At 31.3% G+C, this 115,343-nt stretch carries 99 protein-coding genes, 2 tRNA genes, 3 rRNA genes, 1 other RNA gene and 8 pseudogenes (1 of these 113 running past the window's edge); 75 read left to right on the forward strand and 38 right to left on the reverse strand.

Features of this window, described 5'->3' with window-relative positions; genetic code table 11:
* Window positions 1-479 precede the first annotated feature (479 nt).
* The 9 genes and pseudogenes from AJN56_RS05295 (at window position 480) to ccsA (ending at window position 13,995) form a co-directional block, all read left to right on the forward strand.
* Window positions 480-1,992, forward strand: a 16S ribosomal RNA gene (locus AJN56_RS05295).
* A 102-nt stretch (window positions 1,993-2,094) separates the two neighbouring features.
* A tRNA-Ala gene (locus tag AJN56_RS05300) sits at window positions 2,095-2,170 on the forward strand.
* An 8-nt stretch (window positions 2,171-2,178) separates the two neighbouring features.
* A tRNA-Ile gene (locus tag AJN56_RS05305) sits at window positions 2,179-2,255 on the forward strand.
* Window positions 2,256-2,728: 473 nt separating this feature from the next.
* Window positions 2,729-5,772 (forward strand): 23S ribosomal RNA (locus tag AJN56_RS05310).
* 274 nt (window positions 5,773-6,046) lie between these two features.
* Window positions 6,047-6,163: ribosomal RNA gene (gene rrf, locus AJN56_RS05315) — 5S ribosomal RNA — on the forward strand.
* The 16S, 23S and 5S rRNA genes sit together here with 2 tRNA genes alongside, the layout of an rRNA operon.
* A 425-nt stretch (window positions 6,164-6,588) precedes the next feature.
* Entirely contained in the window at window positions 6,589-8,559 is a 1,971-nt protein-coding gene (locus AJN56_RS05320) for a cytochrome c3 family protein (protein WP_002854177.1), read from the forward strand.
* A 40-nt stretch (window positions 8,560-8,599) separates the two neighbouring features.
* Window positions 8,600-10,669, forward strand: coding sequence for a rhodanese-like domain-containing protein (locus AJN56_RS05325; RefSeq protein ID WP_013463363.1), 2,070 nt, complete (start codon window positions 8,600-8,602; stop codon window positions 10,667-10,669).
* A gap of 248 nt (window positions 10,670-10,917) precedes the next feature.
* Window positions 10,918-11,298: a SoxW family protein gene (locus AJN56_RS05330; protein WP_172669651.1), complete on the forward strand. Its 381-nt coding sequence runs from the start codon at window positions 10,918-10,920 to the stop codon at window positions 11,296-11,298.
* Window positions 11,291-13,995: pseudogene (ccsA, locus tag AJN56_RS05340) on the forward strand (cytochrome c biogenesis protein CcsA). Before AJN56_RS05330 ends, ccsA begins: the two are co-directional and overlap by 8 nt.
* 34 nt (window positions 13,996-14,029) lie before the next feature.
* Here the strand turns inward: ccsA and ggt are convergent.
* Window positions 14,030-15,699: pseudogene (gene ggt / locus AJN56_RS05345) on the reverse strand (gamma-glutamyltransferase).
* Window positions 15,700-15,928: 229 nt separating this feature from the next.
* On the opposite strand from ggt, the pseudogene AJN56_RS05350 reads away from it, so the two are divergent.
* From AJN56_RS05350 to AJN56_RS05360, 3 genes and pseudogenes are all read left to right on the forward strand, one after another.
* A pseudogene (locus AJN56_RS05350) lies at window positions 15,929-19,652 on the forward strand (class I SAM-dependent DNA methyltransferase).
* Window positions 19,652-22,327 (forward strand): pentapeptide repeat-containing protein, encoded by a 2,676-nt coding sequence (locus AJN56_RS05355; protein ID WP_070246442.1) that lies wholly within the window; start codon window positions 19,652-19,654, stop codon window positions 22,325-22,327. Before AJN56_RS05350 ends, AJN56_RS05355 begins: the two are co-directional and overlap by 1 nt.
* Window positions 22,328-22,348: 21 nt before the next feature.
* Window positions 22,349-24,046 (forward strand): hypothetical protein, encoded by a 1,698-nt coding sequence (locus AJN56_RS05360; RefSeq protein ID WP_052800831.1) that lies wholly within the window; start codon window positions 22,349-22,351, stop codon window positions 24,044-24,046.
* 29 nt (window positions 24,047-24,075) lie between these two features.
* Here AJN56_RS05360 and AJN56_RS05365 read toward each other — a convergent pair whose 3' ends face one another.
* Window positions 24,076-24,777, reverse strand: coding sequence for an SIMPL domain-containing protein (locus tag AJN56_RS05365; protein WP_020836944.1), 702 nt, complete (start codon window positions 24,775-24,777; stop codon window positions 24,076-24,078).
* Entirely contained in the window at window positions 24,774-25,976 is a 1,203-nt protein-coding gene (locus AJN56_RS05370; protein ID WP_070246439.1) for a multidrug effflux MFS transporter, read from the reverse strand. Before AJN56_RS05370 ends, AJN56_RS05365 begins: the two co-directional genes overlap by 4 nt.
* A 104-nt stretch (window positions 25,977-26,080) precedes the next feature.
* Between AJN56_RS05370 and AJN56_RS05375 the strand changes: the two genes are divergently transcribed.
* Window positions 26,081-27,430, forward strand: a complete 1,350-nt coding sequence (locus AJN56_RS05375) for a DUF2130 domain-containing protein (RefSeq protein ID WP_070246435.1) — start codon at window positions 26,081-26,083, stop codon at window positions 27,428-27,430.
* A 23-nt stretch (window positions 27,431-27,453) separates the two neighbouring features.
* On the opposite strand, the gene AJN56_RS05380 is transcribed toward AJN56_RS05375, so the two are convergent.
* The 3 genes from AJN56_RS05380 to typA all read right to left on the reverse strand — a co-directional run bounded on the left by AJN56_RS05380 (window position 27,454) and on the right by typA (window position 31,130).
* Window positions 27,454-28,497: a c-type cytochrome gene (locus AJN56_RS05380; RefSeq protein ID WP_002860564.1), complete on the reverse strand. Its 1,044-nt coding sequence runs from the start codon at window positions 28,495-28,497 to the stop codon at window positions 27,454-27,456.
* A 177-nt stretch (window positions 28,498-28,674) separates the two neighbouring features.
* A complete protein-coding gene (locus AJN56_RS05385) occupies window positions 28,675-29,322 on the reverse strand; it encodes a hypothetical protein (RefSeq protein WP_052806410.1) in 648 nt (215 codons plus the stop codon).
* A complete protein-coding gene (gene typA, locus AJN56_RS05390; protein WP_002799607.1) occupies window positions 29,322-31,130 on the reverse strand; it encodes a translational GTPase TypA in 1,809 nt (602 codons plus the stop codon). Before typA ends, AJN56_RS05385 begins: the two co-directional genes overlap by 1 nt.
* A gap of 134 nt (window positions 31,131-31,264) precedes the next feature.
* On the opposite strand from typA, the gene AJN56_RS05395 reads away from it, so the two are divergent.
* Genes AJN56_RS05395 through AJN56_RS05410 form a run of 4 tightly spaced genes read left to right on the forward strand, consistent with a single transcriptional unit; the run spans window position 31,265 to window position 36,016 of the window.
* The gene (locus AJN56_RS05395) at window positions 31,265-31,588 is read left to right on the forward strand and encodes a hypothetical protein (protein WP_002824650.1); all 324 of its coding nucleotides are present in this window, start codon (window positions 31,265-31,267) and stop codon (window positions 31,586-31,588) included.
* Between the two features lie 16 nt (window positions 31,589-31,604).
* Window positions 31,605-33,437, forward strand: a complete 1,833-nt coding sequence (locus tag AJN56_RS05400; protein ID WP_079254174.1) for a flagellar hook-length control protein FliK — start codon at window positions 31,605-31,607, stop codon at window positions 33,435-33,437.
* Between the two features lie 53 nt (window positions 33,438-33,490).
* The gene (locus AJN56_RS05405; RefSeq protein ID WP_002805290.1) at window positions 33,491-34,375 is read left to right on the forward strand and encodes a flagellar basal body rod modification protein; all 885 of its coding nucleotides are present in this window, start codon (window positions 33,491-33,493) and stop codon (window positions 34,373-34,375) included.
* Window positions 34,376-34,378: 3 nt separating this feature from the next.
* Window positions 34,379-36,016 carry a flagellar hook protein FlgE gene (locus AJN56_RS05410; protein ID WP_002866624.1) on the forward strand — a complete coding sequence of 546 codons (1,638 nt, stop codon included), beginning with the start codon at window positions 34,379-34,381 and terminating at the stop codon, window positions 36,014-36,016.
* A gap of 3 nt (window positions 36,017-36,019) precedes the next feature.
* On the opposite strand, the gene AJN56_RS05415 is transcribed toward AJN56_RS05410, so the two are convergent.
* Both AJN56_RS05415 and AJN56_RS05420 read right to left on the reverse strand, forming a co-directional pair.
* Entirely contained in the window at window positions 36,020-37,888 is a 1,869-nt protein-coding gene (locus AJN56_RS05415) for a flagellar assembly protein A (protein WP_002893372.1), read from the reverse strand.
* Window positions 37,845-38,609, reverse strand: coding sequence for a hemerythrin family protein (locus tag AJN56_RS05420; RefSeq protein ID WP_052804010.1), 765 nt, complete (start codon window positions 38,607-38,609; stop codon window positions 37,845-37,847). The genes AJN56_RS05415 and AJN56_RS05420 overlap by 44 nt, the downstream gene beginning before the upstream one ends.
* Window positions 38,610-38,789: 180 nt before the next feature.
* Between AJN56_RS05420 and ffs the strand changes: the two genes are divergently transcribed.
* Window positions 38,790-38,887: signal recognition particle sRNA small type (ffs, locus tag AJN56_RS05425), an RNA gene on the forward strand.
* A 141-nt stretch (window positions 38,888-39,028) separates the two neighbouring features.
* Here the strand turns inward: ffs and AJN56_RS08765 are convergent.
* Window positions 39,029-39,214 carry a hypothetical protein gene (locus AJN56_RS08765; protein ID WP_009881598.1) on the reverse strand — a complete coding sequence of 62 codons (186 nt, stop codon included), beginning with the start codon at window positions 39,212-39,214 and terminating at the stop codon, window positions 39,029-39,031.
* A 265-nt stretch (window positions 39,215-39,479) separates the two neighbouring features.
* Here AJN56_RS08765 and AJN56_RS08895 point away from each other — a divergent pair.
* Window positions 39,480-40,097: pseudogene (locus AJN56_RS08895) on the forward strand (anion permease).
* 10 nt (window positions 40,098-40,107) lie between these two features.
* A pseudogene (locus tag AJN56_RS08900) lies at window positions 40,108-40,644 on the forward strand (anion permease).
* 27 nt (window positions 40,645-40,671) lie between these two features.
* Here the strand turns inward: AJN56_RS08900 and mnmA are convergent.
* The 4 genes from mnmA to AJN56_RS05470 all read right to left on the reverse strand — a co-directional run bounded on the left by mnmA (window position 40,672) and on the right by AJN56_RS05470 (window position 43,710).
* Window positions 40,672-41,688 carry a tRNA 2-thiouridine(34) synthase MnmA gene (gene mnmA, locus AJN56_RS05455; protein WP_002892108.1) on the reverse strand — a complete coding sequence of 339 codons (1,017 nt, stop codon included), beginning with the start codon at window positions 41,686-41,688 and terminating at the stop codon, window positions 40,672-40,674.
* The gene (locus AJN56_RS05460) at window positions 41,688-42,293 is read right to left on the reverse strand and encodes a TIGR00730 family Rossman fold protein (protein WP_002868775.1); all 606 of its coding nucleotides are present in this window, start codon (window positions 42,291-42,293) and stop codon (window positions 41,688-41,690) included. Before AJN56_RS05460 ends, mnmA begins: the two co-directional genes overlap by 1 nt.
* Before the next feature lie 120 nt (window positions 42,294-42,413).
* Complete coding sequence (locus AJN56_RS05465; protein WP_002857718.1) at window positions 42,414-43,202, reverse strand: hypothetical protein; 789 nt, start codon at window positions 43,200-43,202, stop codon at window positions 42,414-42,416.
* Window positions 43,203-43,215: 13 nt separating this feature from the next.
* A complete protein-coding gene (locus tag AJN56_RS05470) occupies window positions 43,216-43,710 on the reverse strand; it encodes a hypothetical protein (protein WP_024088096.1) in 495 nt (164 codons plus the stop codon).
* 431 nt (window positions 43,711-44,141) lie between these two features.
* On the opposite strand from AJN56_RS05470, the pseudogene AJN56_RS05475 reads away from it, so the two are divergent.
* Both AJN56_RS05475 and AJN56_RS05480 read left to right on the forward strand, forming a co-directional pair.
* Window positions 44,142-44,997, forward strand: a pseudogene (locus AJN56_RS05475) (hypothetical protein).
* Window positions 44,982-45,580 (forward strand): annotated as a pseudogene (locus AJN56_RS05480) (C39 family peptidase). The pseudogenes AJN56_RS05475 and AJN56_RS05480 overlap by 16 nt, the downstream one beginning before the upstream one ends.
* Before the next feature lie 48 nt (window positions 45,581-45,628).
* On the opposite strand, the gene fliY reads toward AJN56_RS05480, so the two are convergent.
* Genes fliY through aroQ form a run of 8 tightly spaced genes read right to left on the reverse strand, consistent with a single transcriptional unit; the run spans window position 45,629 to window position 51,873 of the window.
* Window positions 45,629-46,471, reverse strand: a complete 843-nt coding sequence (fliY, locus tag AJN56_RS05485) for a flagellar motor switch protein FliY (RefSeq protein WP_002859752.1) — start codon at window positions 46,469-46,471, stop codon at window positions 45,629-45,631.
* Complete coding sequence (gene fliM, locus AJN56_RS05490) at window positions 46,468-47,547, reverse strand: flagellar motor switch protein FliM (RefSeq protein ID WP_002851710.1); 1,080 nt, start codon at window positions 47,545-47,547, stop codon at window positions 46,468-46,470. Before fliM ends, fliY begins: the two co-directional genes overlap by 4 nt.
* On the reverse strand, window positions 47,547-48,239 hold the full coding sequence (locus tag AJN56_RS05495; protein ID WP_002851943.1) for an RNA polymerase sigma factor FliA: 693 nt from the start codon (window positions 48,237-48,239) through the stop codon (window positions 47,547-47,549). The genes fliM and AJN56_RS05495 overlap by 1 nt, the downstream gene beginning before the upstream one ends.
* Window positions 48,220-48,576: a membrane protein gene (locus AJN56_RS05500; RefSeq protein WP_002851727.1), complete on the reverse strand. Its 357-nt coding sequence runs from the start codon at window positions 48,574-48,576 to the stop codon at window positions 48,220-48,222. The genes AJN56_RS05495 and AJN56_RS05500 overlap by 20 nt, the downstream gene beginning before the upstream one ends.
* Before the next feature lie 18 nt (window positions 48,577-48,594).
* The gene (flhG, locus tag AJN56_RS05505) at window positions 48,595-49,461 is read right to left on the reverse strand and encodes a flagella biosynthesis ATPase FlhG (protein WP_002851985.1); all 867 of its coding nucleotides are present in this window, start codon (window positions 49,459-49,461) and stop codon (window positions 48,595-48,597) included.
* A complete protein-coding gene (flhF, locus tag AJN56_RS05510; RefSeq protein WP_002857724.1) occupies window positions 49,454-50,908 on the reverse strand; it encodes a flagellar biosynthesis protein FlhF in 1,455 nt (484 codons plus the stop codon). The genes flhG and flhF overlap by 8 nt, the downstream gene beginning before the upstream one ends.
* A gap of 9 nt (window positions 50,909-50,917) precedes the next feature.
* Window positions 50,918-51,391, reverse strand: coding sequence for a 2-amino-4-hydroxy-6-hydroxymethyldihydropteridine diphosphokinase (gene folK / locus AJN56_RS05515; RefSeq protein ID WP_002851803.1), 474 nt, complete (start codon window positions 51,389-51,391; stop codon window positions 50,918-50,920).
* 2 nt (window positions 51,392-51,393) lie between these two features.
* Entirely contained in the window at window positions 51,394-51,873 is a 480-nt protein-coding gene (gene aroQ / locus AJN56_RS05520) for a type II 3-dehydroquinate dehydratase (RefSeq protein WP_070246432.1), read from the reverse strand.
* A gap of 90 nt (window positions 51,874-51,963) precedes the next feature.
* On the opposite strand from aroQ, the gene AJN56_RS05525 reads away from it, so the two are divergent.
* The 3 genes from AJN56_RS05525 (at window position 51,964) to AJN56_RS05535 (ending at window position 55,187) form a co-directional block, all read left to right on the forward strand.
* On the forward strand, window positions 51,964-53,193 hold the full coding sequence (locus AJN56_RS05525; RefSeq protein WP_002857754.1) for a metal-dependent hydrolase: 1,230 nt from the start codon (window positions 51,964-51,966) through the stop codon (window positions 53,191-53,193).
* Window positions 53,181-54,077: a signal peptide peptidase SppA gene (gene sppA / locus AJN56_RS05530; protein WP_070246430.1), complete on the forward strand. Its 897-nt coding sequence runs from the start codon at window positions 53,181-53,183 to the stop codon at window positions 54,075-54,077. The genes AJN56_RS05525 and sppA overlap by 13 nt, the downstream gene beginning before the upstream one ends.
* Before the next feature lie 78 nt (window positions 54,078-54,155).
* Window positions 54,156-55,187: a Cj0069 family protein gene (locus tag AJN56_RS05535; RefSeq protein ID WP_002851763.1), complete on the forward strand. Its 1,032-nt coding sequence runs from the start codon at window positions 54,156-54,158 to the stop codon at window positions 55,185-55,187.
* Between the two features lie 241 nt (window positions 55,188-55,428).
* Here AJN56_RS05535 and AJN56_RS08995 read toward each other — a convergent pair.
* The 8 genes and pseudogenes from AJN56_RS08995 to cdtA form a co-directional block, all read right to left on the reverse strand.
* Window positions 55,429-55,994: pseudogene (locus AJN56_RS08995) on the reverse strand (hemerythrin family protein).
* Window positions 55,995-56,223: 229 nt separating this feature from the next.
* On the reverse strand, window positions 56,224-56,880 hold the full coding sequence (locus AJN56_RS05555; RefSeq protein WP_002857772.1) for a lactate utilization protein C: 657 nt from the start codon (window positions 56,878-56,880) through the stop codon (window positions 56,224-56,226).
* A complete protein-coding gene (locus AJN56_RS05560; RefSeq protein ID WP_002860571.1) occupies window positions 56,873-58,312 on the reverse strand; it encodes a LutB/LldF family L-lactate oxidation iron-sulfur protein in 1,440 nt (479 codons plus the stop codon). Before AJN56_RS05560 ends, AJN56_RS05555 begins: the two co-directional genes overlap by 8 nt.
* Window positions 58,309-59,049, reverse strand: a complete 741-nt coding sequence (locus AJN56_RS05565; protein ID WP_002857727.1) for a (Fe-S)-binding protein — start codon at window positions 59,047-59,049, stop codon at window positions 58,309-58,311. Before AJN56_RS05565 ends, AJN56_RS05560 begins: the two co-directional genes overlap by 4 nt.
* Window positions 59,050-59,171: 122 nt before the next feature.
* Window positions 59,172-60,854, reverse strand: coding sequence for an L-lactate permease (locus AJN56_RS05570; RefSeq protein WP_002851907.1), 1,683 nt, complete (start codon window positions 60,852-60,854; stop codon window positions 59,172-59,174).
* A 171-nt stretch (window positions 60,855-61,025) separates the two neighbouring features.
* Window positions 61,026-61,595, reverse strand: a complete 570-nt coding sequence (cdtC, locus tag AJN56_RS05575; protein ID WP_002851967.1) for a cytolethal distending toxin subunit Cj-CdtC — start codon at window positions 61,593-61,595, stop codon at window positions 61,026-61,028.
* Between the two features lie 10 nt (window positions 61,596-61,605).
* Window positions 61,606-62,403, reverse strand: a complete 798-nt coding sequence (gene cdtB, locus AJN56_RS05580) for a cytolethal distending toxin nuclease subunit Cj-CdtB (RefSeq protein ID WP_002851847.1) — start codon at window positions 62,401-62,403, stop codon at window positions 61,606-61,608.
* Window positions 62,400-63,206, reverse strand: a complete 807-nt coding sequence (cdtA, locus tag AJN56_RS05585; RefSeq protein ID WP_002852021.1) for a cytolethal distending toxin subunit Cj-CdtA — start codon at window positions 63,204-63,206, stop codon at window positions 62,400-62,402. Before cdtA ends, cdtB begins: the two co-directional genes overlap by 4 nt.
* 112 nt (window positions 63,207-63,318) lie before the next feature.
* On the opposite strand from cdtA, the gene AJN56_RS05590 reads away from it, so the two are divergent.
* From AJN56_RS05590 to cydB, 3 genes are read left to right on the forward strand one after another with little or no spacing between them, the layout of a single operon-like run.
* A complete protein-coding gene (locus AJN56_RS05590) occupies window positions 63,319-63,552 on the forward strand; it encodes a DUF4492 domain-containing protein (RefSeq protein WP_002851632.1) in 234 nt (77 codons plus the stop codon).
* Window positions 63,553-65,115, forward strand: a complete 1,563-nt coding sequence (locus AJN56_RS05595) for a cytochrome ubiquinol oxidase subunit I (protein ID WP_002859765.1) — start codon at window positions 63,553-63,555, stop codon at window positions 65,113-65,115.
* Window positions 65,115-66,239, forward strand: coding sequence for a cytochrome d ubiquinol oxidase subunit II (gene cydB / locus AJN56_RS05600; protein WP_002851984.1), 1,125 nt, complete (start codon window positions 65,115-65,117; stop codon window positions 66,237-66,239). The genes AJN56_RS05595 and cydB overlap by 1 nt, the downstream gene beginning before the upstream one ends.
* A gap of 193 nt (window positions 66,240-66,432) precedes the next feature.
* Here the strand turns inward: cydB and AJN56_RS05610 are convergent, their stop codons facing one another.
* A complete protein-coding gene (locus AJN56_RS05610; RefSeq protein WP_002868768.1) occupies window positions 66,433-67,128 on the reverse strand; it encodes an aspartate/glutamate racemase family protein in 696 nt (231 codons plus the stop codon).
* Window positions 67,129-67,247: 119 nt separating this feature from the next.
* On the reverse strand, window positions 67,248-67,943 hold the full coding sequence (gene ung, locus AJN56_RS05615) for a uracil-DNA glycosylase (RefSeq protein ID WP_002854281.1): 696 nt from the start codon (window positions 67,941-67,943) through the stop codon (window positions 67,248-67,250).
* Between the two features lie 270 nt (window positions 67,944-68,213).
* Here ung and aspA point away from each other — a divergent pair, with 270 nt between their 5' ends.
* The 36 genes from aspA (at window position 68,214) to AJN56_RS05795 (ending at window position 98,146) form a co-directional block, all read left to right on the forward strand.
* Entirely contained in the window at window positions 68,214-69,620 is a 1,407-nt protein-coding gene (aspA, locus tag AJN56_RS05620; protein WP_002854440.1) for an aspartate ammonia-lyase, read from the forward strand.
* A 16-nt stretch (window positions 69,621-69,636) separates the two neighbouring features.
* Window positions 69,637-70,974 (forward strand): anaerobic C4-dicarboxylate transporter, encoded by a 1,338-nt coding sequence (locus AJN56_RS05625; protein ID WP_002857725.1) that lies wholly within the window; start codon window positions 69,637-69,639, stop codon window positions 70,972-70,974.
* A gap of 107 nt (window positions 70,975-71,081) precedes the next feature.
* Window positions 71,082-72,443, forward strand: coding sequence for a COG3014 family protein (locus AJN56_RS05630; protein WP_002857765.1), 1,362 nt, complete (start codon window positions 71,082-71,084; stop codon window positions 72,441-72,443).
* A gap of 9 nt (window positions 72,444-72,452) precedes the next feature.
* Window positions 72,453-72,821 carry a DUF1425 domain-containing protein gene (locus AJN56_RS05635; RefSeq protein ID WP_070246428.1) on the forward strand — a complete coding sequence of 123 codons (369 nt, stop codon included), beginning with the start codon at window positions 72,453-72,455 and terminating at the stop codon, window positions 72,819-72,821.
* Between the two features lie 23 nt (window positions 72,822-72,844).
* Complete coding sequence (gene lpoB / locus AJN56_RS05640; RefSeq protein WP_002857753.1) at window positions 72,845-73,468, forward strand: penicillin-binding protein activator LpoB; 624 nt, start codon at window positions 72,845-72,847, stop codon at window positions 73,466-73,468.
* Between the two features lie 81 nt (window positions 73,469-73,549).
* Window positions 73,550-74,887 carry a DUF6844 domain-containing protein gene (locus AJN56_RS05645; RefSeq protein ID WP_002857751.1) on the forward strand — a complete coding sequence of 446 codons (1,338 nt, stop codon included), beginning with the start codon at window positions 73,550-73,552 and terminating at the stop codon, window positions 74,885-74,887.
* Between the two features lie 9 nt (window positions 74,888-74,896).
* A complete protein-coding gene (locus tag AJN56_RS05650; RefSeq protein ID WP_002857763.1) occupies window positions 74,897-76,099 on the forward strand; it encodes a CsgG/HfaB family protein in 1,203 nt (400 codons plus the stop codon).
* A 158-nt stretch (window positions 76,100-76,257) separates the two neighbouring features.
* A complete protein-coding gene (gene rplU / locus AJN56_RS05655; RefSeq protein ID WP_002778820.1) occupies window positions 76,258-76,566 on the forward strand; it encodes a 50S ribosomal protein L21 in 309 nt (102 codons plus the stop codon).
* A gap of 10 nt (window positions 76,567-76,576) precedes the next feature.
* Entirely contained in the window at window positions 76,577-76,831 is a 255-nt protein-coding gene (gene rpmA / locus AJN56_RS05660; RefSeq protein ID WP_002800974.1) for a 50S ribosomal protein L27, read from the forward strand.
* A 105-nt stretch (window positions 76,832-76,936) separates the two neighbouring features.
* Window positions 76,937-78,007, forward strand: coding sequence for a GTPase ObgE (gene obgE / locus AJN56_RS05665; RefSeq protein ID WP_002857785.1), 1,071 nt, complete (start codon window positions 76,937-76,939; stop codon window positions 78,005-78,007).
* An 87-nt stretch (window positions 78,008-78,094) separates the two neighbouring features.
* Window positions 78,095-78,850, forward strand: a complete 756-nt coding sequence (proB, locus tag AJN56_RS05670) for a glutamate 5-kinase (protein WP_002851769.1) — start codon at window positions 78,095-78,097, stop codon at window positions 78,848-78,850.
* A 73-nt stretch (window positions 78,851-78,923) separates the two neighbouring features.
* Entirely contained in the window at window positions 78,924-79,841 is a 918-nt protein-coding gene (fmt, locus tag AJN56_RS05675) for a methionyl-tRNA formyltransferase (protein ID WP_002857720.1), read from the forward strand.
* The gene (locus AJN56_RS05680) at window positions 79,804-80,457 is read left to right on the forward strand and encodes a biotin--[acetyl-CoA-carboxylase] ligase (protein WP_002857777.1); all 654 of its coding nucleotides are present in this window, start codon (window positions 79,804-79,806) and stop codon (window positions 80,455-80,457) included. Before fmt ends, AJN56_RS05680 begins: the two co-directional genes overlap by 38 nt.
* The gene (locus tag AJN56_RS05685) at window positions 80,454-81,239 is read left to right on the forward strand and encodes a ParA family protein (RefSeq protein ID WP_002851697.1); all 786 of its coding nucleotides are present in this window, start codon (window positions 80,454-80,456) and stop codon (window positions 81,237-81,239) included. The genes AJN56_RS05680 and AJN56_RS05685 overlap by 4 nt, the downstream gene beginning before the upstream one ends.
* Before the next feature lie 5 nt (window positions 81,240-81,244).
* Window positions 81,245-82,081: a ParB/RepB/Spo0J family partition protein gene (locus AJN56_RS05690; protein ID WP_002857730.1), complete on the forward strand. Its 837-nt coding sequence runs from the start codon at window positions 81,245-81,247 to the stop codon at window positions 82,079-82,081.
* A 60-nt stretch (window positions 82,082-82,141) separates the two neighbouring features.
* On the forward strand, window positions 82,142-82,567 hold the full coding sequence (locus AJN56_RS05695; RefSeq protein WP_002857723.1) for a FoF1 ATP synthase subunit B': 426 nt from the start codon (window positions 82,142-82,144) through the stop codon (window positions 82,565-82,567).
* A gap of 10 nt (window positions 82,568-82,577) precedes the next feature.
* Window positions 82,578-83,090 carry a F0F1 ATP synthase subunit B gene (locus AJN56_RS05700; RefSeq protein ID WP_002851681.1) on the forward strand — a complete coding sequence of 171 codons (513 nt, stop codon included), beginning with the start codon at window positions 82,578-82,580 and terminating at the stop codon, window positions 83,088-83,090.
* A 2-nt stretch (window positions 83,091-83,092) separates the two neighbouring features.
* A complete protein-coding gene (locus tag AJN56_RS05705; RefSeq protein ID WP_002851861.1) occupies window positions 83,093-83,614 on the forward strand; it encodes a F0F1 ATP synthase subunit delta in 522 nt (173 codons plus the stop codon).
* A 13-nt stretch (window positions 83,615-83,627) separates the two neighbouring features.
* Window positions 83,628-85,133 carry a F0F1 ATP synthase subunit alpha gene (gene atpA / locus AJN56_RS05710; protein WP_002857732.1) on the forward strand — a complete coding sequence of 502 codons (1,506 nt, stop codon included), beginning with the start codon at window positions 83,628-83,630 and terminating at the stop codon, window positions 85,131-85,133.
* Between the two features lie 8 nt (window positions 85,134-85,141).
* A complete protein-coding gene (gene atpG / locus AJN56_RS05715) occupies window positions 85,142-86,026 on the forward strand; it encodes an ATP synthase F1 subunit gamma (protein WP_002857743.1) in 885 nt (294 codons plus the stop codon).
* A 24-nt stretch (window positions 86,027-86,050) separates the two neighbouring features.
* Window positions 86,051-87,448 (forward strand): F0F1 ATP synthase subunit beta, encoded by a 1,398-nt coding sequence (gene atpD / locus AJN56_RS05720; RefSeq protein WP_002852005.1) that lies wholly within the window; start codon window positions 86,051-86,053, stop codon window positions 87,446-87,448.
* Window positions 87,449-87,451: 3 nt separating this feature from the next.
* Complete coding sequence (gene atpC / locus AJN56_RS05725; RefSeq protein WP_002851752.1) at window positions 87,452-87,841, forward strand: ATP synthase F1 subunit epsilon; 390 nt, start codon at window positions 87,452-87,454, stop codon at window positions 87,839-87,841.
* The gene (locus AJN56_RS05730) at window positions 87,841-88,395 is read left to right on the forward strand and encodes a MotA/TolQ/ExbB proton channel family protein (RefSeq protein ID WP_002868765.1); all 555 of its coding nucleotides are present in this window, start codon (window positions 87,841-87,843) and stop codon (window positions 88,393-88,395) included. The genes atpC and AJN56_RS05730 overlap by 1 nt, the downstream gene beginning before the upstream one ends.
* Before the next feature lie 8 nt (window positions 88,396-88,403).
* The gene (locus AJN56_RS05735) at window positions 88,404-88,793 is read left to right on the forward strand and encodes an ExbD/TolR family protein (protein ID WP_002866730.1); all 390 of its coding nucleotides are present in this window, start codon (window positions 88,404-88,406) and stop codon (window positions 88,791-88,793) included.
* A 2-nt stretch (window positions 88,794-88,795) separates the two neighbouring features.
* Window positions 88,796-89,575: a TonB C-terminal domain-containing protein gene (locus AJN56_RS05740; RefSeq protein WP_002868764.1), complete on the forward strand. Its 780-nt coding sequence runs from the start codon at window positions 88,796-88,798 to the stop codon at window positions 89,573-89,575.
* Window positions 89,576-89,584: 9 nt separating this feature from the next.
* The gene (gene tolB / locus AJN56_RS05745; RefSeq protein WP_002868763.1) at window positions 89,585-90,793 is read left to right on the forward strand and encodes a Tol-Pal system protein TolB; all 1,209 of its coding nucleotides are present in this window, start codon (window positions 89,585-89,587) and stop codon (window positions 90,791-90,793) included.
* A 76-nt stretch (window positions 90,794-90,869) separates the two neighbouring features.
* A complete protein-coding gene (gene pal / locus AJN56_RS05750) occupies window positions 90,870-91,367 on the forward strand; it encodes a peptidoglycan-associated lipoprotein Pal (protein ID WP_002851617.1) in 498 nt (165 codons plus the stop codon).
* Window positions 91,368-91,370: 3 nt separating this feature from the next.
* Window positions 91,371-92,318: a tetratricopeptide repeat protein gene (locus AJN56_RS05755; protein ID WP_002851738.1), complete on the forward strand. Its 948-nt coding sequence runs from the start codon at window positions 91,371-91,373 to the stop codon at window positions 92,316-92,318.
* Between the two features lie 14 nt (window positions 92,319-92,332).
* Window positions 92,333-92,908 (forward strand): peptidylprolyl isomerase, encoded by a 576-nt coding sequence (locus AJN56_RS05760; protein WP_002868762.1) that lies wholly within the window; start codon window positions 92,333-92,335, stop codon window positions 92,906-92,908.
* Window positions 92,909-92,955: 47 nt separating this feature from the next.
* Window positions 92,956-93,828, forward strand: a complete 873-nt coding sequence (locus AJN56_RS05765; protein ID WP_024088246.1) for an ACP S-malonyltransferase — start codon at window positions 92,956-92,958, stop codon at window positions 93,826-93,828.
* The gene (pfs, locus tag AJN56_RS05770) at window positions 93,825-94,514 is read left to right on the forward strand and encodes an aminodeoxyfutalosine nucleosidase (protein ID WP_002860591.1); all 690 of its coding nucleotides are present in this window, start codon (window positions 93,825-93,827) and stop codon (window positions 94,512-94,514) included. Before AJN56_RS05765 ends, pfs begins: the two co-directional genes overlap by 4 nt.
* Window positions 94,511-95,266 carry a tRNA 2-thiocytidine(32) synthetase TtcA gene (locus tag AJN56_RS05775; protein WP_002868759.1) on the forward strand — a complete coding sequence of 252 codons (756 nt, stop codon included), beginning with the start codon at window positions 94,511-94,513 and terminating at the stop codon, window positions 95,264-95,266. Before pfs ends, AJN56_RS05775 begins: the two co-directional genes overlap by 4 nt.
* A 4-nt stretch (window positions 95,267-95,270) precedes the next feature.
* Window positions 95,271-95,792 (forward strand): isochorismatase family cysteine hydrolase, encoded by a 522-nt coding sequence (locus tag AJN56_RS05780; RefSeq protein WP_002868758.1) that lies wholly within the window; start codon window positions 95,271-95,273, stop codon window positions 95,790-95,792.
* Window positions 95,792-96,406, forward strand: coding sequence for a recombination protein RecO (gene recO / locus AJN56_RS05785; RefSeq protein ID WP_002883441.1), 615 nt, complete (start codon window positions 95,792-95,794; stop codon window positions 96,404-96,406). The genes AJN56_RS05780 and recO overlap by 1 nt, the downstream gene beginning before the upstream one ends.
* Window positions 96,403-96,807 carry an rRNA maturation RNase YbeY gene (gene ybeY, locus AJN56_RS05790; RefSeq protein ID WP_009881779.1) on the forward strand — a complete coding sequence of 135 codons (405 nt, stop codon included), beginning with the start codon at window positions 96,403-96,405 and terminating at the stop codon, window positions 96,805-96,807. The genes recO and ybeY overlap by 4 nt, the downstream gene beginning before the upstream one ends.
* A gap of 85 nt (window positions 96,808-96,892) precedes the next feature.
* Complete coding sequence (locus AJN56_RS05795) at window positions 96,893-98,146, forward strand: Cj0814 family flagellar-dependent secreted protein (protein ID WP_070294434.1); 1,254 nt, start codon at window positions 96,893-96,895, stop codon at window positions 98,144-98,146.
* Here AJN56_RS05795 and AJN56_RS05800 read toward each other — a convergent pair.
* Genes AJN56_RS05800 through bamA form a run of 7 tightly spaced genes read right to left on the reverse strand, consistent with a single transcriptional unit; the run spans window position 98,143 to window position 104,650 of the window.
* Window positions 98,143-99,060: a tRNA dihydrouridine synthase gene (locus AJN56_RS05800; RefSeq protein WP_002868942.1), complete on the reverse strand. Its 918-nt coding sequence runs from the start codon at window positions 99,058-99,060 to the stop codon at window positions 98,143-98,145. The two genes, AJN56_RS05795 and AJN56_RS05800, sit on opposite strands and share 4 nt — an antisense overlap.
* Window positions 99,057-100,043, reverse strand: a complete 987-nt coding sequence (locus AJN56_RS05805) for a hypothetical protein (protein WP_002868941.1) — start codon at window positions 100,041-100,043, stop codon at window positions 99,057-99,059. The genes AJN56_RS05800 and AJN56_RS05805 overlap by 4 nt, the downstream gene beginning before the upstream one ends.
* On the reverse strand, window positions 100,033-100,395 hold the full coding sequence (gene dksA, locus AJN56_RS05810; RefSeq protein WP_002851949.1) for a molecular chaperone DnaK suppressor DksA: 363 nt from the start codon (window positions 100,393-100,395) through the stop codon (window positions 100,033-100,035). The genes AJN56_RS05805 and dksA overlap by 11 nt, the downstream gene beginning before the upstream one ends.
* A gap of 11 nt (window positions 100,396-100,406) precedes the next feature.
* On the reverse strand, window positions 100,407-100,856 hold the full coding sequence (locus tag AJN56_RS05815) for a 23S rRNA (pseudouridine(1915)-N(3))-methyltransferase RlmH (RefSeq protein ID WP_002857335.1): 450 nt from the start codon (window positions 100,854-100,856) through the stop codon (window positions 100,407-100,409).
* A gap of 1 nt (window position 100,857) precedes the next feature.
* Entirely contained in the window at window positions 100,858-101,700 is an 843-nt protein-coding gene (gene accD / locus AJN56_RS05820; protein ID WP_002868940.1) for an acetyl-CoA carboxylase, carboxyltransferase subunit beta, read from the reverse strand.
* 8 nt (window positions 101,701-101,708) lie between these two features.
* Complete coding sequence (locus tag AJN56_RS05825; protein WP_002866740.1) at window positions 101,709-102,431, reverse strand: inositol monophosphatase family protein; 723 nt, start codon at window positions 102,429-102,431, stop codon at window positions 101,709-101,711.
* Complete coding sequence (bamA, locus tag AJN56_RS05830) at window positions 102,431-104,650, reverse strand: outer membrane protein assembly factor BamA (RefSeq protein WP_002866741.1); 2,220 nt, start codon at window positions 104,648-104,650, stop codon at window positions 102,431-102,433. The genes AJN56_RS05825 and bamA overlap by 1 nt, the downstream gene beginning before the upstream one ends.
* Window positions 104,651-104,726: 76 nt before the next feature.
* Between bamA and AJN56_RS05835 the strand changes: the two genes are divergently transcribed.
* The 11 genes from AJN56_RS05835 to AJN56_RS05885 form a co-directional block, all read left to right on the forward strand.
* Window positions 104,727-105,554: a prephenate dehydrogenase gene (locus tag AJN56_RS05835; RefSeq protein ID WP_002860956.1), complete on the forward strand. Its 828-nt coding sequence runs from the start codon at window positions 104,727-104,729 to the stop codon at window positions 105,552-105,554.
* Between the two features lie 79 nt (window positions 105,555-105,633).
* The gene (locus AJN56_RS05840) at window positions 105,634-107,007 is read left to right on the forward strand and encodes a M23 family metallopeptidase (protein ID WP_002868939.1); all 1,374 of its coding nucleotides are present in this window, start codon (window positions 105,634-105,636) and stop codon (window positions 107,005-107,007) included.
* A complete protein-coding gene (gene lpxC, locus AJN56_RS05845; RefSeq protein WP_070246426.1) occupies window positions 107,007-107,891 on the forward strand; it encodes a UDP-3-O-acyl-N-acetylglucosamine deacetylase in 885 nt (294 codons plus the stop codon). The genes AJN56_RS05840 and lpxC overlap by 1 nt, the downstream gene beginning before the upstream one ends.
* 38 nt (window positions 107,892-107,929) lie before the next feature.
* Window positions 107,930-108,331 carry a tRNA threonylcarbamoyladenosine biosynthesis protein TsaB gene (locus AJN56_RS05850; protein WP_011812688.1) on the forward strand — a complete coding sequence of 134 codons (402 nt, stop codon included), beginning with the start codon at window positions 107,930-107,932 and terminating at the stop codon, window positions 108,329-108,331.
* Between the two features lie 8 nt (window positions 108,332-108,339).
* Window positions 108,340-109,218: a homoserine kinase gene (gene thrB, locus AJN56_RS05855; protein WP_002851909.1), complete on the forward strand. Its 879-nt coding sequence runs from the start codon at window positions 108,340-108,342 to the stop codon at window positions 109,216-109,218.
* Window positions 109,219-109,242: 24 nt separating this feature from the next.
* A complete protein-coding gene (locus AJN56_RS05860; protein WP_002859353.1) occupies window positions 109,243-109,500 on the forward strand; it encodes a DUF448 domain-containing protein in 258 nt (85 codons plus the stop codon).
* Entirely contained in the window at window positions 109,487-112,102 is a 2,616-nt protein-coding gene (gene infB / locus AJN56_RS05865; protein WP_002851655.1) for a translation initiation factor IF-2, read from the forward strand. The genes AJN56_RS05860 and infB overlap by 14 nt, the downstream gene beginning before the upstream one ends.
* The gene (gene rbfA / locus AJN56_RS05870; RefSeq protein WP_002868935.1) at window positions 112,099-112,461 is read left to right on the forward strand and encodes a 30S ribosome-binding factor RbfA; all 363 of its coding nucleotides are present in this window, start codon (window positions 112,099-112,101) and stop codon (window positions 112,459-112,461) included. Before infB ends, rbfA begins: the two co-directional genes overlap by 4 nt.
* A complete protein-coding gene (rimP, locus tag AJN56_RS05875; protein ID WP_002868934.1) occupies window positions 112,451-112,873 on the forward strand; it encodes a ribosome maturation factor RimP in 423 nt (140 codons plus the stop codon). Before rbfA ends, rimP begins: the two co-directional genes overlap by 11 nt.
* 120 nt (window positions 112,874-112,993) lie before the next feature.
* Entirely contained in the window at window positions 112,994-114,889 is a 1,896-nt protein-coding gene (locus AJN56_RS05880) for an AAA family ATPase (RefSeq protein WP_002868932.1), read from the forward strand.
* Window positions 114,889-115,343: the beginning of an McrC family protein gene (locus AJN56_RS05885; protein ID WP_070246424.1), read on the forward strand. The gene runs 883 nt beyond the window's last position; the window shows 455 of its 1,338 coding nt (coding positions 1-455); the start codon lies at window positions 114,889-114,891; the stop codon falls past the right edge of the window. The genes AJN56_RS05880 and AJN56_RS05885 overlap by 1 nt, the downstream gene beginning before the upstream one ends.

The following is a 115,343-nucleotide window of genomic DNA, read 5'->3' on the forward strand; positions in this document are numbered from 1 at the left end:
CCCCCATTTTTCAACCCACCAAATACTTATATAAATACTTACACAAATATTTATACTATTTAATCCTTTATTTAATCCCCTTTTAAGTTTAATTGGTTATACTTTCATTTCCTTTTTTGAAAAAAAGGACTTAAAATCTTTTAAATTATAAAGTTTCACTAGCTTAGTAGATTTTATAAATTAACTCTTTTGGTTTTTATTTTATAAACTAAAAGCTTTTTTATAAATCTTGTTTTTTAATTTAAAAACTTTTCTTTTAAAAATGATTTTTTGTTTTGTTCTTTTAAATTAGTATTGTTATTCAAATCTTATTAGTCAATCTTTGAAATCTAAATAAGTGATCGATTGAGCCAGATAAAGATTTAGGCATAAGCAATTATGTAAAATCTATTCAATCTAATAATTAAAAAGATTAAAAGCTTTTCTTTTAATCTTTCATAACTTTTTCTTTGAAGAAAAAGATTAAACTATCTATAATTTTTATGGAGAGTTTGATCCTGGCTCAGAGTGAACGCTGGCGGCGTGCCTAATACATGCAAGTCGAACGATGAAGCTTTTAGCTTGCTAGAAGTGGATTAGTGGCGCACGGGTGAGTAAGGTATAGTTAATCTGCCCTACACAAGAGGACAACAGTTGGAAACGACTGCTAATACTCTATACTCCTGCTTAACACAAGTTGAGTAGGGAAAGTTTTTCGGTGTAGGATGAGACTATATAGTATCAGCTAGTTGGTAAGGTAATGGCTTACCAAGGCTATGACGCTTAACTGGTCTGAGAGGATGATCAGTCACACTGGAACTGAGACACGGTCCAGACTCCTACGGGAGGCAGCAGTAGGGAATATTGCGCAATGGGGGAAACCCTGACGCAGCAACGCCGCGTGGAGGATGACACTTTTCGGAGCGTAAACTCCTTTTCTTAGGGAAGAATTCTGACGGTACCTAAGGAATAAGCACCGGCTAACTCCGTGCCAGCAGCCGCGGTAATACGGAGGGTGCAAGCGTTACTCGGAATCACTGGGCGTAAAGGGCGCGTAGGCGGATTATCAAGTCTCTTGTGAAATCTAATGGCTTAACCATTAAACTGCTTGGGAAACTGATAGTCTAGAGTGAGGGAGAGGTAGATGGAATTGGTGGTGTAGGGGTAAAATCCGTAGATATCACCAAGAATACCCATTGCGAAGGCGATCTGCTGGAACTCAACTGACGCTAAGGCGCGAAAGCGTGGGGAGCAAACAGGATTAGATACCCTGGTAGTCCACGCCCTAAACGATGTACACTAGTTGTTGGGATGCTAGTCATCTCAGTAATGCAGCTAACGCATTAAGTGTACCGCCTGGGGAGTACGGTCGCAAGATTAAAACTCAAAGGAATAGACGGGGACCCGCACAAGCGGTGGAGCATGTGGTTTAATTCGAAGATACGCGAAGAACCTTACCTGGGCTTGATATCCTAAGAACCTTATAGAGATATGAGGGTGCTAGCTTGCTAGAACTTAGAGACAGGTGCTGCACGGCTGTCGTCAGCTCGTGTCGTGAGATGTTGGGTTAAGTCCCGCAACGAGCGCAACCCACGTATTTAGTTGCTAACGGTTCGGCCGAGCACTCTAAATAGACTGCCTTCGTAAGGAGGAGGAAGGTGTGGACGACGTCAAGTCATCATGGCCCTTATGCCCAGGGCGACACACGTGCTACAATGGCATATACAATGAGACGCAATACCGCGAGGTGGAGCAAATCTATAAAATATGTCCCAGTTCGGATTGTTCTCTGCAACTCGAGAGCATGAAGCCGGAATCGCTAGTAATCGTAGATCAGCCATGCTACGGTGAATACGTTCCCGGGTCTTGTACTCACCGCCCGTCACACCATGGGAGTTGATTTCACTCGAAGCCGGAATACTAAACTAGTTACCGTCCACAGTGGAATCAGCGACTGGGGTGAAGTCGTAACAAGGTAACCGTAGGAGAACCTGCGGTTGGATCACCTCCTTTCTAGAGTACAAAGTAATAAGTCTCACAACTATTACTTCAATATATAAACTCAATTGATTCTTGTTTAGATTTCAAAGATTGATGATAAAGCTAATTGTTTATGGGGAATTAGCTCAGCTGGGAGAGCGCCTGCTTTGCACGCAGGAGGTCAGCGGTTCGATCCCGCTATTCTCCACCATTTATTAAGGGCCTATAGCTCAGCTGGTTAGAGTGCACCCCTGATAAGGGTGAGGTCACAAGTTCAAGTCTTGTTAGGCCCACCATAAAAAAGATTTGAATAAAGAAGCTTTAAAATCTAAAGCAAGTATATAAAGTAGATTAAATATATAAACTCTAAATACTTAGATTTATTTTTATCTTTAGCTATAAAAGAATATACTTTAGATAGATATAAATAACATATACATTATGTATTTATATTTATAATGATTATATTAATATATATACTTCCTTTAGGTTTTAAACCTAATGTTCTTTTTAATTATCATTGTTAAGAGTCACAAGCAAGTTTTAATAAAAACAATTTTACAGGACTTGTTAAAGGATAAAACCTATTTATCTTTTCTTTAGTTATTACTACTAAAGACAAGTTTCAAACTCACAGCTTAGTTGAGACTAAATCATTTAGTTTTATATTAAGTGTTTGAATGCTTTCCGTCTTAAGATAAAGAAGTCTTATCATAAAAACTTTAACAAGGAAGTGATGCGTTTTAGAATCAATAATAAAAGGTAAAAAAGGTAAGCTACTAAGAGCGAATGGTGGATGCCTTGACTGGTAAAGGCGATGAAGGACGTACTAGACTGCGATAAGCTACGGGGAGCTGTCAAGAAGCTTTGATCCGTAGATTTCCGAATGGGGCAACCCAATGTATAGAGATATACATTACCTATATAGGAGCGAACGAGGGGAATTGAAACATCTTAGTACCCTCAGGAAAAGAAATCAATAGAGATTGCGTCAGTAGCGGCGAGCGAAAGCGCAAGAGGGCAAACCCAGTGCTTGCACTGGGGGTTGTAGGACTGCAATGTGCAAGAGCTGAGTTTAGCAGAACATTCTGGAAAGTATAGCCATAGAGGGTGATAGTCCCGTATGCGAAAAACAAAGCTTAGCTAGCAGTATCCTGAGTAGGGCGGGACACGAGGAATCCTGTCTGAATCCGGGTCGACCACGATCCAACCCTAAATACTAATACCAGATCGATAGTGCACAAGTACCGTGAGGGAAAGGTGAAAAGAACTGAGGTGATCAGAGTGAAATAGAACCTGAAACCATTTGCTTACAATCATTCAGAGCACTATGTAGCAATACAGTGTGATGGACTGCCTTTTGCATAATGAGCCTGCGAGTTGTGGTGTCTGGCAAGGTTAAGCAAACGCGAAGCCGTAGCGAAAGCGAGTCTGAATAGGGCGCTTAGTCAGATGCTGCAGACCCGAAACGAAGTGATCTATCCATGAGCAAGTTGAAGCTAGTGTAAGAACTAGTGGAGGACTGAACCCATAGGCGTTGAAAAGCCCCGGGATGACTTGTGGATAGGGGTGAAAGGCCAATCAAACTTCGTGATAGCTGGTTCTCTCCGAAATATATTTAGGTATAGCGTTGTGTCGTAATATAAGGGGGTAGAGCACTGAATGGGCTAGGGCATACACCAATGTACCAAACCCTATCAAACTCCGAATACCTTATATGTAATCACAGCAGTCAGGCGGCGAGTGATAAAATCCGTCGTCAAGAGGGAAACAACCCAGACTACCAGCTAAGGTCCCTAAATCTTACTTAAGTGGAAAACGATGTGAAGTTACTTAAACAACCAGGAGGTTGGCTTAGAAGCAGCCATCCTTTAAAGAAAGCGTAATAGCTCACTGGTCTAGTGATTTTGCGCGGAAAATATAACGGGGCTAAAGTAAGTACCGAAGCTGTAGACTTGCGCACAACTTAGATTATTTAAGTTTAGAATATGAGAAACTAAGTTATATTTTTACTGATTTTTATAGAGTAAAGATAGAAATAAAACTTAGTAAAATCAGTAAAAATATTCTTAGGCTAAAGTTAAGTAGTTTAAGTTGTGTGCAAGTGGTAGGAGAGCGTTCTATTTGCGTCGAAGGTATACCGGTAAGGAGTGCTGGAGCGAATAGAAGTGAGCATGCAGGCATGAGTAGCGATAATTAATGTGAGAATCATTAACGCCGTAAACCCAAGGTTTCCTACGCGATGCTCGTCATCGTAGGGTTAGTCGGGTCCTAAGTCGAGTCCGAAAGGGGTAGACGATGGCAAATTGGTTAATATTCCAATACCAACATTAGTGTGCGATGGAAGGACGCTTAGGGCTAAGGGGGCTAGCGGATGGAAGTGCTAGTCTAAGGTCGTAGGAGGTTATACAGGCAAATCCGTATAACAATACTCCGAGAACTGAAAGGCTTTTTGAAGTCTTCGGATGGATAGAAGAACCCCTGATGCCGTCGAGCCAAGAAAAGTTTCTAAGTTTAGCTAATGTTGCCCGTACCGTAAACCGACACAGGTGGGTGGGATGAGTATTCTAAGGCGCGTGGAAGAACTCTCTTTAAGGAACTCTGCAAAATAGCACCGTATCTTCGGTATAAGGTGTGGTTAGCTTCGTACTAGGATTTACTCCGAAAGCGAAGAAACTTACAACAAAGAGTCCCTCCCGACTGTTTACCAAAAACACAGCACTCTGCTAACTCGTAAGAGGATGTATAGGGTGTGACGCCTGCCCGGTGCTCGAAGGTTAATTGATGGGGTTAGCATTAGCGAAGCTCTTGATCGAAGCCCGAGTAAACGGCGGCCGTAACTATAACGGTCCTAAGGTAGCGAAATTCCTTGTCGGTTAAATACCGACCTGCATGAATGGCGTAACGAGATGGGAGCTGTCTCAAAGAGGGATCCAGTGAAATTGTAGTGGAGGTGAAAATTCCTCCTACCCGCGGCAAGACGGAAAGACCCCGTGGACCTTTACTACAGCTTGACACTGCTATTTGGATAAGAATGTGCAGGATAGGTGGGAGGCTTTGAGTATATGACGCCAGTTGTATAGGAGCCATTGTTGAGATACCACTCTTTCTTATTTGGGTAGCTAACCAGCTTGAGTTATCCTCAAGTGGGACAATGTCTGGTGGGTAGTTTGACTGGGGCGGTCGCCTCCCAAATAATAACGGAGGCTTACAAAGGTTGGCTCAGAACGGTTGGAAATCGTTCATAGAGTATAAAGGTATAAGCCAGCTTAACTGCAAGACATACAAGTCAAGCAGAGACGAAAGTCGGTCTTAGTGATCCGGTGGTTCTGTGTGGAAGGGCCATCGCTCAAAGGATAAAAGGTACCCCGGGGATAACAGGCTGATCTCCCCCAAGAGCTCACATCGACGGGGAGGTTTGGCACCTCGATGTCGGCTCATCGCATCCTGGGGCTGGAGCAGGTCCCAAGGGTATGGCTGTTCGCCATTTAAAGCGGTACGCGAGCTGGGTTCAGAACGTCGTGAGACAGTTCGGTCCCTATCTGCCGTGGGCGTAAGAAGATTGAAGAGATTTGACCCTAGTACGAGAGGACCGGGTTGAACAAACCACTGGTGTAGCTGTTGTTCTGCCAAGAGCATCGCAGCGTAGCTAAGTTTGGAAAGGATAAACGCTGAAAGCATCTAAGCGTGAAGCCAACTCTAAGATGAATCTTCTCTAAGCTCTCTAGAAGACTACTAGTTTGATAGGCTGGGTGTGTAATGGATGAAAGTCCTTTAGCTGACCAGTACTAATAGAGCGTTTGGCTTATCTTTAATAAAGCATCACTTCCTTGTTAAGGTTTTTAAGAAAGCTTTGAATATAGATAATATTTAGAGTTTAATAGAAATCTTTCAAGTAGAGTTTGTATTAGAACTTGCTCTTAACATTGTTTTTTAAGTATTCTATATAAAAACTTATCAAAGATAAAAGATAAGAAAAAAATAAAGAAAAACAAAAGAAGAAAGAGAATAAAGAAAAAAGTAAAGAAATAAAAAGATTAAGCTTTATTCTTAAATTCAATCTTTCAAAGAATATTTAAATAACAATGTCCGTGATTATACAGATGTGGAAACGCCTTGCTCCATCCCGAACCAAGAAGCTAAGCACATCGTGGGTGATGATACTACGCCTTACTGGCAGGGGGAAAGTAGCTCATTGCGGACTTGTTAAATGTCTTCATTACTTACTTTATATATATAAATCCTATGTTTATTTTTATTGTTGTTTTAGATGGTGCTTAGAATCGTGTTTAAAAAAAGAGTTTGTTACTGGTTAGGGTTTTTAGAGAGAATAGGGTGTTTTTAGGGGTTTGGAAAGTTTAATATATTTGTATGGATTGTATAAATTTAGTTCTTTTAAAAAAGTTGTTTGCGTGATCGGCTACTTGGTTTATTGATAAAATTTTAAATAAAAAATAGAAATTAATATATAAATTCACGATGAAATTGTTAATTTTATTAATTATTAAGTTTAATTAACATAAAATTTATATATAAAAGTTAATATAATTTAAATAATATAATTTATATCTTAAACTATTTATTTCATAATTATATTATCTTAAAAATTTTATTTATAAGGTGTATCTTATGAAAAAGCTTATTTCTAAGGGAAAGGTTTTAACCCTATTACTTGGGGTGGGATTTGCTTTAAATGTGAGTAGTGCAGAAAATTCAAATGTTCTTATTCAAGGAGAAGCTGCACAAGATGGCGATACTAAACCAAGAACGCTTGAGGGTTATGTGCACCAAGAAGATGCGTTTTTTAAATATCTTAAAGAACATCATCCTATGTTTAAATATGAAAAAGAAGGTCGTATAGTAGGTAAATATGCTATTAGTGATAGGGAAGAAGAATATGTAGAATTTTCTAATGGTCCTACTTTTGCACAGCAAAACAATCTAGCTCATACTTCAGTGACTTATCGTTTAGGAATGGAATCTTTTTTAGATTTTCCAAATAAATTTGTAGGTCCAAAAAAATGTGGTGAATGTCATCCTGCTCAATATAAAGCTTGGGAAAGATCACGTCATGCAAAAACCGTTCGTTTTCCTGATGAGTTTGAAGAAGTAGGAAATGATTTAAAAAAACCTATGTATAACTCACAATCTACTATTTTACCAGATGGAATTTATCCTGATGATGTCTATGCTGTAATTGGAACACCTAGAACAAAATATGGTTTTATTGATAGATGGTTGGTTCGTGGAACTTATCATGTTGAAGATGGAAATCTTAGTAATATGACAGGAAAAATTGTAGCTGGCGGCAATCAATTCTCAAGGCTTTGGAGTGAGTTTTTAACACCTGAAATGACCAAAAAAATAGCAGAATTTTCTCCAGGTTTCCCTACTACTATGGAACAATTTGGAGGTAATGGCTCTCAAGTTTGGGGAACAAATTCTTATGCAGCACAATATCGTAAAAATATGCTTTTTCAGCCTGCAAGTTCTTATTGTGAAACCTGTCATAGTTTTAAATTTGATTTTAAAAGCAAAGAAGAATTTTATAAAGCTTTAGGAAATACTCAAGAGCTTAGAAAACATACAATTTCAAAAGGTATTTCTTGTGAAGAATGTCATGGTGCAGGTGCTCATCTTTATGGTGCTAGAGGTGCAGGTATGCCATCAAACTGCGAAAGATGTCATCAAAGATTTTCTTATAATGAAGAAGATGCTAAGAAAAATCCTAGAAAACCATTTAATGCCTTCTTCAAATCTAGCTGTCCAGCTTGTGGAACTGAAGGTGCGCAAATGTATAGTTCAGCTCACTATGATAAGGGTATGAGATGTTCTACTTGCCACGATCCTCATGAGGTTACTTTCAATGATTGGAAAGATGGATATACTAAAGTAGGGCTTAAAAAAACTTGTACAGATTGTCATGACACACAAGCTAGCTTCTTTAAACAAGGAGGAATTCATTCAAAAGATAATTGTACAGCTTGTCACATGCCAAATATGATGAGTTGTGAAAACTTTGGAGCAGTTCAAAATCCCGATAAAGGTGGATTTGATAATGTTAGAGCTTCTCACATTTGGAAAATAAAAGTTGATAAAACTGCTAAAACTCTTAATCCGCCAGAAGGTAAAGAAAGATCTCCAAAAACTCCAGGATGGACCATCGCTAGAGATGATGATGGAAGATTTTTCCTTGATTTAATGTGGGCTTGTGGACGTACAAGTTTTAGTGATCCAAATTTAATGGGGCCAGGTGCAAGTGGATGTCACAGTGCGGTTCAATCAAATTTACCTAAAAAACTTCATTTTACAGATCAAGAGACTATCTACGACATTGTTGTAGGTTGGCAAAAACCTGTAAAAGATGGATATGAAAATATTCTTAAAGGCGTGAAAGAAATTGATAAAGCTATGGCTGAAAATCCTAAACTTTCTGTAGAGAAAAAATCTCGTGTTATTACTTTGGCAAATCAAGCAAGGGCTATTGCAGAAAAATTGCAAAAAGATGGTTCTTGGGGTGTGCATGGTCCTGTTTACTCCAAAAAAATAGTAGATGAGGCTTTGGTTTATATACAAGAAGCTAAAAATATTTTAAAATAAAATTTTCGCCCATTTTTTGGGCGAGTTTAAGGAGTAAATTTTGAAACAAAGTTTAATAAAATTTATATTGCTTGCTGTTTTTTGTTTTTCAACCCCTTTTTTACTTGCCGACGGAAAAATTCAAATAGGTATAGTTGAAGGTGTAACTCCTATCAGCATGAAAGATGCTGAAAAACTTTTAGGGCAAAAAAATGTATATTTTGTGGATGTTAATTCCAAGGAAGAAAGAGAAGTTGCAGGTAATATACCTAATGCTGTTTTAGTTGATGCGCAAAATTGGCAAAATTTATTACCTGATGATTTTAATGCAACTTTAATTTTTTATGGGTCGAATCGTTTTACTTTTGATGCTTCTAATATTGCAAATTTAAGCCAAAAATTAGGCTATACCCATGTTTATGTTATGTTAGATGGTATAGAATCTTGGGTGCTTTCTGGAAGAAAAGTTCAAAAAGAACAAATAGAAAAATGGCAAAACGCTAAAAATTTAGATGATTTTAAAGATAGCATTCATTCAAGAATGTATTTTGGAGATGTTCCAAGTTGTAGGGATTGCCACGGAAAAGGCGAAGATAAAAAATCTATTCGCTACAATAATGCTGCAAATTTAGATCTTATCAATAAAAACTGTGCAAGTTGTCATAAAGATGTAGATAAAGAATTTAAACACAGCATTCATCAAAATATCAGCCAAATACAACTTGATAAAGATGGAAAAAAGAAAAAAATTCCAACTTGTACCACTTGTCATGATATCCACAACAACGATCCGTTAATGAATGCAATGACCTTAAAACAAAGAAGTGATTTTAAATGCGGTGAATGTCATCAAGATAAACAAGATCGCTATCATGATACTTTTCATGGTAAGGCTATGGTATTAAATAGTCCCGGTAGTGCTCCAAAAATCGCAGCCTGTTATGATTGTCACGGCAAACACAATATTTTAAAAGTTGAAGATTTAAACTCAACCCTATCGTCTTTAAATCGTGTTCAAACTTGTGCACAATGTCATCCAAATTCTAATGAAAATTTTGCCAATTTTATTGCACATGCTGATCATAGTGATGGAGAAAACTATCCTTTACTTCACGGTGCTTATATCTTTATGACCGCTTTAGTGATAGGAGTTTTTGTATTCTTTGGTTTGCATACTTTACTTTGGAGTATAAGACTGATTTTAGCAAGATTTTCACATCCTGCAGAATGGAAAAAAGCAAAAGAAAATGCACACAATGACAAGGTTTTAATCAAACGTTTTTCAACCTTCCATAAAATTCAGCATTTCTTTATGGCGGCAAGTTTCTTAGGACTTGCTTTCTCGGGTTTGCCGCAAAAATTTTATACCGCTCCTTGGGCACAAACCATGATAGATCTTATAGGCGGACCAATCGGTGCAACCATAGTGCATCATATTAGTGCTATTGTTATGTTTATAGTCTTTTTCTCTCATATTGGAGAAATCATACTTGTAAACTGGAAAAGAAGAGATTTAGTGCGTGATCCACAAACAGGAAAACTTGATAAAATGAAAATTTTAAAAGCCCTTTTTGGACCTGATTCTTTAATGCCAAATTGGCAAGACTTTAAAGATATGAAAGCACATTTTAAATGGTTCTTTGGCATGGGCGAAAGACCACAATTTGACCGCTGGACTTATTGGGAAAAATTTGATTATCTAGCAGTATTTTGGGGTATGTTTGTTATAGGACTTTCAGGATTGGTTTTATGGTTCCCTACTTTCTTTAGTACCTTTTTACCAGGTTGGATGATCAATCTTTGTTCTTTAGTGCATTCTGATGAAGCTTTACTTGCAACAGGATTTATCTTTGCAATCCACTTCTTCAATACTCATTTTAGAGCAGATCGCTTCCCTATGGATATGGTAATTTTCTCAGGAACCCAAAGTGAAGCCGAGATTAAACAAGAAAGAAATGCGTATTATCAACGCCTAAAAGAAAGTGGAAAGCTTGAAAGTTTATATGAGAAAAACTCTAAATTTAATTCTTATAAAGGCATTGCTAAATTAGCAGGTTATTTGATGCTGATTACAGGAATGATCTTTTTATTCTTGATGATTTATGCTTTTATAGTGGATTTATTAAAATAATAATTGCCTAGATTTTCTAGGCAATTTCAAATGAAAGGATTTGATGTTAAAAAAAACTGATTTTAGGATTTATAATATTATTATTTTGTGCTTGTAATGATGAAAAAATAGATGAAAATATTCTTTCCAAAGGAACAAAAACTACAGAACAATACAAACAAGATACAAACAATCTTGATCTCAACTCTTACAAAGAAATCGCAGAATTTTTTAAAGACAATCAAAATATTGTTTTTTCTGACAAACCTGTGCTAATTATTTTTAGTGCAAATAATTGTGTTTATTGCGATAAATTAAAACACGAAATTCAAAACAACAAAGAAGTTCAAAATATCTTAAAAAACACATATAATTCTTATTATATCAATACAAGTTATCATAAAATTCATAATTACGACAATAAAAAAACAAGCACAGAAGAACTTTCAAGAGAATTTAATATAGACGCTACGCCTACCTTAGTATTTTTCACTCCTAAACATAAAACTTTACTAATTTATCCTGGTTTTATGAGTGCTAAACGCCTTGCTTTGACTATGGAAATTTTAAAAGATGAAAAAAATCAAAAGCTTAATGAAGATGAGCTTTTTAAAACACTTTTTCTAGCATACAAGGAGAAAAATGTTTAAGAAAATCTTTTTTTCCTTTTGGATGAGTCTTATTTTACTTTTTATCTATGCTCTTTCTTGTGCAGTAGCGACTTTTGTCGAAAATGATTTTGGCACAAATGCTGCTAAAGCCTTAGTTTATAATGCTTTATGGTTTGATATCTTACACCTTTTGCTTTTAATCAATCTTATAGGTATTATTTTTATACACAAACTTTTACAAAGAAAAAAATATGCTTCCTTGCTCTTGCATAGTGCTTTTATAGTAATTTTACTTGGCGCTGCAATCACGCGTTATTTTGGCATAGAAGGAGGTATGCACATTAGAGAAGGACAAAGTTCTGATATCATTGTGACAAGAGATGAATTTATAGCCTTAATGCTTTATAATGATGAAGGTAAGGTTATAGAATATCAATCCTTTGGAGTAGCTTTTAATCCTTTACTCCATAATAGTTTTGAAAAAAAGTTTCCATGCAGCAAAATAAAACTATAAATTTAAAACTACTTGATTATGAAAAAGCTCCTAATGCAATGAGCAATCCTATCATCAAAATGCAAATTTCTTTTAATAATGAAAGCAAAGAAATTTTACTCACTCCAAATTACAACAATGAAAATGTTTTACCTTTTAGATTAGGAGGTGAAATTTTTGCACTCAACTGGGGTCCTGAAGAGATTAAACTGCCTTTTTCTTTGGCTTTAAAAGATTTTATCCTTGATCGCTACGCAGGTTCTATGAGTCCTTCTTCTTATGCTTCAGATATCGAAGTGATCGATCAAGATAAAAGTTTTGAGTATAAAATTTTTATGAATAATGTTTTAGATTATGGCGGATATAGATTTTTTCAAAGTTCTTATGATCAAGACGAACAAGGCACCATACTTTCAGTCAATAAAGATCCTGGAAAAATTCCAACCTATATAGGCTATACTTTGCTGACTTTAGGTTTTTTATGGATTTTATTTGCTAAAAACTCAAGATTTCAAAAATTATCAAACTATCTTAAAAATCAAAAAAATCTTTTATTAATTCTTTTTTGTCTTTTTGCTTTTAACATAAAAAGTTTTGCCGATGAAAACACCTTAAAGCTTATACAAAATATCAAAGAAAATTCTGCAAAACATTCTATGCTTTTTGGAAGCTTACTTGTGCAAGACTTTGATGGCAGGATAAAACCTATCGATACTTTAGCGATGAATTACATCCATAAAATTACCAAAAAAAATGATTTTTTAGGTTTAAACTATAATCAAATTTTTCTTGGTATGATGATGTATCCACAACATTTTAGACAAATAAAAATGATTAGCGTAAAAACTGCAAAGCTAAAAGAAATTTTAGGCGTGGATAAAAATGAAAAATATCTTGCTTACGATGATGTTTTTGATGGAGATTTTTACAAACTTTCAAACTATATAGAAGAAGCAAATCGCAAAAAACCTGCTCTAAGAGATCAGTTTGATAAAGATATTTTAGCTCTTGATGAAAAAATCAACACCGCTTTTTATATCTATAGCGGAGAAATTTTTAGAATATTTCCTGATCCAAGCCAAAAAACCTATACTTGGTATTCTCCTGCTACACCTATGCCTTTTGATTTAAAGGATATAGAAAATATACAAAGCTTATTGGCAAAATATTTTTTTGATTTTGAACAAGCTCTTAGTACCAAAGATTTTTCTAAAGCCGATGAAAGTTTAGAAAGACTTAAAAATTTCCAAAATTTTTATGGATCAAATCTTATCCCTACACCTACTCAAATTTCTTTAGAGCTTTTTTTAAATCATTATAATATTTTTGACAATCTCACCCCTATTTATCTTTTACTAGGTAGTATGCTTTTTATCTTATTAGTCTATGAAATTTTAAGCCTTAAAAAAGCTCCAAAAATGCTTAAAAATGCCATTTTTATTCTCATTGCTTTAAGTGTTTTGGCTCATGCTTTAGCTTTAATCTTTCGTTGGTATGTAGGAGATCACGCTCCTTGGAGTAATGCTTATGAAAGTATGGTTTATATAGCTTTTGCTTGTGCTTTTGCGGGACTTGTTTTTTATAAAAGATCTTCTTTAGCACTTTGTACTGCAAGTATTATGGCTGGAATTTCTCTTTTTGTAGCACATCTTGGTTTTATGGATCCACAAATTACAAATCTTGTGCCCGTTTTAAAATCCTATTGGCTTAATATCCATGTTTCTATCATCACTGCAAGCTATGGATTTTTAGGACTTTGCTTTTTGCTTGGAGTATTTAGCTTGATTTTATTTATGTTAAGAAATCCAAAAAAAGCTCAAATAGATCAAAGTATTTTAAACTTACATTGTATCAACGAAATGGCGATGATAATAGGACTTGCTTTACTCACTATAGGAAATTTCTTAGGTGGAGTTTGGGCAAACGAAAGCTGGGGAAGATACTGGGGTTGGGATTCTAAAGAAACTTGGGCTTTAATTTCTATTATTGTTTATACTATGATTTTACATCTTAGATTTATCTCAAAATTTAACAATCCTTACGCCTTTGCAAGTGCGAGTGTTATAGGATTTTATTCTATTTTGATGACTTATTTTGGGGTAAATTTCTATCTTTCAGGATTGCATTCTTATGCAGCAGGAGATCCTGTGCCTGTGCCTAAATTTTTATATTTTTTCATTGCTTTTACAGTGATTTTAATTTTAGGAGCATTTTTTAAAAGAAGACTTAAAAATCCTGTATAAATTTACCCTTGAAATTTCAAGGGTAAATAAGAAGTTAGAATTCTTTTCTTGTATCCATAGAGCCTACGATTTTTCCAGTTTTTGGATCGACCATGATAGCATTTACATCACCCATATAAGGTTCTTTTGTGATTTTATAGCCCATTTTTTCAAGATTGTTTTGTACATCTTTGATGATTCCAAAAGGCTCTGTTCTGATTTCATCAGGTAGCCATTGCATATGAAATCTTGGAGATTCTACCGCTGTTGATATATCCATTTTATGATCGATCACATTTGAAATCACTTGTAAAACTGTCGTGATGATTCTAGAACCACCTGGGCTACCTACTACCATAAATACTTTTCCAACTTTTAGTATGATAGTTGGACTCATAGAGCTTAAAGGTCTTTTTTAGGTTCTATAGCATTAGCTTCTCCGCCTACAAGTCCGTATAAATTTGGCACGCCTGGTTTGATTGAAAAATCATCCATTTCATCATTGAGTAAAAACCCTGCCCCTTCAACCGCAGCGCCCGAACCATAACTCGCATTGATAGTATAGGTAATGCTTACAGCATTGCCTTTGCTATCTAGCACAGAATAATGAGTGGTATTATGTCCTTCGTGAATTTGTCCTAAACCAGGTTTTACTTTTGAGCTTGGTAAAGCCTTATCTTTTGGAATTTTTGCATAAATTTCTTTGGCGTATTCTTTGCTTGTAAGTTTATCAAGTGGGATTTTTACAAAATCAGGATCGCCCATGTATTCTGATCTATCCGCATAAGCTTGACGCATAGCTTCAGCCATTATGTGTAAAGTTTTAGAGCTTGCAAAGCCTAAATTTTCTATATTGGCATTTTCCATGATATTTAAAATTTCGATGATATGAGCACCCCCACTGCTAGGTGGCGACATGGAAATGATATCATAACCCCTATAAGTGCCTTCTACAGGTTTTCTCCAAATAGCTTGGTATTGTGCTAGATCTTCTTTAGTGATAATGCCTTTGTTTTTAGCCATATCCGCTGCTATTAAATCAGCGATTTTTCCCTTATAAAAAGCATCAGGACCTTCCTTTGCGATAAGTTTTAAAGTTTTTGCTAGATCTTTTTGGACAAACAAATCCCCGCTTTTATAAGTGCTGCCATCTTTTTTAAGGAAATATTTGCTTGAACTAGGAAATTCTTTAAACATATCTTTAGCTTCTAGCATGGTTTGTTCTTGTCTATCGTTGATGAGATAACCTTTTTCAGCTAGTTTTATAGCAGGAGCCATCAAGTCTTTTAGTTTCATAGTGCCGTAGCGATCAAGCATAGCACTCATACCTTTAACCGTTCCTGGTACTCCAGCAGCTAGATAACCTATAGTTGAAGCATCTTTTATAACTTCTCCTTTGCTATCAAGATACATATTTCTGCTTGCTTTTAAAGGTGCCATTTCTCTAAAATCAAGCGTGGTATTTTCTCCATTGGCTAGATGAATGACTGCAAAGCCACCACCACCTATGTTTCCTGCTGCAGGATGCACTACAGCCAAAGCATAACCTACTGCTACAGCTGCATCTATGGCATTTCCGCCTTTATCAAGAACTTCTTTGCCTATTTTATTGGCTAGTTCATGACTTGATAAAACAAGTCCTGTGCCTGTTCTATCTTGTATAGGTGGATTAGCTGCACCAAAACTTAGCGTGATTGAAATCGCAAATATAGCTAAATAACGCATTTTACTCCTTTTTAATGATATATAGAATTATTGTAACAAAACTAGGGGTATTGATAAATTTAAAAAATGATATATTTTTATAAAAATATTTAAAATTTTAAAATTTTGTATCAAATATTCTCATTTTATATAATTATTTTTTTATAAAATTACAAAAAGTAACTTTTAAATTTTATACCAAACTTGAGATTTTTTTGCTAAAATATTTAAAATTTATTGAAAGTGCAATATGAAATTTGAAGCTATAAATGAAAAAGAATTTTTAAATCCCTACCACCGCAAAAAGCCTATCTTAGAAACAGAACTAAACGAATTTATCAAAACTTTAAAAGACTATAAAATAAATTTAGAGAATAATCTCAAAAACAACGAAGATTCCCTTGTAGCAAATGCTCTTAGCAAATTTTTTGAAAATTTATCTTTCCAATGCGAAGTCAAAAGCATACACAAAGGCAACAGCGGTATAGACTTGGCCTTAAAAAAAGATGGCCTTACCCAAGTCATCATTGAAGCAAAATTGCCTCATTCTAGAGAATTTTTTAGCCCAAGCAAACCTAATTGCAAGGCTTTGCATGAGTGCATTTTATACTATCTTCGCGAAAGAAAAGCGTTAAATTCATCGCTTAAGCACATCATCACGGATTTTTATAGCTTTTTTATCTTTAAGGCGGATTTGTTTGAAGAGCTTTTTAACAAAAACAAGTATTTTAAAGAAGCTTTTGAAAATTTTGAAAGCAAAAACTCGCTTTTTAAAGGCAATACCGACGAAATTTATAAAGAATTTGAAAAGATTTTAAATGGCGATAGCACTTTAAAAGGGCTTTTTGTGGATTTAAAACCTATCTTAGAACAAGATAAGTTAAGCTTTAGTAAGCTTAAGCCTTTGTTTAAAATTTTTAGCAAAGATTGTTTGCTAGGTGAGTTTAACCCCAACGATGCAAATTCACTCAACAACGCTTTTTACAAAGAACTTTTATACATCTTAGGGCTTTGCGAAAGTAAACAAAACTCAAAACTCATCATCGCAAAAAGCGAAGAAAGCAAAGAAGAGCAAGGAACTTTCTACACCGCTATAAACTCTAAGCTTAAAGAAGAAAATTTTGAAACCATCTTAAAACTTTTGATCTTATGGCTTAATCGCATTTTGTTTTTAAAGCTTATAGAGTCAAATTTGGTGCGTTTTAATGATGATAAAAATTTGAAATTTTTAAATTTCAAAAAAATCCCTGATTTTGACAAGCTTAGCGAACTTTTCTTTGAAGTCTTAGCCAAAGAAAAAAGCACGAGAAAGAAAAGCGAATTTGCTTATCTGCCTTATCTAAATTCTTCTTTGTTTGAAAAACAAAGCATAGAAAACACACTTGAAATTTCAAGCTTAAGCAATGACTTAAAGCTTTTTTACTATAAAAATACCGTGCTAAAAGATGATAAATGCAAGGCTAAAAAAGGACAAGTGGGGCTTTTGGAATACTTGTTTGAATTTTTGGATAGCTTTGATTTTGGTAGTGATGAGCAAAGCGAAATTTTAAGCCAAAAAGAACTCATAAGCTCAAGCGTTTTGGGAAATGTGTTTGAAAAACTCAATGGCTACAAAGAAGGGAGCTTTTACACGCCAAGCTTTATCACTTCTTATATGTGTAAAGAAAGCATCACAAAAGTTGTGCTTGATAAATTCAACGCTCAATTTGATCTTGATGCTAAAAATATAAACGAACTAAGAAAGTCTTTAAGAAAAGAAGACAAAAAAGCACAAAAAGAGCTTTTAAATTCCATAAAAATTTGCGATCCTGCGGTGGGAAGCGGGCATTTTTTGGTTTCTGCTTTAAATGTTATGCTGAGTATCTATGATGAGCTAAATCTTTTTGATGAAGAGTTTTACCTAGAAGTGCAAAACGATGAAATTCTCATCACGGGTAGAAAAGGCGAGTTTATAGAGTATAAACGCCCAAAAACACCTAAAGATAAAGCCCATCTTATCCAGCAAGAGCTTTTTTACACTAAAAAAGACATCATAGAAAACAACCTTTTTGGAGTCGATATCAACCCTAACTCATGCGAGATCACCAAGCTAAGGCTTTGGATAGAGCTTTTAAAACATAGCTTTTATCAAAGCTTTGATGATGAGAATTATCACGATCTTAGAACTCTGCCAAACATCGATATAAACATAAAATGCGGAAATTCTTTGGTATCTTACTTTGAAACAGGCAAAAGCCTAAACCACTATCCTAACATCAAAGAACGTATGGGCAAATACAAACGCATAGTAAAAGACTATAAAGAAGGCTTTTACACAGATAAAAGCCACATCAACCAAGAGATAAAAAATCTCAAAATTTCTTTTAAAAATTTCTGCTTTGCGGATAAATTTAAAAAAGAAATGAAAGGCTTTAACGATAAATGTGAAAAATACTCTAAAAAATACGGAAATTTCTTAGCCGTAGATGATGAAAATTTGAAATTCTTTGTTAGTGCGAATTTGACTCTTTTTGACTTTGATGAAAAAGAAGCCACAAAAGAATTTGCAAATCTTAAAAAAGAATACGACAATATCTTTAATCTAGAAAGCAATCATCCTTTTGAATGGCGTTTTGAATTCCCTGAAATTTTGGACGATGATGGAAATTTCAAAGGCTTTGATCTCATCATCGGCAATCCACCTTATATAAGACAAGAAGAGCTTAAAGAACTCAAGCCCCATTTAGCTAAAAATTATAAGGTTTATAAAGGCACGAGCGATATTTATACTTATTTTTATGAACTAGGATTTAATGTTTTAAAAGATAGGGGGGGGGGTATTGAGCTATATCACTTCTAATAAATACACGCGTGCAGGATATGGGGAAGCTTTGCGTGAATTTTTGCTTAAAAATGTTAAGTTTTTAGAATACACTGATTTAAACGGCATAAAAGTTTTTGATAGTGCTACAGTGGATACTTCCATACTTTGTTTTGAAAAATCAAAAAGCAAAGATAATAAATTCAAATACCTTGCCCTAAGCAATGAAATTTTAAAAACTTGTGCTTATAACATCGGCTTATATAAGGACTTTGCAGAATTTTCGCAAAATTCTTTAAGCAAAGAAAGCTTCACTTTTAGCGATGAGAATACTAGTGCCTTAAAGGCTAAGATAGAACGCATAGGAACTCCGCTTAAAGAATGGTATGGGCTTAATATATATCGTGGAATTTTAACAGGCTATAATGAAGCCTTTATCATCACCACTGAAAAAAGAAATGAAATTTTAGCAAATTGCAAAGATGAAGCCGAAAAAGAACGCACCGCTAAACTCATACGCAAAATGCTACGCGGACGTGATATAAAAAGATATAGTTATGAATGGGCAGGACTTCGGGTGATAGGAACTTTTCCAAGTTTAAAAATCGATATAGAACAATATCCTGCTTTAAAGCAATATTTATCTCAATTTTTACCACGCATAGAACAAAGCGGAGAAAAAGGTTGCAGAAAGAAAACTAGCAATAAATGGTTTGAAACTCAAGACAATATCGCTTATTATGAAGAATTTGAAAAAGAAAAGATAGTGTATCCTGAAACAACTCAAGGAGCATATTTTGTCTATGATAATAAAGGAATTTTTTTAGAAAAAACAGCTTTTTTTATAGTCTGTGAAAATTTAAAATATTTACTAGGATTATTATCATCAAATTTAATTACATATTATTATAAGAATTTTTCTCAAGGTTGCAAATTAGGGACAAAAGGTTATCAATATAACAAACACGCTCTAGAAAATTTACCTATACCAAAAATAAATTCTAAAAATCAAAACATAGTCGATGAGCTTATAAATTTAGTCGATGAAATTTTAAAAGCCAAAGAACAAGACAAAAACGCAAACACCCAAGAACTAGAAAACAAAATCAATTCTTTGGTTTATAAACTTTACAATCTCACCGAAGAAGAAATAAAAATCATAGAAGGGAAATAATGGAAAGAAATATACATAATATCGAACTAGAAATACCAAATAGCGGTATTTTTATAATGGGTTTAGAAAATGAAAATTTAATTATTTCTTTAGATTTAGCTAAGTTTGAATGTAAGAAAAAATTAAATGCTGGAGAATTAGCTAAACCATTGCACCCATATATCATTTATGAAGTTTTAGAAAAAAATAATAAAAACAATTTTAATGATGTAAAAATTATAGATAAAATAGAAGATGAAAATAATATTATCTATTATTTTAATTTCAGATTGATATTAAAAGAAAATGAAGACAATAAAAACAAAGAAGCGCTAAAGACGCTCTCATTTATGCAAAATTTTATTCCTGCTTATTTTTTTTCTTATCAAATTATAGGAGATTCCAAAGCTATTCCTAAAAATGTTCTTGAGCATTTAAAAAATAGATATGGTTATGAAGGGAAAAATTATAAAAGTATTTTTAAGAAAGAAGTTTATATAAATTGTAATTGCTTTGAAAGATTAAATTTTTCTCATTGCGAATTTGAATCCAAAGTATCTTTGCGTTTTTTAAAAGATAATAAATATAAAGAATTTCACAATGGAGTTGATTTTTCAAATTGTATCTTTAAAAATGAAGTTGATTTCAGTTATTTTGCATCAGGCACACCATTGCCTGATAATAAATACTATAATAATGCGCAAAATACATTATTTAAAGATTGTATTTTTGAGAATAAGGTTGATTTCCATAATTCTAAAATTACCAATAATATTTATTTTAACAATGCTCACTTTAAAGATTATGTTGATTTTCACGAGTGTGAATTTGAAAAAACAGCTAGTTTTTATGGGGTGAGATTTGAAAAAGTTCCAAATTTCAGTGCTTGTTATTTTAAGGAACCAAAAGCTGTAAATTTAACAAATGTAAATATAGACAAATTAGATTTTAAATCATTAGAACAATATATAGAAGATAATTATAAAGATGAAAGTTACAAAAACGAAACCAAAGGAATACAAGATGAAAAAGAGATTTTTAAAATTCAAAACGAACACCAATTAAGATATGCCAAAAATTTAAAAGACTCTTTCAGGGTTATAAAAGATGTTTTAATTACTCAAAACAATAAATTAGAAGTTCAAGAATGGCATAAATTAGAACTTTATGCGAAAGAGAAAGAATTGGAAATTCAATTAAGTAAAAATAAAAATGACAATTTAAAAAAAGAATCTAAAAATCAAGTATATAATCCTAAGGATTATGAAAAATTTAATTATTCAAAAATTATACCTCTTATAATATTTTTATTAAAAATAATTGGACATTTATCTGTAAATATATTAATATTTGTTGAGTTAGTTTTGGTCGCTCCATTTTTTACAATAATGTTTTATTGTGTTTATGTTGTATTTTTTATATATAAAATTTTGACATTTATTCTAAAACCATTTTATCCTTTAGATATAAATAAATTTATAATCTTTTGGAGGATAAAATTTAATAAAATTAAAAGAAAATTAATAGTTTCCGGAAGAAAGATGCTAGATTTTACTTTGTGGTCTGATTGTGTTTTGTTACAAGTTTATAGGAATACTAGCAATCACCATACAAATTTCTTAAAAATTTTAAATTTTACAATTTTAATGATTTCATTGTATGCTTTTATGGGTTTTGTATTTTCAAAAACCATAAATTTTATATTATCCCTTAATTCAGTATCGATAATTATAGCAAGCTATATTATTTTGCTTGTATTTGCTTTAATGCTTGTTAATGTTAAAAAACAATTGTATCAATATGCCGTTATTTTGATTTTTATGCTTTGTGGTGCTTTTACAATATCTATGATATTGTTTTTATCATCAGAGTATATTTCAATTTTTTGCTTTTTGATTTATTTTTTAGGCGTATTGATTTTTTATCTTTTTTTTATTTGTAAAATTAAATTATTTATTTTTCTTGTGAGATTTTTTGCTTATATGATTTTTATTGCAACGATTATAACAAAACCACAATTTATAAATCCTTTTACAGGTGTATTTTCATCAGATAAGCTTTATGAAAGTCAATTTGAAAAAAGTTTAAATGATTTAAATGCGAGTGCTATTGTAAATCTAGCAAGCATATTGCAAAATGATTTTAATCTCCATTTAAAAGATCAAAATATTTCTTTTACAGAGTTAAATTCAGCTAAAGCTTTGATAATAGCAAATAAAGAAAAATTAAAAGAAATTTTATCTAAAGTGTATAATGATAAATATGTAAGTGATTATAAAAAGGTTTTAAATGAGCTAGAAAATAACACATCAAATGTAAAAAATATCATAGAAGAGATAGACAATAAAAACAACAATAGCGTTGTATCTGCTCAACTTAATAAATTTTTAAAATTAAATTTTAGTCAAGAAATAGATATTTTATATGCGATAAAAAGTAATTTTTCTATATCTGAAAAACTATCACCTGAGCAAATGGCTCTTTTTGATCAAAAAGACAGTCAAGATAAATTAAAAAGTGTCTTGGCTCTTTTGAAATTTAAATCAAGTTTTGAAGGGATTTTAAAGATTATAAATCAAGACGAGATTACAGAAAACACCATAAAATCCACTGGTGTTTTATATGGCATTATCCTTTTGCTTTGTATTTTCTCGCTCCAAAAAACTGCACGAAAAAATTCCATAGTGCCAAGTTGAAAGGTTAAGTAAAGGGTTAAAATGAAAGAATTTGATGAAAAATTAGCACAATATGGAATTTTTACTATAAATGCTGTGGAAAATATAGATTTAATTAAAAAAGAAATTGTTTTAGAAAATATCAGTATAGAAAGAATAGATTTTAATATTTTACAAGAAAAAGGCATTAAAAGATTAATTATAAAAAATAGTGAAATTTTAGAAATTTATTTTTCTAAGACAAATAATTTTTTTATATATTTTTTAAATTGCGATTTCAAATGTAAATTAATTGCTAAAAAATGTATTTTTCAAGATCAAGTCAAATTTATAAAATGTATTTTTGAAAAATGTGTCGATTTTAATGCTTCAAAATTTAAATCAAAAGTCAGTTTTACAATTTCAATTTTTAAAGAAAATGCTAGATTTATAAAAACTGAATTTTTAGCAAAATGTAATAATCATAAAATTATTGAAAATAATTTTAAAGAAGTAAAATTTTGTAATAATGTTACTTTTAGAAGAGCAAAATTTGAATCAAAAGTTAGCTTTGCAATTTCAATTTTTAAAGAAAATGCTAGATTTATAAAAACTGAATTTTTAGCAAAATGTAATAATCATAAAATTATTGAAAATAATTTTAGTGAAACTATTTTTTATAATAAAACTAATTTTTATAAAGCAAAAATTGTTTCAAAAATAGATTTTAAGATTTCTCGTTTTAAAGGTGAGATTAGATTTACTGAAACTAAGTTTTTATCAAAATTAGATAATGAAATTGCAAATAATTTTAGAGAAGTTGTATTTGAAGATAAGGTTTATTTTAATAAAACAAAAATTAATACTCAAATAAATTTTAAAATGGCAAAATTTAAAAATAATGTTGAATTCGTAAATTTACACAACAATGTTAGTTTTAATAATGTTAATTTTAAAGGCATTGTAAATTTTGAAAATTTAAATATTAATACTTTAAATTTTAAAAATGTTATATTTAACAATATAGTTAGTTTTGATAATATTAGATTTGATAATAATTGTAAGCCAAATTTTGAAAACTGTACTTTTTCTGATCAATTTAATATAGAACATAAATATATAGAATATAAATTTGATGAGATTGAAAAAACACAAGAATATGATAAATTATTAAATTATAGAGATTTATTTAGAAAATTAAAAAGCAATCGTATAGCTCATCATAATCTAATTGACGCTTCAGAATTAAGAGCTCAAGAGCTTTATGCTAGAGAATTAGAATTAAAACATAAAGAAAACAAAAGTTTAAAAGAAAAAATAGAACGATGGCAACTTGTCTTTTATCGCAAGCTTTGTGATCATCATACAGATTTGCTTTTAAATTTAAAATGGTTGGTTGTAGTGATAGGCTTGTTCGCTTTACTGTATTTTGTTTCACGAATGATTCAGGATATTAGCTTGTTAAAAGCTTTAAATCAATACGGAGTATGTTTAAGTATAGTTGGTGTTTTTAATTTGCTTTGTTTGTATTGGTTTGGATGTATAAAAAAATTTGATTTTTTTGTGTATCTTAATTTGATTGTAGTTTTATGGGTGATATGTTATATGCCGAAAATAATCTTTGGAATAGTAAATATTATAGGTGATAAGAGTTATAATGGCTTTGAAAATGCTTTGATTACGATTTATACCATACTTTTAGCTTTAGTCCTTTTCTCACTCCAAAAAACCGCACGAAAAAATTCCATAGTGCCAAGCTAAGCCTTAAAGCTTAGCTTGAAATTTTATCATCAGTCCTTTAAGTAGTATTCTATAGTAGAAACCACTCTTATGGTTTTGATATAAGGGGTGTTTTTATCTCTGTTGCTGATGCTAAATTGTCCTTGAGAAGCCTTTTTTATCTTGCCTAGATGGCTGTTTGAATCTTGTGCGAATTTTATCGCTGCATTTCTAGCATTGAGTGTTGCTTCTTCTATCATTTGAGGTTTTATCTCATTTAGCTTGGTGTAAAGGTATTCTATGTCATAATTATCGATTTTCGTTACTATGCCAAATTTTGCAAGACTTGAAATGTTTTCTAGTATGCTTTTTCCAAGCTTTACATTTTGCGTATAGATGAGTAAATTCGCAGTGCCTATGTATCGGTATGTAGCTTGAGTGTCGTTGCCATAAGGATCGCTTAAACGATCTATGATATTTGGCGAGTTGTAGCTGATCTCATCTTCTTTTACGCCTTGTTCTTTTAAAAATTTAATGATATTTTCTTTATCTTGTTCTAGTTCTTCGTATAAATTTGTAAGATTGTTATTTGATCTTGTGAATTTTATAGGAAGTATCAAAGTATCCGCTTCGACTTCTTTTTGACTTAAACCCTTTACACTTACACTTCTTTCAAGTGTTTTAAAATCACTTAAAGCCTTGTTAAATCCAAAAGCTAGAATCAAACTTGCCAAAACTATGGCTAAAGCCATAAAGATATTATTTGTTTTCATTTTTTCTCCTTTATTTTGATTAGAAAATATATCATATTTGCAACCAATACGCAAGCACACATTACAAAAGCAAGGATTATCGGCGTATTTGCGTTAATAGCCCCAACCACAAAAGAAATAAGCCCTGCAAAACCAAATTGCACCGTTCCAAGCACCCCAGAAGCAGTTCCGCTATGTTCTTTAAACCTTGCCATAGCCAAAGTCGTGGTATTGGGTGCGATGAAACCAAGCATAGCGATACTTGTAAAAATACTAAGTTCAAAAAGCAAGAAATTTGGGTGAAAAAAGGCATTTGCAAGTAAAATCACAGTCGATATAAACATTATCATCAAAGCTTTTGCCAAAATTTTTTCGCTTTCGTATTTTAAAACCAATCTTGCATTGATATTTGCACAGATGACAAAACCTAAAGCATTTGCCCCAAAAAGCAAAGCAAATTTTTGCTCACTTAAGCTAAAAAACTGCGTAAAAACAAAGCTTGATCCTGTGATATAAGCAAACATCGCCGCCAAAGCAAAAGAAGCACATAGTATATAAACTAAAAAGCGTTTATCGCTTAAAACAAATTTGTAGCTTTTCATCGCTTCATGATGGGAAAATTTTTTGTTTTTAAGATGAGGTGCGGATTCTTTTAAACCAAAAAGTATCATCAAAAAAAGCAAAATTCCCAAAGCAAACAAAGTCGCAAAAATACTATGCCATGAAAAATACTCTAGCAAAATTCCCCCAAAAGTTGGCGAAAGCATAGGAGCAAGAGAACTAAAAACCATCATCAAAGCAAAAATCCCTGCAGCTTCTTTGATCTCAAACAAGTCATTGACAACAGCCCTTGCGATAACCACACCTGCACAACCCCCAAGTGCTTCAAAAAATCTCAAAGCGATAAAAGCATAAATATCATCGATAATCATACAAAACAAACTCGAAACGATGAAGAAAAATATCCCCACCAAAGCTGGAATTTTACGCCCAAAAATATCACTTAAAGGCCCATATATAAGCTGTCCTAAAGCAAAAGCGATAAAAAAACTTGCGATACTAAGTTGGGTTAAAAAAGAATTAGTTTGAAAACTTTGCTCCACATGAGAAAGTGCAGGCAAATACATATCTGTAGAAAGTGGTGCTATGCTTGACATCAAAGCAAGGATAACGATGAGTTTAAATTTAGCAAAGCCGTGAATTTTGGTGTGTTTTTGCATTTGTAATCCTAATTATTCTAAAAGAATGATTTTAACAAGTCAATCTTAGAATAATCTTTGTTTTTCTATGTTAAATTTAGGGAAAAATTCTAAGGAAATTTTTTATGCAAACTTTAAACCAAAATGAACAAATCAAATGCCCAAGTTGTGGAAGTTTTATCGATATCAGCGCTGCTTTATATGCTCAAATTTTAGATAAAGCTAAACAAGAAATGCTAAAACAAAAAAAAGAATTTGATGATGAGGTAAATGCTAAAAGAGCTGAATATACCAAAGCTTTAAATGATTTAAAAACTCAAAAGATAGAACAAGAAAAACTCATAAACGAGCAAGTAAGCCAAAAGCTTCTTTTAGAAAAGCAAAAATTTGAACAAGAACTTCTTATACAAAAGCAAAATTTCCAAAAAGAATTCAGCGAGAAATTTAACAAAGAGCATGAAAATGAAATGAAAATCATGCAAGAAGAACTCGAGAAAAAAAGCAAAGAGCTTAGCGAGTTTTTAAGCATAAAGGCTGAAAATGAAAGGCTAAAAAGAGAGCAAAAAGAAAATGAAGAAAGATTGAAATTTCAAGCCAAAGAAGAGGCTTTTAAAGAATTTAAAGAACAAGAAAGCAAAAATTTGGAATTTGAAAGAGAAAAAATGCGTCTTGAATTTCAAAAAAATACTCAAGAACAAGATCTTAAGTACAAAGAACTAGAAACGAATTTTAAAAGTGTAGCTCAAAAGCTAGAAGACGCACAACGCAGGATAGAACAAGGCTCACAGCAACTCCAAGGCGAAGCAGCCGAACTACTCATAGAAGAATACATACAAAGTGAGTATTTAAGCGATGAAGTAAAAGAAGTGCCAAAAGGCGTAAATGGAGCTGATTGTCTGCATATAGTAAAGGATAATTTTGGAAATATTTGCGGAAGTATTTTGTATGAGAGCAAACGCACTAAAGAATTTAATAAAGAATGGCTTGATAAGCTTAAGCTAGACAGCATAGCTGCAAAAAGTGATATAGCGGTTTTGATCACAAAAACTATGCCAAAAGATAAAGAAAAAACGCATTTTAAAGAAGGAATTTTGATCTGTACTTTTAATGAATTCAAAGGTGTTTTAGCAGTGCTTAGAGAAAGCATTATAAACGCTTATAAACTCAAAAATGCCCTGCAAAACAAAGATGAAAAAAATCACATTTTATACGAATACTTAAATTCCAAGGAATTTAATACGCAAATCACTTTTATACTTAAAACTTATCAAAATATGAAAGAAGAATTAGAAGCTGAAAAAAGAGCTTTGCAAAATATATGGAAAAAAAGAGAAAGAGCTATAGAAAATCTAAGTTTTAATTCCACTGCCATAGTGAGTTCTTTAAATGCGATATTTAGCGACTTACAAGGTGGAAATTTGATAGGCGAAGAAGGGATTAAAAGTCTTGAAAATTTAGCCAAAGATGAGGATTAATTTTGGGCTAAGCCCAAAATTAATCATTCTCCTGGGAAGTGATTTGGATTTTTCCAAGGTCCGTATTTTACTTTTATGTATTCTTTAGGGTCTAAATTTTGTTGCGGTGAGGCAAAATACTCAGGTTTTAATGATGGGGATTTGCTATAAGCTGTATCAAGTCCTGCACGATTTTCTGTAGTGGTTATAGGCATTCTTACAAAACCTGTATTGACATAAGCTGCTATATCTAGCGCATCTTCATCGCTTAATATAGGATTATCCGCACTCGCACCAAAAGGCATGGCTGATTTTAAAAATCTTGCTAAAAATGGTATCATAGCCATGTGTCCACCATCAGGATAGATAAGTAAAGATGGATATAAATGTCCGCTACCTTGTTCGTAATTATCATTTTTTACCCCAAGTCCTCTTTCGCCATGACAAGCAACGCAATTTTCTTCAAAGAGCTTTTTCCCACGCACAGGGTCAGCTGGGCGATTTGGAAAATTCATCTTAGCAAAAAAATCTCCTTCAAGTTTTACACCGTCTTTGATACCATAAGCTTCTTTTAGCCATTTAAAATAAGCTAAAATTGCTTTCATTTCTTTAGAATCATTAGGAAATCTATGAGAGTCAGTTCCGCCCATTCCGCGAATTCTATCTTCAACAGAGATGATTTTCATCGTTTCTATGTCAAGTCTTGGATAATTGTTTAGGATATTTAAAAATGGAATAACATATTTTTTTGTCCCTGGCAAACCATTGCCGTCATTGTCCATGTGACAGGAAATACAATTTACTTCGTTGCTTGTCTTTTTTAGCTTGCTATAGGGTCCTAGAGTACTTTCTGTCTTGCTTAAAAGCTCTATGCCATAACGGATTAAATCCCCTTGCTTGCCTTTTGGAACATCATTGATGCTTAAATTTTTATTTGGCCATTCTTGCACAGGTCTTTTGGAAAGTTCCTTAAAATACTCTACTCCTTCCTTGTCGCTTAATTCTTCTCCTACTTTGTAATCACTCACGCTTTTAGCACTAAGACTCAAACTAAGACATAAGCCAAGCAATAAAATGTGTTTTTTCATGATTTTCCTCCTTTTTATTTGCAGTTCAAATTGATTTTAATGTATTTTTTCTTAAATATTAAGCATAATAAGAATAATTTAAATAAAATTAAATTTTAAAGTGTTACTAAAAGTAATATATATTTAAAGTATATAATTAATATTTATTAAAATTTTATGATATTAACTTTATATTAATTATTTAAATAATTTATTTTTTATAGAGTTTAGATTTTCTTCTAAATTTTTGAAATTGCTTTCTAAATCTTTTTTTATATCTATAAAGAAAGGATTGCTTAAAGTAGCAATAAGATAATGATTTTCTTTAGAAAAAACATGATTTAAAGTGAAATTTTTATCTTGAAGTTTGATATAAATTTGCTCTTCATTTTCAAAGCTAGGATTTTTGTTTGCACTTAAAATTTCGAGCAAAATTCCGCAAAAAAAGCGTTTATTTTCGTCCAAAAACTGAATATCATAAATTTTAAAATCCTTAAATTCAAAGCAGTTTTGACTTTTAAATTCTTTCAAATCCTTTGTAAGTCCTAATTTTAAAAAGTCTTTTTGGCTTAAACTTTGCTTTTTAAATTTTGCCCCAAAACGACGCAAAAACAAATTTAAAGCATTAATTTGTAATTCTTTTTGTGCGAGTTTTAGTTTTTTAGCTGTAAAACGAAAGAAAAAAACACCTACAAAAACAGCTAAAATTACTGCGATTAAGGCATCTCTTATAAAAACAAAGGCTAAAAAACCTACAAGTAAGGCTTCGATAATGCTTAGGAATTTTAAGATTCCTAAGCGTTTAAGTATATAAAGTCTATTATTTTCTAAGCTTTTTAAATCCATTAAGATTTTGCTTTTTCCATTCTTTTTCTTTGAGTTGGATCAAGATAGCGTTTGCGAACACGCACATTTACAGGCGTAACTTCTACAAGTTCATCTTCTTCTATCCACTCTAAAGCTCTTTCAAGACTTAATTTTCTAGGTGGCACAAGCTTGATTGCATCATCGCTTCCACTTGCTCTTACATTGGTAAGATTCTTTCCTTTGATAGGATTAACATCTAAATCATTTGGACGAGAGTGCTCACCTATAATCATACCGGTATAAACTTTAGTTTGAGGCTCTATGAAAAGTACTCCACGCTCTTGAAGGTTAAACAAAGAATACCCTAAAGCCACGCCATTTTCCATAGAAATTAACGCTCCATTATTACGCTTTTCAACCGCACCGCTAAAAGGACGGAATTCTAAAAAGCTATGATTCATCACGCCTTCGCCTTTGGTATCAGTTAAAAACTGACTTCTAAAACCTATAAGTCCGCGTGCTGGAATTTCAAACTCAAGTCTTGTTTGCCCATCGCCTGTTGGTGCCATGGTTTTCATTTCAGCTTTTCTTTTGCCAAGTTTTTCTATTACTGCACCGCTAAATTCTTCAGGCACATCGATAACTAAATGTTCAAAAGGTTCTGTTTTAACTCCATCTTCAACTTTTACGATAACTTCAGGTCTTCCCATGCAAAACTCAAAACCTTCACGACGCATATTTTCAGCTAAAATAGTGATTTGAAGTTCGCCCCTACCGCTTACTTTAAATTTGCCTTCGCCTGTGCTTTCGTATTTCATAGCGATATTAGTTTTCATTTCAGCTTCTAAGCGTTCAGCGATTTTATTTGAAGTTACATGTTTTCCTTCAGTTCCTGCTAATGGGCCATCATTTACAGAAAATACTATACTTAAAGTCGGCTCTTCAATGTGTAAAGGATCAAGTGGCATGGGATTGTTTGGATCTACAACGCTATCACCCACATCTAAAGCTTCAAAACCTGCTATAGCTACGATATCTCCACTTCCTGCTTCTTCAATATCCATTTTTTCTAAGCCCATAAAGCCAATGAGCTTTGAAATTCTACCATTTACTTTGGTGCCATCAGCTTTTGCAAGCATTACGCTTTGGTTTTTCTTTACAACCCCATTGAAAATTCTAGCAATGCCTATTTTACCTACGAAATTATCATACCCTAAAGTGAAAACTTGAAGTTGTAAAGGATTGTCATTTGTGCCACTTGGTGCTGGAACGCGTTCAAGTATGGTTTTAAAAAGTGGCTCCATATTATCACTTTCATCGTTTAGGTCAAGCTTAGCATAACCATTTTTTGCTGCAGCATAAACTATGGCAAAGTCAAGTTGCTCATCGTTTGCATCTAGGGCTACAAAAAGATCAAAAATTTCATTGATCACTCTTTCAGGATCAGCAGCTGGTTTGTCGATTTTGTTGATTACAACTATAGGTTTAAGCCCTAAAGATAAAGCTTTTTTAACCACGAATTTAGTTTGCGGCATAACGCCTTCTTGAGCATCTACTAAAAGCAAAACTCCATCAATCATTTTTAAAACGCGTTCTACTTCTCCGCCAAAATCAGCATGCCCTGGAGTATCTATGATGTTGATTTTTGTACCTTTGTAATTGATCGCTGTGTTTTTTGAAAGTATGGTAATGCCACGTTCTTTTTCTATATCGTTGCTATCCATAACGCGTTCTGAAATTTGTTCTCTTTCGCTAAAGGTGCCTGATTGTTTTAACAATTCATCTACCATAGTGGTTTTACCATGGTCAACGTGAGCTATAACTGCTATATTTCTAATGTTTTCCAAATTTTCTTCTCCAAAGCTAAATTTTTAAAAGCTTAGATTATACAAAAATTTAACTTAAACTACAAAGCATCAAAACTTGGAACACTTCTTGCTTTAAAGACTTGTGAAATTAAAATTTTAAAAAGGAAGTTAAAATGTCAAAACCATTAAATGAAGAGATTTTTATTGAATTTAAAAGCGATTTAGCTGAGAGAAAAAATGAAGTTTTACTTCAAGTTTTAGAACTTTTAGAAACTTTTAGATCAGATAAAAACGAAAAAATGGCAAGAATTTCAAGTGAGCTTACAGAAATTTTAGAAAATGAAGAAAATTTAGAAAAAATTTTAAATGCTAAAAATTTAGAAGAGCTTTTAAATATTTTAATTGCTTTAAATGAAGATAAGATGATTAAAGTATATGAAGATTCTTATTTGAAAGAAAAATTTCCTAATGTAATGGTAGATAAATTTTTAAAATAATTTTTTTGAAGGAAAAGTGATGTCAAATTTAGCTCCGCAAAATGATGTTTTAAATCTTACGCCGAGTAAAACTTCTAATACTAGTAGTTCCTTTAGTAAAACGAGTAAAAATAAAGAACATGAAAGTAGCGATAGTAAAAATTCAACTCAAGATGATACGGAAAGTTTTTTAAATTCTTTGCTTAATTCTATTGATGAAACCAATGAATTTTTACCTGATCATATGAAGATCAGTCAAAAAGAAGTTGTTAATGAAGCGATGAACAGACTTCAAAAAGGAGCTTTTGATGAGAGTGATAAGATAAGCATTTTCGAATCTGCTTCTTTTATGCAAATTCTTTCTTTGTTGGATAAGCTAAAAACAGATACAGCAGATGTTAAACTAGCAAATCTTTCTACTCAACTTTCAAGTCTTATTAAAACAGAAGCTAATTTTAATGCTTTAAAAGGTGCATCAAATCTTAGTGAGCTTTTGGACATAGCTAAAGATCTGGGCTTAAATGTAAAAAATATTAAAGTAGATCGTCTTCTTGATCTTAAAGCAACTTTTCCAAATTTAGATAAGGCTGATTTTTTTAAGGGTGCTGTGGATAATGTTTTTAAAGAAATCATCAATAATAAAATTTCCAATGTGAGTAAAAATTTAAATCACAATTTAGAAAATACAACTCATACTACAAGCACTCATTCTACGCAAAAAACAAATTCTAAAGATAGCGGTTCTTTGCTTTCTCAAACTTTAAAAAATTTAGATTCCATACTTTCATCCAAAGAAAGCAAACACGAAAAAAACGATAAAGTTAAATCAAAAATAGAAGAAGATACCACAGATGCTAAAAATACTTTAAAAAATCTCAAAAATGATGAGTTTGCAAAAAATTTAACAGAAGAGTTAAATATAAAAGATAAAAAAAACCAAGATAATTTAAATAAAGATAACAATCTTAAAGATTTAAATAAAGAAAGCAAAGACTTAAACAAAGATTTTAATAAAGAGTTAAATAAAGAGTTAAATAAAAATCAAGAAAAAAACAATTTAAATCAAGAAAATATACAAGATCAAAATAAAAATTTAAAGAACAATGATCAAAATTTAAATCTTGATAAAAATTTAAATAAAGAAATTGTCAAAGATACTCAGAATTTAGTTTCCAATTTAACACAAAAAGATTTTAATCTAAATAAAGAGCCTAAAAACAACAACAAAGAAAATAAAGATATAAAACAAAATTTCTTTGATCAAAAATTAAATTTTGAAAATTTAAATAAAACTCAAGTAGTTCAAAACAAAGAGAATAATGCAAATTTTAATAATAATGCTACTAATAAAGAAACTTTTACTCAAGAGCAAACAAAAACGCACAGTGAAAATGTAGATAAAAATAGCTTAGATGAGTTAAATTCTTTAGTCAAAGATTTAAATAAAGTAACACAAAACAATGCTCGCAATATCACTCCTAAAGAAACTTTGCAGTATTTTTCACAAGATTTAAAAGAGGCTGTGGATCAATACAAAGCACCTATTACTAAACTTAGTATCACTCTAAATCCTAATAATCTTGGAGAAGTGGAGGTAACTTTGATACAAAGAGGTAATAACCTTCATATCAATTTCAACTCCAATACCAATGCAATGAATTTGTTTATCCAAAATCAAGCCGAGTTTAAAAATTCTCTTGTAAATATGGGATTTACTGGACTTGAAATGAATTTTAGTGATCAAGGTAAAAGAGAGCAAAATCAAAATCAAGGAAAAAATCGTAGTGGATATGGTTTTAAAGATGCTTTAGATGGAAAAAATGAAAGTGAAAAAGTCAATCTAGAGCTTGTTTTAGCGAAGTATTTTTAAATTGGAACACTTATTGCTTAAATAATAAAAAACTAAATAAAAAGGAGTTTATAATGATATCATCATCGGATTGGAATTTAAATACCACTGCTACAACTTCAGGTACTACTTCTTCAGGAAGTACTAGTGGGACAACTAGAACAGATTCAAGCAGTAGCTCAGGAATAGTGAGCAATCCAAACGCTACCTTAGATAAGGATGCGTTTTTAAAACTTCTTTTGATAGAGCTTCAACATCAAGATCCAACAGATCCTATGGATAGCGATAAAATGCTTACTCAAACTTCACAGCTTAGCGCACTTGAAATGCAGCAAAATACCAATACAACTATGCAAAAAATGGTTGAAACTATGCAAAAGCTTTCTGATTCTTTTAGTACAAGTATGAGTACTTCAGCTTTAGGGGCTATTGGCAAAATGGCAACTGTTTCAGATAATAAAATCAAACTTACAGGTGCAGATGAGCTTATCGCTCTTAAAATGTATTTGCCTGAAGATTCTGATGAAAACGGTGTTACGCTAGAAATTTATGATAGCAATAATAAACTTGTTTTCAGTGAAAAAAGCGATGCTAAATCTATTTCTCAAGGTTTATTTACTATGGAGTGGCCAGGAAGAAATAATGATGGGGTTTATGCAGGTGATGGTGAGTACACTGTTAAAATGGTTTATAATAATAAAAATGGTGAAAAAATCACTGCAAATTACGGAACTTATCCTATCGAAGGTGTTGTTTTTAAAGATGGTGTTGCCTATGCAAAAATGGCTGGACAAGAAGTTCCTTTTGATGCGATACAAGAAATAACAGATTATAAGCTTGGTTCATCTTCATCTACTGGAGGAAGCGGTTCAAGTGGAGACTCAAGTGGTGGTTCAAGCGATGGAGATTCTTCTGGGTCTGGATCTACAGAAGATGGTGACAAAGAGGAAAAGGCATAAGCCATGATGAATTCATTTTATAATGGGATTTCTGGAGTAAAAAGCAATAGCTTTGGTATTGATATCACTGCTAATAACATAGCAAATGTCAATACCACGGGCTTTAAATACTCTGATGCTCAATTTAAAGATATTTTTTATACTACCATAACAACCCAATCAACCAACCCTGCTCAAGGTGGTTATGGTAGCGGTGCAGCATCTTCTCAAGTTGTTTTCGAACAGGGTTCTCCTGTTGCAAGTGATGGCGAATTTGATGTGGCTTTGCAAGGAAAAGGATTTTTTGGGGTTTTAGGGGCTGATGGCAATGCTTACTATACTAGAAATGGATCATTTAGAAGAGATGCCAATGGATATTTGGTAGATTCTTATGGAAATTTTGTTTTAGGAACAATGAATCCTGCTTTTACTGGTATTAACTATAGCGATAGAGTTGCTGGGCTTATGGGGGATTATCTTAACACAGGAACTCCGGTAAATAATGGTTTTACTGTAAATTCAAATAATTCTTTCAGTATAGGCACAACCGCTTCTCAAGGGGCTATTAAAGTACCTGTGAATATGTATTTACCTCCTCAAGTAACTCAAAATGTAAAATGGAGTGGAAGTTTAAATACTAACACAACAACAGAAGTAGTTAAAGTAGATCTTGATCCTAGTAAATTTAACATTACAAAAACTGAAGATGGAAAATATGTAGTTAGTGGTAGTGTTAGCAAAGAAGATGTGTTTAGTGCTAAAGCGGGTGATAGGATTATTTTAAATTTCACTGATGATAATGGCGTAAAAACAAGCTTTGAAGCGACTTTAGATGAAAATCTAAATTTTAAAAGTAACGAGCTTGATTTAAAAGGATTGGATGAAAATAGCATCAAGCTTGATACAGCTCAAATTTCAACAGAGCAACAAAAAGCCAATAAAGATATTTTAGAATCCCCTATTTATAATGCAGATGGAAGTAAAAGCACTTTAAGGGTTACACTTGAAAGAGTTTTACCGCAAGAAGGCGATAATATACAATATAAAGCTATTGCACAAATTTATGATTCTAATGGCAATGCCGTAGGCAATCCGACTGAAGGAAATATGGTTTTTGATAAAAATGGTGCTTTGCTTCAAAACAATATTACAAGCATTGCAAATCCAAATGGTGGAACAATTAATATTGATTTAGGTTCTCCTTATGATGCTAACAAGCCTGGTTCGGGTTATAGTGGGATTTATATTAAAGAAGGCGTCGAAAAAAATGTAGTTACACAACAAGATGGTGTAGCTGAAGGGTTTTTTGAACAATATAATATATCCGATGATGGAAGTATTGTTGCGCAATTTAGCAATGGTAAAAATGCCATAGTTGGAAAGCTTGCTTTATATAATTTTATCAATGAGCAAGGATTGGTTGCTATGGGAGATAATATTTTTGCAGCAACGGCAAATAGCGGTGATGCAAGCTTTATTATGAAAGATGGTCAAGTTGTTAATACAGCTAAATTTAAAGGCGGATTCTTAGAACAATCAAATGTTGATTTAAGCGCAGAGCTTTCAAACCTTATCGTAACTCAAAAAGCTTTTGATGCAAGCTCAAAAAGTATTACTACAAGTGATCAGATGATACAAAAAGCCATTAATATGAAAAGATAATTTTTAGGAATTATCTTTTTCTAATTTTTCAAAAATAATTTTAATTTCTTCTATATCACTTTCGCTATAATTATGGCTTGATTTAATATAACTTACTTGCTGCCCTTTTTCAAGATATAAAACCTTTTCATAGTCTTTTAAATTTATGTGATGTTTTAATTCAAGGTTGGTGTTTGTTTTAGGATAAAATTTTAAAAAATTATCCTTTCCGATATTTTTGGCTTTTATGTATATTTTTACATTGTAAACCATTTCATTTAAGAAATTTAATTTCGCATCAATTTGATATTTTAATTTTATAAGTTTTTTATACAAGATGCTAAGATGATTGTATTTTTTTATGATATCGTGATAAAGATTTGAAAATTTCATTTCTATAGCACTAGGATTTTTAGTCTTTTGAAGTTTGATGATTTTGATTTGATTTTTGATTAGATAATCATAATAATTTTGCATTTTGCTTATGGTGTCATCAAGCTTACTTTTTATTTTAAGGCTTAGGTTTTTAAGATTTTCACATTCTGTATCTGAGTTGTTTTCAATAGAAACTAGTGGCGAAACTACGATATTGTTTTTAAATTTTATATTGTTTGCTATGATTAGATTTTTTCTTGGATATAAAGTATTATCTGTTAGTAAATTGCAAATATAAATATTTTCTGCTTCTATTTTTCCACCCATGCAGTTTTCAACAAATACATTTTTAGCTATAATTGTCCCATTTTCTAAATTTTTTATATATACAGTGTCAGCCTGCAAAGTTCCTTTGTGTATTGCAACAAAAACATCTTGTGCAAAAATTTCGCTTTTTGCATGAGTTAAGCCTTTTATGCTGATATTTTTTCCATAAAGTTTTGTCGCTCCAATGCTCCCATTTACTTTTATATCTGAAGCTTGAACATTTACAATACCTGATTTAATAGCATCATCGCTTATATCAAAATTAGTGATTTCTAAGTTTATATTTTCATTGGTATTTGTTTTGATTGAACCGGTTGTTTTAAGCCCTACTTGCGATAATTTTAAATTGTTTATAACGCTATATCCTGAGTGGTCTTTATTTAAAAATCCATAATTGGCGCTAAAATATTTAATTCTATCTTCTAGTTCTTCTACATAAATGCTTTCATCTTTTATGATAAAAGGATTATTAAGAAAGGCTATTGGATTTAAATGAAGGATTTCTCCTCTTAAATTTCTACCTTCTTTTCCAAGAATTCTATAAATGTATTCAAAAAGTAGCTCATTTTTTTCAATAGGTTTGCAGTAGTTCCCTTCATCATAGTTAGCATTTTCACTAAAACACACTTCTTCAACATTTCGATGATAGATAATTTCATCACTTTTATGTTCAATTTTATCTACACCTTTGGCAATTTCAAGCTCTAATTCTTTAATAGATGGATTTTTTTGTATTGATAAGATAAAATCATCGATTTTTGTAAATAAATTTTTATCAAGTCTTAAGATTAAAAATTTTTGCTTGATCATTATTTTGTAGATATTTTGCAAAATATCAAATTTTAAATTAGGGTAATATTTAAAATTTTCTGTAAGGTTGATACTGGCTTTTAGATGGGTTAGGTTGGAGTTGGATCTAAGTTTGACTGTAAAAGGAAAACTTTTTTTTGGATAAATTTCTATAAGAAATTTTTGTATTATGGTATTATAGTTTTTTACAAAAAAATCATCTGCATAAAACAAATCAAAATCTTTTCTTTCATAAGTTTTTGTTTTCGCTGGTTTTACACTAGAACACAGAAGTTTAAAATCTATAACTCTAAAATCAAGAATTTGTTCTGTGTTTGCTTGTTCGTGATTTAAACTTTCAAAAGGATTGAAAGTTTCTAAGGTTTTTACTTGAAAATTCATCTATCCCCCCCCCCATATCATTTTTTTGAGTCGTGAAATGGTGATTTTGTAGTGCATCTTCAAAAATAGCATTGAATTTTTCGAAATTTTGATTCAAATCAAAATAATCCAAATGAACTAAAATTTGTCCACATTTTTCACATTTTAAAGTATTTTCCTTGCTAACAAGTTCTTCGTGTATGGTTTGTGGAACTGCATGAGTACGTAAATAACAATTGCAAATATAATCATGAGTTTTTTCAGCTCTTAGGTCTTGTTTGATTGATTTTAGTTTTATGTATTGTTCTAAGGTATAATGGATTTCTTGAAGGTGTAGGGTTTTTTTTGTAAAATTAGCTATCCATAAATCTTCATTAGCAAAATGATCTAAAATCCAATCTTTGGTTAATATGGAAAGTTCTTGAGACATTTTTACAATATTATCTGAATGCTCTAAAAGCTCTTTAGTTTTTTCTACTAATATTTGATGAGATTTTTTATGTTCTTCAATCAAAGGAAAATCAATGCTTTCCATAAATTTTTCTTCATCTTTAAAATGAATTTTGATGTATTGAAATAGCTTTACAAGAATTTGTTTTAAATCATTTTTGTGTTGTGTATTATTATCTTGAATGTTTAGAGCTAAATCATTTGCAAGATTGGTAATTTCAAAAATTAGTTCGTGTTGTTTGTCTAATTGCATATTTTTAATGCTAAAATCTCTACTCCATTTAACTTCCATATTTTTCCTTTTTGGATGTAATAATTATTTTTATATCGTATTTTTTGAAAATAAAATAATAATTTTACAAATGAATTTTTAAAATTCTTAGTAAAAACAATGGATTGATTGCAAATTTATATATTGAATCTTAACAACTCAAGGCTTTTTAAGTATATTATGATATAATTTTTAAGCCTTTTCTTAGACCTGTGCAATGCTATTTTTAAGCACCGCTTCAGGGTGGGAACACAGCAGAGCACTTGATTTTAGCGTGTGCCGCAGTTATCTGGGGAAGGGTTTTATTCATTTTAAAATTCCTATTTTTCAATTAGGCTAGCTTTTTTATAAATTAAAAATTTATTTAAAAATTATCATTTTAAGATTTATTAAAATATTAGTTAATTAGAATTTAAGCATTGCAAATTACATTACCAATATCAAAGGATAAACAATGGATAGAAAGAAAATTCCCTTGTTGGTGCTGTGTATTTAATTGCAACTGTGTTTTGGCTTGTACCTACTCCTTGTAGGTTTGGAAGATAATTCTTGCATTTTCTTGAGTTTTTTATTGCCGTGATTATGGCAGTGATTTTACAAGTAATGCCTTTTATAGCTATTGCCATAGTAGCTCTTAGTGGTATTACCACTACCCAATTGAAAATCTAAGTAAAATTTACACCAAAGCTACTTCAAAAACTTCTACGCAACAACTTATTGATGAGACTAAAATTTCCTTTAAATACTTCAGTACTTGATTTTTTATATCAAAAGAGTATAAGATGAAAAGGTAAATGCTGCTATATCAAATTTAAAATCTAAAACGGGTATAAAAGACGCTTTAAGTGGTTTTTCAAATTCTCTTATTTAGCTTATAGTTATTCTATTATTGTGGCTCGTGGAGTTATTAAAACAGGACTTGGAGAGCATTTGGCTTATCATTTTATCAGTATTCTTGGTAAAAAAACCTTAGGTATTGCTTATTCTATAGCTTTTTGTGAAACTATTTTAGCTCCAGTTACTCCTTCAAATACTGCAAGAGCAGGGGCTATCATAAATCCTATAGTTCAAGTTATTGCAAGAAGTTTTAAATCCACTCCTGAAGATGGAACACAAAATAAAATAGGCACTTATCTTTCTTTGGTAAATTATCAAGAGCCAATCCTATTTCATCAGCTATGTTTATTACAGCTACAGCTCCAAATCCTTTGGTGGTTGATCTTATAGCACAAGCTACAAATTTAGAAGTGCATTTAACTTGGGGGGGGGTAATAGGCTTTAGGGATGTTTTTACCTGGTATAGCTGCTATGCTTTTGATGCCTTTGATGCTTTATTTTCTCTCTCCGCTAGAAATTAAATCCACGCCTAATGCTTCTACTTTTGCTAAAGATAAATTAAAAGAACTTGTAAAAATGAAAAATAGTGAAAAAATCATGCTCAGTGTTTTTGTCTCGCTTTTACTTTTATGGGCTGGAGCTTTGGGCTTGTTTTTTTGGAATTTCTCTTGATGCGACTAGTGTGGCTTTGCTTGGGTTGTCTTTGGTGTTGATTAGTGGAGTTTTAACTTTTGGGGAAGTTTTGGCTGAAAAAGCTGCTTGGAATACTTTAGTATGGTTTTCAGCTCTTGTAATGATGGCAACTTTACTTGGCAAACTTGGCGTTACACAGTTTTTAGCTGAAGCTTAAGGTGAATTTGCTTCTGCTATGGGACTTGGGGAAATTTCTATTATGATATTTTTAAGCCTTGCTTTTTTATATACGCACTATTTCTTTGCTTCTACTACAGCTCATATATCAGCAATGTTTTTTGTTTTTTATAGTGCAGGGCTTGCCTTAGGAGCACCACCACTTCTTTATGCTTTTATTATGATAGCTTCAGGTAATGTTATGATGGCGTTAACTCACTATGCAACAGGAACAGCTCCTGTTATTTTTGGAACGGGCTATGTAACTCTTAAAAAATGGTGGAGTATAGGTTTTGTGATTTCCATGGTTGATATAGTGGTGATGATAGCTGTTGGGCTTTTTTGGTGGAAAATTTTAGGATTTTATTAATAATTTCTAGGAATTAATTCCTAGAAATTATTCTATAAAACCGCTTGCTATGACTTTATCATGATCATAAAAGACCGCCATTTGTCCGCTAGCAAGTCCATAAACAGGATCTTTTAGAGTGATTTTTGCGCTTTTATCTTCATAAATTTCTACCTTACAAGGTGTAGATTTTGAACGATAGCGGATTTTTACTTCGCAATCAAGCTCTTTAGCGTCTATAAAAAGATTGATATTTTTTAGGTTAAATTCACTGATTTTAAGTTCTTCTTTGGTTCCTACGATGATTTGATTTTGCTTAGGATTGATTTTTAAAACAAAATGTGGTTCATGTGCCCCACGCACTTCAAAGCCCCTTCTTTTGCCTATGGTATAGTGCATATAGCCCTCATGTTTGCCTACCACTTTTCCGCTACTATCTAATACTTCTCCAGGAATTTTTGTATCCATAAACTGATCTAAAACTTGCACATAAGTATCTTCAACAAAGCAAATTTCAGAACTTTCCTTTTGGGTGGCAAAAGATTTTAAAACCTCTATAGTGGAAGCAAATTTTTTCACATCTTCTTTTTTCATTTCGCCTAGCGGAAAAATAAGATATTTTAAAGCTTCTTTATCTGCACTGGCCAAAAAATAGCTTTGATCCTTGCTTTCATCTACTGCGGTTTTTATTAAGTTGTTTTCAAGTCTTGCATAATGCCCTGTGGCAAGTTTTTCACAACCTAAACTTTTAGCAAATTCTAAAAGTTTTCCAAGTTTGATAAAACGGTTACATAAAGCGCAAGGATTTGGTGTTTTACCCTCTTTATAAGTATCCACAAAAGGCATGTAAACTTTGTTTTTAAAATCTTCTTGTAAGTCTAAAATATGATAAGGAATTTGCAAAAAGTTTGCAACTTTTTCTACTTTTTTGATATTTTCTTCGTGATAATTTGGTTTGCCATGAAGTTTCATATAACAACCTATAACTTCATGACCTAAATTTTTAAGTTTATAAGCAGTGACTGTACTATCAACTCCACCGCTCATAGCGACTAGAATTTTCATTAAATTTCCTTTAAAGTATTAATTATAAAATCCAAGTCGTCAGTGATTTTATACTTTAACTCATCTCCTTTAGAAATCACTTCAAGTTTGAGTAAAGAATTTCTGACGAACTCATCAAAACCTCGCCAAAATTCACTCCCAAACAAAATAATAGGAACATCTTTTTTAAATTCTAATTGTTTTAATGTAAGAATTTCACACAATTCATCAAGTGTTCCAAAGCCGCCTGGGAAGATCACAAAAGCTAGACTCTTTTCAATAAGAGCCATTTTGCGTATGGCTAAGCTCTCAAAAGTAATATTATATTCTACAAATTCATTAAGTTTTTGCTCATGAGGTAAAAATATATTAAACCCTACAGAACTCATTGAATTTGTATTATTTTTTTGTGAAAAAGCACCTTCGTTGGCTGCACGCATAATACCACCACCTCCACCACTTATCACACAAAAACCATTTTGAACACATTTTTGTGCCAAAATTTTAGCCTGCTGATAATAAAAATTATCTTCTTTAAGTCTTGCTGAACCAAAAAAAGTTACGGCATTTTTTAGGTTTGGTATGTTAGCAAATTTTTCTAAATCTTGGCTTATTTTTTCATTCATTTTTCAACCTTTAGTTAAAATAAATTCCATTCTAGCTAAAAATTTATAATAAGTTCTTTATTATATAAGTTTTAATAGGTTTATTTTATTAAGATTAGGAATTTAAAGACTTTTAAATCCTTAAGCTTTAATATCTATACTTTTTGGTGTAGAATTTAAAGAAAGGATTTTATTAAATTCTCCTGCATCATCATCACTAAATTTCATACCAAAAAGAAGTTCTAATTCTTTACTAGTGCTAAATTTACCTTCTAATAGTTTTTTTACAAGTTCGTTTCTTGTGCTATCATCTTTGTAAGTTTCTTTGTTTTTACTTTCGCCTTGAATGGCTTTGAAGGGTTTTTCACTTTGTTGAGTGATAATTTCATTATCACTAGAAAGCAACATTTTATCACCCATAGCCATTTCGTATTCTTTCACAAATTCATCGTGTCTTTGCTTAAAATCTATGTATTTAGTTTTAAACTCATTTAAGCTTAAATCTTTACTTATAAGTGCGTCAAATTCTTTATAAAATTCATCGGCTTTTTTGATGATGTCGTAGCCCAAATGAAACATCTTAGAATAAGAAACAAAAAAACCTAACATCATTTTCTCCGTAGTTGGGTCCCATTTTGTATAAGCAGGATTAAAATCTTTTAAAGGGGATTTTTCTATTTTATTGGGGTCTTTTAAAGCATTTGACTTCATAAAGTTGTTAAATTCTTGCATATCTTTTTTGCTAATACTTTCATCAAGTCCGAATATTTTAGGATTATACTCAAATTTTTTTCCACGATAAGGCAAAGCACCTTCTCCTGTTATAACGGCTACTCCGTGTTTGTTGATTTTAAAATCAATATTTTTATCTTGTTTAAAATTTGAAGTGTTATAATCATAGTTTAAATTTGAGTTTAGACTATTTATCATTAGTTTTTCCTCTTTACTTGATAGAATACCCACCAAGATATCTTTCTAAAAAGTCTTTATAGTTTGAACTGATTTCCTTAACTACTCTGTAATTATTCAAAACAGGACTTGATTTTACTCTATACCAAGAACCTGATTGTTCGTTGATTACAGCCACTCCATAAGAAAAATACACAAATCTTTTCCCTAAATTAGAAATACCAATATTTCTTTTCACAGTATATCCAAGAAAGTTACGATAAGGGTCATCGCCTACTATACTCATAGTTTCCCAAAGTCTTTTTTGATTGATATAGGAATGCTTACCATTAACCAAACAATTTGTAGTTTCTATACCGCACATTCCACCAAATCGAACAAGTCCTTCTCTATTCCAATAATATTGATCTCCGTTACTATCTTGAAATAAAGTTAATTCCAAATTCCAATCAGGTTTGGCAAAGGCTATAACTTCATTATCACTAAGTCGTTTTAAATAGGTTATATACCCACCCTTCACTTCTTTCATCTCTTCAAGGCTGAGTTCTTTGACACCCGGGCTTGTATCGCTTAAGGCACCTTTTGTGAGTTTAGCTAAAAAATCCTCAGCAAAAACAGAACTAGTCATAAAGAAGTTAAAGCTAATAAAGCAAAAATCTTTTTCATTGAAATCCTTTCATAAATTCTTTTTGTAAGTTCTTTAAAACTACTATCGACTTATTCTAGCAAAAGTTTAATCTTGCTTTGAAAGTTAAGTGAATTTTCTTTAAATACTTAAAATTTTATTCTCGGTTTGTTTGCTTTTGTAACAAATTTTCATTTTTATCTTAAATTATATTAAGCAAGTAAAAATATTTAAAGATTTTAAAATATTTTATCTTAGAATAATAAACTTTTCAATATCAAGGATTAAATTTTAAAATTAACTTGAGCTGATTATTTAAAATGTAAGGATTGACAATGAAAAAAATTTTCTTAACATTTATGGTTTTAGTTAATTGTGTTTTTGCTAGCGATGAACTAAATATTAGACAGTTTATTTAAAAAGCAAATAGGCTTAAGAAGCATTACAAGCTTTTCTTTACTTAGCACAGGAAACGCAAACTCGTATTCTCTTTATCCTAATATAACAATAGGCGGAGATCCTACAATTTGGAATGATACAAAGCAGGTGTTTTTAACTCAAACTTTCATTTATACCCTAACACCTAAGTTTGACATACTTATTTCAGGGGGCGGAAGTTATGCAAGACAAGAATATACAAATTTTTTCACAAATGCATATTCCCATAAAGATCGCATAGGATTTGATAATCTATGGCTAGGTTTTATTTATACAGGCGATAGTATTGCAGATTTAATTCCACAAATTACCTTTCAAACTACAGTCGTTCAAAGAGAAAAAGCAATCAATCAAACCAAAAACTTTTATCTAAAATCACAAAGCTTACAAGCTAGTTTAAGGGGATATAGCGATCCTGTGGTTTATAGTATTTATACAGGATTTGGTTATAATCAATCAAGAAAATTTAAAACCCTTAAAATAGAGTATGGAAATAGTATTTATGTGGGCGGGGATTTATCTATTATTCTAAGTCCTAAAATTACTTTAGATTTAGGAGCAGAGCAAAGATTTCAAATGAAACAAAAAATCAATGGCTATCAAAATTCTGAAGTGCGTTCTATTCCAACTTTAAGTTTAGGTTCTACTTATAGCATTAATTCAGATACCGCAGTTTCTGTTAATGCTAGTTTTGGAGGAAGCTCTGCTTCTCCTGATAGCATATTTGGGATAAGCTTATGGAAAAAATTCTAAAAATTTTATTATTTTTACCCATTCTTGCTTTGAGCACAAAAGCCGAATGGGTAGTTAAGTCTTATCAAGAAATTAAAAACGAAAGAGTAATAAGACAAACTTATGAGCAATCTTGTGGTGCTTCATCTTTAGCAACTTTACTTAATATACTTGATGATCAAAAAAGTTTGATGAACTTGAACTTTTAAAGATTATGAGCGGACAAGAACTTTATACGGATATGGTAAGCTTTGCAGATTTAAACGATGCAGTTAAAAAACTGGGCTTTCAAAGCAATTCATATCAAATCAATAGAGAAAACTTGGATAAACTTGTAAATATTCCAATGCTTGTAAAAATTGAAGATGATCCACGCTTTCCACATTTTGTTATAATTATCAATCATAAAGGTAATTATTTACAAGTGCTTGATCCAAGCCATGGAGAATATATAAGTTCTAAAAGTCAATTTTTTAGTATTTGGGATAGATATAATAAAGGTGGTTATGCTTTAATTGTTGCTCCTAAAAAAGAGCTAAAACCTTTTAAGTTAAACACTCCAAAATCTTTACATTTTGATTTCAGCCCTTTTAGTTTGTTTTAGTTTTAATTCGTTTATATTTATTATTCTTAATTTGTAGGCTAAAACTTTTTATCTTAGTTGTTCTAATCTTTCTTTTTTAGAACCAATTTCTGTAATTTGAACGCCGAAGTTACCATCGACAATTACTACCTCGCCATAAGCAATTCTTTTATCCCCAATTAAAATTTCAAGCGGATCGTTTGCAAGTTGATTAAGCTCCACAACTGAACCTATATCCATAGTTAAAACATCTTTTAAAAGCATTTTTTTATTGCCTATACGCACACGAACAGGCAAACGCACATCCATGATAAGATTGATATTTTTAAGCTCTTCGCTAAGCATTATCGCTTTTTCTTCAGTATTGTGATTAGAATCAGTGCTTGTATTTCCTGTTTCAGCAGGTTTCCCGCTTAGGATGTTATGGAGTGTTTGATCCATGGCTAAAGAAACTTGTTCTTCTAAATCGCCTATTTTTACATCATATAAAAATAATTTTTTAAAATCTTTAAAATCTACGCTTTCAGGCACAAATTCACAAGATTCTATGCTAAAATCCATTTTTGGAATGTCTTTTTGGGCTCCTAAGGTTGTAGAAAATGCTGAAATGATATTTTGGATGGCTTCTTTAGCTGCATCCATTTCATCAGGACCTAGTTTATCGTTTTTGGTGATCTCTTCTTCACCCATCATCCATTCACCAATAGCACTCATTAAAACAGCACCAGCTAAAATTCCTATTTTTCCACCATTTGCTATATTAAATATAGCATACACTAAAGGTGCTTTTAAAGTATCGCTTGCATTGACATCAAATTCTTTATATTCGCTAAATTCAGCACTTTTTCCTGTTAAACCTTCAATGGTGCTGATGCATTCATTTGTAAACATTTTTAAAAAATCATTGATCATATTTCTTCATCCTCCTCTTCAGGCTCATCATAAACACTAGCTTTAGCTTTACGCTCTTCTTCGTATTTTTCCAAAATTTCTTTGATTTCATCTTTATCTGTGCGTATAAGTTCTAAAATTTTAATAGATTTTCTAAAACGATGCAATCCAATTTGTGCTAAGAAAACATCTTTTTTATCGATGCTTACTATAGCTTTATCATCTGCTTCTCTATCAAGTCTTAAGATATCGCCTTGTTTAAGTTCTAAAAATTCATGAACATTAATTAAGGTTTTTCCTAAAATTGCCTCATATACCACTTCAGCACGACCGATTAAAGTTTTAAGTTCTTTGTTGCGTGATTTTTTGGCTGAGGTTTCACCCATCATAATATCACGGTTTGCTAAACGGCTCAATATACTTTCTAAATGTACTACAGGATAGCAGATATTTACCATTCCGCTTGAATTTCCTATGATGATTTCCATTACCACCATGATAACAATCTCATTTTGAGATACGATTTGTACAACATTTGGACTTGATTCTTTAGCTTCTATACTAGGATAAATTTCAGTTACGGTAGCCCAGCTTTCTTTAAGTCTTTGCATAATGATACGCAAAATAGAATCAAGCAAATTAAGCTCAATATCCGTAAGCTCACGCGAAGCTTCATAGCTATCACCTTGTCCGCCCAAAAGTCTATCTATCATAGGAAAAGCTATGCTTGGATTGATTTCTAAAACACAGTTTCCATCTAAAGGTTTGATAGAAAAAACGTTAAAACTTGTTGGGCTTGGCAAAGACATTAAAAACTCTCCATAAGTCATCTGATCGACTGAATGAAGTTTAGTTTCAACAATACTTCTCATCATCGATGAAATTTGAGAGGCTAAATTTCTTGCTAATTTATCATGTATGCCTTTAATCGTCCTAAGTTGTTCTTTTGAAACTCTGTTGGGACGCTTAAAATCATATACAACGATATTTCTTTCATCTTTTTCATCTTTTGAATTTGAGGCTATGGGTGTGTCGGTGTTATCATCGACAACTTCAAGTAGAGCATCAATTTCTTCTTGGGAGAGTATCTCAGCCATTACACTAGCCTTTCTCTAAGTTTTTTAAGAAGTTTTTTGTGAATTTGTGAAATTCTGCTTTCACTGATTTGTAAAATTTCACTGATTTCTTTTAGGCTTAATTCTTCATAATAATAAAGCTGAATAATTAACTGATCGCGCTCTTTAAGATCATCTAGCACTTCGTGAATTTTTTCTAAAAGTTCTTCTTTTTCAATTTTTTCTAAAGTATTGTCTTCATTATAAAGTTCGATTTGCTCATCAATGGGCAGGGTATAGCTAATAGCATGAGCTGTTCTTACTTCTTTGATTTTTTCTACATCTAAATCAAGTTTTTTGGCTAGATACTCATCATCAGGTTCGCATTCATGTTCTAAAAAATATTCATCCATGATTGCATCAATATCTTTAATAATTTTACGATTATTTCGACTCATTACATCAAGACTTCTAAGATAATCAAGCATAGAGCCGTTAACTCTTTTTCTTGCAAAACCCCAGAAGTTATCATTTTGTTCTTTATCGTAACGGCGTGAAAGCTTTATCATTTCTTCAACGCCTATGCTAATAAGATCATTAACATCTATACTTGAAGGCAAGCGTTCTTTTAGTCTAAAAGCCATAGCACGCAGAGCTGGCATGTAAGAAAGCACAAGCTCATCTTGCTCTTTCTTTAGCATTTGTGCATAAGCTTTAGGCGGCTCTTTTAGCATTTCTTCGTCTTTCTTTGAATTCATTTTTCTTTAGCTCTTCTCTTTCTTCATTGAGCTTTTCTAAAATTATATCCATTTTCTTTTCACGAATAACTAAATCGTTGATAATATTATTGCTAGTTTTTTCATAATCGTGTTTATTAAAGATTCTGCCACTAATTTTCTTTACATCTATAAAATTCATAATAGCAATATGAACAAAAACATAAAACATAAAAGTAATAAAACAAGTAAAAATCAGTATATCAAAGGCTTCATCTATACTAATAATGCTAAATGCAAGTCCTATAAAAAATCCACAAACAGTGAAAAATGCTACGTAATTTTCTGGCCTCATAATCTCTTCTCTTTATTGCTAAAATCTTTCAATAATTTTTCTAAAAAAACTTGAAAAACTACGATTTGAAACATTATCAAGCACTTTCCGTTCCAATCTATATAAAAGCTTGGAAGCTAGGGCTTTAATCTCATCACTTGAGGCTGTGTTTTCATCGCTAAATAAAGTTCTTTTTTTAATACTACCACTTACATCTTTAGAAGCGCTTAAATGACCTAAGAATTCTAAATTTAAAGGATTTTTAATGTTTGCATCTGCAACTTTTTTAATATTTTCAAAAACTTTTAAAGCTTCATTTTCATTTTTTACAACATTAAAGAGCATTAGTAAATTTTCTTTTGTCTTAGAAGTTGTTTTTATGGTTGCATACGCATCAGTGATTGCTGCAGGATCAGGAACAGTTACTACTATAACTTCATCAGCCATTTCTAAAAAATTTAAAATATTTCCACCAATACCCGCACCTGTGTCGATAATAAGAAAATCAAGTTCATCTAAAATACTTGCTTGATTTAAAAATCTCTCATAAATATTTTTATCATTATATTTTAAAATCTCATCTCCACTTTCGCCTGGGATGAGCCATAAATTTGGCTTAACTTCTATTAAAATGTCTTCCAAGGAGCATTCTCCGCGTAAAACATGCAAGAGATTTTTTTGTATGCGTACATTTAAAATGACATCCAAATTTGCCAAGCCAATATCAGCATCAAAAAGCCCAACTTTATAGCCATTATTTGCTAAAACATTGGCTAGATTCGCACTAATCGTACTTTTTCCAACGCCACCTTTTCCACTTGTAATAGCTATAAAATGAGTGTTTTGGGATTTTTTGGTTCCATTTTGACTCATGAGATTGCGAAGTTTATTTGCTTGGTTATTCATTATTTTTTCCTTTGTTAAACCCTTCTAAAATACAATGAACTAGAAAATCACTATTGGCTACTTCTAAATCATCTGGCACTTCTTGTCCTATAGAGAAAAAGCTTAGAGGAATATTTGTTTCATAAACAAGAGAGAAGATATTTCCAAAAACCTTTGTTTCATCAAATTTAGTAATAATCAAAGTATCAATATTTAAGAATGAAAAATTTTTATAAATTTCCATTAAATCTTCATGTTTGGTGTTTGCAGAAACCACTAAATTTACATCAATTTCTGCATTTGAGTGCATTAAAAATTCTTTAGTTTTAGCAAGTTTGCTTTGATCGTATTGTGAATTTCCTATAGTATCAACTAAAATTACTTCGCAATTATTTAAGCTTTTTATCGCTTCATCTAAATCCTTTGGTTCTATGCTATCAATAATAGGAAGTTTCATCATTTTTGCATACTGAAAAAGTTGCTCAACCGCACCGATTCTATAAGTATCAAGCGTAATAATACCTGTTTTATAACGCTTATCTCCATAAGCATAGCGAAAAGCTAACTTAGCTAAGGTTGTTGTTTTTCCGACTCCTGTTGGGCCTACTAGCATCATGATTTTTTGTTTTTTTATATCGCTTTCAACACGACAAGGCAAGATATTTCTTAAAAGTGAGTGAAAATATCTTTGAACCGCATCTTTGTTGGTTTTCATAGCAGCTGGCATATTTTCTATAGTTGCTTTCATAATCGCTTCTAGATGATTTTCAAGCATTCCACTTTCTTTGGCTTGTTTATAAATACTTGCAAATTCAGGAGGTATCATAAGATTTTTTCTAGCTTCAGCTTTATCGTCCCACATCATATCTGCAAGAAGATCTATTTTATCATTAAGCTTGTTGATTTGTTTTTCAAATTGCTTTTCAAAATTTTCTATTTTTTTATTATAATTTGGATTAGGGGTGTAATTTTCTAAAGGTGTGTTTGTGACTTTAGAAATTTCATTGCTAACTTCACTTAGTTTTTCTTTGAAATCATCAAAGCCTAGAGTCTTATTTTGATGAGGGTTGATTTTGTTTTGCGGAAAATCTTGATAGGTTTTTTTAGTTAAGTCATTGTTTTTTACAGTGTTTAAATTTGTATTTAAGCGAGTGTTTGAGAAATCCAAGACTACATCTTCATCTTCTTGAGGGATTTGAGATCTAATTTTTTCTTCTGCAAGAGAGGTAGAAGATGGTTTTGGCGAGCTTTTTTTTGCAGGTAAAGATTTTCCTTGTTTTTTTAAGTGTTCTTCATAGTCGCTTTCTTCTATGGCTACCATAACCTCATAAAGCGCACTGCGATTTAAGGTTTTAGGACGAATTTGTTTATTTGTTATAATTAAAGCTTTATTTCCGTAATCTTCTTTTACTTTGGGTATAATTTGTTCTGTATCTTCAACAGTAAAAGTATGTATAAGTTGTCCCATTTATATTCCTTATATCATGCCTAAAGGCAAAATTACACTCACTCTTTCTTTAGCCCCTTTATGAGGCACCTCACACCACTTATCACGCTTGACTTTTTGTGAAAAGTATAAAAGATCTAAATCAAGCGTTCTAGGAGCGTTTTTGAAAGTTCTCTTGCGTTTAAATTTTACTTCATAGTAAAGTAAAACTTTCAAAAGTGCTCGTGCATGCAAATTAGTTTGTATCAACATAACAGCATTGGTAAAATCTTTTTGCTCTTTAAAACCAAAGGCTTCATTTATCAACATAGGAGATGTGGATAAAATTTTAAATCTTTTATCATCCATCATTACTCGAAAAAGCATATCAAATCTTTTTTTTTCGGGCTCTATATTGCTTCCTAAGCCTATAAGAGCTAAATATTTAAAAGATCGTATATTTTGACTAAAAAAAGGAAAAAAACGACTTTTTTCAAAGTGTTTTACTCCTTGAATTTTTAGCATTATTATTTATTCGTTTGTTGTGTTTGTTGCATTGCGCGCAAATTTTTTATTTGTTCGCAAATTTGAATTATACCCATTAAAGCCAAGTGATAGCCAAAAGGACCAAAACCAACAATAGTTCCAGAACATACAGGCGCTATAAGACTTTTTTGACGAAATTCTTCTCTGCGATAAACATTGCTAATATGTACTTCAATTGTAGGCAAAGCTACTGCTGCAATAGCATCGCGAATAGCTACTGAAGTATGAGTATAGCCTGCTGCATTGATAATAATTCCATCAACTGTTCCAAGGCATTCTTGAATTTTATCTACGATTTCACCTTCAAAATTACTTTGGAAAAAGTCAAGTTCTACATTATTTTGCGATGCTGCAAGTTTCATTTGCTCGTGAATTTCTTCCATTTTCATAGCACCATAAATTCCCACTTCTCTTACGCCAAGCATATTAACATTTGGGCCTTGGATAATCATTATTTTCATGGATTTAACCTTAAAAATTTATTTTTAACCTTTTATTATAACATTTTAAAAATAAATTTTTGCTACAATGTAATTTTTGAAAGGAAAATCGTGTTTATAGTTGCTGCAAGATATCTTTTTTTATGCGATGAAGATTTTACAATACTAGAAAATCAAGCCTTTGTTTTTGAAGATAAAATTTTAGAATTGGGTGAATTGGATAATTTAAAAAAAAAATATCCTAAGGCTAAAATCATCAAAACACCTAAAAATTCGGTTATTTTACCTGCTTTTATAAATCCTCACACACACTTAGAATTTAGTGCAAATTCAACAACTTTACATTTTGGAGAATTTTTAATTTGGCTTAAAAGTGTTATAAATTCTCGTTCCATATTAAATGCACAGGCCAAAGAAGAATTAATACTTCAAAGCATTAAAAAAATGCAAAAAAGTGGTATAGGCACTATAGGTGAAATTTCAAGTTTTGGGAGTGATTTAGATCCTTGCTTAAAGGCTAGTCACAAGGGTATGCGTATAGTATTTTTTAATGAAATTTTGGGTACAAATGAAAATCAAGTTGAAGATAAAAAACAAGAATTTTTAAAAAGATTTGAAAATTCTTTGAAATTTAAAAATGATTTTTTTATCCCGGCAATTTCGATTCATTCTCCTTATTCAACTCATCCTAGTTTGGCTTATTTTGCTCTTGATTTAGCTAAAAAGCAAAATTTACTAGCTAGTACGCATTTTTTAGAAAGTAAGGCTGAAAATATCTGGCTTAGAGAGTCTAAAGGGGGTTTTAAAAAATGGCTTGAAAATTTCACACTTCATCCTAAGCCTCTTTATACACCAAAGGATTTTGTTAAACTTTTTAAAGGAGTAAGGACTCTTTTTACGCATTGTGTTTATCTAAAAGAATATGAATGGTTAGATAAAAATTTACATTCTATTACACATTGTGCATTTTCAAATCGCCTTTTAAGTCAAAAAAGCTTAGATTTAAAAACGGCTTTAAAAAGTGGATTAAATATCCATTTAGGAACCGATGGACTTAGCTCAAATATTTCATTGTCTTTACTTGATGAAATGCGCGCGAATTTGCTTATACATAAGAATTTTGATTTATTAGAGTTAGCCTCTAAGCTTTTGCAAATGGTAACACTTTATCCTGCAAGGGCTTTAAATTTAAATTTAGGAGAGCTTAAAAAAGGTAAAATTGCTGATTTTAGCGTATTTGAGCTAGGAGAATGTGATAAAAAGCAAGCTCCTTTGCAGTTTATTTTAAATGCTAAGGAAGTGGATAAATTATTTATAAAAGGAAAAGAATGCAAATTTTAAAATCATTTTTTAAGGCTTTAGGATGTGGTATAAAATTTATCAATACTTATTTTAAAACCTTTGTTTTATTGTTGATTGTTATATGGATTTTAATGCCTAGTGCAAATTCAAGCTCTAATCTTGCAAATTTAGAACGCATTGATTTAAAGGGTGAAATTTTTGATAGCTCTGCGGTTTTGGAAAAAATTATCAATGCTAAAAATGATAGCAATATCAAAGGAGTGCTTTTTGTTATAGACTCTCCTGGTGGAGCTTTTGCTCCTAGTATGGAACTAGCTCTAGCTATAAAGGATTTAAAAATTAAAAAGCCTGTGCTTGTTTATGCAAGCGGAACTATGGCAAGTGGAAGTTATTTAGCAGGAGTTGGAGCAAATAAAATTTTAGCCAATCCGGCAAGTTTTATAGGCTCTATCGGTGTGATTATGCAAGGAGCTGATTTAAGTGGATTGGCTAATAAACTCGGTATTAAAGAACAAACTATTCAAGCGGGTGAATTTAAAAGTGCTGGAACTTTTGCAAGAGCTTGGAATGAGAATGAAAGAAATTTTTTACAGAGTTTAATTGATCAAAGTTATGATCTTTTTACAGGTTTTGTTGCCAAGGAAAGAGCATTAGATCTTAATAAAAAAGATCAATGGGCAAATGCAAGAGTGTTTTTAGCTGCCAAGGCTAAGGAGCTTGGTCTTATAGATGAGCTTAGTAATTATGAAAATGCTAAAAAGGAGCTTGAAAAACTTGCTAATGTTTCAAATCCTGTTTGGAAAGAAGAAGATAAGATTGATAAATTTCTTAACCGCCTAGAAGGACAAACATCAAGCTTGATAAGTAAAAGCTTAATCGAAATCGTTTATAAAACTAATAGCAGTTTTATAAGCGCTAGATAAAATATATAAATATTTTTATTTAATTTTTGTAATATTTTTATGCAATAATTATTTATATCTTAGATAAGGAGTAAAATAATGAAAAAAAATATTGTTTTTTTCGAAGTTAAAGGTGGGAGTGATAAAGGTGAAGATGGCTATAGAAAAGATACCATGCCTATGGTAAATGCCTTAAAAGCTAAGGGTTGGAATGCTGAGGTGATTTTTTTTGAAGTGGGTAAAAAAGATGAAATTTACAAATATGTGAAAGAAAATTTTGATGGTTATGTTTCTCGCATCAATCCTGGCAATCTTAAAGAAGAAAATGAGTATTTTGATATGTTAAGAAAACTTTGTGCCGATAAGCTTGTAGGCATGCCTCATCCTGATGCTATGATAGGTTATGGCGCTAAAGATGCACTTACAAAATTAGCAGATACTGATCTTGTTCCAAGCGATACTTATGCTTACTATGATATTAAGACTTTTAAAGAAAATTTTCCAAAAAGTTTGGCTAAAGGTGAAAGGGTTTTAAAACAAAATCGTGGCTCTACAGGAGAGGGAATTTGGCGTGTGAGTGTAGAGGGTAATGTTAGTGGAGATAGTTTGCCTTTAAACACAAAAATCAAATGCACAGAAGCTAAGGATAATCATGTAGAACATAGAGAGCTTGGGGAATTTATGGATTTTTGTGAGCAATATATCATAGGTGATAATGGTATGCTTGTGGATATGACTTTTTTACCGCGCATTAAAGAAGGTGAAATCAGACTTTTAATGCTTTATAACACCCCTGTAAATGTAGTGCATAAAAAACCAGCTGAAGATGCTGATGCTTTTTCTGCTACGCTTTTTAGTGGGGCAAAATATCGCTATGATAAGCCAGAAGATTGGAAAACTTTGGTGGATATGTTTTTAGGCGAGCTTCCTAAGGTAAGGGAAAAATTAGGCAATTACGACTTACCATTGATTTGGACGGCTGATTTTATTTTAGATACTGATGAAAAGGGCAATGATAAATATGTTTTAGGCGAGATTAATTGTTCTTGTGTAGGCTTTACTTCTCATTTAGAACTTGCTGATGAAGTAGCTTCAAATATTATTAATATTGTAAGTAAAACTAAGGCTTAGTCTTTAAGTTTAATGTCCATTTTATTATTGCAAAATGGACATTCTTTTTCTATTGTTTTTAAGTTTGAGCTATATTCTATCGAGAAAAAATTTTCACAAAATGAGCATTTTGTATCTTTGGTTAGTATAGGATAGGAATAGTCAAATTTATCCAAAATAAAATATTTTATTTTTTATCCATTAAATTTCCTTCTTTGTCTAACTTATACTTTATTTATTATTTTAACGCATAAATAGTTAATTAGAAATTTTCTGAATATTTTTTATAAAACTGTATGGCTTCTTTGCATTTTTTACATTTAAATTTTACGCCCTTAAGTTGAATTTTTTGATGAATTCCAAATGGTACATCATGCATTTGTTCTACGCATTCGCATGTATAAAGATAAACTGTATTTTCATCATCTTTTTCTTCTTTGACTTCTTCAAAGCTTACTTCCCCATCATCTTCAGAAGTTAAAGAAGATCTTCTGTATTGTTCAACTTTCACATCTTTATAGAGTATATGTTCTAAAAGCCATTTTTTAGAAACTGTGTAAAGCTTCTCTTTTAAATCATTAGTGGTTTTTATGTTTTGTATAAGATAAGACATATCACGAATGATATTTTATGCATGATTTTGTGTTCATTTAAATAAGGATAATGAATTTCTTGCATATAATCTTCTTCATTACTAAAATGTTCTTTCATATAGTTAAAAAGTTCTGTTAAAATTTCTTTGAGTTCTTCTCGTTTTACAAATTTATAAACAGCACTTTCAACCTTGCTTGCAAGTTCACAAAGTTTTTGGTGTTGAATGTCAATCATTGTGTTATGAATACTGTATTTTTCATTCCAAGTTGGAATTAGTTTATCTAAAAGCACCTTCTTTAATTTTTGTATTTAAAATTAATTTAATATATTTGAGTGAAATATTACATAATATTTTATTAAAATATTATTAATTAGAAATTATTTATTTTATTTATATTTGTATAATATAAAAAATATATATAATTAATATTAAAAATTAAGACTTACTGATTCTAGTATAGAATCAGTAAATAATAATATGTGCAATTTGTGGCCCATGAACACCAAAAACAGTGATAAGTTCTATATCTGCTGTTCTTGAAGGCCCTGCTATAAATAAGATATTAGTAGGTAAAATTTCATTTTCTTTTTTTACTAAATTTAAAGCTTCGCTAAGACTTTTAACAACATTTTCTTTTTTAAGTAATACTATGCAAAGTTTAGGTGCAAGGCTTAGCATTCTAGGTTGGGTTTTACTTGAAGGTATAAGTGCAACTCCGTGAGAGCTTACCCCTGCTCTTGCGTGAATGATGGAAAAATCACTATGAAAAACTTCAGATCTTAAATTTTCGATTTCTTTATCAAAGCAAATCTTTTTTTCTGCTTTGATTTGTTCTAAATTTAAATTTAAATCCGCTCCATAAATCATACTTTTAAAGCCATATTTTGCGACAATTTCATTGATTTTTTCTTCTAAGGTATCTTTTGTAGCATTTTCAACGATGTATTTGTTATCGCTCATTTTTTGCTTCATTTCTGTAAGCATATCTTGGGTTGTCTGGATATGTTCTACAGGATCTATACTTTCAATGCGTGTGAAAGTTGTTTCTTTGTAAGCTTTTTTAAGATGTTCTAAAATATTTGCTTTGCTTTTGCTTGAAATTTCATCGATTTTACTCATAGCTTACTCCTTCTAGTTTTTGCACTTCTTTATAAAGATCCATTTTAATTTGAGGTAATTCTTTAAAAGCGTACCATTTTTTAATCACAGGCAAAATGCTTGCGAAATTTTGTACCGTCCAGTTGAAATAATGTGCTTTTGAAAGTGAAAAACGCCATTTATCGCCATTGGTTGCGATATTTTTAAATTGTTTAAAAGCAAAGGCTTCTAGGGCATTGTGATGAACATTATTTGCTCCTAAAGGTGGATTTTTACCTTGTCCTATTTTATCACATCTTAATTTGCGAATAAGATCAGCCAAAGGAATTTGGACTGGACAAACTTCAGAACAACGCCCACAAAGTGAACAGAAATTCAAAATATCTCCTGTATGATCTATACCAAAAATATTAGGACTGATTACTTCTCCTATAGGTCCTGGATAAGTGGTTTGATAAGCATGTCCGCCGATTTGATCATAAACAGGGCAAAAATTCATACAAGCCCCGCATCGAATACAACGCAAAGCCTCATAATAATCCTCATGAGCTAACATTTTAGAGCGATTGTGATCAAATAAAATCACATGTACTTCTTTAGGACCATCTAAATCTCCATTTTTTCTAGGGCCTGTAATGATATTGTTATAAGTTGGTATAAATTGTCCTGTGGCTGAAGGAGTAAGTAAAGAAACCATAGTAGCTGCATCTTCAAAGCTTTCCATGACTTTTTCTATACCACAAAGTGCGATATGAATATCAGGTGCTGTAGTGCACATTCTACCATTTCCTTCATTTTCTATAAGCCAAAAAGCTCCTTCTCTTGACATGGCAAAATTGACCCCACTAAGTCCAAGTTTTAAGCCTTCAAAATCTTTTCTTAAATGTTCTCTAGCCACCGCATTTAAACTTTCGGGTTCATCGTTTTCTAAATTTGCTCCTAATTTTTCTTTGAAAATTTCTCCGATTTCATGGCGGTTTCTATGTATGGCAGGTACAACTATGTGTAAAGGGGGTTCTTCATTAAGCTGTAAAATAAGCTCTCCAAGATCGGTTTCTATAGCTTTTAAACCTTTTTTTTCTAGGTAGTGATTTAGGCCTATTTCTTCACTTGCCATAGACTTGCCTTTTAAAAGCTTGGTGATATTTTTTTCTTTCATGATTTCATAGACGATTTCACAGGCATCTTCATCACTACTTGCCCAATGCACCTTAATGCCATTTTTTGTAGCATTTTTTTCAAATTCTAAAAGTCTTTCTTCTAAGCTCATTAAGGCATTATTTTTAGCTTGCTTAGCTTTAGCTCTTAAGCCCTGCCAGTCTTTAAATCTAGCATCAATAACATTGAGTCTATTTTTTTGCAAAGTATGCATGGCAGTCATTAAATTTTCTTGCATTTGTTTGTCATTGAGTTTAATTTGAACGATTTGTTCGTGAGGAATTTTTTGACTCATAGTCTCTCTCCTTCTAAGCGTTTAAGTAAAAAGTCATATAAATGTATGCCTTTTATATCCAAACCCATTCTTTTCATTGTGCCATCTATATTTAAAAGACAACCTCCATCACCACTGATGAGATATTTTGCACCGCTATTTTGTATATCTTTGATTTTGCTTCTTACCATAGCATTTGAAATTTCAGGCTCTTTTACTGAAAAGGTTCCTCCAAAACCACAGCATTCTTCTTCGTATTGAAGTTCTACTAATTCTACGTTTTTTAGTTTTTTGATAAGATTTTTACTCGCTTGTATGCTTTTTTGCACTCTTAAAGCATGGCAATTAGAATGCCAAGTTACTTTTATAGGTGCACCTTTATCTTCATAATCTACTTTTAAAACTTCATCAAGGTATTGTGAAAGTTCTATCACTCTAGGGCTAAAAGTTTTTATTTTGGAAAATTCAGGTCTGTTTTTAAAAAGCTCTTTATAGTCATGACTCATCATACCCGCACAAGAACCACTGGGTACAACGATGGGATAATCTTTATCAAATAAATCTACATTATATAAAGCGATCTCACGACTTTCATCGAAATAACCTGAGTTAAAAGAAGGTTGGGCGCAACAGGTTTGATTTTTTTTGAAAATCACTTCAATACCCTCACGCCTTAAAAGTTTTATCGCATTTAAAACGCTTTGTTGCATAGCAGCACTTCCTAAGCATGTGGCGTAAAAATACACTTTTTTCATCATTTTTCTCCTTTTAGGATAATTTAGGATAAATATTCTAATCCTGTAAAAATAAAAGCAAAGTAAAATTTCTAACAAATATTCTAAAAACGAATATTTGTTGAAATAAAACTTAAATTTTTTAATTATTTCACTATAACTTCAGGGATGATTCCTTGTAAGAAAAAAGCTATAATGCAAGTCCAAATTCCTATTAAAATAATAAAAGCTACAGAATATTTTAATGTGAATTTGAAAAGATCAGATTCTTTTCCCACAAGTCCAACCGCTGCACAAGCTATAGCAATGCTTTGTGGACTGATCATCTTTCCAACAACCCCACCTACTGAATTAGCTGCTAAAAATAAAGCTTCGCTAATACCTAGTTTTTGAGCGCTTACTTGTTGCAAGGTTCCAAAAAGTAAATTAGCACTTGTATCAGAGCCTGTTAAAAATACCCCTATCCAGCCAATGATTGGTGAAAAGAAAGAAAAAGCATCACCTGTGTGTGCAAAAGCAAGTCCTAAAGTAGTGCTCATACCACTATTTTTAGAGATAAAAGCAAAGGCCACAACCAAACCTATGGTGATACAAGGTATAGCCATTTCTTTTAAGGTAACCCAAAAGCATTCTGCAGCATCTTCGGCTTTGATTTTTAAAATAGCTATAGTTAGAAAAGCGGCAAGTAAAATCGCTGTTCCTGCTTGAGCTACGGTTTTTCCATTGATTAAATCTACACCCAAGGCCAAAGATAAAGGCTTAGCTTCTCCTATGCCTGTGATAGAAGGGCTTAAAATTCCAGTTGTGATATTGCTAAATTGTAAAGTAATACTTGTATAGCTTAAAATTCCATCCTTATCAAAGAGGGCTTTAAACCAAGGTTGTGTCCAAATGATAATACAAACAATGAGTAAAATAAAAGGTGACCAAGCTTTTAAAATTTGATTAAAACTTAAGGTGTTATCTTGAGTGAAATTGCTTTCATTGTCAAATCTAAAAATATTTTTTGGTTTCCAAAATTTCAAAAATACAGTCGTAACTGCTAAAGAAACCACAGCTGAAATAATATCAGGTAATTCCGCTCCTAGGTGATTTGAGCTTAAAAATTGAGTAGTTGTAAAACTTAGCGCCGCAACTAAAATAGCTGGAAAAGTTTCTTTAATACCTTTAAATCCATCCATTAAAAAAACTATGAAAAAAGGTATAGTAAGGCTTAAAGGAACTAGCATTCTACCTACCATGGCAGAAACTGAATGCTGTTCTATGCCGACAAGATTTGCCATAGCAATAATAGGAATTCCCACCGCACCAAAAGCAACAGGAGCGGTATTTGCGATAAGACAAAGCCCTGCAGCTTGTAAAGGACGCAAGCCAAGTCCTACTAAAAGTGCAGCGGTTATAGCCACAGGGCCACCAAAACCTATAGCACCCTCTAAAAATGAACCAAAACAAAAACCTATTAAAATCACTTGAATTCTATGATCTGGAGTAATGCTCATCACGCTTTTTTTAATGATTTCAAAAGAACCTGACTTGATAGAAAGTTTGTAAAGAAAGATTGCCGCGATGATAATCCAAGCTATAGGCCACATACCATTTGTAAAGCCTTGAATAAAACTTGCACCCACTAAATTCCAAGGCATTTTATAGGCAAATAAAGCTACTAAAGTAGCAAGTATAACAGTTAAAAAACCTGCTTGATAGCCTTTAAGTTTTAAAACAACCAAACAAACTAAAAAACATAGTATAGGTAAAAATGCCACTAAAGCACTTAGCCAAATATTTGAAAAAGGGTCATAAATTTGTTGCCATGTTAAAATTTGTTCCAATTTTTCCTCCTTGATAATTATTATGTATAAATTTATTGTAACAAAAAATTACATTAAAATAAAAAAATTATAGAGCAAGGTAAATTACATTGTATTATTATTAATTATTTTGTGTATTTTAGTAATATCATAAATATTAAATAAATATAAAAATAGAACAAGATAAAAATCTTATTCTAAAGGGGTAGCAGCTGTTAAAGGTGGGGTTATAATCATTAGTTCATTTACTTCAGCAAAAAAAATAGGATCTAGGGTGCAAGGGGCTATTCCAAAGCGTTTTTGTATAGGAATATTTGGATTAAAAAAAGTTACTATACATTCATCAGATTCCAAAACTAAAGAACGAATTTGCACAGCTGAAGTTGTTGTTGGCATTATAGAAAATACAGTTTCTAATTTACCATCTTTTAGATCATCTTGACAAGATTTTGCTCCAAAGGTTCCATCTTCTAAGATGGCTAAACAAAGATCGCTTTCTTTTGGATTTGTAAATTGCACATAACCAAAAGGAAGTTCATCAGCTAATTTATCTTTTTGTTTTAACTCATCGCTTAAAACAATTTCTTTAATATTCCAATTTTGATCAATAGGATCTTTTGAGGTATCCCTAAAGGCGCTTAAAAAAATTCCCGTTTCTAAGCTTCTTATAGAAACCATTTCGGTAAAATCTTTCAAATCTCCAGTAGGAGTTGCAAAGGCTAAAGTTATAAACATAAAAAACAAAGTAATAATTTTTTTCATATTAAATGTCCTAAAATTTTCTAAAATTTACTGGAAAATGATCTGAAACTATATGAGATCTTAAACTTGCAAGCATTAAAATCGCAGCTAAAAGCGGTGGAGTATAGGTTTGTTGTCTATTTGAATTTCCTGTAATTGCATAATCAAGGGTCCCTCCGCTTGCTTGAGTTGCGCTAGTTGGAAAAACCACTCTAATTCTATTTGCTAATTCTCTATCCACTGTACTTGTTATAGTAGAAGGATCACGGTTAAAATCCCCTGCTATCATCCAGTTAACTTGAGGCATATTTGCAAAATGTGCATCTACAGCTGTGATAATTGCTCCTACATCTGTTCCTCCATTAGCTAAAGCATGGATATTGAAAAAAGCATCATTTCCATTGCGAATTCCTATAATGGGTCTTGAAACTGTAGTAGGTGGAGGTAAAACAATCACTTCTTCAGCTTGCATTCTTGAAACTATAGCTAAATTTACACGATTAGCTCCTACATCAACGCGAGAATAATAAATAAAAACCCTATCAGGCCTTGAAAGAGTTCCTAAATTCCACTCATATTCATCAATAGGTGTTCCACCTTGTTGCACATGGCGTCCTGTTGGAGTGGCTGTTCTTGGTAAAGTTCCTGCTTCTTGTATCATTAAGATATCTAAGGGGTTTGCTCCACTTACAAGTTGTCTTACACTAACACTCCATTTGCTTTCTGTGGCTGCGGATGAGCCTTGCAAATTCCAAGTGCCAACATTAAAATTTTCTAAATTTGCAAAAGCAAGGTTAAAAGATAAAAATAAACATATAATTTTTTTCATCGTACCTCTCCTTGGCGATATAAAGGTTTTGCGGTAAAAGGTGGAGTAGTTAAAAACCATTGTTGATCAAAATTATCTTTTTTTGCACACTCTACGGTAAAAATTTTAAAAACCTTGTGAAAATCACCATAAAGATTTGTAATAGGTGCTTGTATGCATTTTCCATTTCCTAAATTTTTAATTTGAACCGCTGTATTGCTCATAGGGATAAGTTTCCACATTTGTGCGTGATTGCTTGCATCACAAGGATAATGGACAATTCCATTACCATAAGCATTAAGACAAGTATTGGTTTTGGCATTTTTAATCATTGCAAAATCATTAGGATAAAGCAAAAGTTGCCAAACTCTAGCATCGCCAAATCCTTTGCTATCGATTAAAGTATAGCCCCAAATCCAATTTCCTTGTGCTAAAGCCCAAACCGTTAAAGCTGCTCCGCTAGGGCCTAAAATGGTTAAAAAATCAGAAACCGCAGGGCGATTTTCAAAAATTAAAACATCATTAAAAGCTTCGTCTTTAAAGCGAGGATTGATCCCATTTGCTGCATTATTGTTGGCACTATTGCTTGTTCTAGTTAAAGGTGGGGTAATAGGAGTAATAGGTACTAAATCAGCACCGCTAATTAAACTTGGAATTTCTTGATTGGTAGGAAAAGTAGGTTCAAGTCCTAGTTTTAAAGGATCAGTATCTTCAAATTCTCCAAATGAACGCCCCAAAGGATTTACATTTTCAAATTTAGAAGAACATGCATAAAGAAAAAAAGTCATAAAACAACATAAAATAAAAACTATAATTTTTTGCATTAAAAACCTTGATATGTATTTAAATTTTTAAGAAAATAATAACATAAATTTCATTATAATTTTCCGCTTTTTAAAAATGTTTTATTTTGTTGTTTTTAAAGGTAGAATTTATATGTATCTTAAACACTTATATTTTAGCATCTCTCAAATTTTTAATTTTTACAAAGAAGGTTTTAAAAATTTAACTCTTGGAAAGACCCTTTGGAAAATTATTTTTATCAAACTTTTTGTTATGTTTGTGATTTTAAAACTTTTTGTTTTTGATGTAAATTTTAATTCTATTTTTAAAAGCGACAAAGAAAAAAGCACTTTTGTACTCAAAAATCTTACACTCGAAGGAAAATAAATGAACGAACTTAGTAGCGTTGATTGGTCAAGAGCGCAGTTTGCTTTAACTGCACTTTATCATTTTTTGTTTGTGCCTTTAACCTTAGGCTTGTCTTTTATGATCGCTATCATGGAAACCATCTATGTAAAAACTAAAAATGAAAGATGGAAAAAAATCACCAAATTTTGGCTTTCATTATTTGCTATAAATTTTGCTATCGGTGTAGCTACAGGCATTATAATGGAATTTGAATTTGGAACAAACTGGGCAAATTATAGCTGGTTTGTGGGTGATATTTTTGGTGCACCTTTGGCGGTTGAAGGTATTATGGCATTTTTTTTAGAGGCTACTTTTTTTGCAGTTATGTTTTTTGGCTGGGATAAAGTAAGCAAGGGTTTTCACTTACTTTCAACTTGGTGTGTGGCTATAGGAAGTAATCTTTCTGCTTTTTGGATTTTAGTGGCAAATGGTTGGATGCAATATCCTGTAGGAATGAGCTTTAACCCTGACACAGCAAGAAATGAAATGCAAAGCTTTTTTGAAGTAGCACTTTCTCCTGTAGCTATTTCAAAATTTTTACATACCATAGGCAGTGGTTATGTAATTTCAGCTTTATTTGTAATGGGAATTTCAGCTTGGTTTATGTTAAAAGGACGCCATATTATCGAGGCTAAAAAAAGCTTAGTTGTAGGAGCTAGTTTTGGTTTGGTTTGTTCAATCTTTTTGTTTTTCAGCGGAGATGAAAGCGCTTACCGTGTAACTCAAACTCAACCTATGAAACTTGCAGCTATGGAAGGGGTTTATCAAGGTGAACATCGTGCAGGACTTGTACCTTTTGGAATTTTAAATCCTAAAAAAACCATAGATAATAACGAAAGTGTGTTTTTATTTGACATTACTATACCTTACGCTCTTTCTATATTAGGAAACCGTGATCCAAATTCTTTTGTTCCAGGAATTGAAGATTTGATCTATGGAAATGAAAGCAAAGGTATAGAACCTATGCAAAATCGTATCGATAGAGGAAAAATCGCTATACAAGCTCTAAAAGACTATAAACTTGCTAAAGAAAACAATGATACAATAGCTATGGCAAATCACAAATCCATTTTAGAAACTCATTTTAAAGATTTTGGTTATGGATATTTAGAAAAACCAAGCGATACTATTCCACCTGTGGCTTTAACTTTTTATAGCTTTCATATCATGGTTGCTTTAGGAAGTTTTTTCTTTTTACTTTTCATCGTTACGCTTTATCTTACCATGGCAAATGATATTGAGAAATTTAGAAAAGTACTTTGGGTGTGTTTGTTATCCATTCCATTGGGTTATATTGCCGCTGAAGCAGGTTGGATTGTTGCTGAAGTAGGCAGACAACCTTGGGCAATTCAAGACTTGCTTCCTGTACATATCGCAGCAACACAACTTGGAAAAGTCAATGTTCAAATTTCATTTTGGATTTTTGCAGTACTTTTTACAGCATTATTGATTGCAGAAGTTAAAATCATGCTTACTCAGATTAAAAAAGGTTTTGACGCACATGCAGGACATACTCCACTTATGGGCAAAGGAGAAAAATAATGTTTTTTGGTTTAGAACTTGAAGGTTTGCAAATTTATTGGTGGTTGATTTTAAGTTTACTTGGTGGACTTTTAGTTTTTATGTTTTTTGTTCAAGGTGGACAGACTTTAATCGATGAGCTTAGCAAGGATGAGCTTGAAAAAACTATGCTAGTTAATTCTTTAGGGCGTAAATGGGAGCTTGGTTTTACAACTCTCGTACTTTTTGGCGGAGCAGCTTTTGCAGCTTTTCCACTTTTTTATAGTACAAGTTTTGGCGGAGCTTATTGGGCTTGGCTTTGTATTTTATTTTGTTTTATTTTACAGGCTGTGGCTTATGAATATCGCAAAAAAGAAAATAATGTTTATGGCTCTAAAACCTATGAAATTTTTCTTAAAATTAATGGTTATTTAGGTGTGTTTTTAATCGGAGTTGCAGTAAGTAGTTTTTTTAGCGGTTCTGAATTTATCTTAAATGAGCATAATTTTGTTTCTTGGCAAAATCCTTTGCACGGCTTAGAACTTTTACTTAATCCTTTTAATTATCTCTTAGGCTTAGCTTTAGTATTTTTAGCAAGGCTTTTAGGCGCAGCGTATTTTATGAACAATATCAATGATGAGAATATCAAAATAAGAGCTATGAAAAAACTCATGATCAATAGTATTTTATTTTTACCTTTTTTCTTAGGTTTTTTAGCGTGGATTTTCTTAAAAGATGGTTTTAGTGTAGATACAAATGGAGTTGTAAGCATGAGTGCGAATTTATATTTATATAATTTCTTAAATCAAATGATTTTTGCTGTTTTGCTTGTTATTGGTGTGATTTTAGTGCTTTTAGGTATGGTTCAAGGAACAAAAGGTTGCTCTAAAGCTATTTTTACCCTAGGACTTGGAACGGTTTTAACAGTTTTTGCTTTATTATCAAGCATTGGTTTAGGTCAAAGTGCTTTTTACCCATCTTTAAGTGATTTACAAAGTTCTTTAACTTTAAAAAATGCAAGTTCAAGCTATTATACTCTAAGCGTCATGGCTTATGTATCTTTACTTGTACCTTTTGTTTTAGCTTATATTATCTATGTTTGGAATGCAATGGATAAAGTAAAAATCACACGCGAAGAAATCGCAAACGATGATCACGCATATTAAGGAGAAAAAATGTTACATGCTTTGTTTTTATTGGCTTGGCCTTTAGTAATTTATCTGAGCTATAAATTTATAATGCTAAATATCAATCAATTAGAAAAAGATAGCAAACTATAAAGCAAGATAAGATTTAAACCGATATAAGTATAAATCTTTTCAAAATATTGCAATTTGCCCATTTTTGGGTATCTTTTAATCATAAATCTTTTAAAGCTTCATTAGCAGCATCAAGGGCGTGAATAAGGCTTGTGTCAAAAATTTTGATATTTGTATCATTTTTGGATATTAATAAACCAATTTCAGTGCAAGCTAAAAGCACTCCTTTTGCCCCTTTTTCTTGTAGTTTTTTTATAATATTTAAATATTTTTCTTTAGAATCTTGCTTGATTTTACCTTTGCAAAGCTCATTAAAAATAATATCATTAACGATTTTTATATCTTCATCACTAGGAGTAATAACGCTAATATTTTCTTCAATCAGCATTTTTTTATAAAAATCCTGAGTCATTGTGTATTTAGTACCCAATAAACCAATTTTTTGTATGTTTTCTTGTTTTAAAGCCTTAGCAGAGCTTTTTGCAATATGCAAAATAGGGATATTTATATTTTGTTGAATTTCATTAAAAACCTTATGCATAGTATTAGTTGCAATTATTATAAAATTAGCCCCTGCAAGTTCTAATTTTTTAGCACATTGAGTCAAAATTTGTGCAGCTTCTTGCCATTTATCTTGGCTTTGTAAATTTTCTATTTCTTCAAAATTAACACTGTAAAGTAAAATTTTTGCAGAATTTAAAGATTTTAATTTATCATTTATAGCTTGATTTATTGTTTTATAATAAGTAATAGTGCTTTCAAAACTCATTCCGCCTATAATACCAATGGTTTTCATTTTTCTCCTTAAGAATTAATTTTTGAGTTATTTTATTACAATATATTTCATAGAAATATGATTTATTTTTAAATAAATAAATATATTTTAATATTTTTATTAAAATTTAAAATAATTTTTTAAACTATTTTCCAATCTATAGGAATTTTACCAACTTTTTTTAAAAATTCATTAGCCTTTGAAAAATGCTTACAACCTAAAAATCCTGTTCTAGCTAAAGGGCTTGGGTGGGCTGCTTTTAAAATCAAATGCTTAGTATTATCAATCAAAATCTCCTTGCTTTTTGCGTAATTTCCCCAAAGCATAAAAACAAGTCCTGATTTTTCATTACTTAATTTATGTATTATAGCATCACTAAATTCTTGCCAACCCCACGAACTATGACTAGCTGCTTTATTTGCTTCAACGCTAAGAATAGAATTTAAGAGCAAAACTCCTTGTTTTGCCCAAGAGCTTAAATCTCCGCTTTTTGCTGGAGTGATGTTTAAATCATTTTGCAATTCTTTAAAAATATTATTAAGACTTGGTGGGATTTTTACATTTTTTGGAACCGAAAAACTAAGCCCCATTGCTTGATTTGGTTGATGATAAGGATCTTGTCCTAGGATAATAATTTTAATTTCTTTTAAAGGACATAAATTAAAAGCATTAAAGATTAAATTTGCAGGTGGATAAATAATTATATTTTGATTAATCGCATTTAGGTATTGTTTTTTGATTTCTAGAAAATATTTTTTTTGAAATTCGTCTCTTAAAAATTCTTTCCAGTCATCATTTATTTTAATCTTATCTATGTTTATTGTAATTTCTTCCATATTATCCCTAATTATTTAAATTATTAAAAATTTTATTCTAACAAAAAAGCTTGCAAAAATATATTAATTTTTTTTGAAGTAAATAAAATTTTTTATATTAATAAAAATTAAATATAAAGACATAATAGGATATAAAAATACTTAATTTATTGTATTTGAAAGTAGTTTTCTTATTAACCAATTATTAACTAAAAATGCAATATCATTATTTTATGATTTAAATCAAAAATTTTTGATTTTAAATTAAAATACTTTTATGAAAGGTTCAAAATGGGAACAAGAAAAGAACATGATTTTATTGGGGAATTAGAAATCTCTGATGAGGTTTATTATGGAGTGCAAACTTTTAGAGCTGTTGAAAATTTTGATATTTCTCATGATAGATTAAAAGATTTTCCTCGCTTTGTTAGAGCTTTGGCTAGAGTAAAAAAAGCTGCAGCTATGGCAAATCATGAATTAGGTCTTTTGGATAAAAATATCCAAGATGCGATTATTAAAGCGTGCGATAAAATTTTAGAAGGCGGGTATTATGATCAATTTGTAGTAGATATGATCCAAGGAGGTGCTGGAACAAGTACAAATATGAATGCTAATGAAGTTATAGCAAACATAGGACTTGAACTTATGGGTCATAAAAAAGGTGAATACCAATATCTTCATCCAAATGATCATGTTAATTTAAGTCAAAGTACTAATGATGCTTATCCTACAGCTTTACACCTTGCCTTGCATGATTATTTAAGCGATTTGGCAAAAGCTATGGAACATCTAAAAAAAGCTTATGAGAGAAAAGCTGAAGAATTTAAAGATGTTCTTAAAATGGGTAGAACCCAACTGCAAGATGCTGTACCTATGACTTTAGGTCGTGAATTTAAAACTTTTGCCGTAATGATAGGTGAAGATATACAAAGAGTATTAGAAGCTAGAAAATTGATTTTAGAGATCAATTTGGGTGGAACTGCTATTGGAACGGGAATTAATTCTCATCCTGATTATCCGAAGGTTGTAGAAAGAAAAATAAGAGAAGTGACAGGTTTTGAATATACTGTGGCTGAGGATTTGATCGAGGCGACTCAAGATACGGGAGCTTATGTACAAATTTCAGGTGTTTTAAAACGTGTTGCAACAAAACTTTCTAAAGTATGTAATGACTTAAGACTTTTAAGCAGTGGTCCAAAATGTGGTCTTAATGAGATTAATCTTCCAAAAATGCAACCAGGTAGTTCTATCATGCCAGGTAAGGTAAATCCTGTTATTCCTGAAGTAGTTAATCAAGTTTGTTATTTTGTTATTGGAGCAGATGTAACTGTAACTTTTGCTTGTGAGGGTGGACAATTACAACTTAATGTTTTTGAACCAGTTGCAGCGTATAGTTTATTTAATTCTATTGTAATGCTAGAAAAAGCAATGTATACTTTAGCTGATAAATGTATAGATGGTATTACTGCAAATGAAAAAATTTGTTCAGACTTCGTCTATAATTCAGTAGGTATAGTAACAGCTTTAAATCCTTATATTGGCTATGAAAATTCAGCTTCTATAGCTAAAGAGGCAATGAACACTGGAAAAAGAGTGGCTGATATTGCGCTTGAAAGAGGGCTTTTAAGTAAAGAACAAATTGATGAAATTTTAACTCCATCAAATATGCTAAATCCTCACATGGAAGCTAAAAAATAGCATTTTAGGATTTAATATGGATATAATGATAATTTTGCAAGTAATCGTCCTTCTTGGGGCGATTTTTATCGGTATTCGCCTAGGCGGTATTGCTATAGGTTATGCTGGAGGATTAGGTGTAGTTATACTAGGACTTGTTTTAGGTATGAAACCTGGTAATATTCCTTGGGATGTTATTTTAATTATTGCTGCAGCTATTGCAGCAATTTCTGCTATGCAACAAGCAGGTGGACTTGATTATATGGTAAGGGTGACAGAAAAAATTTTAAGATCAAGCCCTAAATTTATAAATTATTTAGCTCCAGCTTGTGGGTGGTTGCTTACAATCTTAGCAGGAACAGGAAATGCAGTATTTTCTTTAATGCCTGTTGTAGTTGATGTTGCAAAATCTCAAAATATAAAACCTAGTGTTCCACTTTCATTAATGGTTGTTTCTTCGCAAATTGGAATCACTGCTTCTCCTGTGAGTGCAGCTGTGGTTTATATGAGCGGCGTTTTAGAGCCACTTGGATGGAATTATCCAACTTTAATTGGAATTTGGATCAGTACAACTTTTATAGCTTGTATGCTTACAGCTTTTATAGTGAGTTTAATCACTCCTATGGATTTAAGCAAAGATAGCGTTTATCAAGAACGTTTAAAAGCAGGACTTGTTAAAGATGCAGGAGCTATTTTACATGGTGAAGATAAACCAGGTGCTAAACTTTCAGTAGGAATTTTCTTGATCACTGTTTTGGCAGTTGTGCTTTATGCAACCGCAATTTCAAGCAATATTAAATGGATTGATCCTGTTGTGGTTCCAAGAGATGCAGCTATTATGAGCTTTTTACTTACTGCAGCAACTTTGATCACTTGGCTTTGTAAAGTTGAACCAGGTAAAATTCTTGATACCAGTGTATTTAAAAGTGGTATGACTGCTTGTGTTTGCGTTTTTGGTGTAGCATGGCTTGGAAATACTTTTGTTGCAGGACACGAAGCTTCTATTAAAGAAGTAGCAGGCGACTGGGTTAAACAAACCCCTGCTATGTTAGCAGTTGCATTTTTCTTTGCAAGTATGCTTTTATATTCTCAAGCAGCAACCGCAAAGGCCATTGTACCTGTAATTATCACCGCTTTAGGAATTTCAGCAGCAAATCCGCATGATTCTTATATGCTTGTAGCTTGTTTTGCAGCAGTTTCGGCACTTTTTGTGCTTCCAACTTATCCAACCTTACTTGGTGCTGTGCAAATGGATGATACAGGAACGACTAGAATTGGTAAATTTATATTTAATCACTCTTTCTTTATACCAGGAGTTTTAGCTATTGCAATTGCTGTAGCATTAGGCTTTGTATTAGCTCCTATGCTTATTTAAATCAAACCCTAGGTTTTTCTCTCCTAGGGTTAAAATTTTTTCATTAGTTTTTAAGTATATACTACGCTATAATATTCATTTTTAATTTTCTTTAAGAAAGGAATTTAATGAAGATAAAAGTTGGGTTGATTTTTTCAGGTATTGTTTGCCTTTTTTTAACAGCTTGTGTTAATCAGGTTAAACAAAATACAACATTTGAAAATGCTCTAACACAAAAATATTGTGGTGATGATTTTTTCAATCAAAATTTAGAAAAAATTAAAAAAAATGATGATGTCATTTATACAGGATTAAATGCAGGTTTGATTGCTAGAAATTGTGGTGATTTTAACAAAAGTAATGTATTTTTTGATGCTGCGGAAGAATCTTATAAATATGATGTGGATTTAGAAAATGTAGGCTCTAAAGCAGCTAAATTTGTTGGTACAACCTTGCTTAATGATACTATAGTTGATTATGATGGTTCTTTATATGAAAGAATTATGGTTAATATATATAAAGCTCTAAACTATATGGAAGAAGATGATTATGAAAATGCAAGAGTTGAGTTTAATCGTGCTTTAATGCGTCAAGATAAGGCAAAAGAATATTTTGCTAAAGAAATTGAGAAAAATCGTGCTGATTTAGATAAGGCAAAAGAAGATAAAAATTATGATAAAAATATGAATGAAAACTCAAAAGTTATAGAAGCACAATACGATAACTTGTTTAAAGAGTTTGATACAACAAAAAATTTCATAAATCCTTATGCGACTTATCTTGCTTCAATATTTTTCTTTATGGATAAAGATTATAGAAAAGCTACAGATTTATTTAGAGAAGTAGCTATTATTTATCCAAAAAATAAAACTATCAAAAAAGAGGCTAAAATTTTTAAAGAATATGCCACAAAAATAAAAGTCAAAAAAGCTAAAAAATATGTTTTTGTAGTTTATGAAAATGGATTTGGTGTAGTTAAGGATGAATTTGCTTTAACCTTACCTTTTATAGTGGATAAAAAAATTATTAGCACAAATATTGCTTTACAAACCTTGAAAAAAAGGGAAGCTTCTTTTGCAAATTTAAATATAAATGGTCAAAATACAAATGATTTTGTAGATTTAGACAATATTGTTGCTACTGAATTTAAAATAAATATGCCTGCAATGATTGCTAAAGCCTTAGCTCAAACTATAATTAAAACCACTTTAAATGTAGCTGTTGCAAATAATGACTCTACAGGTGGATGGCTAAGTCTTGCAACAGCAGTAGCAACTGCTGCAACCAACAAAGCTGATGTGCGTTCTTGGAGAGGTTTACCAAAAAGTATTGCCATGGCAACAATAGAAAACGACGGAAATTTAGAAATCAAAGATCCACAAGGCAATATTTTGTTTCAAAAATCATTGGATAAAAATAAAAATGCTCTTGTGATAGTGCGTTCTTTTGCTCCGTATTTACCTGCAAGTGTTGCTATCATGGAAAAATAAGGCTAAAAGATGAAAAAAATTATTTTATTTATTTTAATGTTTTTACTTAGTGCTTGTGCACCAAGTTATCAAATAAATTCAAATCAAAATACTGTAATTTTAGGTTCAAATTTACCAAAAAGTTTAGTAAAACAATTTCAAAAGCGTATAAATAGCAATGGTTATTTAGAATTTGAAGTGATTTTACGCAGTACTTTTGCTAAAGATGTAATTTATAAAGTGGATTGGTTAGATAAAGATGGTTTTGTGCTAAGAGATGTTTTAAATGAGGACTATCAAGCCCTTAGAATTCCAGCAGGACAAGAGGTGATTCTTCGTAAACTTGCATCTGATATAAGAACGAAGGATTTTAGATTAGAAATTAAAGCAAAAAATTAATCTCATTTTAGGAAGGATAAATCATGAAAAAAACAAAAATTTTAGGAACAGCTCTTATTGGAGCTTTGCTTTTTAGTGGTTGTGCGCAAACAGCTTATACAGATGGAAAGGCAAGTCAGGTGAAAAAAGGGGATGCTTTAACCTTGGGTCTTGATAGACAAGATTTTGAAAGTGCAGCTGAAACTATGATAAATAGTATGTTAAGCGATCCTGCTTTTGCAAATATTAAACCAGGTACAAGAAAGGTTATTGCTATTGGTAGGGTTGTGAATGATACCCCGCAAAGAATCGATACTGAAAAACTCACCGCAAAAATCACTTCTGCATTAAGAAAATCAGGTAAATTTGTTCTAACTTCAGCAGTTGCTGCAGGCGGAGCACTTGATAGCATGAGTGAAGATGTAAGAGAATTAAGAGATAATGATGAGTTTAATCAAAAAACCATAGCAAAAAAAGGGACATTGGTATCGCCTGATTTTTCTCTTGCGGGTAAAATTAGACAAGATAATGTAAAACTTAGCAATGGTAAAACTCAAGTAGAATACTTTTTCTTACTAAGACTTACTGATTTAACATCAGGTTTAGTTTATTGGGAAGATGAACAAACTATCGATAAAACCGGTTCTAGTAAAACAGTTACTTGGTAAAATAAAAATTAATTTATGAATAAAATTTTTAGCTCAAGTGTTTAGCTTGAGCTTTTTTTATGATTTTTAAAAGGATATGAAATGAAAAAAATATTATTTATCGGCTCTTTAGTTATGGCAAGTTTACTTTATGCACAAGGTTCCCAGCCTGTAGAAATTACACAACAAGATATAAATACTCAAAATGAAATGTCTGATGCAAGTACTAAGGATATTACCCCAAAATCAATTGAAGATTTTTTTGAAGAATTTGCGGATAATTTCGGTATAGAATATGGTATAACCAAAGATGGAAAAACTTTTTATACAGGAAAAAGTACTGTTGCTGTAAATGATACTGATCCACAATTTGCACAAGCTTTACAAAATGCTTATCAAAAAGCAATGTTAAATTTGCAAAGTGAATTTATAAGAGATGTTTTTGGAAGAATTGCTACAAGCAGGATTCAAAATTATGAAGCAGATAATTCTACTAATGCTAAGGAATTTGATGAATTGCCAAAAGGTGATAAGGTTGATCAAATTTTAAATAAACTTACACAATTAGCTGGTGCTCAGCTTGATAAGGCATTAAAAGATTTAGGTATAGATACAAATTCTTTAAGCGAAGATAGAAAAAAGACTTTATTAAAGCAAGAATTTCTTAATAAAACTATGACAAATGCCATAGGTTCTATGAGTGGACTTGTTCCTGTGCAAACTATAGTTACACAAAGAAGAGGTGAGTATGATGTAGGTGTTATTGCTGTTATTTCCAATAAAACTCGCCAATTAGCAAAAGATATGGCACTAGCAAGACAGAGTGCTATTAAGGGTAAAGGCAAGGCAATAAGTGAGTATCTGCCAAAAGATACAAAAGGCTTTTTAAATGAATATGGAATTCGCTTAGTTTATGATGAAAATGGTGCGCCTATTATTTTAAGTTATGGAAACTGGGGTTATGTAGCAGATCCTAGCAATGCTAAAAAAACAAATATTTTAGAAGATAGAGCCAAAGAAACAGCACTTACTATGGCTGATGCTGCTATTATAGAGTTTATTAATACAAATTTAAGTCTTAAAGATGAAAGAACAACTGGTGATACTTACGAGGAAATCATCAAACAAAGTATTAATGTTAATGATAGTTCCACTCAAGAACAAACTCAAAACATAACAAATATTATTGATAAAGTAAATAGTAAAATAAAAGCAAGCGCAAGCGGTAAAATTCGTGGTATTCGTACTCTTAAAAAATGGAGCTATACAAGTGAAAATGGTATTGAACATGTAGGAGCTGTGAGATTTTATTCTTATGAAAATTTAGCTAACACAAATGAGGCTTTAAATTCAAAGTCAAATGCAACAAAAAATGAAGCTAAAAAATCTTCTAGCATACAAAGAAGCTCTAATGTTGTAAATAGTATGGATGATTTTTAAAGGTAAAAGATGAAAATAATTAAAATTCTTTTTTTAGGATTATTTTTAAGCCTAAGTCTTAATGCTAAAGTTGTGACTACAACTTCAACAAAATCAAGCACAGGCGAAGGCACAGGCTTGACTAGGGAAGATGCGATAAACAATGCCATTATAGAAGCTATAGGAAAAATGAGTGGAGTAAGCATCAATTCTCTTAAGAAATCTAACACTAGCGTTTCAACTGATAATTCAGGTTCAAATATACAAGATAATTACAGCGAGCAAATTTCAAAAGCCACCAAAGGTAGAGCTGATACTTATGAAATCAATAGTGTTGAACAAGATGCAAATGGTAAATATACAGCCAATGTAACGATTTTTAAAACCACAACAACAAAAAAGTATCAAGTTCCAGGTTTAAGCGCAGATAATAGAAGAAGTATTACTGTTTTTGATTCTACTCCAGATGCTGCAAAAAGAGGTATAGGCTCAGCTTTGCAACAAAAAATCATTTCTGATTTATTGCAAAGTCGTAAATTTAATGTTTTAGACCGTGATTCTAGTGGCTATTATGAAATGGAAAAAGCTTTAATCAAAAGTGGCGACGCAGCTAGCGATGAAGTTTATAAACTTAAAAATATGTTAGCAACAGATTATATTTTATTGTTTTCTATTTCAGGACTTGAAGGTAAACAAAAAACAAGCAATTTAACAGGAAAAAGCAAAACTGAAATTGAAGTTATCGTAGATTATCGTGTGCTTTTATTTGCTACAAGACAAATTAAATTTTCTAATACTTTAAGCATGAAAGTCAATCTTAAAGACAATAGTCTTAGTGCCAATGAAACCGCACTCAAACAAATTGCAAATCGTATAGCAGGAGATATTTTAAACGCAATTTATCCTTTGAAAGTTGCAAGTGTTGAAAACAATGAAGTAATATTTTCTCAAAGCTTAAATCAAGGTGATGTTTATGAATGTTTTGCTCTTGGGAAGGTTATAAAAGATACTTATACAAAAGAAAATACAGGAAGAGTAGAAAGCAAAACAGGAAGTATTGAAATCACTCGCACAAGCCCTAAATTTTCTTATGCAAAAATCACAGAAGGTAGTGTAAAAGTGGGCGATATTTGCAGACCTTTAAGTAATACTGGTAGTGGAAATGGCTACACTATAGGTCGTGATGCAAATTATCAAACCCAAGAAGGCGGCGGAGTAAATCTAGGCTTTTAAATTTTTAGAGTTTGATTTTTCTCAAACTCTAAACTCTTTCTTAAATTCATCAAAAATTAAAGAAAAATTTTGTAAAATCGAAATTTTATTAAACCACTAAAGCTTTTAAATCCGTTATTACGGTGCTTTATGGTACTACCAATTTATAAGGAAAAGCAATGTATGCTATTATCAAACACAGCGGAAAGCAATACAAAGTAAGTGTTGGCGATGAGCTAAAACTAGATCACTTTGAAGCTGAAAGCAAAGCAAGTATTGAAGTAAGCGAAGTTCTTGCTATCAATGATAAAGAATTAAAGGTAGGTGCGCCTTTCGTAGCAGGTGCAAAAGTTGTTTTGGAAGTGATCAATCACGGAAAAGATAAAAAAGTTGTGATTTACAAAAAAAGACGCAGAAAAGATTCTAAACTCAAACGCGGTTTTAGAAGACAATTTACTCGCGTTGTAGTAAAAGATATCAAAGCTTAAGGAGTAAAGAATGGCACACAAGAAAGGTCAAGGTTCAACTCAAAATAACCGCGATTCCATAGGTCGTCGTTTAGGTGTTAAAAAATTTGGTGGCGAGTTTGTTAGAGCTGGAAATATCATCATCCGCCAAAGAGGAACTGCAACTCATGCAGGTAACAATGTAGGCATGGGAAAAGATCATACTATCTTTGCTCTAATTGATGGTTTTGTAAAATTCGAAAGAAAAGACAAAGATAGAAAAAAAGTTTCTGTATATCCTGCATAAGTTTTTAGGACGCTTTTTAGCGTCTTGAAAACTTTAAATTTATAAATTTAACTTCTTTTATTTACTCAAATTTAGCTTTATAAATTTAAAGTCAAAGGCAATTAAATGTTTATTGATAGTGTTAAAATTACTTTAGCTTCAGGCGATGGTGGCAAAGGTGCTGTAAGTTTTCGCCGTGAAAAACATGTTCCACTTGGTGGCCCTGATGGAGGAGATGGTGGAAATGGTGGTGATATTATTTTCGTATGTGATAATAATACCCACACTCTTGTAAATTTCAAAGGCAAAAGAGAATTACGCGCGCAAAATGGTGCTGGTGGAATGGGACGCAATAAAAATGGCAAAAAGGGTGAAAATTTAGAACTTATAGTGCCCGAAGGAACGCAAGTTATCGATGCACAAACCAATGAAATTTTACTTGATCTTACCGAAGAAGGACAAAGAGAGCTTTTTTTAAAAGGTGGAAAAGGTGGACTTGGCAACACCCATTTTAAACACGCCACCAATCAACGCCCCGATTACGCACAACCTGGTATAAAAGGAGAAAGTCGCTTAGTCAGACTTGAACTTAAACTTATTGCCGATGTAGGGCTTGTGGGCTTTCCAAATGTGGGAAAATCTACTCTTATAAGCGTTGTTTCAAATGCAAAACCTGAAATTGCAAATTATGAATTTACCACCCTTACTCCAAAACTTGGACTTGTAGATGTAAATGAGTATAATTCCTTTGTTATGGCTGATATTCCAGGGATTATCGAAGGAGCAAGTGGGGGTAAAGGCTTAGGACTTGCCTTTTTAAAGCACATAGAAAGAACGAGCTTTTTACTTTTCGTGCTAGATCCTATGAGGCAAATGCCTTTAAAAGAACAATTTATAGTACTAAGAAAAGAACTTGAAAAATTTTCCAATGAACTTTTTGGGCGTAAATTTGGCATCATGATTTCAAAAAGTGATAGTGTTCGTTTAGGAGAGGAATTTGCCGAGCAAATTGCTTTAAACATTAATGAGTTAGACAATTATCTCAAAGAAATAAATAATCCACAAAGCTTTTTAATCAAAGTCTCAAGCCTTGAAAAAACAGGACTTAAAGAACTTAAATTCATGCTTTTAGAAGAAATTAAAACTTTAAGAAATAACAAAAAAAATTTTAACAATCTAGGAAGTGTTTTATATTAAAAATTTCAAACACTCCCTATTTTTTCAAAAATAACTAGTTTATATGAAATTTTGGCTAAAATTATAAAAATTTTTCAAGGAATAAGCATGAAAAGAATAGTTGTTAAAGTGGGTTCTCATGTGATTAGCGAAGAAAACACTTTAAGTTTTGAGCGTCTTAAAAATTTAGTCGCATTTTTAGCTAAACTCATGGAAAAATATGAAGTGATTTTAGTAACTTCAGCGGCTATTTCAGCAGGACACACCAAACTAGATATCGATAGAAAAAACCTCATTAATAAACAAGTTTTAGCCGCTATTGGACAACCTTTTTTAATCAGTGTTTATAACGAGCTTTTAGCCAAATTTAATAAACTAGGTGGACAAATTTTACTTACAGGTAAGGATTTTGACTCTAGAAAAGCTACCAAACACGCAAAAAATGCTATCGATATGATGATAAATTTAGGAATTTTGCCTATTATCAATGAAAATGACGCTACAGCTATAGAAGAAATTGTCTTTGGTGATAATGACAGCTTAAGTGCTTATGCTACGCATTTTTTTGATGCGGATTTGCTTGTGATTTTAAGCGATATTGATGGGTTTTATGATAAAAATCCTAGTGAATTTAGTGATGCAAAGCGTTTAGAAAAAATCACTCATATTAAAGAAGAATGGCTACAAGCAACCATAAAAACAGGTAGTGAGCACGGAACGGGTGGTATAGTAACCAAACTTAAGGCAGCTAAATTTTTACTTGAACACAATAAAAAAATGTTTTTAGCAAGTGGCTTTGATTTAAGTGTGGCAAAGACATTTTTATTAGAAGATAAACAAATAGGTGGAACTTTGTTTGAGTGATTAATTTATTAAATTCTCTTTTAAAATCAAATAAGTTATAATTAAAACTTTTAATTTCACACAAAGCGAAAAAATGAAAAAAATTATTTTTATGGGTACTCCATCTTATGCAACTTGTATTTTAAAAGCACTAGTAGAAAATGAAAATTTTAAACTCGTAGCACTTTTTACCCAGCCTGATAAAGCCGTAGGTAGAAAGCAAATTTTAACTCCAAGTGATACTAAGGCTTTTTTAAGTCAAAATTATCCTAGTATTCCTATTTTTACTCCAAGTTCTTTAAAAGATGAAAATATTATAAGAGAGATTAAGGATTTAAATCCTGATTTTATTGTGGTTGCTGCCTATGGAAAAATTTTACCTAAAGCCATTTTGGATTTAGTACCTTGTGTGAATTTGCACGCTTCTTTACTTCCAAAATACCGTGGTGCCAGTCCGATTCAAAGTGCGATTTTAAATAAAGATGAAAAAAGTGGAGTTTGCACCATGCTGATGGAAGAAGGGCTTGATACAGGTGCTATACTTGAAAGCTTAGAGTGTGATATAAAAGATAAAAATTCAAGTGAAGTTTTTGAACTTTTAGCAAATTTGGCCGCTAAGCTCATCCTCACCACTCTTTTAAATTTTGATAAAATTACCCCTAAAAAACAAGAGGAAAGTCTAGCAACGCTTTGTAGAAAAATCAAAAAAGAAGATGGGCTTATAAATTTGCAAAATGCAAGAGAACTTTATCAAAAATATCTAGCTTTTACCCCTTGGCCTGGAGTTTTCTTGGAAAATGGACTTAAATTCTTAGAACTTGAACTTGTGGATGAATTAAAACAAAATGCTAGGATGGGTGAAATTTTAGAATTAGAAAAAGAAAGTTTTTTGCTTGCTTGCAAACAAGGAGTTTTGCGTATTAAAAAACTTCAAGAAAGTGGAAAAAAAGCTCTTGATGGTAGGACTTATTTAAATGGAAAAAGGCTTAAAAGTGAAGATAGTTTGTGTTGAAAGTATAGACTCAACTCATCTTTTTTTATGCGAGCAAATACGCAATGGAAAGATTGATGGAAATTTTGCTATTTATGCTTTAGAACAAACAAATGGAGTTGGAAGTAGGGAAAATTCTTGGCAAAGCTCTAAAGGAAATTTACATCTTTCTTTTTGTATTAAAGAAGAAGATTTGCCAAAAGATTTACCTTTGGCTTCTGTAAGTATTTATTTTGCTTATTTACTTAAAGAACTTTTACAAGAAAAAGGTTCTAAAATTTGGCTTAAATGGCCTAACGATCTATATTTAGATGATAAAAAAGCTGGAGGGGTTATAAGTGCTAAAATTTCAAATTTTATCATAGGCGGTATGGGTTTAAATCTGAAATTTTCACCCCAAAATACAGCTTTATGCGATATAGAAATTTTGCTTAAAGATTTAGTGAGTGAGTTTTTGCAAAAAGTAGAAAAAAAAATTTTATGGAAGAATATTTTTAGCAAGTATATGTTAGAATTTGAAAAATCAAGAAAATTTAGCGTCCATCATGAAGGTAAAGTTTTTTCACTTGAAAATTCTTTTTTGTATGAAGATGGTTCAATTTTACTAGGTGATAAAAGGGTGTATAGTTTAAGATGAGCGAAATTATTACAATAGCAAATCAAAAAGGTGGAGTAGGAAAGACTACAACAGCAGTAAATTTAGCCGCTTCTTTAGCTGTGGCTGAAAAAAAAGTACTTTTGATTGATGTTGATCCGCAAGCTAATGCGACTACAGGACTTGGTTTTAATCGTAATAATTATGAGTATAATATTTACCATGTTTTTATAGGAAGAAAAAAGCTTTCAGATATTATTTTAAAAACAGAATTGCCACAACTTCATTTAGCTCCTTCAAATATAGGTCTTGTAGGTATAGAACAAGAGCTTGCTAAAGGTGAAAATAATGAGAAAAAGATGCTGCTTAAAAATCAAATTCAAGAAGTGATTGATGAGTATGATTTTATTATTATTGATTCTCCGCCTGCTCTTGGAAGTATTACTATAAATGCTTTTGCAGCAAGCGATAGTGTAATTATCCCTATACAGTGTGAATTTTATGCGCTTGAGGGCGTGGCTATGGTTTTAAATACAATTAAAATTATCAAAAAAACTATTAATTCTAAACTCAGGGTTCGTGGATTTTTACCGACAATGTATAGCTCTCAAAATAATCTTTCTAAAGATGTTGTAGATGATTTGAAACAAAATTTTAAAAAACAACTTTTTACTATTAATGGAAACGAAGATGACTTTATTGTGATCCCTCGCAATGTAAAACTTGCAGAAAGTCCAAGTTTTGGAAAGCCTATAATTCTTTATGATATTAAATCGCCAGGTTCTGTTGCTTATCAAAATTTGGCGTATTCTATATTAGGATAATTATAATGGGATTAAATAAAGATAGGGGTTTAAGTAGTTTAATCAGTGATATGGATACTGTTTATAGTAAAGAATTGGGTTTTGATAAAAATCAAAGCACTATGATAGAAATTGATCAAATTTCACCCAATCCATTTCAGCCAAGAAAGAATTTTGATCAAGAAGCTTTAGATGAGCTTGCTAATTCTATCAAAGAATTTGGACTTATTCAGCCTATTATTGTATTTAAAAAAAATAATAAATTTATTTTAATTGCTGGAGAACGTCGCTTAAGAGCAGTGAAAGCATTAGGAAAAAAAGAAATTCTAGCTTTTATTGCTGATATTGATGAGAATAAGCTTAGAGAATTGGCTCTTATTGAAAATATACAAAGAGAGAATTTAAACCCTATTGAGCTTGCTAATTCTTATAAGGATTTAATGCAAGTTCATAAAATTACTCAAGAGAATTTAGCAGAACTTATTCATAAGTCTCGTACTCAAATAACAAATACTTTAAGACTTCTGAATTTAGATATTAGAACTCAAGAGTTGATTGCTTCTGGAAAAATTTCTCAGGGTCATGCTAAAGTTTTGGTTGGCTTAGGTCAAAAAGATGAAAAAATGTTGGTTGATAGCATAATAGGTCAAAAACTTAATGTTAGAGATACTGAAAAAATAGTTAAAAAAATAAAAAATAATGAAAGCTTACCTAATCAAGAATTTGAAGATGAAATAAAAAAATTAAAACAAATACTAAATCGCTTTGGATTTGACTGCAAAAATAAAAATAATGATTTTGTAATTCATTTAGAAAATATTGATAAAATTAAAAAATTAATCAAAATGCTTGAAAAGCTTTAACCAAAATCTTAGCTTTTTTATGGTAAAATAGTCCTTCGAAAATTCTAACCAAGGAGAATTATGTTTGAAGATATGCATCCTTCCATAATGCTTGCTACTATGGCTATTTTTTTAGCTATGATAGTTATTTTAAATAGTATGCTGTATAAGCCGCTTTTAAAATTTATGGATGAAAGAAATGATTCTATAAAAAATGATGAGAATAAAGTAAAAGAAAATTCTCAAGAAGTTTTAGGTGTGAATGATGAATTAGAAGCTATTCATATTAACACTAGAGAAGAAATTCAAAAAATTAAACAAAGTGCTATAGCTGCTGCTAAAGAAGAGGCAGAGCAAATTCTTAGAAGCAAGAAAGAAGAATTAGAAAGAAAAATGGCCAGTTTTTATGCAGATTTAGCCGTTCAAAAAAAAGAGTTGCAAGAACATTTAAACATACATTTACCTGAGCTTAAGCAAGCTTTGCAAAATAACATAAAGAAAATTTAAGAGGAGAGAAATGAGTAAGTTATTCTTTATTATATTTTTGCTACCTTTGTATGCTTTTGGTGCATCAAATGGTAGTGGAGAATATGATATTATTCCAAGGACTATTAATTTTCTAATTTTTGTGGCTATATTGTATTATTTTGTTGCAACTCCATTTAAAAATTTTTACAAAAACCGTATTGTAAAAATTTCTTCTAAACTTGATGAAATTCAAAAAAAACTTTTAGAAAGTAAAGCTAAGAAATTAGACACGATGAAAAAACTTGAAGAAGCTAAGGCAAGTGCTGCTGCCGCTTTAATTACAGCAAAAAAAGAAGCTGAAATTTTAGTTCAAAATATTAAAAAAGAGACTCAAGATGAGTTAGATTTACTTCAAAAACATTTTGAGGAACAAAAAGATTATGAATTTAGAAAAATGGAAAAAGAATTAGTATCAAATACTTTAAATGAAATTTTTTCTGATCCAAATATGACATTAAAACAGAGTGAAATAATAGAACTTATGATGAAGAAGGTATCTTAAATATGGAAAATATAATTGCAAGAAGATATGCAAAAGCGATAGCTTCAAGAGCTGATATAAATGATTTTTATCAGAATTTGTGTATTTTAAATTCTGCTTTTGTTTTGCCAAAATTTAAAAATATTATAGAATCTAATGAGATTAAAAAAGAAAGAAAAATGGAATTTCTTGATTCTTTTTTTGATATTAAAAATTCTAGTTTTCAAAATTTTTTAAGACTTTTGATTGAAAATTCAAGATTAGAATGCATTCCTCAAATAGTTAAAGAACTTGAAAGACAAAAAGCTTTTAAAGAAAATATTTTTGTTGGTATTGTGTATTCTAAAGAAAAATTAAGTCAAGAAAATCTTAAAGATCTTGAAGTAAAACTTAACAAAAAATTTGATGCAAATATTAAATTAAACAATAAAATCAGTCAAGATGATAGTGTTAAAATAGAATTAGAAGAATTAGGTTATGAACTTTCTTTTTCTATGAAAGCTCTTCAAAATAAGTTAAACGAATATATATTGAAAATTATCTAAGGAGAAAAAGTAAATGAAATTTAAAGCTGATGAGATCAGTTCAATAATCAAAGAAAGAATTGAAAATTTTGATTTAAATCTTGAAATTGAAGAAACAGGAAAGATTATTTCTGTAGCTGATGGTGTTGCTAAGGTATATGGACTTAAGAATATTATGGCTGGAGAAATGGTAGAATTTGAAAATGGTGATAAAGGAATGGCCTTAAACCTTGAAGAGTCGAGTGTAGGTATTGTTATACTTGGAAAAGGAGAAGGTTTAAAAGAAGGTGCTTCTGTAAAAAGACTTAAGAAATTACTTAAAGTTCCAGTAGGTGAGGCTTTGATTGGCCGTGTTGTAAATGCTTTAGGTGAGCCAATTGATGCTAAAGGTGTGATCAATGCTAATGAATATCGTTTTGTTGAAGAAAAAGCAAAAGGTATTATGGCGAGAAAAAGTGTTCATGAGCCTTTACATACAGGAATTAAAGCTATTGATGCGCTTGTGCCAATTGGTCGTGGTCAAAGAGAGCTTATCATAGGTGATAGACAAACAGGTAAAACTACTGTTGCTGTTGATACTATTATATCTCAAAGAGGCCAAGGAGTTATCTGTATATATGTTGCAATTGGTCAAAAGCAAAGTACAGTGGCACAAGTGGTTAAAAGACTAGAAGAACATGGTGCTATGGAATATACTATTGTTGTAAATGCCGGTGCTTCAGATCCTGCGGCTTTACAGTACTTAGCTCCATATACTGGTGTAACCATGGGTGAATTTTTTAGAGACAACGCAAAACATGCTTTAATTGTTTATGATGATTTGAGCAAGCATGCTGTAGCTTATCGCGAAATGTCTTTGATTTTACGTCGTCCTCCAGGTCGTGAAGCTTATCCAGGCGATGTTTTTTACCTTCATTCAAGATTGCTTGAAAGAGCAAGCAAGCTAAATGATGAATTAGGTGCTGGTTCTTTGACGGCATTGCCGATAATTGAAACACAAGCAGGAGATGTTTCTGCTTATATTCCAACTAATGTTATTTCAATTACAGATGGACAAATTTTCTTAGAAACTGATTTATTTAATTCAGGAATTCGTCCTGCAATTAATGTTGGTTTATCAGTATCTCGTGTAGGTGGGGCTGCTCAAATTAAAGCTACAAAACAAGTTTCAGGCACATTAAGACTTGACCTTGCTCAATATAGAGAGCTTCAAGCTTTTGCACAATTTGCTAGTGATTTAGATGAGGCAAGTAGAAAACAACTTGAACGTGGACAAAGAATGGTTGAACTCTTAAAACAACCACCTTATTCTCCGCTTAGCGTTGAAAAACAAGTAGTTTTAATTTTTGCAGGAACCAAAGGTTTCTTAGATGATATTGCTGTTTCTAGAATTGAGGAATTTGAAGATGGAATTTATCCTTTTATTGAGGCAAAACATCCAGATATTTTTGAGCAAATTCGCTCTAAAAAAGCTTTAGATTCTGATTTGGAAGAAAAACTAGCTAAAGCCATTAATGAGTTTAAAGCAAATCATTTATAAGGTCTTTTATGTCTAATTTAAAAGAAATTAAAAGAAAAATTAAAAGTGTTTATAACACTCAAAAGACTACAAATGCTATGAAGCTAGTTTCTACTGCTAAGTTAAAAAAAGCAGAAGAAGCAGCTAAAAGATCAAAAATTTATGCACAAAAAATCGATGAAATTTTGAGTGAAATTTCATTTCAGATCAATAAAATTGTTCACAATGAAGATGATGTGCGTTTATCTTTGTTTCATAAAAAAGAACAAATTAAAACCGTAGATTTAATATTTATCACTGCAGATAAAGGTTTGTGCGGTGGTTTTAATATTAAGACTTTAAAAACAGTAAGTGAAATGCTAAAAGAATATGAAGCAAAAAATATTAATATTCGTCTTAGAGCTATAGGTAAAACTGGGATTGAATATTTTAATTTTCAAAAAATAGAATTGTTAGAGAAATATTTCCATCTTAGTTCTAGTCCTGACTATGAGAAAGCATGTGAAGTAATTCATGCTGCTGTAGATGATTTTTTAAATGGAAATACAGATGAAGTGATTTTAGTTCATAATGGTTATAAAAATATGATTACCCAAGAACTTAAAATTAATCATCTTATTCCAGTTGAACCAAAGAGTATTGAACAGACTCATAATTCTCTTTTAGAGCTTGAACCAGAAGGAACTGAGCTTTTAGAAGATTTAATAAAAACATATTTTGAGTATAATATGTATTATGCGTTAATTGATTCTTTGGCGGCAGAGCATAGTGCAAGAATGCAAGCTATGGATAATGCAACTAATAACGCAAAGGCAAGAGTGAAACAACTGAATTTAGCTTATAACAAAGCAAGACAAGAATCTATTACCACTGAGCTTATAGAAATTATCAGTGGTGTTGAATCAATGAAATAGTAAATTTTAAGGAGAAGATAAATAATGCAAGGATTTATTTCACAGGTATTAGGTCCGGTTGTTGATGTAGATTTTAACGACTATTTACCTCAAATTAATGAAGCAATTGTTGTAAATTTTGAAAGCGAAGGAAAAAAACATAAACTTGTTTTAGAAGTAGCAGCTCATTTAGGAGATAATAGAGTTAGAACTATTGCTATGGATATGACAGATGGTTTGGTAAGGGGCTTAAAAGCTGAGGCTTTAGGTGCTCCTATTAGTGTTCCTGTTGGTGAGAAAGTTTTAGGAAGAATTTTCAATGTTACTGGAGATTTGATCGATGAAGGTGAAGAAATTTCTTTTGATAAAAAATGGGCAATTCATAGAGATCCACCAGCTTTTGAAGATCAAAGCACAAAAAGTGAGATTTTTGAAACAGGGATTAAAGTTGTGGATTTACTTGCTCCTTATGCAAAAGGTGGTAAAGTAGGTCTTTTTGGTGGTGCAGGTGTTGGTAAAACTGTTATTATTATGGAGCTTATTCACAATGTTGCATTTAAGCATAGCGGCTATTCTGTATTTGCAGGTGTGGGTGAGAGAACTCGTGAAGGAAATGACCTTTATAATGAAATGAAAGAAAGTAATGTTTTAGACAAAGTTGCTCTATGTTATGGACAAATGAATGAACCACCAGGAGCAAGAAATCGTATTGCTTTAACAGGTTTAACAATGGCTGAATATTTTAGAGATGAGATGGGACTTGATGTGCTTATGTTTATTGATAATATCTTTAGATTTTCACAATCAGGTTCTGAAATGTCAGCACTTTTAGGAAGAATTCCATCAGCTGTGGGTTATCAACCAACCTTAGCAAGTGAAATGGGTAAATTCCAAGAAAGAATTACTTCAACTAAAAAAGGCTCAATCACTTCAGTTCAAGCTGTTTACGTTCCAGCTGATGACTTAACCGACCCAGCTCCAGCAACTGTTTTTGCTCACTTAGATGCTACAACGGTTTTAAATAGAGCTATTGCTGAAAAGGGTATTTATCCTGCAGTTGACCCACTTGACTCAACTTCAAGAATGCTTGATCCAAATATCATTGGAGAAGAACATTATAAAGTTGCTCGTGGTGTTCAATCAGTGCTTCAAAAATACAAAGATTTACAAGATATCATCGCTATTTTAGGTATGGATGAGCTTAGCGAAGAGGATAAACTTGTAGTTGAAAGAGCAAGAAAGATTGAAAAATTCTTATCACAACCATTTTTCGTTGCAGAAGTTTTCACAGGTAGCCCAGGAAAATATATAAGCCTTGAAGATACAATAGCAGGATTTAAGGGAATTTTAGAAGGTAAATATGATCATTTACCAGAAAATGCTTTCTATATGGTTGGAAATATAGATGAAGCTATTGCAAAAGCGGATAAATTAAAAGGTTAATTTATGAACGATTTGATTAATTTCGAGATAGTTACGCCTTTGGGTGTAATCTATCAAGGAGAAGTAAAATCTGTTACTTTACCGGGTAGTGAAGGAGAATTTGGCGTGCTTAAAGGACATGCTGCTTTGGTTTCTTCTTTAAAATCTGGAGTAATTGATATTGAAAAAGCTGATTTAAACCATGAATTAATTGCTATTGATGCTGGACATGCAAAGGTAGATGAAGATAAGATTTGCGTGTTAGCAAAGGGTGCGGTTTGGGTTTGTGGAAGTGATGAAAGTGAGATTGAAAAAAATCTTGCTCAAGCAAAAGATTTGATTAAATCTATGAGTTCTGATAATGCAGCTTTAGCAGCAACTTTTTCAAAACTTGATAATGCAAGGATGCATTAATGAATTTTGAAGCTATATTTCATTTTTTCAATAATTCAAGTATTATTACTTATATAGTTTTATTATGGCTTTCTTTATATTTTATTTTAGCATTTAGTATTTTGTTTGCTAGATTGACTTATTTGGCTACATGGAGAAATAAGGAAAAAGAAAGTTTAGAAACTTTACTCTTGGGTGAGAAGGATTTAAGTCGTACTGATTCGATTTTAAGAAAATGCAATGATACAACTTCAAATCATTTAGAAATCTATAAAAATTTAGCAAGTCGCCGCGCTTCTGCTGGACTTACTTGGCTTAGTATTATTGCTTCAACTTCACCTTTTATAGGTCTTTTTGGGACGGTTATTTCTATACTTGAAACTTTTGGTGGGCTTGGAACTCAAAATTCTTTAAGTATCATAGCTCCTAAAATCAGCGAGGCTTTAGTTGCTACAGGTTGTGGTATTTTAGTAGCAATTCCTGCTTATACATTTCATCTCATCATTAAAAGAAAAGCTTTTGAACTTTTAAGCATTATTGATAGCGAGATTAAAGTTATAAGTTCGAGTAAATAAGGTTAAAAATGCCATTTGATGATGAAAAACCTGAGCTTAATATCACACCTTTAGTAGATATTATGCTTGTATTGCTTGCGATTTTAATGGTAACAGCTCCAAGCATTACTTATGAAGAAAAAATTAATCTTCCACAAGGTAGTCAAAAAAATACTAGCGCTCCAACTGTTAAGAGTTTAATTATTAGTATTAATGCAAAAAAAGAAATTTTTTTAAATCAAGAAAAATATGATTTTATAAGTTTTGCTGACAATCTTGCTCAAAGAAAAGCACAATTTAATACCGAAGATCCGGTTTTTATACGCGCTGATAAAAGCTTAAAATATGACGATGTTATTTCAGTCTTAAGAAGTGTAAAAAATTTAGGATTTAATAAAGTTGCTTTACAGACTGAATAATCATGAAAAATTATGGTTTGAGTAATTTAAATTCGTTTTTACTTGCTTTAGCAATATATATTAGTATAGTAATTCTTGTTTTTTTTAGACTTGTAAGCGAGGTTGAACCTGCTATACAATATACCGATATAAAAGATAGTTTTGTAGATATTGAACTTGCTGAACCATCAAAACAAGTTATTACTCAAAGCAACACTCCTAAAGAAATACAAAAACCAACAGAGCAAGTTGATATAGAAAAGCTTTTTGCTCAGACTACAAATAAAACAGTTAAAACAGAAGATATTGACCAAAAGGCAAGTAATTTTAATGAGCTTTTTGGAAATATCAAAGAAATACAAGAAGAAAAGACTACAAAAATTCAATCAAGTGCTAAATCAGGAGCTTCTAGCGCCCCAAAACCTCAAGCTTCCGAACTTGTAAAGCAACTTAATGATAGTTTACTTCAAGAAGAAAGTTCAACGCAAGGCCAAAGCACAAAGGCGCAAAAGATTGGAATTTATGATGAATTTTTAGGGAAAGTCGTGCGTATTATCACCCAAAGATGGACTCAGTATTATCCAAATAGTGAAAAAATTTCTGTTAAGGTAAAAATTTTTATTGATGAAAATGGAAAATTTGGCTATACTTCAGTTGAAAAAAGTGGGAATCCTTTATATGATGCTAAAGTGGCTGAATTTTTAGAAAGTCAAAAAGGTAAATTTATTACTTATCCTCCGCAAAATAAAAATATAAGCATTACCATGAATTTAAGAGATGAAGCAAAAGTTAAAAATGATTAGGAGAAAAAAATGAAAAAAATTGTAGCAATTTTTTTAGTCTTTTTAGGAAGTCTTTGGGCAGAAGATCCAGTGATTGATGTTGTTAATTCTGGTGTAGTTTTACCAAAGATTATTGTTAAAGATAATTCAAATTTAAGTGATGAGAATTTAAAGAAAAGCTTTTATAATATCATTGTGAACGATTTGAAAGTAAGTTCAAACTTTGAAGTTGTTGCTAATGCAACTGAGACAAGTAATTATACTTTTGAATACGCTTTAAATAAAAATGGTAACACTTTGAGTTTAAATGTAAAAATAAAAGCTGGCAGTTCTGATAAGTCAGAGCAAACTTATACTTTAAATGGTTTAGAGCAATATCCATTTTTGGCACATAAAAGCGTCAAAGCTTCTGTAAATGCGTTAGGACTTGCATCTGTTGATTGGATGGATCATAAAATTTTGATCGCGAGAAATTCTAGCTCTAAAAAAAGTCAAATTATTATGGCTGATTATACTTTAACTTATCAAAAAGTTATTGTTGATGGTGGGCTTAATTTATTTCCAAAATGGGGAAATAAAGAACAAACTCTATTTTATTATACAGCTTATGATCATGATAAGCCAACTTTATACCGTTATGATTTAAATACCAATAAAGCTAGTAAAATTTTATCAAGTGGCGGTATGGTTGTAGCAAGTGATGTGAGTGTAGATGGAAGTAAACTACTTGTTACCATGGCTCCAAAAGATCAGCCTGATGTTTATTTATATGACTTAAATACCAAAAATCTAACACAATTAACTAATTATTCTGGTATTGATGTTAATGGAAATTTTATTGGCTCAGATGATAGTAAAGTGGTATTTGTAAGCGATCGTTTAGGATATCCTAATATTTTTATGCAAGATTTAAATAGTAATAGTGCTGAACAAGTTGTTTTTCATGGTAGAAATAATTCGGCTGTTTCGACTTATAAAGATTTTTTGGTTTATTCAAGTCGTGAACCAAATCAAGCAGGTGTTTTTAATATTTATTTGATGTCAATTAATAGTGATTATATTCGTCAACTTACGGCAAATGGAAAAAATTTATTTCCAAGATTTTCTAGTGATGGTGGAAGTATAGTATTTATCAAATATTTAGGTGTGCAAAGTGCTTTAGGTGTTATTCGTGTAAATGCAAATAAGACTTTTTATTTTCCTCTTAGGGTTGGAAAAATTCAATCAATTGATTGGTAAAAATTTCAATTTTAGGTTAAAATTAATTAAAAATTAGATATAATAGTAAGAATTTATTAACTTTGAAAGGTCATAAATGAAAAAAATTCTTTTTACTTCAATTGCAGCTCTTGCAGTTGTTATTAGTGGTTGTAGCACAAAAAGCACTAGCGTAAGCGGTGATAGTAGTGTTGATTCAAATCGTGGTTCAGGTGGAAGTGATGGTTGGGATATTGATTCAAAAATTTCTCAACTTAATGATACTTTAAATAAAGTATATTTTGATTTTGATAAATTCAATATTCGTCCTGATATGCAAAATGTTGTAAGCACAAATGCTAATATCTTTAACACTGAAGTAAGCGGTGTAAGTATTACTGTTGAAGGAAACTGCGATGAGTGGGGAACCGATGAATATAACCAAGCTCTAGGTTTAAAAAGAGCAAAAGCTGTAAAAGAAGCTTTAATCGCTAAAGGTGTAAATGCTGATAGAATTGCTGTTAAAAGCTATGGAGAAACAAATCCTGTGTGCACTGAAAAAACTAAAGCTTGCGATGCGCAAAACAGACGTGCTGAATTTAAATTATCAAGATAATTAATGAAAAAAATATTCACAGTAGCTCTTCTTGGAGCTACTTTACTTTATGCAGAAAGCTCAGCTTTTGGTGCAGGAGATATAACAAGCAATTCTTCTTATGGTTTAACTTCAAATGAAAAATTATTTAAAGAAAAGTTAGATAATTTAAATAATGAAAATATACAAACAAATGCTAGAATTAATGAAATTAACGAAAGAATCGAGGGTTTACAAAGCACTTTAGAAGGTATAAATTCTCAATATGCTAAATCAAATTCTAGATTAAGTCAAGTTGAAGAGAATAATCAAAATATTGAAAATAATTTTACTAGTGAAATTCAAAAATTAAAGGCTTATGTTGAAGAAAGTAGAAAAATTCAAGAAGCTAATAATAAGCAAGTAAAAAAAGTTTTAGCCGAACTTAGTTCTTTAGTAGATGCTATTAATGCAAATTATGTTTCTAAAAACGAATTAAATGATGCAAATTTAAGCGTTAAAACTATTACACCTAGTGTTGTTGTTTCAACTACAGATTCAAATAGTACCATTGAAAACAATAATACTCAAAATACCCAAGATGATAAAGCAAAACAAATTGATGAATCTTGGAAAAAGAAAAAAAATAATGAAATTTTAGAATTAGCGATAAAAGATGTTGATAAAAATGCTTTTGAAGATTCCAAAGCAAAATTAAATTTTCTCATAACAAAGCAGTATAAACCCGCAAGAGCAAATTTTTGGTTAGGGGAGATCGAGTATAAACAAAAAAATTATAACAATGCTATTGTTTATTATAAAAAAAGTTCTTCTTTGAGTACAAAAGGGGATTATTTCCCAAAACTTTTATATCATACTGCCATTTCATTGGATAAAACAGGTGATACAAAAACAGCAAATGGTTTTTATAAAGCTTTAAAAACTAATTATCCAAATTCACCCGAAGCAAAAGCTTCACCTAATAGAAAATAAATTAAGGAGATAAAATGGCTATAGAAAAAAATAGTGTAGTTTCAATGTTTTATGAGTTAAAAGACGCAAATACAAATGAAGTTTTAGAATCAAATTTATACTCTCAACCTATTTCTTTTATTTTAGGCAAAGGTCAGATTTTAGAAAGCTTAGAAGAAGAAGTGATGAAGCTTGATTGCCCTAGCAATGCTGATGTGGTAATTAAAAAAGAAAAAGGTTTAGGCGAATACGATGAAAATGCCGTTCAAACTTTACCAAAAGAGCAATTTGCAGGTATTGATTTAAAAGTAGGTATGGAGCTTTTTGGCGAAGGTGAAAATGGCGAAACCGTTCGTGTAACTGTAAAAGAGATTGGCGAAAATGATGTCACAATTGATTATAATCATCCTTATGCGGGTCGTGATTTGCTTTTTTCTTTAAATATCGTAGATGCTAGAGCTGCGAGTGAAGATGAAATTCTTACAGGTATTATCGCAGGAAGTCATAGTTGTGGTTGTGGAAGCGGACATGGGCACGATCATCATCACGGACACGGACACGGACACGGTGGTGGCGGTTGCTGTGGTGGTGGTGGTTGCGGTTGTCATTAATGAAGACTGCGTTTATATTTCCAGGTCAAGGCTCACAAAGTCTTGGCATGGGAAAAGATTTTTATGAAAACTCTATAAAAGCCAAAGAACTCCTTCAAAACGCAAGTGATTTTTGTAAGATTGATTTTAAACATTTGCTTTTTGAAGAAAACGAAAAACTCAATCAAAGTGAATTTACTCAACCCGCCATCGTTTTAAATTCCTTAATGGCTTATAGTGTTTTACTTGAAAAAAAACCTGATTTAAGTTCGAAATTTGCTTTAGGGCATTCTTTGGGAGAATTTTCAGCCTTAGCTGTCAATGGTGCTTTTGATTTTTTAGAGGCTCTTTCTTTGGTCAATAAAAGAGGGCTTTTTATGCAAGAAGATTGTGCAAAAGTTGAAGCAGGTATGATGGTGGTTTTGGGGCTTGATGATGAAAAGGTTGAAGAGCTTTGTCAAAAAGCACAAAAAGAAAACAAGCAAATTTTCGCTGCAAATTATAACTGCGATGGACAAATCGTTGTAGCAGGTTTAAAACCTGATTTAGCAAGTTATGAAAGTGTATTTAAAGAAGCAGGAGCTAAAAGAGCTATGCTTTTAAATATGAGCGTGGCAAGTCATTGTCCTCTTTTGGAAAATGCTTCAGCTAAGCTTTGTGTGGAGCTTGAAAAGGTGTTAAAACCAAATTTTAAAGCCGTGCTTTCTAATGCAAATGCTAAAATTTATACATGTAAAGAAGAAGCCCTTGAACTTTTAAAAGCACAACTTATCTCACCTGTGCTTTATAAACAAAGCATTAAGGCATGTGAAAATGAAGTAGATTATTTCATAGAATTTGGTGCAAGCGTGCTTAAGGGTTTGAATAAAAAAATCACTTCAAAAGAAACTTATGCTTTAACAAATATGAATGATATTGATGAATTTTTAAAGGTTATATGATGAAAATAGCAATTTTAGGAGCTATGAGTGAAGAAATCACTCCTTTACTTGAAACACTTAAAGATTATACGAAAATAGAACACGCTAATAATACTTATTATTTTGCAAAGTATAAAAACCATGAACTTGTTTTAGCGTATTCTAAAATTGGCAAGGTAAATTCTACTCTTAGTGCTAGTGTGATGATAGAAAAATTTGGCGCACAAGTGTTGCTTTTTACAGGAGTTGCAGGTGCTTTTAATCCTGAACTTGAAATTGGTGATTTGCTTTATGCAACAAAATTAGCTCAATACGATCTTGATATTACCGCTTTTGGGCATCCTTTGGGTTTTGTTCCAGGTAATGAAATTTTTATCAAAACCGATGAGAAATTAAACAATCTTGCTTTAGAAGTTGCTAAGGAATTAAATATCAAACTGCGTGCAGGCATTATTGCAACGGGTGATGAGTTTATTTGCGATGAAGCAAAAAAAGCAAAAATCAGAGAAATTTTCAATGCGGATGCTTGTGAAATGGAAGGCGCAAGTGTTGCTTTGGTTTGTGATGCCTTAAAGGTGCCTTGTTTTATCTTAAGAGCTATGAGTGATAAAGCAGGGGAAAAGGCTGAATTTGATTTTGATGAATTTGTGATCAATTCAGCTAAAATTTCAGCCAATTTTGTGCTTAAAATGTGCGAGAAATTATGATAAATCTTAGCAAAAAACTTATACGCCAAGTTGCACAAGCTAATGCTAAATTTGGACTTATTAAAGATGGAGATAGGGTTCTTTTAGGGCTTAGTGGCGGGAAAGATTCTTTGGCTTTAGCCCATCTTTTAAATCGTATGCAAGCTCACGCTCCTTTTAAATTTGAACTTGAAGCAGTAACTTTGAGTTATGGCATGGGCGAGGATTATTCTCATCTTCATGCACATTGTGAAGAACACGGCATTAAACATAGCGTGCTTGATTCAAATATTTATGAAGTTTCAGGCGATACCATAAGAGAAAATTCAAGTTTTTGTAGTTATTTTTCGAGAATGCGTCGTGGAGCTTTATATACTTACGCTCTTGAAAAAGGTTTTAACAAGCTTGCTATAGCTCATCATTTAGACGATGCAGCAGAAAGCTTTTTTATGAATTTTATTCATAATGGAGCTTTAAGAACCTTAGCGCCTATTTATCAAAGCAAACGCGGTGTAACTGTGATACGCCCTTTGATTTTTGTGCGCGAAAGACAACTTAGGGATAATGCTACACAAAATGAACTTAGCGTGATAGGAAATGAATTTTGTCCTGGTATGAAGCTAAGTGAAAAAAATGTAAAATTTCCACACGCTAGAGAAGAAGCTAAACAGCTTTTAGCAAATTTAGAAAAAAATCATCCTAAGCTTTTTACAAGCTTAAAAACTGCTTTTGCAAATTTACACACAGAAAGTTTTTGGTTAGAAAAGGAATAGTTTAATGAAAAAAGCTTTTGTTTTAGTGGATTATCAAAATGATTTTATTGATGGAAGTTTAGGTTTTGATAAGGCTTTAAAAATCAAAGAAAATATTCTTAAAGCCTTAAATCAAATCGATTTTAATAACACACATTTACTTTTAACCTATGATACACACGATGAACATTATCTACAAAGTAAAGAAGGTTTAAATTTACCTGTAAAACATTGCATTAAAGAGAGTTTAGGTTGGCAAATGCCAAAGGAATTTGAACCTTTTTTACAAAAAGCTCATAAAATTTTTTATAAAAATACTTTTGGTAGCTTAGAACTAGCTAATTTCATACAAAAAAGCGATTATAAAGAACTTCATTTTGCAGGGCTTGTTTCTCATATTTGTGTGTTTTGTAATATCATTTTAGCTTTTGGTGCTAAGCCTAATGCAAGGATAATTTTACACCAAAATTTAAGTGCAAGTTTTGATAAAAATTTAGAAAAATCTGCTTTTGATCTACTTAGAGCTTATGGTATTGAAATTGTTTAATGCAAGGCTTTATACTCCATACTCAAAAAGTTAAAGATGAGGATTTGATCGTTTATATTTTAAGTCCTAAAATGCTTATTAAGGTTTATCGTTTTTATGGACTTAGACATTCTAGTATTTTAAGCGGTTATAAAATCGATTTTGCTTTAGAAGAAAATCCTAGTTTTTTGCCAAGACTTAAAGATGTGTTGCATTTAGGATTTTTATGGATCATGCAAAGGGATAAAATGCTTATTTGGCAAGAATTTATCCGTCTTTTATATAGACACTTAAAAGATGTAGAAGAGCTTGATAGTTTTTATTTTGATTTACTTCAAGAGTGTGTGAAAAGGTTTGAAAAACAAAATCCAAAGCGTGTCATTGTCGATGCTTATTTAAAAATTTTGGAATTTGAAGGAAGATTGCATAAAGATTTTTTTTGTTTTGCCTGTGATGAGAAAATTCAAAATTCCATTACACTGTTAAGGGCTTTTTTACCTTCGCATTCTCAATGCGCTTTAGGATTTGAGTTTGAAGAGAAAAAACTAAAACAATTTTATAGCAGTAAAAATTGTGCGATTTTTGATGATGAAGAAATAGAAAATTTATACCATTTGATTAAGGAAGGTTTATGATATTAAGTGATGAAAAATGTGATTTTTTAGAATCTATAGCAAGTTTTTTAGGTCCTAAAGATGTGGAGCTTGTCTTTGTGGATAGTAAAGAAATGCAAGAAATTAACTTAGAGCAAAGAAAACAAGATAAAACCACTGATGTACTTTCTTTTCCGCTTGAAAATATTGATGAGAGTTTGCCTTTGGGTTCTGTTGTGATTAATGTGGATTTGGCAAAAGAAAAGGCTAAAGAGTTAGGGCATAGCTATGAAGAAGAAATAAGCTTGCTTTTTATCCATGCTATGCTTCATTTACTAGGTTTTGATCATGAAAATGATAATGGAGAAATGAGAGAAAAAGAGAAAGAACTTATAGAGTATTTTAATTTACCTAAAAGTTTGATTGTAAGGACTTTGGGATAACTCCACCCCAAAATGGAACAGATCTTGCTTATATTATTTAATATATTTAGGTTGAAGGCAGAAAAATCTAAATTAAGGAATTAATATGAGTATCTTTAGCATCAATGATAACTCAAACTATGGTTCTATACTTTCACAAAGTAAAGCTAATAAAGAAAGTAAAGAAAATTCTAAAATAAGTTTTGCTAATGCTTTTTTAAAACAAAATGCCAGCAAGTTAAGTGATATAGAAAGTAAAAATTCACAAACTCTAGCAAGAAGTGAAATATTAAATTCTACTAATACAACAAATACTAGCAATAATACTAATTTTAGTATAAGTAGTAAGACAAGTTCTCCTAATTATGATATATCAAGTGAATTTAAAAACTCTATTTATACTCTAAAATATAAACAAGAAGATACAAGCAATATTGTATCTTTAGCTTATGGTTATGGAGTAGATGCTAATGGTTATATGGGAAGTGATTTTAACAAAGCCGCAGGATTACCTGAAGATTTTAAGATACATAAATCTACTTTGGATGAGATAGAGAGATTTAATCAACATAATATGGCTAGTGAAACCAGTGGAAACTATTATGATAGTTTTGATATGGCTTCTATTGTTAAATCCCATTATAATAGTTTTAATCAAGTAATAAGTGCATTTCCAAATGATAAAACAAGTTTTAGCGAAGCTGATTTAGAGCAATTACCAAAAGGACTAAATGATGGTTGCAATCAAAACAAAGAATATATTGTAACACATATATTTAACGCAGAACAATTTCACGAAGCACAAGCGATTAAGTATTCTACTATGAATTTGGGTATGAACCTTATGAAACTTGACTTTTCTCCACAAAGCATGGAGCAAGGACCTTCAAATGAAGGTGAATTTAATCCTGATATGTCAGTTTATCCACAAAATGAAGATGGAAGTTATTCTAAAGAAGCTTTATTTATGAGTTTTTTAAAGTCTTATTCGCCTATTCCATCTCCAAATCAAGTTGTTTTGAGCCCTGAAGCAAAAGTTCGTGAAGCAAAACTTGAGCTAGAAATGAAAGCAAATCCTTCTTTTAGCGTTTCCTTAGACGACATTATGACAGGCAAAGTAGATTTTGCAAGTTTGTTAAAAGGCTATGCACAAGATGGTTGGCTTGATGCAGGTATTTATGCAATGGAAAAAGGAGTTGCTTGGCAAAATACAAGCATAGGCTATGGTGGAGCTTGGTTTGATAATCAGTTTAATCAAGCAAAGGCTAATGGCTGGAAAGCAAGCAGTGAAAGTATAAATTCTTATGTTGGATCTATAATGGATAGACTTAATAATCTTATAGGACAAACTAGGGTTTAGAAAAAACTTTCGATTTTTTCTTGCATTATCTTAGCATCATTGATACGATTGACTTCATCTCTAAAGGCTGAAGCGTCTTTATGCCCTTTAGAATACTCGTGTAAATGCTTGCGAAATATACTTACGCCTTGATCTTTGTAGTGTTTTATCATTTCATCAAAATGAGTGAGTATGATTTCTTTTTTGAGTTTTTCATCTACACTTTTACCGCTTTTGATTTCATAAAATATCCAAGGATTTCCCACGCTTGCACGCCCTATCATGAGTCCATCGCATTTTGTGATTTTATAAACTTCTTTAGCATTTTGTGCGTTAATATCGCCATTTGCAATCACAGGAATACTAACGCTTGCTTTAGCACTGGCAATGGATTCATAATCGGCTTTTCCGCTATAAAGCTGTTTTCTTGTGCGTCCGTGGATACTTATAAAATCCACCCCCAAGCTTTCACAAATTTTAGCCATTTTTTCAGGATATTTTTCATTAAATCCTAGTCGAAATTTCACACTTGTAAGGCTTTTTTTATTGTTTTCTTTAATCACTCCTACAAGATTTTTAAAAAGCTCTAAATTTTCTAGCAAAGCACTGCCAGCACATTGTTTAACAACTTTATTTACAGGGCAACCGCAATTAAAATCAATCCCATCTACAAAATCCATTTCATTTAACATTTGCACTGCTTTTTTTAGCACTTCTTTATCTCCACCTGCAATTTGGACTATATAGGGATTTTCTAATTCAGCTCTTTCTAGCATATGTAAAGTTTTAGAACTTTCATAAACTAAGGCATTAGAACTTATCATTTCACTTATGGTAATATCAGCACCAAATTTTTTTACTACATTACGAAAAGGCAGATCTGAAAAACCTGCCATAGGGGCTAAAAATAAAGGTTTTTTGCTAAAATCTATCATTGTATGAGTTGGTTTAGATCGATTTTGATATTTTTTTCACGCAAGACTAAAAAGGCTTTAAAATCATTAAATTTCTTATCATCATTGTGAATTTGTTCTCTTAACTCATCTAAAAGTCCAAATTCAGCTAAAAGATATAAATGTGCTCTTAAAGCTTCGCTTTTTTCATTTTTAATTTTATTAAAAATTCCTAAAATAGCATCAGGATTTAAAAGTTTGGTACTTAGTTTTGCTGCGTTAAGATAGTCTTTTTCGCTTAGTGTATTGTGTGAAAGTAAAACTTCATATTCTGCTACACTAAGTTCTAAATTTCCTTCTTTAAAACGTTTGATAAGTGTGAGAACTTCAGAAGGCTTTTTAGGTATTTTTACATTTTTAATTTGCTCATAACTAGCTTTTTCTATAAGAGTGTTAAAAGCAATTTCTTCAAATTCATCTTTGATTTCATTAAGGTTTTTAAGTTTGTTATAGGCATAATTTGCATCGTTTTTGAGATGATTTTTTTCATTTTGCAAATATAAAACATTGTTATTTTCGAGTTTAAATTTGCTAAGGTTAAAAAATTCGTTTTTATTTAAACCATCAATAAGATCTAAAATTTCATTGATTTTATTTGAGTGTGGAATTTTTTCATGTGTTTTTATGGTTTTAAAAAGTTGTGCTACAGCTCTAAATTCTTTTGTTTGAAAAGTAGTTTTAAGATCTTTTTCAAGGAGCAAATCTTGAGTATAAGCTTCAAATTTAGCTGCATCTTTAAAAAAATGCTTAAATTTTAAATAACGCAAAAATCCATAAAATGCTATGTGTAAAACGGCTAAAATCATATAAATAAATAAAGGAATAACAAGCCATATCATAATAGGTAGTTCAAAAGTATAAGTGCTGATATTTAGAGTATAGCTTCCTAGTTCTAGATGCCAAGCAAAGGCAAAAATAAGTGCTATATAAATAAAACTTGCAAGTAAGAAGAGTTTAATTTTCATGTTTTTTTCCTTGTTCTGCAATTTGACGGCAAGTGATACAATATCTTGCGTGAGGTTTGACTTTTAGTCTTTGAGAGTCGATTTCATCATCGCAAGATTCGCAAATTCCATAAGTGCCGTTTTTGATTTTATCTAAAGAATCTTCGATTTCTATAAGTTCTTCTTTGAGATTGGTACTGATAGCAAAGTCAATTTGAGAGCCTGTTTCTATGACAGAAAAATCTACACTATCGCTTGGGACGCTATTGTGAAGAGCTTCGATTTCATTTGAATTGCTTTGCAAATTTTCTAAGATGGCTTTTTTTCTTTCTTCTAAAATATTTTTGAAATTTTGTATTTCATTTTTTTTCATTTTAAAACTTTCTATTTGTGATAAGGGTGATTGTTGTTGATACAAAATGCACGATAAATTTGTTCTAAAAGTAAGGTTTTAACAAATTGATGTGCTAAAGTAAGTTTGCTTAATGATAGTCTAAAATCCAAACTTTGATTAAATTCTTCTCTTAAACCATAAGCACCGCCTATAAAAAAACTTAATTCATTTTTATCTTGGATGAGTTTTGCAAATTCTATACTTGTAAGATCTTTCCCTTTTTCATCAAGAGCGATACAATAGCCTTTTTTATAAGGCATAAAAGCTTCTTCATAGCTTTTTTTTGCTTCTATGGCATTTAAATTTTGAGCTAAGGCTATTTTTTTATTAAAAACATTTATTTCTTTTAAAGTGGCGTATTTGGAGATGAGTTTAGAGTATTTCTCACTCCAAGTTTTAAATTCATCACTTTTTTGAATACAAAAGATATTAACTTGCAAATTATTTTCCACTAAAAAATTTTAGTACATCGCTAAGATATTGTTTTTGTTCTCCTCTTTCAACTATAGCATCTATAAGTCCATGTTCTAACAAGAACTCTGCTTTTTGAAAACCTTCAGGTAAATCTGCTCCTATAGTTTGTTTGATAACTCTTGCACCAGCAAAACCTACTAAAGCTTCAGGTTCAGCGATGATTAAATCTCCAAGCCAAGCAAAAGAAGCACTTACCCCACCCATAGTAGGATTAGTTAAAATACTAATATAAGGAAGTTTTTCTTTGCTAAGAAGTTTAAGCGCGGCACTAGTTTTGCTCATTTGCATCAAAGAATAAGTACTTTCTTGCATTCTAGCTCCACCACTTGCACTTACGATGACAAGAGGGGTTTTACTTGTGATGGCTCTTTGTATAGCTCTAACGATTTTTTCTCCTTCAACAGAACCTAAAGATCCACCCATAAAAGAAAAATCAAATACAACAAGTTGGGTTTTTAAACTGTTGATTTCACATTCTCCGCTGATGACAGAACTTTTTCTACCTGTTTTACTTTCACCTTCGCTAAGGCGTTTTTTATAGGATTTGCTATCAACAAATTTTAAAGGATCTATAGCTTCTAAATTTGCATCATACTCAATAAAACTGCCTTCATCGCTTAAAAGTTTAATACGTTCATCAGCTGAAATTCTCATGTGATAATTGCATTTAGGACAAACATTAAAACAAGATTCTATTTCTTTATAATACATCAAAGCATGACAACTTTGGCATTTTACCCAGTGATTTGGAGCTTCTTTAATACTAGGTTGTTGTCTTCTGATCTTTGAAAAAATATCTGCAAAATTCATATATTCACCTAATTATTTTTTAAAAATTCCAAGATTATATCAAAAATTTTCTTGTCTTGGCTTAGGAGAAGGAAATTTTCATTTTTTTCTATATATAAATTTTGATGAATTGCTAAAGCAGCTGCTGTATCAAAAATTCGTGTTTTTCCAAGAATTAATACAAAACTAAAATACGAAGCATAAGCAAGACTTAAGGCTGTTGCACCCAAAGAGCGAAATTTTAATTGATTTTTTGTTAAAAAATCGAGAAGTTCTGGATGAAGTGAAATTTTTTCAACTATACCTATTTTAGAAAATAGATTAGGTGTTAAGGGTGAGTATTTTGGATCGGAAAGATTGGATTTAAAAGCTTGATTGTTATTAAAAGCAAAAATTTCTTGACTGACAAGATTGCAAACAAAAGCGCTTTTTGCCTGATCTTTTTCCATAAGAGCTATAGAAGTTCCATAAAATGGTATTTTAGAAACAAAATTTGAACTTCCATCCAAAGGATCAAGAATCATTTGTTTTGGGCTAGCTTTTCCGATCAATCCGCTTTCTTCAGAAAAAATTTGTCCAAAACAACTAAGATATTTTATGAAAATTTGTTCACATTTTAAGTCAAGCTCATAGCCTTGATTTTTATCATAGCCTAATTTAGAGCAAAGTTTAAGATCATTTTGTGGGATATTGTTTAGATACTTGCGTATTTGCAAATTTGCATTCAAGCAAGCATCTAAAAATTCTTTCATTAAAAGCGTGTTCCAAGATTAAATTCAAAACTATTAGTATCATCACCTTTTTTATCATTAAGAGGTTTGGCAAATACAAGCTGTAAAGGCCCAATTGGTGTAATCCATTCAATGCCTATACCTGTACTCATTCTTTTTATTTCATCTAAATTTTTACGTCCTATCATACCATAATCAAAAAACACGCTACCACGAAGTTTGATTCTATCAATCAAAGGAAAACTAAGTTCTACAGAATTGGCAAAAGCTATGGTTCCACCTACTTCATCTCCCCATTGGTTTTTAGGACTTACTGTTCTGCTTTCAAAACCGCGTATCGATCTAATACCACCTAAATAAATTCTTTGATTAATCGGTAAATAGCCTTCATCCCATACTTTATAAAAACTCGCTTTATAGCGATAAATAAGATCATATCCTATATAGTCTTGTAAACCTTGATAAAAGTTAAATTTAGAGCTTGATGAAATAAATTCTTGATCTCCGCCAAGTCCAGCGTATTCTAAACTAGTTGAAGCAATGATACCTGATCGTGGCAGATAATAATCATCTGTATTGTTAAAGGTGATTGCTGGAGTTATAGAGCTTTTAATACTTTTGCCAAGTTCATATCCTGTTCTTAAAAGAGTTGGACTTAAGTGGTATATATCGCTTTGTTCAAGATTATAAGTTAAGCTTACATTATAGTATCTTGCAAATTGGCGTCCAACTGTTATATCAAAGCCGTAATTTTTTTCTGAATAATTATCCCATTCATAGTCATTTGAATAAAGTGTTCCACCCAGACTATATTGACTATCAAGAACGCGTGGATTTATGAGACTAATCCTTCCTGATAAGGTATCATCGCTTTTATCTACGCTTACAGAGCTTTTTATTCCTGAACCAAAGATATTTGTATCTGATAAAGAAGCGTTAAGCAAAATACCATCGCTTGATCCATAGCCAATGCCTCCAGAAATAGCTCCTGTAGAAGCTTCTTTAACATCAACAATCAAATCAATATGTGTATCATCAACTTTTTCTTCTTTGATATTTACATCGTCAAAATAAGAAGTTCTTTTTAAAGCATTTTTTGACTCGCTTAAGTCTGTTCTATTGTATAAATTACCTTCTGTTATATATAATTCTCGGCGTATGACGCGATCTACAGTACGTGAATTTCCTGAAATAATAACATTTCTTATATAAACTTTATCGTGAGGGATTACTTTAAATACAACGGTGGCTTCTTGAGTTTGATCATTTTTTTGAATATCAGGATAGACTTCTACAAACGCATAACCCAAATCAGCACTTTGTGTTTCTATGGTTTTAACATCTTTTCTAATGTCTTCAATATTGATAGTTTTGCCAGCACTTGATCTTAAATCTTTTACGGTTTGTGCATTTTGTTTATCATCAAATAAAGGATTTTCTATGCTTATACTTTTAATTTTATAAGGCTTTCCTTCTTTGATAAAATAAGTCAAATTTGCTTGATAAGTATCTGTGTAGGTTTTAAGATAAGGCGAGGATACTTGAACATCTAAATATCCTTTTTTCATATATTCATCAGCAATTCTTGAACTATCGTTACTAAGTTCAAAAACTTTTAATTTTCCATCATTGCGTCCCCACATCCATCCCATAAATTCTTTTTCTTTGTTAACAACAGCAGGTTCTATATCAGAATATGAAAATTTCTTGGCTCCACTTAAATGAACATTATCAATAATGATATTTTCGCCACGATTTACTATAAATTCAAGCTCTAGTCCATCGGTATTTTCTAAAGTCTTTTTTTTGTATTCTACAATAGTATCAAAATAACTTTTTGCTTCATAATAAGCTTTAATGCGTTCAATAGCTTCTTTTATACTTCCTTCATCAAGTAGTGTGCCTCTTTTAATCCCTAAAATACTTTCAACTTGTTTTCTATCATTTGAAGCTATACCTGTGATAGTAACCTTTGCTATAGTTGGTTTTTCGGTAACTATAATTTCCAAAATTCCATTGTTGTTTTCTACTGCAATATTTTCGAAATAATTTTGTTTATAAAGATTAAGAATAGCAGTGTTGATTTTTGCAGGATTTATTTCCTCGCCTATTTTAAGCCCCGTGATATTTATAGCGCTTGTGTTCGATAAATGATTTAATCCGATAAATTTAATATCTTTAATGGTTGCTGCATTGGCTATAGCAACTAAAGCACAAATACTAATAAGATGTTTTTTCATTGATTTTTTACCTAAAGCTTTATTAAAAGCTGTATAATAGCAAAAAAAATTTAACAAAAAAACTAAGGTAGAAAGTATGAAAATAGCAATTATAGGGCTTGGGCTTATGGGCGGATCTTTAGGGCTTTGTTTGAAAGAAAATAAGCTTATTTCTTGTGTTTATGGTATGGATTTAAGTAAAGAAAATGAAAAAGATGCCCTGCGATTAGGTCTTATTCATGAGCTTATAGAATTTAAAGATTTAGCTTTATGTGATATGATTTTTGTCGCAACTCCTGTTAATGCTATTATAGAAATTTTGCAAAAGTTAGTTGATTTGCCTTCTAATGTAACAATTATAGAGCTTGGAAGTACAAAAAGAAAAATTATAGAAAGTTTGCCTAAGAATTTAATCAAACAAACTCTTTTTGCTCATCCTATGACAGGAACTGAAAATTCAGGTCCAAAAGCGGCTTTTAAAGAGCTTTATAAAGATGCAGTTTGTGTTCTTTGCGATAGTGAAATAGCTGATGATTTGCATCAAAAAAGAGCAGTAGAAATTTTTTCTCATTTAGGGATGAAAATTGTTTTTATGGATAGTAAAGCCCATGATCATCATGCTGCTATTATTTCTCATTTGCCTCATGTTATAAGTTTTTCTTTGGCAAATTTTGTAATGAAAGAAGAGGATAAAAGAAATATTGTTCATTTAGCTGGAGGATCTTTTAAAGGTATGAGCAGAATTGCCAAATCATCGCCACAAATGTGGGAAAGTATTTTTTTACAAAATAAAGATAACTTATTAAGTTCTATTGATTTTTTTCAACAAGAATTAGAGAGATGTAAACAAATGATACAATTAGACAAAAATGATGAATTAAGAGAATGGATGAAACAGGCTAATACTCTAAGAGAAATTTTATAAATTTGCTAGATATTTACTGAAAATATAATAGAATTTATACTAAAAACAACAAAAACATTGAAAATTTTTAAGGAAGGTTATGGCAAAAAGAAAAGGCAAAACTTATTTATCTGTTTTAATTTTAGTTTTAATAGCAATTTTGATTTTTTTTATTTCAAGATTAAGTATTTTTGAAAAAAATCCTCCTCAAATTTTAATGCCAGATGTTGTATATACTGATCTTAAAAAACCTATTTTAGTGCATGTTAAAGATGATGAAAGTTCTATCAAAAATGTACAAATTATATTGCATAAAGACGACAATACTAGTGCAATGGTTATAGCAGATGAAAAGATTTCTAATTTAAAAGATATTACCTTACAAGTTGCTTTGCCAAAATTTGGTTACAAAGAAAATGTAAAATCTTTTGTTTTGGAGGTGATAGCTAAAGATTCTAGTTTTTGGAATTTTTTTAGTGGCAATGAAGCAAGAAAACAAATTGCGGTATTAGTAGATAATACGGCTCCAAAAATCAATATCATAAGCAATTCTTACCAAATCGAGCAAGGCGGTGCTGGGGCAGTTGTTTTTAAGGCCGAAGATGCTAATTTAGATAAGGTGTATATAGAAACAAATAAAGGTAAAATCTTTAAAGTTACACCTTATGTAAAAGAAGGGTATTATGCGGCTTTGATTGCTTGGGATGCAAGAGATGAGGAATTTCGCGCATTTGTTATCGCTACGGATAAAGCGGGAAATATTTCAAAAGAACGTATAAGGTATTATTTTGTTAATCGTAAATATCGTGTTTCAAATATTAATTTAACGGATAAATTTTTAGATGGAAAGATTGAGAATTTAGCCAATCAATACGCTCCAAAAGATAATAATCTCAATCGTTATGAAAAATTTAAGTTTGTCAATGAAACTTTAAGAAATAGCAATGAAGAACTTATCCATGAAATCACTTCAAAAGTACCTGAGGAAAAAATTGATAATTTTGATTTGAATTTATTTTTACCTCTTAAAAATGGTATGAAAGTAGCGGATTTTGCTGATCATAGGTATTATTCTTATAATGGGCAATTTGTGAGTGATTCTTATCATATGGGGCTTGATCTAGCAAGCGTAGCACAAGCTCCTATCATAAGTAATAACGCAGGCAAGGTTGTTTTTGCTGCTGAAAATGGAATTTATGGTTTAAATTTAATTGTTTATCATGGTTTTGGAGTATATAGTCTTTATGGGCACTGTTCTTCTAAAAATGTTGATTTAGATGAAATGATTAATAAACAAAGCATTATAGGTAAAACAGGAACAAGTGGTTTAGCCTTAGGCGATCATTTGCATTTTGGAGTTTTGGTTCAAGGGGTTGAAACGCGTCCTGAACAATGGCAAGATAAAAAATGGGTAGAAAATAATATTTACAATGTTTTAAATGATGGTAAAAAGATAATTTTAGGAAAAAATTAATGAAACAATTAACTTTAGCAAAAACTGTCAAAGGCGTAGGTATAGGACTTCATAAGGGTGAACCCATAGAAATTACTTTAGAGCCTTTAGAAGCAAATAGTGGTATAGTATTTTTTAGAAGCGATCTTAATGCAAGCTATAAGGCAAGTCCTGAAAATGTGATCAATACTCAAATGGCAACTGTTTTAGGAGATGATCGTGGATTTATTTCTACAATAGAGCATTTAATGAGTGCGATTAATGCTTATGGAATCGATAATGTACGCATAGTTTTAAATGCAAATGAAGCTCCTGTTATGGATGGATCAAGTATTAGTTTTTGTATGATGCTTGATGAAGCAGGGGTAAAAGAACTTGATGCGCCTAAAAAAATTATGGTAATTAAAAAGCCTGTAGAAGTAAGAGATGGTAATAAATTTGTGCGTTTAACTCCTACTAAAGAACCCCGTATTAATTACACAATTAAATTTGACAATGCTGTTATAGGTGAACAAAGTTACAATTTTGAATTCAGCAAAAAAAATTATATAGAAAACATAGCAAGGGCTAGAACTTTTGGTTTTTTAAAAGATGTTCAAGCTCTTAGGAGTATGAATTTAGCACTAGGTGGAAGTTTAGAAAATACTATAGTGGTAGATGAAAATCGTATTTTAAATCCTGAGGGTTTGCGTTTCAAAGATGAGTTTGTAAGACATAAAATTTTAGATGCAATTGGAGATTTAACCTTACTTGGATATCGTGTTTTTGGGGATTATATTTCATATGCTGGGAGTCATCATTTAAATCATTTACTTACTAAAGAAGTTTTAAAAGATAAAGATGCTTATGAAATTTTAAGCCTTGAAAAAACAACCCAAAAAGCTTATGAAAAGGTATTTGCATAAAAACCTCTCTTTTGCTTAATGCTTTATCTAAGCCTTTAATGATCGGAATTTATCAAGATGATAAACTTATAAAAACTTATAAAAGTGAAGAAAAAGCAAGCGAATTTTTACCAAAAATTTTAGATGAATTGCTTAAAGAATATGATTTTACAAGTTTAATCTATGCTAATGGTCCAGGTTCTTATATGGGGATTAAAATTTCTTATGTAGGTTTGAGTACTTTAAGTATAGTAAAAAATATTCCTTTATTTGCGGTGAGTGCTTTTGAATTAAATGGCTATAAACCCATAAGTGCAAATAAAAATTTTTGTTTTGTATATAAGGAAGGTGAAATTTGTTTAGAGCAAAATATCCCAGCAGAGTTTTTTTTACCAAAAAATTTACAAGAGCTTAAACTAAATAATGATAATCTTCCCTTTTATTTTTTAGATGCAATTTAGGATGAAATTTGAAAATTTTAGTTCCAGCTACGAGTGCGAATTTAGGGCCAGGTTTTGATTGTTTAGGACTTAGTTTAAAGCTTTTTAATGAAACTCAAATCCAAAAATCAGGTGTTTTTAGCATTAGTATTGGAGGCGAGGGAAGTGATAATATTTTTCTTAAAAAAAACAATATATTTGTAAATATTTTTTATGAAATTTATGAAAAACTAAGCGGAAAAAAAGATAATTTTCGTTTTATTTTTCAAAATAACATTCCTCTTTCAAGAGGATTAGGAAGCTCTTCAGCTGTGATTGTTGGAGCTATTGCCAGTGCTTATTATATGAGTGGATTTAAGGTAGAAAAAGAACGTATTTTAGATGAAGCTTTAATTTATGAAAACCATCCAGATAATATCGCTCCAGCTACTCTTGGTGGTTTTGTGTGTTCTTTGGTTGAAAAAAATAAAGTTTATAGTATCAAAAAAGAGATTGATAAAGATTTAGCTGCTGTGGTTGTGATCCCAAATTTGGCAATGAGCACGGAACAATCACGCCAAGCTTTGGCCAAAAATTTAAGTTTTAATGATGCGGTTTTCAACCTTTCTCATGCTTCATTTTTAACCGCTTGTTTTTTGGAGAAAAAATATGAATTTTTAAAATTTGCAAGTCAAGATAAGCTCCATGAAATCAATCGTATGAAAAACTTACCCGAACTTTTTGAAGTGCAAAAATTTGCCTTAGAAAATAAAGCTTTAATGAGCACACTTTCAGGTTCGGGATCGAGCTTTTTTTCTTTAGCTTTTAAAGATGATGCTTTAGCTTTGGCAAAGAAAATACAAACAAAATTTAAAGATTTTCGTGTGCAATATTTAGAATTTGATGATAATGGCTTTGAAATTTGCTAAAAAATATAAAAAAAAGATATAATTTTGAAAAAACATATACCAATTAGAATGTGCATAGTGTGTAAAAACCGCTTTGAGCAAAATATGTTATTTAGATTTAAAGTTGTTTTAGGAGATATTGTGCCTAAAGCAGAACATGGAAGAAGCGGATATTTATGTCAAAATTGTATTGAGAGAGAAGATAAAGTCTTACAAAAAGCATTTTCTAAAATATGTAAAAATTTAAATACTAAAATTACTCAGCAAGGACTTAAGGAGATATTTTTAAATGGCAAAGATTAGAATTCATGAAATCGCAAAAGAATTAGGTTATGATAGTAAGGAAATTATTGAAAAGGCAAATGAATTAGGACTTGGAATTAAAACAGCATCAAATGCTGTAGAACCTGAGATTGCGGCAGCTATTTATGAGTATATACAAACAAGAGAAATTCCAGAAGCTTTTAAGAAAAATATCAAAACTCCTACGGCAAAAAAGCCTAAAAAAGAAAATATAAAAGAACAAGAAAAGCTAAATGAATCTGAAAAAAAAGAACCTAAAAAAGAAGAAAAGCTTAAACAAGAAGTTAAAAAAGAAGAATTAAAAATTGAAAAAGAAAATGCAAAAGAGGAAGAAAAACAAGAAATTATTGATGCTCATAAGCCACAAAGCCTTGCTAGTGCAACTTTAGCCAAAAGACGCGGACTTGTTATTGTTAAAAAGAAAAAAGACGAAGAAGAAATTCAAGTTAAAAAAGAAGAAGTAAAAAATTCAAATGATATATCTATCAATAATGAAGAGCGCTTAAGTTTAAAAACTATGTTTTCAAATGCTGATGAGAGTTTAAAGAAAAAGAAAAAAGAAAAAAAATCTTTTGTTGCGAGTAAAAAAGAAAGTACCGAAAAAATGAATTTTTTAGATGAACATGATTTTGGTGATATTTCTTTAGATGATGAAGATGAGGTAGTATTACCTGATTTTAGTGTAAAAGAACAAGAAAAACCACAAAATATCAATAAAAAACAACCTAATTTTATAAGACAAGCTGTTGGAAATTCTGCGGGTTTTGGGCTTGAAGGTGGAATTCAAAGAAGAAGTCGTAAAAAACCATCTAAAAAGATTGAAAAAAAGGAAGTAGAAGAAGTAGGTAGCGTTGCTATTTCTAAAGAAATTCGTGTGTATGAATTCGCTGATAAGATAGGAAAAAGCACTAGTGAAGTGATTTCAAAACTTTTCATGCTTGGAATGATGACAACAAAAAATGATTTCTTAGATGAAGATGCGATTGAAATTTTGGCTGCTGAATTTGGTATAGAGATCAATATCATTAACGAGGCTGATGAGTTTGATTATGTAAAAGACTATGAAGAAGAGACTGATGAAAAAGATTTAGTGACTAGAGCACCTGTGATTACCATCATGGGGCATGTTGATCATGGTAAAACTTCTTTGTTAGATTATATTAGAAAATCACGCGTTGCAAGTGGTGAAGCAGGGGGTATTACTCAGCACGTGGGTGCTTATATGGTAGAAAAAAATGGACGTAAAATTACTTTTATTGATACTCCAGGTCACGAAGCTTTTACTGCTATGCGTGCAAGGGGTGCAAGTATCACTGATATTGTAATCATCGTTGTAGCCGCAGATGATGGGGTAAAACCACAAACTAAAGAAGCGATAAATCATGCTAAAGCAGCAGGTGTGCCTATTATTATTGCTATTAATAAAATGGATAAAGAAGCAGCAAATCCCGATATGGTAAAAACTCAACTCGCAGAAATGGAAATCATGCCAGTAGAATGGGGCGGATCTTATGAATTTGTAGGAGTTTCGGCTAAAACAGGAATGGGGATTGAAGATTTGCTTGAAATCGTGCTTTTACAAGCTGATATTTTAGAACTTAAAGCCAATCCAAAAAGTTTTGCTAAAGCAAGCATTATAGAAAGTTCTGTGCAAAAAGGGCGTGGTGCGGTGGCTACTATCATCGTGCAAAATGGAACACTTACTGTAGGAAGTACCGTGGTTGCAGGCGAGGCTTATGGAAAAGTGCGTGCGATGAGCGATGATCAAGGTAAAGCCTTAAAAGAAATTAAACCAGGCGAATGTGGGGTTATCGTAGGGCTTAGTGAAGTAGCAGATGCAGGTGAAATTTTAATCGCAGTAAAAACCGATAAAGAAGCAAGAGAATATGCTAATAAACGCCACGAATACAATCGCCAAAAAGAACTTAGCAAATCCACTAAAGTTAGCATTGATGAGCTTGGAGCTAAGATCAAAGAAGGTAATCTAAAAGCCTTGCCTGTTATTTTAAAAGCTGATGTGCAAGGATCTTTAGAAGCCTTAAAGGCAAGTTTAGAAAAACTTAGAAATGATGAGATTAAAGTGAATATCATTCATAGTGGAGTAGGAGGAATCACGCAAAGTGATATAGAGCTTGCAAGTGCGAGTGAAAACTCTATAGTACTAGGTTTTAACATACGCCCAACAGGGGAAGTTAAAGAGCGTTCTAAAGATAAAGGCGTAGAAATTAAAACTTATAATGTGATTTATAATCTTTTAGATGATGTAAAAGCCTTGCTTGGTGGTATGATGAGTCCGATTATTTCTGAAGAGCAATTAGGACAAGCAGAGATTAGACAAGTGATCAATGTGCCAAAAATCGGACAAATTGCAGGTTGTATGGTAACCGAAGGGGTGATTAACCGTGGGGCTAAAATTCGCCTTATCCGTGATGGAGTTGTGGTTTATGAGGGAAATGTAAGCTCACTTAAACGCTTTAAAGATGATGCTAAAGAAGTGGCAAAAGGCTATGAATGTGGCGTAGGTATAGAAGGGTGCGATGATATGAGAGTGGGTGATTATATAGAAAGCTATAAAGAAGTAGAGGAACAAGCAAGTCTATGAACCCAAATGAGATTAAAAAACTACGCACTGAAAGTATCTTAAAAGAGCTAATCCCTGAAGCTTTAGCAAATTTAGATGATGAAAATTTGAAAAATTTGTGTGTAGTGGATGTAGAGTGTAAAAAAGGCAGATATGATGCTTTTGTGTATCTTGATAAGATGTTTTTTAATGTTCATGAGCAAGAAAAAATTTTATCTTCTTTAAAAAAGGCAAGTAGAGCTTTGCAAAATTACTGCATGAGTGAGCAGGGTTGGTATAGGTGTCCGAATTTTCATTTTAAATTTGATGATAGGCTTGAGTATCAAAACCATATGGATGCACTTTTTGAAAAAATAAAAAAGGATAAAAATGAATCTTGAAGCCCTTTGCAAAGAAGCAGAGCTTAGCTTTTATGATGATGAGCTAGTAAGTGAAAATGGCAGAAAAATTTATAGAATTTATGTGCAAAAAGAAGGTGGGGTAAATCTTGATGATTGTGCAAGGCTTAGTGAAATTTTATCGCCTATTTTTGATGTAGAGCCACCTGTAAATGGGGAGTATTTTTTAGAAGTATCTTCACCAGGACTTGAAAGAAAACTTAGCAAGATAGAACACTTTGCTAAAAGTATAGGTGAACTTGTGAAGATCACAACCAATGAAAAAGAAAAATTCGAAGCAAAAATCATTGCTGTAGATGATGAAAATATCACTTTAGAAAATTTAGAAAATAAAGAAAAAACTACTATAAATTTTAATGATATAAAAAAAGCTAGAACTTTCATTATATGGTAAAATTTAGTTTTACTTATCTTTTTGAATTAAAGTCTAATATAAAGTAATATATATAATAGTCAGGTTTATTTTGTAATATTTGGATAATAATTTTAAATTATCAAAAATAAAGGATATATTATGATTGTATTGTCATCTGATGATAAAAAGAGGTTTAAAAAGTATTTAGTAGATTTTTTTCACAATGCTTACAATGGGAACAAATTGTCATCTAAAGATGAGGTAGTTAATTTTAATTTTTTTAAAAAATATGATTTTTACGTTGATTTGAGTTATGGAAAAGGAAATGTAGCTAAAATCCCATGGATTATATTTATAAGAATGGATACTCAAGAATATAAAGCTTCTTATGGTGTTTATGTGTATTGTGGTATAAAAAGAGAAAATAGAGAAATTGTTGTTTGTATTGGAGAAAGTGAAGATAAGACAGTCAATTATTTAGCAAGAAATAAAGTCGATGAGTATAATGCACAATTTAATCATCAAGTTTATAATTATTCAAATTTAAGCAATGATATTAATTTAATTGTGGATAAAATTATTTTAAATATGCAATGGTTTAAAGAATTACCTCTAAATGAGATTCAAGATATAAATATTAATACGCTTGAAAGTAAAAGCTTAGAAGTGGAAAATAATGTGCAACAAATATCAAGTAAAATGGAAAATAAAAATATGCCTTTAAATCAAATTCTTTATGGGTCTCCAGGGACAGGAAAAACTTATCATACTATAGATAAAGCTTTGGAAATTTTGGGCAAAAATTTAGAAAGTAGAGATGACAAAAAAGCAAAATTTGATGAGTATGTCAAAAAGGGACAAATAGTATTTACTACTTTTCATCAAAGCTATGGATATGAAGAATTTGTAGAAGGTATAAAGCCTCGCATAGATAGCAAAGAAAATTCTAAAGAAATAGAATATAAAATAAAAGATGGAATTTTTAAAGAACTTTGCGAAAAAGCTTTGGATAATTATGAGAATAGTATCTTAAATGCAGATGAGTTGAATAAAAAAATAGAATTAAAAGAAAAGGTTGAAAATTTTTTAAATTGGCTTTTGGAAACAAATGAGCCTATTGGTAAAACAAAGGGTGGAAATTTCTTTGTTGTTGAAATTGATAATAAAACAATTGTGATTTATAGTGAAGGCGTAGAGAGATTCGATGGAATTTTTAATTTAAATTTATCTATATTTATGGAATTATTAAAATGCAAAGATGAATTTAACAATGCTACTGAAATGTTTAAAAAGGTATTTAATAGAGATTATGCTGATAGAACTCATACTTATTACTTTAATTTAGTGAAAAAATTTAAAGCATATGAAGAAAAACAATTAGCCGCAAAGATTGAAAATAATAAAAACAATGATAATTCTTTAAAACCTTATATAATCATCATAGATGAGATTAATCGCGGTAATCTGAGTAAGATTTTTGGTGAGCTTATAACCTTGATAGAACCTAGTAAAAGGATAGGTGAAAAAGAAGAGTTAAAAGTGACTTTGCCTTATAGCGGTGAAAAATTTGGAGTGCCTAAAAATGTTTATATCATAGGCACTATGAATACAGCCGATAGAAGCATAACTTCTCTTGATACAGCTTTAAGAAGAAGATTTGAATTTGTAGAGATGATGCCTGATGTGAGCAAATTATCTATAGATTGTGAAGGTATTAATTTACAAGAATTATTAAAAGCTATAAACACTCGTATAGAATATTTACTAGATAGAGAAAAAACCATAGGACACGCATTTTTTATAAGTGTTGAAAATTTAGAAAGTTTAAAAAAGGTTTTTAAAAATAGAATCATCCCACTTTTGCAAGAGTATTTTTACAATGACTATGCTTTGATTGATGCGGTTTTAAATAAAAATGGTATGTTGGAAATTAGTGTTGAAAATAAAGATTATTTAAAAAATATGACAGAATTTATAGAAAGCGATAAGATTGTTTATAAATTTAGTGATAGTAATAATTGGAATAAAGATACTTTTATAAAAATATATAAATAATGAAAACAAGTAATACTTTTTCTATCATCGAACACCAAGCTTTTTCTAAAGAAGATTTAAAAGAAATTTTCAAAGAAAAGGCCGAAGGGTTTTATAAAGAGCTAGAAGACTTTGCAAAAAATAATGAAAATCTTCTAGGCTTTAAAAATAAAAATACCTTAAAAGCTAAAAATTATGTCGGCATTATACAGACTAAAAGTGGGGTTTTGGAGATCTTGCCAAAATGCACGAATTTAGATAGCTATAAAAAAGAAGATAGCTCTTCAAATCACGATAAAGAAAAACTAAAAAGATACTATGAATTAGACAATATTTCTAAAAATAATGATTTTTATGAACAAGATTTTAAATTTAATCCTAAAAATCTTTTGATAAATATGCTAAAAACCTTAAAAAACTTCCCCTTTAAAAAATCACAAATTTCATCTTTGCAAAGTTCTAAAATTCCTTTATT

The organism is Campylobacter sp. BCW_4319 (assembly GCF_001764435.1).
GTDB lineage: Bacteria > Campylobacterota > Campylobacteria > Campylobacterales > Campylobacteraceae > Campylobacter_D > Campylobacter_D jejuni.

What these genes read in the sequence shown, in the direction of transcription:
- AJN56_RS05320 (WP_002854177.1), top strand. Translation starts at nt 6,589, where the DNA reads ATGAAAAAGCTTATTTCTAAGGGAAAGGTTTTAACCCTATTACTTGGG.
- AJN56_RS05355 (WP_070246442.1), top strand. Translation starts at nt 19,652, where the DNA reads ATGGAAAGAAATATACATAATATCGAACTAGAAATACCAAATAGCGGT.
- AJN56_RS05360 (WP_052800831.1), top strand. Translation starts at nt 22,349, where the DNA reads ATGAAAGAATTTGATGAAAAATTAGCACAATATGGAATTTTTACTATA.
- AJN56_RS05365 (WP_020836944.1), bottom strand. Translation starts at nt 24,777, where the DNA reads ATGAAAACAAATAATATCTTTATGGCTTTAGCCATAGTTTTGGCAAGT.
- AJN56_RS05370 (WP_070246439.1), bottom strand. Translation starts at nt 25,976, where the DNA reads ATGCAAAAACACACCAAAATTCACGGCTTTGCTAAATTTAAACTCATC.
- AJN56_RS05375 (WP_070246435.1), top strand. Translation starts at nt 26,081, where the DNA reads ATGCAAACTTTAAACCAAAATGAACAAATCAAATGCCCAAGTTGTGGA.
- AJN56_RS05380 (WP_002860564.1), bottom strand. Translation starts at nt 28,497, where the DNA reads ATGAAAAAACACATTTTATTGCTTGGCTTATGTCTTAGTTTGAGTCTT.
- AJN56_RS05385 (WP_052806410.1), bottom strand. Translation starts at nt 29,322, where the DNA reads ATGGATTTAAAAAGCTTAGAAAATAATAGACTTTATATACTTAAACGC.
- AJN56_RS05395 (WP_002824650.1), top strand. Translation starts at nt 31,265, where the DNA reads ATGTCAAAACCATTAAATGAAGAGATTTTTATTGAATTTAAAAGCGAT.
- AJN56_RS05405 (WP_002805290.1), top strand. Translation starts at nt 33,491, where the DNA reads ATGATATCATCATCGGATTGGAATTTAAATACCACTGCTACAACTTCA.
- AJN56_RS05410 (WP_002866624.1), top strand. Translation starts at nt 34,379, where the DNA reads ATGATGAATTCATTTTATAATGGGATTTCTGGAGTAAAAAGCAATAGC.
- AJN56_RS05415 (WP_002893372.1), bottom strand. Translation starts at nt 37,888, where the DNA reads ATGAATTTTCAAGTAAAAACCTTAGAAACTTTCAATCCTTTTGAAAGT.
- AJN56_RS05420 (WP_052804010.1), bottom strand. Translation starts at nt 38,609, where the DNA reads ATGGAAGTTAAATGGAGTAGAGATTTTAGCATTAAAAATATGCAATTA.
- AJN56_RS08765 (WP_009881598.1), bottom strand. Translation starts at nt 39,214, where the DNA reads ATGGCAATAGCTATAAAAGGCATTACTTGTAAAATCACTGCCATAATC.
- mnmA (WP_002892108.1), bottom strand. Translation starts at nt 41,688, where the DNA reads ATGAAAATTCTAGTCGCTATGAGCGGTGGAGTTGATAGTACAGTCACT.
- AJN56_RS05460 (WP_002868775.1), bottom strand. Translation starts at nt 42,293, where the DNA reads ATGAATGAAAAAATAAGCCAAGATTTAGAAAAATTTGCTAACATACCA.
- AJN56_RS05465 (WP_002857718.1), bottom strand. Translation starts at nt 43,202, where the DNA reads ATGATAAATAGTCTAAACTCAAATTTAAACTATGATTATAACACTTCA.
- AJN56_RS05470 (WP_024088096.1), bottom strand. Translation starts at nt 43,710, where the DNA reads ATGAAAGAAGTGAAGGGTGGGTATATAACCTATTTAAAACGACTTAGT.
- fliY (WP_002859752.1), bottom strand. Translation starts at nt 46,471, where the DNA reads ATGATCAATGATTTTTTAAAAATGTTTACAAATGAATGCATCAGCACC.
- fliM (WP_002851710.1), bottom strand. Translation starts at nt 47,547, where the DNA reads ATGGCTGAGATACTCTCCCAAGAAGAAATTGATGCTCTACTTGAAGTT.
- AJN56_RS05495 (WP_002851943.1), bottom strand. Translation starts at nt 48,239, where the DNA reads ATGCTAAAAGAGCCGCCTAAAGCTTATGCACAAATGCTAAAGAAAGAG.
- AJN56_RS05500 (WP_002851727.1), bottom strand. Translation starts at nt 48,576, where the DNA reads ATGAGGCCAGAAAATTACGTAGCATTTTTCACTGTTTGTGGATTTTTT.
- flhG (WP_002851985.1), bottom strand. Translation starts at nt 49,461, where the DNA reads ATGAATAACCAAGCAAATAAACTTCGCAATCTCATGAGTCAAAATGGA.
- flhF (WP_002857724.1), bottom strand. Translation starts at nt 50,908, where the DNA reads ATGGGACAACTTATACATACTTTTACTGTTGAAGATACAGAACAAATT.
- folK (WP_002851803.1), bottom strand. Translation starts at nt 51,391, where the DNA reads ATGCTAAAAATTCAAGGAGTAAAACACTTTGAAAAAAGTCGTTTTTTT.
- aroQ (WP_070246432.1), bottom strand. Translation starts at nt 51,873, where the DNA reads ATGAAAATAATGATTATCCAAGGCCCAAATGTTAATATGCTTGGCGTA.
- sppA (WP_070246430.1), top strand. Translation starts at nt 53,181, where the DNA reads ATGCAAATTTTAAAATCATTTTTTAAGGCTTTAGGATGTGGTATAAAA.
- AJN56_RS05535 (WP_002851763.1), top strand. Translation starts at nt 54,156, where the DNA reads ATGAAAAAAAATATTGTTTTTTTCGAAGTTAAAGGTGGGAGTGATAAA.
- AJN56_RS05555 (WP_002857772.1), bottom strand. Translation starts at nt 56,880, where the DNA reads ATGAGTAAAATCGATGAAATTTCAAGCAAAAGCAAAGCAAATATTTTA.
- AJN56_RS05560 (WP_002860571.1), bottom strand. Translation starts at nt 58,312, where the DNA reads ATGAGTCAAAAAATTCCTCACGAACAAATCGTTCAAATTAAACTCAAT.
- AJN56_RS05565 (WP_002857727.1), bottom strand. Translation starts at nt 59,049, where the DNA reads ATGATGAAAAAAGTGTATTTTTACGCCACATGCTTAGGAAGTGCTGCT.
- cdtC (WP_002851967.1), bottom strand. Translation starts at nt 61,595, where the DNA reads ATGAAAAAAATTATTACTTTGTTTTTTATGTTTATAACTTTAGCCTTT.
- cdtB (WP_002851847.1), bottom strand. Translation starts at nt 62,403, where the DNA reads ATGAAAAAAATTATATGTTTATTTTTATCTTTTAACCTTGCTTTTGCA.
- cdtA (WP_002852021.1), bottom strand. Translation starts at nt 63,206, where the DNA reads ATGCAAAAAATTATAGTTTTTATTTTATGTTGTTTTATGACTTTTTTT.
- AJN56_RS05590 (WP_002851632.1), top strand. Translation starts at nt 63,319, where the DNA reads ATGTATCTTAAACACTTATATTTTAGCATCTCTCAAATTTTTAATTTT.
- AJN56_RS05595 (WP_002859765.1), top strand. Translation starts at nt 63,553, where the DNA reads ATGAACGAACTTAGTAGCGTTGATTGGTCAAGAGCGCAGTTTGCTTTA.
- cydB (WP_002851984.1), top strand. Translation starts at nt 65,115, where the DNA reads ATGTTTTTTGGTTTAGAACTTGAAGGTTTGCAAATTTATTGGTGGTTG.
- AJN56_RS05610 (WP_002868768.1), bottom strand. Translation starts at nt 67,128, where the DNA reads ATGAAAACCATTGGTATTATAGGCGGAATGAGTTTTGAAAGCACTATT.
- ung (WP_002854281.1), bottom strand. Translation starts at nt 67,943, where the DNA reads ATGGAAGAAATTACAATAAACATAGATAAGATTAAAATAAATGATGAC.
- aspA (WP_002854440.1), top strand. Translation starts at nt 68,214, where the DNA reads ATGGGAACAAGAAAAGAACATGATTTTATTGGGGAATTAGAAATCTCT.
- AJN56_RS05625 (WP_002857725.1), top strand. Translation starts at nt 69,637, where the DNA reads ATGGATATAATGATAATTTTGCAAGTAATCGTCCTTCTTGGGGCGATT.
- AJN56_RS05630 (WP_002857765.1), top strand. Translation starts at nt 71,082, where the DNA reads ATGAAGATAAAAGTTGGGTTGATTTTTTCAGGTATTGTTTGCCTTTTT.
- AJN56_RS05635 (WP_070246428.1), top strand. Translation starts at nt 72,453, where the DNA reads ATGAAAAAAATTATTTTATTTATTTTAATGTTTTTACTTAGTGCTTGT.
- lpoB (WP_002857753.1), top strand. Translation starts at nt 72,845, where the DNA reads ATGAAAAAAACAAAAATTTTAGGAACAGCTCTTATTGGAGCTTTGCTT.
- AJN56_RS05645 (WP_002857751.1), top strand. Translation starts at nt 73,550, where the DNA reads ATGAAAAAAATATTATTTATCGGCTCTTTAGTTATGGCAAGTTTACTT.
- AJN56_RS05650 (WP_002857763.1), top strand. Translation starts at nt 74,897, where the DNA reads ATGAAAATAATTAAAATTCTTTTTTTAGGATTATTTTTAAGCCTAAGT.
- rplU (WP_002778820.1), top strand. Translation starts at nt 76,258, where the DNA reads ATGTATGCTATTATCAAACACAGCGGAAAGCAATACAAAGTAAGTGTT.
- rpmA (WP_002800974.1), top strand. Translation starts at nt 76,577, where the DNA reads ATGGCACACAAGAAAGGTCAAGGTTCAACTCAAAATAACCGCGATTCC.
- obgE (WP_002857785.1), top strand. Translation starts at nt 76,937, where the DNA reads ATGTTTATTGATAGTGTTAAAATTACTTTAGCTTCAGGCGATGGTGGC.
- proB (WP_002851769.1), top strand. Translation starts at nt 78,095, where the DNA reads ATGAAAAGAATAGTTGTTAAAGTGGGTTCTCATGTGATTAGCGAAGAA.
- fmt (WP_002857720.1), top strand. Translation starts at nt 78,924, where the DNA reads ATGAAAAAAATTATTTTTATGGGTACTCCATCTTATGCAACTTGTATT.
- AJN56_RS05680 (WP_002857777.1), top strand. Translation starts at nt 79,804, where the DNA reads ATGGAAAAAGGCTTAAAAGTGAAGATAGTTTGTGTTGAAAGTATAGAC.
- AJN56_RS05685 (WP_002851697.1), top strand. Translation starts at nt 80,454, where the DNA reads ATGAGCGAAATTATTACAATAGCAAATCAAAAAGGTGGAGTAGGAAAG.
- AJN56_RS05690 (WP_002857730.1), top strand. Translation starts at nt 81,245, where the DNA reads ATGGGATTAAATAAAGATAGGGGTTTAAGTAGTTTAATCAGTGATATG.
- AJN56_RS05695 (WP_002857723.1), top strand. Translation starts at nt 82,142, where the DNA reads ATGTTTGAAGATATGCATCCTTCCATAATGCTTGCTACTATGGCTATT.
- AJN56_RS05700 (WP_002851681.1), top strand. Translation starts at nt 82,578, where the DNA reads ATGAGTAAGTTATTCTTTATTATATTTTTGCTACCTTTGTATGCTTTT.
- AJN56_RS05705 (WP_002851861.1), top strand. Translation starts at nt 83,093, where the DNA reads ATGGAAAATATAATTGCAAGAAGATATGCAAAAGCGATAGCTTCAAGA.
- atpA (WP_002857732.1), top strand. Translation starts at nt 83,628, where the DNA reads ATGAAATTTAAAGCTGATGAGATCAGTTCAATAATCAAAGAAAGAATT.
- atpG (WP_002857743.1), top strand. Translation starts at nt 85,142, where the DNA reads ATGTCTAATTTAAAAGAAATTAAAAGAAAAATTAAAAGTGTTTATAAC.
- atpD (WP_002852005.1), top strand. Translation starts at nt 86,051, where the DNA reads ATGCAAGGATTTATTTCACAGGTATTAGGTCCGGTTGTTGATGTAGAT.
- atpC (WP_002851752.1), top strand. Translation starts at nt 87,452, where the DNA reads ATGAACGATTTGATTAATTTCGAGATAGTTACGCCTTTGGGTGTAATC.
- AJN56_RS05730 (WP_002868765.1), top strand. Translation starts at nt 87,841, where the DNA reads ATGAATTTTGAAGCTATATTTCATTTTTTCAATAATTCAAGTATTATT.
- AJN56_RS05735 (WP_002866730.1), top strand. Translation starts at nt 88,404, where the DNA reads ATGCCATTTGATGATGAAAAACCTGAGCTTAATATCACACCTTTAGTA.
- AJN56_RS05740 (WP_002868764.1), top strand. Translation starts at nt 88,796, where the DNA reads ATGAAAAATTATGGTTTGAGTAATTTAAATTCGTTTTTACTTGCTTTA.
- tolB (WP_002868763.1), top strand. Translation starts at nt 89,585, where the DNA reads ATGAAAAAAATTGTAGCAATTTTTTTAGTCTTTTTAGGAAGTCTTTGG.
- pal (WP_002851617.1), top strand. Translation starts at nt 90,870, where the DNA reads ATGAAAAAAATTCTTTTTACTTCAATTGCAGCTCTTGCAGTTGTTATT.
- AJN56_RS05755 (WP_002851738.1), top strand. Translation starts at nt 91,371, where the DNA reads ATGAAAAAAATATTCACAGTAGCTCTTCTTGGAGCTACTTTACTTTAT.
- AJN56_RS05760 (WP_002868762.1), top strand. Translation starts at nt 92,333, where the DNA reads ATGGCTATAGAAAAAAATAGTGTAGTTTCAATGTTTTATGAGTTAAAA.
- AJN56_RS05765 (WP_024088246.1), top strand. Translation starts at nt 92,956, where the DNA reads ATGGGAAAAGATTTTTATGAAAACTCTATAAAAGCCAAAGAACTCCTT.
- pfs (WP_002860591.1), top strand. Translation starts at nt 93,825, where the DNA reads ATGATGAAAATAGCAATTTTAGGAGCTATGAGTGAAGAAATCACTCCT.
- AJN56_RS05775 (WP_002868759.1), top strand. Translation starts at nt 94,511, where the DNA reads ATGATAAATCTTAGCAAAAAACTTATACGCCAAGTTGCACAAGCTAAT.
- AJN56_RS05780 (WP_002868758.1), top strand. Translation starts at nt 95,271, where the DNA reads ATGAAAAAAGCTTTTGTTTTAGTGGATTATCAAAATGATTTTATTGAT.
- recO (WP_002883441.1), top strand. Translation starts at nt 95,792, where the DNA reads ATGCAAGGCTTTATACTCCATACTCAAAAAGTTAAAGATGAGGATTTG.
- ybeY (WP_009881779.1), top strand. Translation starts at nt 96,403, where the DNA reads ATGATATTAAGTGATGAAAAATGTGATTTTTTAGAATCTATAGCAAGT.
- AJN56_RS05795 (WP_070294434.1), top strand. Translation starts at nt 96,893, where the DNA reads ATGAGTATCTTTAGCATCAATGATAACTCAAACTATGGTTCTATACTT.
- AJN56_RS05800 (WP_002868942.1), bottom strand. Translation starts at nt 99,060, where the DNA reads ATGATAGATTTTAGCAAAAAACCTTTATTTTTAGCCCCTATGGCAGGT.
- AJN56_RS05805 (WP_002868941.1), bottom strand. Translation starts at nt 100,043, where the DNA reads ATGAAAATTAAACTCTTCTTACTTGCAAGTTTTATTTATATAGCACTT.
- dksA (WP_002851949.1), bottom strand. Translation starts at nt 100,395, where the DNA reads ATGAAAAAAAATGAAATACAAAATTTCAAAAATATTTTAGAAGAAAGA.
- accD (WP_002868940.1), bottom strand. Translation starts at nt 101,700, where the DNA reads ATGAATTTTGCAGATATTTTTTCAAAGATCAGAAGACAACAACCTAGT.
- AJN56_RS05825 (WP_002866740.1), bottom strand. Translation starts at nt 102,431, where the DNA reads ATGAAAGAATTTTTAGATGCTTGCTTGAATGCAAATTTGCAAATACGC.
- bamA (WP_002866741.1), bottom strand. Translation starts at nt 104,650, where the DNA reads ATGAAAAAACATCTTATTAGTATTTGTGCTTTAGTTGCTATAGCCAAT.
- AJN56_RS05835 (WP_002860956.1), top strand. Translation starts at nt 104,727, where the DNA reads ATGAAAATAGCAATTATAGGGCTTGGGCTTATGGGCGGATCTTTAGGG.
- AJN56_RS05840 (WP_002868939.1), top strand. Translation starts at nt 105,634, where the DNA reads ATGGCAAAAAGAAAAGGCAAAACTTATTTATCTGTTTTAATTTTAGTT.
- lpxC (WP_070246426.1), top strand. Translation starts at nt 107,007, where the DNA reads ATGAAACAATTAACTTTAGCAAAAACTGTCAAAGGCGTAGGTATAGGA.
- AJN56_RS05850 (WP_011812688.1), top strand. Translation starts at nt 107,930, where the DNA reads ATGATCGGAATTTATCAAGATGATAAACTTATAAAAACTTATAAAAGT.
- infB (WP_002851655.1), top strand. Translation starts at nt 109,487, where the DNA reads ATGGCAAAGATTAGAATTCATGAAATCGCAAAAGAATTAGGTTATGAT.
- rbfA (WP_002868935.1), top strand. Translation starts at nt 112,099, where the DNA reads ATGAACCCAAATGAGATTAAAAAACTACGCACTGAAAGTATCTTAAAA.
- rimP (WP_002868934.1), top strand. Translation starts at nt 112,451, where the DNA reads ATGAATCTTGAAGCCCTTTGCAAAGAAGCAGAGCTTAGCTTTTATGAT.
- AJN56_RS05880 (WP_002868932.1), top strand. Translation starts at nt 112,994, where the DNA reads ATGATTGTATTGTCATCTGATGATAAAAAGAGGTTTAAAAAGTATTTA.